The sequence below is a fragment of the Streptomyces sp. NPDC087440 genome (genome assembly GCF_044744005.1).
Taxonomy (GTDB): Bacteria; Actinomycetota; Actinomycetes; order Streptomycetales; family Streptomycetaceae; genus Streptomyces.
This window is the reverse complement of the sequence record NZ_JBIUXN010000026.1, coordinates 1-110227: the sequence shown is the minus strand read 5'-3', so window position 1 is coordinate 110227 and position 110227 is coordinate 1. Positions and strand designations below refer to the sequence as shown.

At 72.1% G+C, this 110227-nt stretch carries 107 protein-coding genes, 3 pseudogenes and 1 riboswitch (1 of these 111 cut by a window edge); of the genes and pseudogenes, 45 read left to right on the top strand and 65 right to left on the bottom strand.

Annotated features, from left to right (window positions below; genetic code table 11):
- Nucleotides 1-99, top strand: partial view of a hypothetical protein gene (locus ACIO3O_RS36685; protein WP_401753410.1) — the final stretch only. It extends 609 nt beyond the left edge of the window; 99 of the gene's 708 nt are visible here — the last part of the coding sequence; the start codon falls outside the window, past its left edge; the stop codon is at nt 97-99.
- 58 nt (nt 100-157) lie between these two features.
- Complete coding sequence (locus ACIO3O_RS36680; RefSeq protein WP_401753408.1) at nt 158-685, top strand: NUDIX domain-containing protein; 528 nt, start codon at nt 158-160, stop codon at nt 683-685.
- A 28-nt stretch (nt 686-713) separates the two neighbouring features.
- Here ACIO3O_RS36680 and ACIO3O_RS36675 read toward each other — a convergent pair whose 3' ends face one another.
- Nucleotides 714-1619: a S41 family peptidase gene (locus ACIO3O_RS36675; protein WP_401753406.1), complete on the bottom strand. Its 906-nt coding sequence runs from the start codon at nt 1617-1619 to the stop codon at nt 714-716.
- 100 nt (nt 1620-1719) lie between these two features.
- Here ACIO3O_RS36675 and ACIO3O_RS36670 point away from each other — a divergent pair, with 100 nt between their 5' ends.
- A complete protein-coding gene (locus ACIO3O_RS36670; RefSeq protein WP_401753404.1) occupies nt 1720-2310 on the top strand; it encodes a helix-turn-helix domain-containing protein in 591 nt (196 codons plus the stop codon).
- Nucleotides 2311-2345: 35 nt separating this feature from the next.
- Here ACIO3O_RS36670 and ACIO3O_RS36665 read toward each other — a convergent pair whose 3' ends face one another.
- Nucleotides 2346-3434, bottom strand: coding sequence for a glutamate--cysteine ligase (locus ACIO3O_RS36665; protein ID WP_401753402.1), 1089 nt, complete (start codon nt 3432-3434; stop codon nt 2346-2348).
- 363 nt (nt 3435-3797) lie between these two features.
- Here ACIO3O_RS36665 and ACIO3O_RS36660 point away from each other — a divergent pair, with 363 nt between their 5' ends.
- Entirely contained in the window at nt 3798-4772 is a 975-nt protein-coding gene (locus tag ACIO3O_RS36660; RefSeq protein ID WP_401753400.1) for an alpha/beta hydrolase, read from the top strand.
- A 38-nt stretch (nt 4773-4810) separates the two neighbouring features.
- Here ACIO3O_RS36660 and ACIO3O_RS36655 read toward each other — a convergent pair whose 3' ends face one another.
- From ACIO3O_RS36655 to asnB, 4 genes are all read right to left on the bottom strand, one after another.
- Nucleotides 4811-6523 carry a DUF6297 family protein gene (locus tag ACIO3O_RS36655; RefSeq protein WP_401753398.1) on the bottom strand — a complete coding sequence of 571 codons (1713 nt, stop codon included), beginning with the start codon at nt 6521-6523 and terminating at the stop codon, nt 4811-4813.
- Entirely contained in the window at nt 6523-7185 is a 663-nt protein-coding gene (locus ACIO3O_RS36650) for an ATP-binding cassette domain-containing protein (protein ID WP_401753396.1), read from the bottom strand. Before ACIO3O_RS36650 ends, ACIO3O_RS36655 begins: the two co-directional genes overlap by 1 nt.
- 148 nt (nt 7186-7333) lie before the next feature.
- Nucleotides 7334-7624: a hypothetical protein gene (locus ACIO3O_RS36645; RefSeq protein ID WP_401753394.1), complete on the bottom strand. Its 291-nt coding sequence runs from the start codon at nt 7622-7624 to the stop codon at nt 7334-7336.
- 72 nt (nt 7625-7696) lie between these two features.
- A complete protein-coding gene (gene asnB / locus ACIO3O_RS36640) occupies nt 7697-9538 on the bottom strand; it encodes an asparagine synthase (glutamine-hydrolyzing) (RefSeq protein ID WP_401753392.1) in 1842 nt (613 codons plus the stop codon).
- Nucleotides 9539-9758: 220 nt separating this feature from the next.
- Here asnB and ACIO3O_RS36635 point away from each other — a divergent pair, with 220 nt between their 5' ends.
- The 5 genes from ACIO3O_RS36635 (at nt 9759) to ACIO3O_RS36615 (ending at nt 13047) form a co-directional block, all read left to right on the top strand.
- Nucleotides 9759-10193, top strand: coding sequence for a PPOX class F420-dependent oxidoreductase (locus tag ACIO3O_RS36635; RefSeq protein ID WP_401753457.1), 435 nt, complete (start codon nt 9759-9761; stop codon nt 10191-10193).
- A 63-nt stretch (nt 10194-10256) separates the two neighbouring features.
- The gene (locus ACIO3O_RS36630) at nt 10257-10691 is read left to right on the top strand and encodes a hypothetical protein (protein ID WP_401753391.1); all 435 of its coding nucleotides are present in this window, start codon (nt 10257-10259) and stop codon (nt 10689-10691) included.
- Between the two features lie 40 nt (nt 10692-10731).
- Nucleotides 10732-11250, top strand: coding sequence for a hypothetical protein (locus ACIO3O_RS36625; RefSeq protein WP_401753389.1), 519 nt, complete (start codon nt 10732-10734; stop codon nt 11248-11250).
- Nucleotides 11251-11286: 36 nt separating this feature from the next.
- Nucleotides 11287-11679: a peptidase inhibitor family I36 protein gene (locus ACIO3O_RS36620; RefSeq protein ID WP_401753387.1), complete on the top strand. Its 393-nt coding sequence runs from the start codon at nt 11287-11289 to the stop codon at nt 11677-11679.
- A gap of 273 nt (nt 11680-11952) precedes the next feature.
- Nucleotides 11953-13047, top strand: coding sequence for a PP2C family protein-serine/threonine phosphatase (locus ACIO3O_RS36615; protein ID WP_401753385.1), 1095 nt, complete (start codon nt 11953-11955; stop codon nt 13045-13047).
- A 24-nt stretch (nt 13048-13071) separates the two neighbouring features.
- On the opposite strand, the gene ACIO3O_RS36610 is transcribed toward ACIO3O_RS36615, so the two are convergent.
- The 4 genes from ACIO3O_RS36610 to ACIO3O_RS36595 form a co-directional block, all read right to left on the bottom strand.
- The gene (locus ACIO3O_RS36610; protein WP_401753383.1) at nt 13072-13821 is read right to left on the bottom strand and encodes a glycosyltransferase; all 750 of its coding nucleotides are present in this window, start codon (nt 13819-13821) and stop codon (nt 13072-13074) included.
- The gene (locus ACIO3O_RS36605) at nt 13818-14405 is read right to left on the bottom strand and encodes a methyltransferase (protein WP_401753455.1); all 588 of its coding nucleotides are present in this window, start codon (nt 14403-14405) and stop codon (nt 13818-13820) included. Before ACIO3O_RS36605 ends, ACIO3O_RS36610 begins: the two co-directional genes overlap by 4 nt.
- Nucleotides 14406-14530: 125 nt before the next feature.
- Nucleotides 14531-15346 carry a PIG-L deacetylase family protein gene (locus ACIO3O_RS36600; RefSeq protein WP_401753381.1) on the bottom strand — a complete coding sequence of 272 codons (816 nt, stop codon included), beginning with the start codon at nt 15344-15346 and terminating at the stop codon, nt 14531-14533.
- Entirely contained in the window at nt 15343-16398 is a 1056-nt protein-coding gene (locus ACIO3O_RS36595; protein ID WP_401753379.1) for an acyl-CoA dehydrogenase, read from the bottom strand. The genes ACIO3O_RS36600 and ACIO3O_RS36595 overlap by 4 nt, the downstream gene beginning before the upstream one ends.
- 246 nt (nt 16399-16644) lie before the next feature.
- Between ACIO3O_RS36595 and ACIO3O_RS36590 the strand changes: the two genes are divergently transcribed.
- From ACIO3O_RS36590 to ACIO3O_RS36575, 4 genes are read left to right on the top strand one after another with little or no spacing between them, the layout of a single operon-like run.
- Nucleotides 16645-17610, top strand: a complete 966-nt coding sequence (locus ACIO3O_RS36590) for an LLM class F420-dependent oxidoreductase (RefSeq protein ID WP_401753377.1) — start codon at nt 16645-16647, stop codon at nt 17608-17610.
- A 40-nt stretch (nt 17611-17650) separates the two neighbouring features.
- Entirely contained in the window at nt 17651-18031 is a 381-nt protein-coding gene (locus ACIO3O_RS36585; protein WP_401753375.1) for a hypothetical protein, read from the top strand.
- A 44-nt stretch (nt 18032-18075) separates the two neighbouring features.
- Complete coding sequence (locus tag ACIO3O_RS36580; protein WP_401753373.1) at nt 18076-18399, top strand: plasmid stabilization protein; 324 nt, start codon at nt 18076-18078, stop codon at nt 18397-18399.
- Between the two features lie 23 nt (nt 18400-18422).
- Nucleotides 18423-19097, top strand: coding sequence for an HAD family hydrolase (locus ACIO3O_RS36575; RefSeq protein WP_401753371.1), 675 nt, complete (start codon nt 18423-18425; stop codon nt 19095-19097).
- A 5-nt stretch (nt 19098-19102) separates the two neighbouring features.
- Here the strand turns inward: ACIO3O_RS36575 and ACIO3O_RS36570 are convergent, their stop codons facing one another.
- Together ACIO3O_RS36570 and ACIO3O_RS36565 are read right to left on the bottom strand one after the other, a co-directional pair.
- Nucleotides 19103-19630: a nuclear transport factor 2 family protein gene (locus ACIO3O_RS36570; RefSeq protein ID WP_401753369.1), complete on the bottom strand. Its 528-nt coding sequence runs from the start codon at nt 19628-19630 to the stop codon at nt 19103-19105.
- Between the two features lie 52 nt (nt 19631-19682).
- Nucleotides 19683-20420 (bottom strand): TetR/AcrR family transcriptional regulator, encoded by a 738-nt coding sequence (locus ACIO3O_RS36565; RefSeq protein WP_401753367.1) that lies wholly within the window; start codon nt 20418-20420, stop codon nt 19683-19685.
- A 132-nt stretch (nt 20421-20552) separates the two neighbouring features.
- Here ACIO3O_RS36565 and ACIO3O_RS36560 point away from each other — a divergent pair, with 132 nt between their 5' ends.
- Complete coding sequence (locus ACIO3O_RS36560; RefSeq protein WP_401753366.1) at nt 20553-22190, top strand: ABC-F family ATP-binding cassette domain-containing protein; 1638 nt, start codon at nt 20553-20555, stop codon at nt 22188-22190.
- Here ACIO3O_RS36560 and ACIO3O_RS36555 read toward each other — a convergent pair.
- From ACIO3O_RS36555 to ACIO3O_RS36515, 9 genes are all read right to left on the bottom strand, one after another.
- A complete protein-coding gene (locus ACIO3O_RS36555) occupies nt 22187-23311 on the bottom strand; it encodes an MsnO8 family LLM class oxidoreductase (protein WP_401753364.1) in 1125 nt (374 codons plus the stop codon). The two genes, ACIO3O_RS36560 and ACIO3O_RS36555, sit on opposite strands and share 4 nt — an antisense overlap.
- Before the next feature lie 23 nt (nt 23312-23334).
- Nucleotides 23335-24462, bottom strand: a complete 1128-nt coding sequence (locus ACIO3O_RS36550) for an LLM class flavin-dependent oxidoreductase (protein ID WP_401753362.1) — start codon at nt 24460-24462, stop codon at nt 23335-23337.
- Nucleotides 24459-25847, bottom strand: coding sequence for an NtaA/DmoA family FMN-dependent monooxygenase (locus ACIO3O_RS36545; RefSeq protein ID WP_401753360.1), 1389 nt, complete (start codon nt 25845-25847; stop codon nt 24459-24461). Before ACIO3O_RS36545 ends, ACIO3O_RS36550 begins: the two co-directional genes overlap by 4 nt.
- Nucleotides 25848-25892: 45 nt before the next feature.
- On the bottom strand, nt 25893-27101 hold the full coding sequence (locus ACIO3O_RS36540) for an LLM class flavin-dependent oxidoreductase (protein ID WP_401753358.1): 1209 nt from the start codon (nt 27099-27101) through the stop codon (nt 25893-25895).
- Between the two features lie 605 nt (nt 27102-27706).
- On the bottom strand, nt 27707-28417 hold the full coding sequence (locus ACIO3O_RS36535; protein WP_401753356.1) for a GNAT family N-acetyltransferase: 711 nt from the start codon (nt 28415-28417) through the stop codon (nt 27707-27709).
- A 46-nt stretch (nt 28418-28463) separates the two neighbouring features.
- Nucleotides 28464-29489, bottom strand: coding sequence for an ABC transporter substrate-binding protein (locus tag ACIO3O_RS36530; protein WP_401753354.1), 1026 nt, complete (start codon nt 29487-29489; stop codon nt 28464-28466).
- Between the two features lie 137 nt (nt 29490-29626).
- Nucleotides 29627-30436, bottom strand: a complete 810-nt coding sequence (locus tag ACIO3O_RS36525; RefSeq protein WP_401753352.1) for an amino acid ABC transporter ATP-binding protein — start codon at nt 30434-30436, stop codon at nt 29627-29629.
- Nucleotides 30433-31479 carry an amino acid ABC transporter permease gene (locus ACIO3O_RS36520; RefSeq protein WP_401753350.1) on the bottom strand — a complete coding sequence of 349 codons (1047 nt, stop codon included), beginning with the start codon at nt 31477-31479 and terminating at the stop codon, nt 30433-30435. Before ACIO3O_RS36520 ends, ACIO3O_RS36525 begins: the two co-directional genes overlap by 4 nt.
- A gap of 336 nt (nt 31480-31815) precedes the next feature.
- Entirely contained in the window at nt 31816-31947 is a 132-nt protein-coding gene (locus ACIO3O_RS36515; protein WP_401753348.1) for a hypothetical protein, read from the bottom strand.
- Nucleotides 31948-32146: 199 nt separating this feature from the next.
- Nucleotides 32147-32259: riboswitch (SAM riboswitch) on the top strand.
- Between the two features lie 179 nt (nt 32260-32438).
- Between ACIO3O_RS36515 and ACIO3O_RS36510 the strand changes: the two genes are divergently transcribed.
- Nucleotides 32439-32852: a hypothetical protein gene (locus ACIO3O_RS36510; RefSeq protein WP_401753346.1), complete on the top strand. Its 414-nt coding sequence runs from the start codon at nt 32439-32441 to the stop codon at nt 32850-32852.
- A gap of 94 nt (nt 32853-32946) precedes the next feature.
- A pseudogene (locus ACIO3O_RS36505) lies at nt 32947-33345 on the top strand (DUF1772 domain-containing protein); the annotation flags it as partial.
- Here ACIO3O_RS36505 and ACIO3O_RS36500 read toward each other — a convergent pair.
- A complete protein-coding gene (locus ACIO3O_RS36500; protein WP_401753344.1) occupies nt 33311-34297 on the bottom strand; it encodes a DMT family transporter in 987 nt (328 codons plus the stop codon). The pseudogene ACIO3O_RS36505 and the gene ACIO3O_RS36500 sit on opposite strands and share 35 nt — an antisense overlap.
- Nucleotides 34298-34336: 39 nt before the next feature.
- Between ACIO3O_RS36500 and ACIO3O_RS36495 the strand changes: the two genes are divergently transcribed.
- Together ACIO3O_RS36495 and ACIO3O_RS36490 are read left to right on the top strand one after the other, a co-directional pair.
- Nucleotides 34337-34894 carry a MarR family winged helix-turn-helix transcriptional regulator gene (locus ACIO3O_RS36495; protein ID WP_401753343.1) on the top strand — a complete coding sequence of 186 codons (558 nt, stop codon included), beginning with the start codon at nt 34337-34339 and terminating at the stop codon, nt 34892-34894.
- A 70-nt stretch (nt 34895-34964) separates the two neighbouring features.
- Nucleotides 34965-35267, top strand: a complete 303-nt coding sequence (locus tag ACIO3O_RS36490; protein WP_401753341.1) for a hypothetical protein — start codon at nt 34965-34967, stop codon at nt 35265-35267.
- Nucleotides 35268-35286: 19 nt separating this feature from the next.
- On the opposite strand, the gene ACIO3O_RS36485 is transcribed toward ACIO3O_RS36490, so the two are convergent.
- The gene (locus tag ACIO3O_RS36485; protein WP_401753339.1) at nt 35287-35454 is read right to left on the bottom strand and encodes a hypothetical protein; all 168 of its coding nucleotides are present in this window, start codon (nt 35452-35454) and stop codon (nt 35287-35289) included.
- A 21-nt stretch (nt 35455-35475) separates the two neighbouring features.
- On the opposite strand from ACIO3O_RS36485, the gene ACIO3O_RS36480 reads away from it, so the two are divergent.
- A complete protein-coding gene (locus ACIO3O_RS36480) occupies nt 35476-36315 on the top strand; it encodes a class I SAM-dependent methyltransferase (RefSeq protein ID WP_401753337.1) in 840 nt (279 codons plus the stop codon).
- A 60-nt stretch (nt 36316-36375) separates the two neighbouring features.
- Here the strand turns inward: ACIO3O_RS36480 and ACIO3O_RS36475 are convergent, their stop codons facing one another.
- Nucleotides 36376-37047 carry a TetR family transcriptional regulator gene (locus ACIO3O_RS36475; protein WP_401753453.1) on the bottom strand — a complete coding sequence of 224 codons (672 nt, stop codon included), beginning with the start codon at nt 37045-37047 and terminating at the stop codon, nt 36376-36378.
- 239 nt (nt 37048-37286) lie between these two features.
- Between ACIO3O_RS36475 and ACIO3O_RS36470 the strand changes: the two genes are divergently transcribed.
- Nucleotides 37287-38072: an electron transfer flavoprotein subunit beta/FixA family protein gene (locus tag ACIO3O_RS36470; RefSeq protein ID WP_401753335.1), complete on the top strand. Its 786-nt coding sequence runs from the start codon at nt 37287-37289 to the stop codon at nt 38070-38072.
- A 54-nt stretch (nt 38073-38126) separates the two neighbouring features.
- Nucleotides 38127-39089, top strand: a complete 963-nt coding sequence (locus tag ACIO3O_RS36465) for an electron transfer flavoprotein subunit alpha/FixB family protein (protein ID WP_401753333.1) — start codon at nt 38127-38129, stop codon at nt 39087-39089.
- Nucleotides 39090-39213: 124 nt separating this feature from the next.
- Here ACIO3O_RS36465 and ACIO3O_RS36460 read toward each other — a convergent pair whose 3' ends face one another.
- The 4 genes from ACIO3O_RS36460 to ACIO3O_RS36445 all read right to left on the bottom strand — a co-directional run bounded on the left by ACIO3O_RS36460 (nt 39214) and on the right by ACIO3O_RS36445 (nt 41278).
- Complete coding sequence (locus ACIO3O_RS36460; protein WP_401753331.1) at nt 39214-39732, bottom strand: GNAT family N-acetyltransferase; 519 nt, start codon at nt 39730-39732, stop codon at nt 39214-39216.
- 156 nt (nt 39733-39888) lie between these two features.
- The gene (locus ACIO3O_RS36455) at nt 39889-40584 is read right to left on the bottom strand and encodes a hypothetical protein (protein WP_401753451.1); all 696 of its coding nucleotides are present in this window, start codon (nt 40582-40584) and stop codon (nt 39889-39891) included.
- A 94-nt stretch (nt 40585-40678) separates the two neighbouring features.
- On the bottom strand, nt 40679-40906 hold the full coding sequence (locus ACIO3O_RS36450; protein ID WP_401753329.1) for a hypothetical protein: 228 nt from the start codon (nt 40904-40906) through the stop codon (nt 40679-40681).
- 21 nt (nt 40907-40927) lie between these two features.
- Nucleotides 40928-41278 (bottom strand): TetR/AcrR family transcriptional regulator, encoded by a 351-nt coding sequence (locus ACIO3O_RS36445; protein ID WP_401753327.1) that lies wholly within the window; start codon nt 41276-41278, stop codon nt 40928-40930.
- Nucleotides 41279-41363: 85 nt separating this feature from the next.
- Here ACIO3O_RS36445 and ACIO3O_RS36440 point away from each other — a divergent pair, with 85 nt between their 5' ends.
- The gene (locus tag ACIO3O_RS36440; protein WP_401753325.1) at nt 41364-41801 is read left to right on the top strand and encodes a hypothetical protein; all 438 of its coding nucleotides are present in this window, start codon (nt 41364-41366) and stop codon (nt 41799-41801) included.
- Here the strand turns inward: ACIO3O_RS36440 and ACIO3O_RS36435 are convergent.
- The gene (locus ACIO3O_RS36435) at nt 41791-42711 is read right to left on the bottom strand and encodes a carbon-nitrogen hydrolase family protein (protein WP_401753323.1); all 921 of its coding nucleotides are present in this window, start codon (nt 42709-42711) and stop codon (nt 41791-41793) included. The genes ACIO3O_RS36440 and ACIO3O_RS36435 overlap by 11 nt on opposite strands.
- Nucleotides 42712-42828: 117 nt before the next feature.
- On the opposite strand from ACIO3O_RS36435, the gene ACIO3O_RS36430 reads away from it, so the two are divergent.
- Nucleotides 42829-43842, top strand: coding sequence for an ATP-binding cassette domain-containing protein (locus tag ACIO3O_RS36430; RefSeq protein ID WP_401753321.1), 1014 nt, complete (start codon nt 42829-42831; stop codon nt 43840-43842).
- Nucleotides 43839-44633, top strand: coding sequence for an ABC transporter permease (locus tag ACIO3O_RS36425; protein ID WP_401753319.1), 795 nt, complete (start codon nt 43839-43841; stop codon nt 44631-44633). Before ACIO3O_RS36430 ends, ACIO3O_RS36425 begins: the two co-directional genes overlap by 4 nt.
- A gap of 49 nt (nt 44634-44682) precedes the next feature.
- On the opposite strand, the gene ACIO3O_RS36420 is transcribed toward ACIO3O_RS36425, so the two are convergent.
- The 3 genes and pseudogenes from ACIO3O_RS36420 to ACIO3O_RS36410 all read right to left on the bottom strand — a co-directional run.
- Nucleotides 44683-47856 carry an ATP-binding protein gene (locus ACIO3O_RS36420; RefSeq protein ID WP_401753317.1) on the bottom strand — a complete coding sequence of 1058 codons (3174 nt, stop codon included), beginning with the start codon at nt 47854-47856 and terminating at the stop codon, nt 44683-44685.
- Between the two features lie 45 nt (nt 47857-47901).
- Nucleotides 47902-49014 carry a haloacid dehalogenase-like hydrolase gene (locus ACIO3O_RS36415; protein ID WP_401753316.1) on the bottom strand — a complete coding sequence of 371 codons (1113 nt, stop codon included), beginning with the start codon at nt 49012-49014 and terminating at the stop codon, nt 47902-47904.
- 115 nt (nt 49015-49129) lie between these two features.
- A pseudogene (locus tag ACIO3O_RS36410) lies at nt 49130-51148 on the bottom strand (prolyl oligopeptidase family protein); the annotation flags it as partial.
- A 154-nt stretch (nt 51149-51302) separates the two neighbouring features.
- Between ACIO3O_RS36410 and ACIO3O_RS36405 the strand changes: the two are divergent.
- On the top strand, nt 51303-51467 hold the full coding sequence (locus tag ACIO3O_RS36405) for a hypothetical protein (protein WP_401753314.1): 165 nt from the start codon (nt 51303-51305) through the stop codon (nt 51465-51467).
- On the opposite strand, the gene ACIO3O_RS36400 is transcribed toward ACIO3O_RS36405, so the two are convergent.
- The 8 genes from ACIO3O_RS36400 to ACIO3O_RS36365 all read right to left on the bottom strand — a co-directional run bounded on the left by ACIO3O_RS36400 (nt 51454) and on the right by ACIO3O_RS36365 (nt 58989).
- Nucleotides 51454-52203: a VOC family protein gene (locus tag ACIO3O_RS36400; protein ID WP_401753312.1), complete on the bottom strand. Its 750-nt coding sequence runs from the start codon at nt 52201-52203 to the stop codon at nt 51454-51456. The genes ACIO3O_RS36405 and ACIO3O_RS36400 overlap by 14 nt on opposite strands.
- 78 nt (nt 52204-52281) lie before the next feature.
- Nucleotides 52282-52821: a hypothetical protein gene (locus ACIO3O_RS36395; RefSeq protein ID WP_401753310.1), complete on the bottom strand. Its 540-nt coding sequence runs from the start codon at nt 52819-52821 to the stop codon at nt 52282-52284.
- Between the two features lie 68 nt (nt 52822-52889).
- Nucleotides 52890-53135, bottom strand: a complete 246-nt coding sequence (locus ACIO3O_RS36390; RefSeq protein WP_401753308.1) for a hypothetical protein — start codon at nt 53133-53135, stop codon at nt 52890-52892.
- 178 nt (nt 53136-53313) lie between these two features.
- Nucleotides 53314-54309, bottom strand: coding sequence for a UDP-glucose 4-epimerase GalE (gene galE / locus ACIO3O_RS36385; protein ID WP_401753306.1), 996 nt, complete (start codon nt 54307-54309; stop codon nt 53314-53316).
- A 277-nt stretch (nt 54310-54586) separates the two neighbouring features.
- Nucleotides 54587-55543 (bottom strand): ornithine carbamoyltransferase, encoded by a 957-nt coding sequence (locus ACIO3O_RS36380; protein WP_401753304.1) that lies wholly within the window; start codon nt 55541-55543, stop codon nt 54587-54589.
- A 47-nt stretch (nt 55544-55590) separates the two neighbouring features.
- On the bottom strand, nt 55591-56649 hold the full coding sequence (locus tag ACIO3O_RS36375; protein WP_401753302.1) for an ornithine cyclodeaminase: 1059 nt from the start codon (nt 56647-56649) through the stop codon (nt 55591-55593).
- Nucleotides 56650-56746: 97 nt separating this feature from the next.
- Nucleotides 56747-57742 (bottom strand): 2,3-diaminopropionate biosynthesis protein SbnA, encoded by a 996-nt coding sequence (sbnA, locus tag ACIO3O_RS36370; protein ID WP_401753449.1) that lies wholly within the window; start codon nt 57740-57742, stop codon nt 56747-56749.
- Nucleotides 57743-57822: 80 nt separating this feature from the next.
- The gene (locus ACIO3O_RS36365; protein WP_401753300.1) at nt 57823-58989 is read right to left on the bottom strand and encodes an ATP-grasp domain-containing protein; all 1167 of its coding nucleotides are present in this window, start codon (nt 58987-58989) and stop codon (nt 57823-57825) included.
- Nucleotides 58990-59424: 435 nt separating this feature from the next.
- Here ACIO3O_RS36365 and ACIO3O_RS36360 point away from each other — a divergent pair, with 435 nt between their 5' ends.
- Nucleotides 59425-60678 carry an MDR family MFS transporter gene (locus tag ACIO3O_RS36360; RefSeq protein WP_401753298.1) on the top strand — a complete coding sequence of 418 codons (1254 nt, stop codon included), beginning with the start codon at nt 59425-59427 and terminating at the stop codon, nt 60676-60678.
- 111 nt (nt 60679-60789) lie between these two features.
- Here ACIO3O_RS36360 and ACIO3O_RS36355 read toward each other — a convergent pair whose 3' ends face one another.
- Complete coding sequence (locus ACIO3O_RS36355) at nt 60790-61983, bottom strand: cytochrome P450 (RefSeq protein ID WP_401753296.1); 1194 nt, start codon at nt 61981-61983, stop codon at nt 60790-60792.
- Nucleotides 61980-65078 carry an amino acid adenylation domain-containing protein gene (locus ACIO3O_RS36350; RefSeq protein ID WP_401753294.1) on the bottom strand — a complete coding sequence of 1033 codons (3099 nt, stop codon included), beginning with the start codon at nt 65076-65078 and terminating at the stop codon, nt 61980-61982. Before ACIO3O_RS36350 ends, ACIO3O_RS36355 begins: the two co-directional genes overlap by 4 nt.
- A 329-nt stretch (nt 65079-65407) precedes the next feature.
- On the opposite strand from ACIO3O_RS36350, the gene ACIO3O_RS36345 reads away from it, so the two are divergent.
- The 6 genes from ACIO3O_RS36345 to ACIO3O_RS36320 all read left to right on the top strand — a co-directional run bounded on the left by ACIO3O_RS36345 (nt 65408) and on the right by ACIO3O_RS36320 (nt 73500).
- Nucleotides 65408-68422 carry a type I polyketide synthase gene (locus ACIO3O_RS36345; RefSeq protein WP_401753292.1) on the top strand — a complete coding sequence of 1005 codons (3015 nt, stop codon included), beginning with the start codon at nt 65408-65410 and terminating at the stop codon, nt 68420-68422.
- A 160-nt stretch (nt 68423-68582) separates the two neighbouring features.
- Entirely contained in the window at nt 68583-70430 is a 1848-nt protein-coding gene (locus ACIO3O_RS36340) for a non-ribosomal peptide synthetase (RefSeq protein ID WP_401753290.1), read from the top strand.
- Nucleotides 70427-71164 carry a thioesterase II family protein gene (locus tag ACIO3O_RS36335; protein ID WP_401753288.1) on the top strand — a complete coding sequence of 246 codons (738 nt, stop codon included), beginning with the start codon at nt 70427-70429 and terminating at the stop codon, nt 71162-71164. Before ACIO3O_RS36340 ends, ACIO3O_RS36335 begins: the two co-directional genes overlap by 4 nt.
- A gap of 155 nt (nt 71165-71319) precedes the next feature.
- Complete coding sequence (locus ACIO3O_RS36330; RefSeq protein ID WP_401753448.1) at nt 71320-72198, top strand: glycosyltransferase family 2 protein; 879 nt, start codon at nt 71320-71322, stop codon at nt 72196-72198.
- 56 nt (nt 72199-72254) lie between these two features.
- A complete protein-coding gene (locus ACIO3O_RS36325) occupies nt 72255-72923 on the top strand; it encodes an HAD-IA family hydrolase (RefSeq protein ID WP_401753286.1) in 669 nt (222 codons plus the stop codon).
- 43 nt (nt 72924-72966) lie between these two features.
- Nucleotides 72967-73500, top strand: coding sequence for a GNAT family N-acetyltransferase (locus ACIO3O_RS36320; protein ID WP_401753284.1), 534 nt, complete (start codon nt 72967-72969; stop codon nt 73498-73500).
- Nucleotides 73501-73515: 15 nt separating this feature from the next.
- Here the strand turns inward: ACIO3O_RS36320 and ACIO3O_RS36315 are convergent, their stop codons facing one another.
- The 3 genes from ACIO3O_RS36315 to ACIO3O_RS36305 form a co-directional block, all read right to left on the bottom strand.
- Nucleotides 73516-73812 (bottom strand): hypothetical protein, encoded by a 297-nt coding sequence (locus ACIO3O_RS36315; protein WP_401753282.1) that lies wholly within the window; start codon nt 73810-73812, stop codon nt 73516-73518.
- 71 nt (nt 73813-73883) lie between these two features.
- On the bottom strand, nt 73884-74618 hold the full coding sequence (locus ACIO3O_RS36310) for a TetR/AcrR family transcriptional regulator (protein ID WP_401753280.1): 735 nt from the start codon (nt 74616-74618) through the stop codon (nt 73884-73886).
- Between the two features lie 88 nt (nt 74619-74706).
- Nucleotides 74707-75972 carry an MFS transporter gene (locus tag ACIO3O_RS36305; RefSeq protein WP_401753278.1) on the bottom strand — a complete coding sequence of 422 codons (1266 nt, stop codon included), beginning with the start codon at nt 75970-75972 and terminating at the stop codon, nt 74707-74709.
- 249 nt (nt 75973-76221) lie between these two features.
- Between ACIO3O_RS36305 and ACIO3O_RS36300 the strand changes: the two genes are divergently transcribed.
- The gene (locus ACIO3O_RS36300) at nt 76222-77514 is read left to right on the top strand and encodes a heparan-alpha-glucosaminide N-acetyltransferase domain-containing protein (protein WP_401753276.1); all 1293 of its coding nucleotides are present in this window, start codon (nt 76222-76224) and stop codon (nt 77512-77514) included.
- Here ACIO3O_RS36300 and ACIO3O_RS36295 read toward each other — a convergent pair.
- The 3 genes from ACIO3O_RS36295 to sigJ form a co-directional block, all read right to left on the bottom strand.
- Nucleotides 77495-77932, bottom strand: a complete 438-nt coding sequence (locus tag ACIO3O_RS36295) for a GNAT family N-acetyltransferase (RefSeq protein ID WP_401753274.1) — start codon at nt 77930-77932, stop codon at nt 77495-77497. The two genes, ACIO3O_RS36300 and ACIO3O_RS36295, sit on opposite strands and share 20 nt — an antisense overlap.
- 44 nt (nt 77933-77976) lie before the next feature.
- The gene (locus tag ACIO3O_RS36290) at nt 77977-78588 is read right to left on the bottom strand and encodes a DUF998 domain-containing protein (protein WP_401753272.1); all 612 of its coding nucleotides are present in this window, start codon (nt 78586-78588) and stop codon (nt 77977-77979) included.
- 104 nt (nt 78589-78692) lie between these two features.
- The gene (gene sigJ / locus ACIO3O_RS36285) at nt 78693-79688 is read right to left on the bottom strand and encodes an RNA polymerase sigma factor SigJ (RefSeq protein WP_401753270.1); all 996 of its coding nucleotides are present in this window, start codon (nt 79686-79688) and stop codon (nt 78693-78695) included.
- A gap of 267 nt (nt 79689-79955) precedes the next feature.
- On the opposite strand from sigJ, the gene ACIO3O_RS36280 reads away from it, so the two are divergent.
- Nucleotides 79956-80426, top strand: coding sequence for a carboxymuconolactone decarboxylase family protein (locus ACIO3O_RS36280; RefSeq protein WP_401753268.1), 471 nt, complete (start codon nt 79956-79958; stop codon nt 80424-80426).
- A gap of 80 nt (nt 80427-80506) precedes the next feature.
- Nucleotides 80507-81073 (top strand): YceI family protein, encoded by a 567-nt coding sequence (locus ACIO3O_RS36275; RefSeq protein WP_401753266.1) that lies wholly within the window; start codon nt 80507-80509, stop codon nt 81071-81073.
- Nucleotides 81074-81103: 30 nt separating this feature from the next.
- Here ACIO3O_RS36275 and ACIO3O_RS36270 read toward each other — a convergent pair whose 3' ends face one another.
- From ACIO3O_RS36270 to ACIO3O_RS36245, 6 genes are all read right to left on the bottom strand, one after another.
- On the bottom strand, nt 81104-81931 hold the full coding sequence (locus ACIO3O_RS36270; RefSeq protein WP_401753264.1) for an HAD family acid phosphatase: 828 nt from the start codon (nt 81929-81931) through the stop codon (nt 81104-81106).
- Nucleotides 81932-82123: 192 nt separating this feature from the next.
- Entirely contained in the window at nt 82124-82960 is an 837-nt protein-coding gene (locus ACIO3O_RS36265) for a PHP domain-containing protein (protein ID WP_401753262.1), read from the bottom strand.
- Between the two features lie 32 nt (nt 82961-82992).
- Nucleotides 82993-84723 (bottom strand): thiol reductant ABC exporter subunit CydC, encoded by a 1731-nt coding sequence (gene cydC / locus ACIO3O_RS36260; RefSeq protein ID WP_401753260.1) that lies wholly within the window; start codon nt 84721-84723, stop codon nt 82993-82995.
- Between the two features lie 335 nt (nt 84724-85058).
- Entirely contained in the window at nt 85059-86759 is a 1701-nt protein-coding gene (cydD, locus tag ACIO3O_RS36255; protein WP_401753258.1) for a thiol reductant ABC exporter subunit CydD, read from the bottom strand.
- A gap of 31 nt (nt 86760-86790) precedes the next feature.
- A complete protein-coding gene (gene cydB, locus ACIO3O_RS36250) occupies nt 86791-87807 on the bottom strand; it encodes a cytochrome d ubiquinol oxidase subunit II (RefSeq protein WP_401753256.1) in 1017 nt (338 codons plus the stop codon).
- A gap of 63 nt (nt 87808-87870) precedes the next feature.
- The gene (locus ACIO3O_RS36245; RefSeq protein WP_401753255.1) at nt 87871-89163 is read right to left on the bottom strand and encodes a cytochrome ubiquinol oxidase subunit I; all 1293 of its coding nucleotides are present in this window, start codon (nt 89161-89163) and stop codon (nt 87871-87873) included.
- Between the two features lie 210 nt (nt 89164-89373).
- On the opposite strand from ACIO3O_RS36245, the gene ACIO3O_RS36240 reads away from it, so the two are divergent.
- Nucleotides 89374-90306, top strand: coding sequence for a LysR family transcriptional regulator (locus ACIO3O_RS36240; RefSeq protein WP_401753253.1), 933 nt, complete (start codon nt 89374-89376; stop codon nt 90304-90306).
- A gap of 1 nt (nt 90307) precedes the next feature.
- Here the strand turns inward: ACIO3O_RS36240 and ACIO3O_RS36235 are convergent, their stop codons facing one another.
- Entirely contained in the window at nt 90308-90940 is a 633-nt protein-coding gene (locus ACIO3O_RS36235; RefSeq protein WP_401753251.1) for a class I SAM-dependent methyltransferase, read from the bottom strand.
- Between the two features lie 115 nt (nt 90941-91055).
- Between ACIO3O_RS36235 and ACIO3O_RS36230 the strand changes: the two genes are divergently transcribed.
- Nucleotides 91056-91373, top strand: a complete 318-nt coding sequence (locus ACIO3O_RS36230) for a DUF6191 domain-containing protein (RefSeq protein WP_401753250.1) — start codon at nt 91056-91058, stop codon at nt 91371-91373.
- 330 nt (nt 91374-91703) lie between these two features.
- Here ACIO3O_RS36230 and ACIO3O_RS36225 read toward each other — a convergent pair whose 3' ends face one another.
- On the bottom strand, nt 91704-92288 hold the full coding sequence (locus tag ACIO3O_RS36225; protein ID WP_401753248.1) for a CGNR zinc finger domain-containing protein: 585 nt from the start codon (nt 92286-92288) through the stop codon (nt 91704-91706).
- A 91-nt stretch (nt 92289-92379) separates the two neighbouring features.
- Here ACIO3O_RS36225 and ACIO3O_RS36220 point away from each other — a divergent pair, with 91 nt between their 5' ends.
- Entirely contained in the window at nt 92380-93666 is a 1287-nt protein-coding gene (locus ACIO3O_RS36220) for an MFS transporter (protein ID WP_401753246.1), read from the top strand.
- Here ACIO3O_RS36220 and lpdA read toward each other — a convergent pair.
- The 3 genes from lpdA to rpmB all read right to left on the bottom strand — a co-directional run bounded on the left by lpdA (nt 93656) and on the right by rpmB (nt 96152).
- Entirely contained in the window at nt 93656-95059 is a 1404-nt protein-coding gene (gene lpdA, locus ACIO3O_RS36215; RefSeq protein WP_401753244.1) for a dihydrolipoyl dehydrogenase, read from the bottom strand. The genes ACIO3O_RS36220 and lpdA overlap by 11 nt on opposite strands.
- A gap of 551 nt (nt 95060-95610) precedes the next feature.
- Nucleotides 95611-95916, bottom strand: coding sequence for a 30S ribosomal protein S14 (gene rpsN / locus ACIO3O_RS36210; protein WP_401753242.1), 306 nt, complete (start codon nt 95914-95916; stop codon nt 95611-95613).
- Nucleotides 95916-96152, bottom strand: a complete 237-nt coding sequence (rpmB, locus tag ACIO3O_RS36205; protein ID WP_401753240.1) for a 50S ribosomal protein L28 — start codon at nt 96150-96152, stop codon at nt 95916-95918. The genes rpsN and rpmB overlap by 1 nt, the downstream gene beginning before the upstream one ends.
- 95 nt (nt 96153-96247) lie before the next feature.
- On the opposite strand from rpmB, the gene rpmG reads away from it, so the two are divergent.
- The 6 genes from rpmG to ACIO3O_RS36175 all read left to right on the top strand — a co-directional run bounded on the left by rpmG (nt 96248) and on the right by ACIO3O_RS36175 (nt 101157).
- Nucleotides 96248-96412, top strand: coding sequence for a 50S ribosomal protein L33 (rpmG, locus tag ACIO3O_RS36200; protein WP_401753238.1), 165 nt, complete (start codon nt 96248-96250; stop codon nt 96410-96412).
- A gap of 45 nt (nt 96413-96457) precedes the next feature.
- Complete coding sequence (locus tag ACIO3O_RS36195; protein WP_401753236.1) at nt 96458-96712, top strand: type B 50S ribosomal protein L31; 255 nt, start codon at nt 96458-96460, stop codon at nt 96710-96712.
- On the top strand, nt 96712-97896 hold the full coding sequence (locus tag ACIO3O_RS36190; RefSeq protein WP_401753234.1) for a CobW family GTP-binding protein: 1185 nt from the start codon (nt 96712-96714) through the stop codon (nt 97894-97896). Before ACIO3O_RS36195 ends, ACIO3O_RS36190 begins: the two co-directional genes overlap by 1 nt.
- A gap of 155 nt (nt 97897-98051) precedes the next feature.
- Nucleotides 98052-98948 carry an alpha/beta fold hydrolase gene (locus ACIO3O_RS36185; RefSeq protein WP_401753232.1) on the top strand — a complete coding sequence of 299 codons (897 nt, stop codon included), beginning with the start codon at nt 98052-98054 and terminating at the stop codon, nt 98946-98948.
- A gap of 519 nt (nt 98949-99467) precedes the next feature.
- Complete coding sequence (locus tag ACIO3O_RS36180) at nt 99468-100673, top strand: cytochrome P450 (RefSeq protein ID WP_401753230.1); 1206 nt, start codon at nt 99468-99470, stop codon at nt 100671-100673.
- A 52-nt stretch (nt 100674-100725) separates the two neighbouring features.
- A complete protein-coding gene (locus tag ACIO3O_RS36175; protein ID WP_401753229.1) occupies nt 100726-101157 on the top strand; it encodes a PPOX class F420-dependent oxidoreductase in 432 nt (143 codons plus the stop codon).
- A gap of 19 nt (nt 101158-101176) precedes the next feature.
- Here the strand turns inward: ACIO3O_RS36175 and ACIO3O_RS36170 are convergent, their stop codons facing one another.
- The 5 genes from ACIO3O_RS36170 to ACIO3O_RS36150 all read right to left on the bottom strand — a co-directional run bounded on the left by ACIO3O_RS36170 (nt 101177) and on the right by ACIO3O_RS36150 (nt 108532).
- Nucleotides 101177-104032 carry a hypothetical protein gene (locus ACIO3O_RS36170; RefSeq protein ID WP_401753227.1) on the bottom strand — a complete coding sequence of 952 codons (2856 nt, stop codon included), beginning with the start codon at nt 104030-104032 and terminating at the stop codon, nt 101177-101179.
- A complete protein-coding gene (locus ACIO3O_RS36165) occupies nt 103981-105102 on the bottom strand; it encodes an AAA family ATPase (RefSeq protein ID WP_401753225.1) in 1122 nt (373 codons plus the stop codon). Before ACIO3O_RS36165 ends, ACIO3O_RS36170 begins: the two co-directional genes overlap by 52 nt.
- Before the next feature lie 93 nt (nt 105103-105195).
- The gene (locus ACIO3O_RS36160) at nt 105196-106677 is read right to left on the bottom strand and encodes a VWA domain-containing protein (protein ID WP_401753223.1); all 1482 of its coding nucleotides are present in this window, start codon (nt 106675-106677) and stop codon (nt 105196-105198) included.
- Nucleotides 106674-108092, bottom strand: coding sequence for a hypothetical protein (locus tag ACIO3O_RS36155; RefSeq protein WP_401753446.1), 1419 nt, complete (start codon nt 108090-108092; stop codon nt 106674-106676). Before ACIO3O_RS36155 ends, ACIO3O_RS36160 begins: the two co-directional genes overlap by 4 nt.
- Nucleotides 108062-108532, bottom strand: coding sequence for a hypothetical protein (locus ACIO3O_RS36150; protein WP_401753444.1), 471 nt, complete (start codon nt 108530-108532; stop codon nt 108062-108064). Before ACIO3O_RS36150 ends, ACIO3O_RS36155 begins: the two co-directional genes overlap by 31 nt.
- Nucleotides 108533-108891: 359 nt before the next feature.
- Between ACIO3O_RS36150 and ACIO3O_RS36145 the strand changes: the two genes are divergently transcribed.
- Entirely contained in the window at nt 108892-109683 is a 792-nt protein-coding gene (locus ACIO3O_RS36145; protein ID WP_401753222.1) for a hypothetical protein, read from the top strand.
- Nucleotides 109684-109801: 118 nt separating this feature from the next.
- Here ACIO3O_RS36145 and ACIO3O_RS36140 read toward each other — a convergent pair.
- Nucleotides 109802-110227 (bottom strand): annotated as a pseudogene (locus tag ACIO3O_RS36140) (glutamate dehydrogenase); the annotation flags it as partial.

The window sequence follows — 110227 nt, the reverse complement described above, 5'->3', positions numbered from 1 at the left end:
GCCGTCAACGACGGCCCCCTCTCCTTCCGCAACCCGGCCAACCCCTTCGCCCTGCCCCCGTCCCACCTGGCCAGGGTCTCGACGGCACTGGCTCCGTGACGGACGAGGCGGGCGGGCTGCTGCGGGTGTGTGCGGCCCGCTCCACGACAATGCGGGCATGACGACACCCGAACCCTTCTCCCGCGTCAAGATCCGCGTCGGTGCGGTGCTCTTCTGCGGCACCGAGGTCGCGCTCATCCGGCGCGAGCGCCGCGGTGCCGTGCACTACAGCCCGCCGGGCGGGAACGTCGAGCCCGGCGAGGACCTTCTCGGCGCGCTGCGGCGCGAGTTGGCGGAGGAGCTGCGGCTGGACGCCGGGCGGGCCACGGTGCCCGAGCTGCTGTGGGTGGTCGACCAGCGGGTCTCGCGGCCCGGGCCGAATCCGCCACCGCGGAAGCTGCACCTGCTGTACCGGCTGCACGTCTCCCCCGAGGTCCGGGCCGCTCTCGCCACCGAGGAGTACGACGAGTTGCCCGACGGGACGCACGACGTCGGCAGCATCGTGTGGATCGACCACCGCGAGGCCGCCGGGCTGCCGGTGTTCCCGCCCGTCGGTGCGGCCCTCGCCGCCCTCGCCCACCCGGAGGCCCCGGCTGCGAGCACCGCGCTGCCCGCAGTCACCGACGACAACTACACGTGGGTGTAGGGGGCCGCCCACCGGGCTGGTTCCCGGTTCACTCCGCCAGCTTGGCCAGGGCCAGTTCATGGGCGCGGGTGAGGGCGTCGGCGGCGGTGCACGGGATGTCCGGGTGGACGCCGGTGCCCTCCCAGTTCGTACCGGAGACGGGGTTGACCGCGCGGCCGAAGGGGACGGTGACCTCCAGGTTCGGGTGGACGGTCCAGCCCTCGCACGGGTGCGCGCCGCCCCGGGTGACTTCGCCGACGACCACGGCACGGCCCAACTGCTGGAGGTCGTACGCCAGTTCCTCGGCGGCCGAGAAGGTGTCGGGGCCGGTCAGTACGTACAGCGGCTTGCTGCCGCCGAAGCGTGCGCCGGGGACGTGCGAGGGGGTCCAGGACTGCTCGGTGCGGGTGCCGCCGCGCCAGTGCATGGTGTTGAGGTGGGTGCGGCCGTCCAGAAGGTGGGCGCAGACGTAGGCGACGGCGTCCGGGTCGCCGCCCTTGTTGCCGCGCAGGTCCAGCACGAGTGCCTGGGCGCGCGAGACCAGGGTGAGGGCGGCGCCCAGCGGTTCGGCGGACCAGTCCAGCGGGTAGAGCATCGGGCCCAGTTCCAGCAGGGCGACGCCGCCGTCGAGCAGTTCCAGCCGGGGCACGCCGCCGAGCGAGTCCTCGAACTGCCCGCGTATGGAGGCCAGGACGGCCTCCCCGCGCCCCGGCGGCACCTCCTCGGCGTGGTACTTCAGGCGCAGGTGGCGGTCGCCGTTGACGGACTGGAGGTCCTCGGTGACCAGGCGGGACAGTTCCTCGGCGGTGTCCACGTCGTAGGCGCCTTCGGCGAGGCGTCGTCGCAGCAGGTCCGCGAGCTGCTCGGCGACCTCGGGGAACACGTAGTTCTCGGTCAGATGGCGGGTCGCCTCGTCGATGACGGGCGCGGGGAGGAGCTGCGTCAGGGTTGTCATGGCAGTGAGTAGACACCCTCCGAGCGAAAGCGTCAAAGAAATTAGACGCTTTCTTGTGAACGGCCTCCCCGCAGGGTCCGGTATGCACGATCATGTGGGGATGAGCGATCAGCCTTCCCCCTCCCAGCCTTCCGAGGACGTCCTGGAGATCGGCGCACCCGAACAGTTCGCGGCGCTCGCCCACCCCTTGCGGCAGCGGCTGCTCTTCGCCCTGGGCCACCGCCCCGCCGCGGCGAACGCCCTCGCAGCGCAGCTCGGCGCGAAGAAGGGCACGGTGGCCCACCACCTCAAGGTGCTCCGCGAGGCCGGGCTCGTCCGGGTCGCCGAGACCCGTCCGGTGCGCGGCGGCACCGAGCTGTACTACCAGCGCACGGCACGCCGGATGCTCGTCACGGAGCCCCGGGCGGAGGGCACGGCGGCGATGTTCGCCGCGGTCGCGCAGGAGCTGGACCTCTCGCCCGTAGAGCACGTCCTGTCGCTGCGTCATCTGCGGCTCAGCCCGGCGAAGGCGCGGGAACTCGGGGAGACCCTCGCCCGGTTGGTCGACGAGGCGGAGGATGAGGACGAGGACGAGGCGGCGGCGGAGGCCGAGGCGTCCGCCCAGGAGGAGGTGGAGGGCCGGCCGGTGCACGGGGTGCTGGTGGCGCTCTACCAGCAGCCGTCAGCGGCCGACCCCTCCGATCCCGCTTAGCCCACGTCCCGATCCCGCTCAGCCCACGTCCCGGCTCACGCGGCGCTGCGGCGCACGCACTCCGCGACGGTACGGCGCAGGCTGCCCGACTCCTTGAGCAGGCCGCGCTGGACCTCGGCACCCGTTCCGCCCTTCAGCAGTTCGGCGGCGGCGCGGCGGGCGTCCCCGGCGTCGCCCGCGTCCTCCAGGGCCGGGGTCACATGGGCGAGCAGGGCCTCGACCACGTCGGCCGCCGGTTCCGGGCGCAGGGTCTCGGGGTGGACCAGCCGGTCGGTCAGGCCGGAACGGGCGGCCCGCCACTGGGCGAGGCGCAGGGGGCCGACGCCGTGCGGGGCGGGCGGCTCTCCGGCGCGGTGCTCGCGGGCGGCGGTCTCGACCAGGCCGCGCGCCAGGGTGGCGAGGAGCACGGTCGTCGACGCCTCCAGGCAGACGTCCGCCACCCGGATCTCCACCGTGGGGAAGTTGTGGGAGAGCCGGGCGTCGAAGTAGACCATGCCCTTGTCCTTCAGGACACCGGTCTCCAGGAGGTCGGCGACCTGCCGGTGGTAGTTCTCGGCGGAGCCGAAGACCTCCACGGGCCCGGCGGACGGCCAACGCCCCCACACGCGGTTGCGGTAGCTGCCGTATCCGGTGTCGGACCCTTGCCAGAACGGCGAGTTGGCGCTCATGGCGGTGAGGACCGGCAGCCAGGGCCGGATGCGGTCGAGGACCTGCACACCCTCCTCGTCGGACTCCACGGAGACGTGGACGTGACAGCCGCAGGTCAACTGCTCCTGCACGGGCATGCCGAACTGCTTCTCGATCCAGCGGTGCCGCTCACCGGAGTTGAGGGAGGGACTGACGGTGAGCGGGGAGGTCGCCAGGGCCACGGCCGCCGCGCCCACCTCCTGGGCCCGCCGCCCCGCCTCCTCGCGCCAGCGCCGGATCTCCTCCCCCAGATCACCCATCGAGAACTGCGGCCGGGTCGCGAACTCCAGCTGTTCGCCGTGGAGCTCCTTCTCGAAGACGTCCTCCGCGTCGGCGTCCTCGGCGGGCACCGCCAGTACGGCCGAGGACACCGCCCGCGACTCCCCCGACTCGGGATCGACGAGGAGGAGTTCCTCCTCCACTCCCACACTGCGCACGATGCGGTCCTCCAGATCTCGCTGCACCGCGCCGACCAGGAGCGGGAGCGTTCGAGCGACGCGGACCGGTCGTCCGCGGTACGGGCACGCAGTCACCGGTTCCCGAACCCCCGCCCCGCATGCCTCTCGACCCTGGCACACCACACGTACGGGTGCGGGGGACGGTGGAGGTGTGATGGGCTTCCGGCCATGGAGCCGTGGAACAGCGAGGACAGAGCGGGGCGGGGGCACGGGGGCGGATCGGGGCGAGTGCCGTGGTCGGGGTCGGAGTCGGAGTCGGAGTCGGGGTCGGGGTCGGGGTCGGGGTCGACAGAGGGACCGACACCCGGGCCGGGGGCGGGGCAGGGCTGCGGGGGTTCGCCGGTGCCTGCGCTCGATCCGGAACTGGCTCTCGTACGGGCGGACTTGGGCCGTATCGAACCGCTCACCCCGCACAACCTCGCCGCGCGGCAGCAGCGGGATGCCACGTCACGGCCCCGGCCGACGGCCCTGGAGCTGGGCGCGGACGGCCGCTTCGAGGTCCGCGAGGTGCGGGTGCCGGGTCCGCCCGGCGCCCCGGAGGTCGTGCTGGTGAGCGCGCGTCCGGCCAGGCTCACCGGCCCGCTCCCGCTCCTCCACTACCTGCACGGCGGTGCGATGGTCATGGGCAACGCGTGGTCGGTCCTCCCGACGGTCCTGCGCGAGTGGGCCGGGCCGCTCGGCCTGGCCGTCCACTCGGTCGAATACCGGCTCGCCCCGGGCACGCGGTACCCGGGGGCGCTGGAGGACTGCTGGGCGGGACTCGCCTGGGCGGTCGCGCACGCCGACGCCCTCGGCATCGACCCGGGGCGCATCGTGCTGGGCGGCAAGAGCGCGGGCGGCGGGCTGGCGGCGGGCCTGGCCCTGCTGAACCGGGACCGGGGCGGTCCGGCCCCGCTGGGCCAGCTCCTCCTCTCGCCCATGCTGGACGACCGCAACGACACCTTCTCCGCACACCAGATGTCGGGCCGGGACGTCTGGGACCGGACGTCCAACTGCACGGCGTGGCAAGCGGTGTTGGGCGACCTGTACGGCGCTGCGGACCCGCCGCCGTACGCCGCCCCCGCCCGCGCCACGGACCTCTCCGGGCTGCCTGCGGCCTACGTCGAGGTGGGGTCGGCGGAGGTCTTCCGGGACGAGGGCATGGCGTACGCGAACGCGATCTGGCGGGCAGGCGGGGACGCCGAACTCCATGTGTGGCCGGGAGCCTGCCACGGCTTCGACGGTCTGGCGCCGGGGGCGGCCCTCACGCGGGACGCCCGCGACACCCGCACCCGCTGGCTGCGCCGCCGCCTCGCCGCCAGCCTTCCGCCGGGGTGACCTCCCCGACGGAGCCCACCTCACAGCCCCCCCATCGGTCAGCCGAGCAGGGTGAGGAGGCGGTGGCGCACCGCGCCGAGGGTCCGGCGGCCTCGGGTGCCGTGCAGGCGGCGGGCCGTACGCCGGGACCACCCCAGCATCACCGCTCCCGCCAGGAGGAGGCAGGCCAAGTGGGCCACGCCGACGGTCCCTTGACGTACCGTCAGAAGCAGGCAGGGCGCGGCGAGCGCCACCGCACCCACCACCCCCCGCCCGTACCACAGCACCGCCTGCAGCGGCCCCGTGTTCCCCATCGGGGTCTCTCCGCCGATCAGCACCTCCACCGGCATCGCACCCCGGTACGCACTGACCAGCGCCCCGCCCACCAGTACCGGCACCGAACCCAGCAGGGCGAAGTGGCCCGGTGTCCCGAGGGCGAGCGCGCCCGCGCCCGTCCCCAGGAGCAGCAGCGCGCCCGGCACCACCGCGTGCCACAGCGCCAACGCCCCGAAGGTGTACGGGAGTCCGGCCGCCCGGCGGTGGTCGTCGCTCTCCAGGCGTGCGGGTTCGACGAGTTGAGCCGCGGCCAGATACCCGGCGCCGAGCACGAGCGCGCTCAGGGCGACCTGCCCGCGCCCCGCGTCCTGCACCAGCCCGCACAGCCACACCGCGACCGCCGCCCACAGCGCGCCCCACACCAGCCGCCCCGGTGCGCGCAGCAGCCCGGTCGCGTCGCGCCACGGTACGAGCAGCCACCGTCGGCGCGGCATCGGCAGCCGCACCCGGGCACGCCCGCGCCGGGGCCCGCGCACCGCGGCACGCGTCTGCCGCAGGTCCAGCGCGAAGAGCGAGGCCGTGACCTGCGAGGCGAGCGTCGCGCGCGAACGCAGTTCCGCGACCGGGATCAGCGGCGCCGACCGCCACGCCACCACCAGCGCGCCCGCCGCGCACACCGCCGACAGCCCCGCCCCGGCCGCCCAGGCCTCCCCCGGCTCCCCGTGCCCGGCCGCCGCGAGCAGGGGCTGCACCGCCCACCCCCACGGCCCCGACCACAGCGGCAGGACGCCGACCCCGACGGCCACCGCCAGGCAGCACACCCAGAAGGAACGGCCGTACCCCCACCGCTCGACCAGCACCCCGGCCCCGACGCCGGTCAGCCCCGTGACCAGTCCGGCCCACGCCCCGGCCACCGCGAGCGGCACCGGGCCGCCCGCCCCGGCGACGTACAGGACGTAACCCAGTACGGCTCCCACGACCGGTCCGACGAGCGCGGAGCGGAGCACGGCCGCCCGCAGCCGGGGCAGCAGCAGCGGTCCCCGCGCGATCGGCAGCGGGAGGAGCCAGTGGAGGGTGGGGAGGTCCACGCGCACGGGCCCGCGCCAGGCCGCGTTGCGTGCGGTGAGCAGCAGGACGAGGGCGAGCAGCGTCGGAGCGGACCACGGCAGGGTCGCGGTCACCTGCCGAGCGGTCTCCCCGTGCCAGTCGCCCCGGCTGCCGGTGCGGGCGGCGGCGGCCAGGAGGGGTGCGGCCCAGAACACCGCGAACAGGGCGACGAGGTAGACCACGTACGCACTGTTCTTGCGGCGCTCCTGCCGGGACGACGCGCGCGCTTCCCGGAGGAAGGCGAGCACCCGGCCGGAGTCCGCCGCACGCGCCTCCCGGAGGTCGGCGGACACCCGGCCGGAGATCTCCGCACGCGCCCCGTCGAGGTCGGCGGACACCCGGCCGGAGTCCGGGGGGCCCGTCGCCGCGCCGCCTGCATCCGCAACCATCAGTGCCCCGCCCCCACCGGTGTCCCGTCCTCCAGGGCGAGCACCCGGTCGGCCACCGCGTCTGCCAGCGCCTCGTGGTGGGTGGCGAGCAGGATCGCCGTGCCGCGCTCCTTGTGCGCGGCGAGGCGTCGGCCCAGTTCCTTGCGGGCGCGGGCGTCCAGGCGCTGTTCGGGTTCGTCGAGGATCAGCAGGTCGTGCGGCCGTACGAAGGCCGAGGCGAGCAGCATCGCCTGCGTCTGCCCGGAGGACAGGGCCGACGGCAGGGCGTGCGCGTGCTCGGCGAGGCGGTGCTCGGCGAGGGCGCGGTCGACGGCGGCCCCGGCCGCCGCCTCCGGGCCGTGCGCCAGCGCGACCAGCATGAGGTGTTCGCGCACCGTCAGGTCCGGGTAGTGCGCGCCGGGGTCCATGACGGTGGCGACGCGGGCCCGGAGGGCGGGGTCGTCCTCACCGACCGGGCCGCCCGCGAAGGAGACCTGCCCCTCCGTCGGCTCCTCACGGCCCGCGGCGAGGCGCAACAGGGTCGATTTTCCCGCACCGTTGCCGCCCACCAGGGCCACGCATTCGGCGGGGGCCAGGTCGAGGGTGACAGCGCGGACGACCCATCTCTCGCCGTAGCGGCGGCCGACGTCGGTCAGTTGGAGGAGCGGGGTCGTGCGTGTCACGTGAGGGTGCCTTCGTTCGTACGGGCTCGGAGCGCTTGCCTCGTACAAGTATCCGAAACACCCTCGGCACGTGATCGACAGGCCCTCGGCGAGCCCGCGGCAGCTCAGCCGAACTGTGCCGCCACCAGCTCCGCGAACTCCTCCGGCGTCAGCACCTCCGCCCCCGTCTCCGCCGCCTTGACCGCCTTCGAGCTGGGCTTTCCGCCTTCTCGGCGAGCGGGCCGTCGACCGCTCCCGCCTCCACCGGTTCCGTCATGTTCACGCCTGCGGCGATCAGCTTGTCGACGACCGGTGCGAGGTCCGCGAGCCGCTGCACGATGACCGGCGCGACCGCCACCTGCTCGTGGGTGAGCATGCACAGGTCGGCGATGTCGGTCACTCCGCCGGAGTCGACGAGGGCGTTGACGTACGTCGCGCCCAGGCCGTCGATGTCGAGCATGTCGCGCCCGGCCGCGTACCCGATGAGCGCGGGCAGTCGGCAGGCCGCGCCCTTGACGCACGGTCCGTCCGCTCACAGGAGCAGTGCGGGGCGGTGCGTGCGCAGCCACTGGTCCAGGTCGAGTACGAATTCCAGGCCCTCGCGCGGGAACCTGTCCGCCCCTTCCGGCTCCAGCAGCAGCGTGCGTACGGCACGCGCGTCGAGCAGGTCCAGGGCCGGGCCGCCGGTGTCCAGGAGGCCGCGGACCTGGGCGGTGAGCGCGGCCCGGTAGGCGGGGTCGCGGACCATGGGGCAGGGGCTCTTGCGCCGGGCCAGGACCTCCGCGGGCAGCAGGTCGGCGACGGCGGCGCGCAGCAGGCTCTTCTCGCGCCCGTCGAAGGTCTTGTACGCCCAGGGCGCGTGGAAGACGTACTCGACGAGGCGGTGGTCCAGGAACGGCACCCGCACCTCCAGCCCCACGCCCATGCTGAGCCGGTCGGCACGGTCCAGGAGGCAGGGCAGGAAGCGGGTCAGGTTGAGGTGGCTGTCGCGGCGCAGGGCCGCCTCGGCGGCGTCGGTGCCGGGCGGGTGCGCGAGTTCGGCGACCGCGCTCGCGTACAGGGCGGCGCGGTGGGCGGGCAGGTCGAGTGCGGCGGCGAGTGCCGGGTCGAGGAGGCGGGTGAGGTCGGCGCGGCCGAGGACGGTGTCCCACGGGAAGGTCGGTGCGGCGGCGGCCTCGGGGGTGAACCAGCGGTAGCCGCCGAAGAGTTCGTCGGCACCGTCGCCGGCGAGGGTCACCGTGAAGTGCTCGCGCACGGCCGTGAACAGCTGGAGCAGCGAGGCGTCGAAGTCCCCCAGGGTCAGGCCGTCGCGCAAGTGACCGGTGCGGGCCCGCAGTTCGGGATCGGCGAGATCGCCCACGGCGGGCCGTACCGTACGGTGCGCGGTGCCGAGGTGACGGACCATCAACTCCGCGTACGGGCGGTCCGGGTCGCGCCCCATGGCGTCCTCGGCGGAGGCGTGGGAGCCGAGGTCGACGGAGAGCGTGTGCAGGGGATCGGCGGCGGGGCGGGCCAGTGCCGCGATGGCGCTGGAGTCCAGGCCGCCGGAGAGCAGGACGCTCACCGGGACGTCGGCGGCGAGCTGGGCGGTGACGGACTCCGCGAGCAGGTGGCGTACGCGGGCGACGGTCTCGGGCAGGGAGTCCGGGTGCTCGACGGGGGTGGCGAGGGACCAGTAGCGGTGGGTGCGGGTGGCGTCGGCGGTGAAGGTGACGACGGTGCCGGGCTCGACCTCGTGCAGCCCGGCGAAGGCGGTGCGCCCGGGGGTCTTGATCATGGGGTGGGAAGAGAGCAGTAGGTGGCGCAGGCCGTCGTGGTCGAGGGCGGTGCGGACGCCCGGGTGGGCGAGGACCGCCTTGGGCTCGGAGCCGAAGACGATGCCCGCAGGCCTCTCGACCCGCGCGTAGTACAGGGGTTTGACGCCCAGTCGGTCGCGGGCGAGCGTCAGCCGTCGACGGCCGGGCTCCCAGGCCGCGTACGCGAACATGCCCGCAAGCCGGGACGGGGCCCCCTCGCCCCAGGCCGCGACGGCACGGAGCACCACCTCGCTGTCGCTGCGGGTGGTGAACGGCTCGGAGCCGTGGGCCGCAGAGGTCAGTTCCGCGCGCAGGTCGGCGTGGTTGTAGACCTCGCCCGCGAAGGCGACGACGAGTTCGGTGCTGTCGCCGCGCACCAGCGTCTTGGGCTGCCGTCCGCCGTCCGGGTCGACGACGCTCAGCCGGGTGTGACCGAGGCCCGCGACCCCGTCGTACCAGCGCCCGAAGGCGTCCGGCCCCCGGCACCCCAGGGCCCGCGTCATCGTCTCCAGCGAGGAGCCCACGGTCCCCTCGGGAGCGCGGCCCTCCCATCCGGCAATGCCCGCCAGACCACACATCGCAGCCGTCCCTCTGTCCGCTCGACACTCTCCGGCCCGGTCACCGGCGATACGGGAGAACGAGTGACACGGGAATCGAGTGACACGGGAATCGAGTGACGCGGGAACCGAGTGACGCGAGCCGCGCGGACCGGGACAGGAAGCGGGTGGACGGGGCGGGGGCGCGCCTAGGCTCGGGCCGACAAGAACCCTTCGGAGAGTGGAGTGCGCGATGCGGGAGATGACCGGGGCCCAGTGGCGGGAGTTCGTGCTCGGCGGTACGCGTACCGGGAAGCTGGCGACCAACCGCAAGGACGGGCGGCCGCACGTGACGCCCGTGTGGTTCCTGCTGGACGAGGAGGAGGGTGAGGAGCAGGTTCGGGTGGTCTTCAACACCGGGCAGGAGTCGTTGAAGTTCAAGGCGCTCAGCCGGGAGCCCCGGTTCTCGCTGTGCGTGGACGACCAGGAGCCGCCGTTCGCCTTCGTGATGCTGGAGTGCACGGCGGAGTTCACGGACGATCCCGAACTGATGCGCCAGTGGGCCACCCGGATCGGCGGCCGGTACATGGGGGCCGAGAACGCCGAGGCGTACGGGAAGCGGAACTCCGTGCCGGGCGAGTATCTGGTACGGGCCCGGGTCGACCGGGTGGTGGCCTTCGCCGGTATCGCGGAGTAGGGACGCAGGGGGCGGGTGTGGCCCCTGCGGTACGACTTCTCACCGGCACGGGTGATCTTGCGCATGGCCGCGCGGTACGGGTGGAAGTCCGCCCGTATGCGCCTTCCTGCCCTTCTGTTGACCGCCGCCGCGCTGCTCGTCGCCGCACCGTCCGCGACCGCGCAGCCCCTCGTCCGTACGACATCCGCCCCCGCCGTCGAAGCCCGGGCCGCCCTGCCGGGGTACGTCTGCTTCTGGTCCGAGCCGGAGGAGCACGGCGCCGGGGGCGGCTGGTGCTACAACGGCACCGGCTACGCCGAGGCCGAGACCCGCGTGAAGCGGCACGCGAAGTCCTTCAGCAACCAGACCCAGGACACCTTCTACGCCCTGCACTTCCAGCGGGACGGCGGCTGCCTGTACCGGACGATCTACGGCGGCGACTACTCCGCGAACTGGGAGTGGTGGGAGAAGTTCGACGGGGTGCAGCGTGGTAAGCCCACCGACTGCCAGCCCGGCTGAGCCGGCGCGTCGGACGGGTGGGATGCGTCGGATGGTTGAGATGAGTCGACGGGGCCTCACCGCCTGCCTGTTGGCGGTGGTGCTGAGTGGGTGTGCGGGGCGTGGGGCTCCGCCCGTCGTGCTCGGTCCCGACGACACCGTCAAGGCCGCCCAGCAGTTGCTCACCGACCGCTGTCTTGCCCGCCAGGGGCTCGTTCCGCCCCGGCCCGGGGCCGCCGCTCCGCCGCCGGAGCAGGCGGGGCGCGTCGTGGGCGCGCTCTTCGGGACCGGGCGGGCCGAACTCTCGCTCACCCTGCCCGGCGGCCAGGTGATCCGCCAGCACTCCGACGGGTGCCTGGCCGCCGCCCAACGCCGGTTGTACGGGGACCAGAAACGCTGGTTCCTGGTCTCGACCCGCGTCAACAACCTCCGCTCCGCCGCCCCCGCCGCCGACCGCGCCGAACACCGGCGGCTGCGCGAGCGGGCCCTGGAGCGTTCCCGAGCGCTGCTCGCCGCATCCGGAGCCGGAGCCGAGGCCAGAGCCGCAGCCCGAACCGAAGCCGCCCAGGCGCATGCCTGAGCCTGTCACCCGATCCCGTACCGGAAAGGCCCGTTCATGACACCGACCCGCCGCAAGCGCCTCGTGGCCCTCCTCACCGCCGCCCTCTTCGCGACGGGCGGTGCCTTCGCCGTGCCCGCGTCCGCCGCCCCCTGCCCGAGCGGTTCCTTCTGCGTCTGGCCGGACGCCGACTTCAAGGGCTCCGTCTTCGCCTCGTCCGGCGACGACGAGTGGTGGGATTCCTGGATCTCCGACAACGACTCCTCGTGGGCCAACCACGGGATCTCGGGCCCCGGTGTGAAGGACCACGTCGTGGTGTACGAGAGCGCCATCCAGTTCCCGTCCGACGGCGGCGAGCGCACCATCTGTCTGGCGCCCGGCCAGGAGGTCGCGTCGAACGCCAACGCCAATGACCGCGGCGACGCGCATGTGTGGGCCATGCAGTGCTGACCGGATAGCGGTCAGCCGGGTAGCGGTCAGCCGGGTAGCGGTCAGCCGGGTTCCCGGCCGACCGTCCGCGCGCCGATCGACACCGTACGGCCCGGGTCCCCCGCCGTTCCTCCCGGCGGAGGACCCGGGCCGTACTGCTGGACCGGACCCGTAGGACGGATTCAGGGGACCAAGTGCCCTGCGGATTGGGGACCAACGGCCCCCGCGCGTGCGGCGGCGGGCGCGCAGGATGGCCAGGTTAGGTCGCGTTACGTCACCCGGGTCAGGTACCGCATGCCCTCGTCCACTCCCCCGTTGCAGAGCGCCGCCGCCCGCGAACGGTGGCGGACCCGGGCGCAGGAATGGCTGCCCTGGGTGGTGTGGGTGGTCGCGGTGATCGCCGAGTTCCTGACAGGCAGTGACATCCGGCTCGGTCCGGTCCTGTCCGCGGTGCCGCCGCTGGTGGCGGTCGCGCACGGCTGGCGGGCGGTGCTGGTGTCGGGGGTGGTCGCGGGGCTGACCCAGCAGGCGTTCCTCCAGCTGGTGCGGTCGGGGGAGTCGGGGGCCTGGACCACCGCCGTGACGGCCGTGACGGGTGTGACGCTGGCGAGTGCGCTGTCCGCCGCCGCGCGGGTGCGCCGGGAGCGGCAGGTGGAGGAGCTGCACGATGTCGTCGGCGGGATGCAGCGCGCCCTGCTGCATCCGCTGCCGCCGGAGCTGGGCGGGTACCGGATCGCCGGGTTCTACCAGGCCGCGCACTCCGACGCCCGGGTCGGCGGCGACTTCTACGAGGCGCTGGAGACTCCGTACGGGGTGCGGATGGTGCTCGGTGACGTCTCCGGCAAGGGGCTTCCGGCGGTCGACGCGACGGTCACGCTGCTCGGGGCGTTCCGCGAGGCCGCGTACGAGGAGGACCTCGGCCGGGTGGCGCTGGTGATGGACCGCGCGCTGCGGCGCAGGCAGCTCATCTCGGACGACCACCGGTTCGCGACGGCGCTGATCGTCGAGGCGGGGGCGGACGGGCGGCTGCGCATGGTCAACTGCGGGCACGTCCGCCCGTACCTGGTGGACGCGGGCGGGGCCCGCGAGGTCGACCTGCCCGCGTACGGGCTGCTGGGTCTGTTCCACCTGGTGCCGGACCGGCGGCCGGAGCCGGTCGCGCACACGCTCGCGCCCGGCGAGTCGCTCCTCGTGGTCACCGACGGCGTGACCGAGGCGCGGGACGCACGGCGGGACTTCTTCGACCTGGACGCGTTCCTCGCCGGGCCGCTCCCGACGGAATGTCCGGTCGCGCTGAAGGAGGCCCTGCTCGCCGCGCTCGCCCGGCACACGCGCGGCCTCCTGTCGGACGACGCGGCGGCGCTGGTGCTGGCGCGGGGGCAGGGGTGAGCGTCCTCGGGTCCCGGTACGGGTTCAGCCTGCCGCTTCGGTGTCCTCGGGCCTCGCCGGTCGGGTGATCCCCTCCAGTGCGGCGAGGTGGTCGCCGAAGCCGCCCCGGGCGCGGGGGCGGGTGCGGGCGGAGGTGGTGACGGGACAGTCGGCGGTACGGAGGAGGCGTGCGCCGGTGCGTTCCAGGGCGTCGACCAGGCCGTGGTCCTCGCTCAGCGGCAGTGGCGGGAAGCCTCCGGCGGCGGTGTACGCGCGGGCGTCGACGCCGAGGTTCGCGCCGTGCACGTGCGGGTGCTGCCAGGGTCGGCCCGCGGGTGGGCGGGACACCTCGTAGAGGCGGTGGTGGCGGGCGGCCAGCCGGGGTTGGTGCGCGGGCCACCGGTCGACGGTCACGGTGCCGACGACGGCGTCCCAGCCCTCGGCGGCGCGGGCCAGCTGGAAGGCGAGCCAGTCGGGCGGGACCGTGCTGTCGGCGTCGGTGGACGCGAGCCAGAGGGGGTCCGCGCCACCGAGGGCGTCGAGCGCCGCGCTCACTCCTGCCGCCCGTGCCCGCCCGACGTTGCGGAGACTCACGGGGACGACGAGGGCGCCCGCCGCCCGGGCGAGCGCGGCGGTGCCGTCGGTGCAGCGGTCGGCGACGACCACGGTGAGCACCCGCACCCCGTCGAGCGCCGGGTGCCCGGCGGCCACCCGTACGGCGTCCAACGCGGCGGGGAGCAGGGCCTGTTCGTCGCAGGCGGGGATCACGACGGCGACGGCCGGCCGAGCGGTCATACCAGACCTTCGCGGGCGGCGGGCGAGGGTGCGGGCGAACCGTCGAGCCAGGTCCTGGCGTACACCTGGAGCACGAAGTCGGGCTCGCGGTGGTCGGCCACGGGTGTCAGCCCCGGTACAGAGGCGAGGGTCCGGGCGAGCGTGCTGCCGGTGCCCCGGTGGTCGGGGACGGGGTGGTTCCAGTGCACGGTGACGAGGGTGCCGCCGGGGTCGAGGGCGGCGGTGGTGCGGGTCAGGAGGTCGTGGAGGGTGGCCGCGTCGAAGTAGTAGAGGAACTCCGACAGGACGATCAGGTCGAAGGAGCCGTCCGGCCACTCCTCGGGGAGGGTGAGGCGGCGTACGTCGACGTGCGGGAGGTGGGCGGTGCGCTTGCGGGCGGTGGCGACGGCGGACTCGACCCGGTCGCAGGCCACCAGCTCGTCGCAGCGCTCGGCGAGGCGGACGGTCAACTCCCCGACGGAACAGGCGGGTTCGAAGGCGCGCCGGTAGCGCGGGAGCGGGAGGCTCGCGGCGGTGAGGTCGTACTTGCGGCGCTCGTAGAAGCGGTCGGCGAGGCGCCAGGGGTCGGGGGAGTCGCGGTACATCTCGTCGAAGTAGGAGGCGGGGGTGGGGCCTTGGGGGCGGGGGTCGGCGTGGTCGCCGTCGCGGGTGTGGTCGCCGTCGCGGGTGTGGTTCATCTCGCTCATGTCATTCATGTCGTGCGTGTCGTTCACTGGAACACCACCTCCATGTGCCGTGTGTGGTGGGCGAGTTCGTCGGGAGGGAGGATCGCCGCGTCGCTCGGGCCGGGGCCCAGCGGGGTGATCTGGCTGACGAAGCGGTCGATCGCGGCGCGTTTGCGGGTCCGGGCCTGCGGCGGCAAGGTGATCCGCGAGGCCCGGTCCCAGGGGACGCGGGGGTCGCCGGGGGTGGCCCAGTGCCACATCCACACGGGGTAGAGCCAGCAGGCGCTGCGGGTCTCGGCCGCCGCGCGCAGGGCCGCGCGGCCCGCCGCCTCGTGGTCGCCGTGCACGTCGCCGGTCCAGGGGGCGACGATCAGATCGGCGCCCTCGGCGATCTCCGCGAGGCGCGCCGCGACGTGGTCCTCGTGGGCGGCGACCTTGGTGTCGGGGACGTGGAGGGGGACGACGGTGGCCTCGGCCGCACCCAGTTCGGCGAGGGCTGCTCGGGTTTCGGCGGCCCGGACGCGTACGAGATCGTCGGGGGTCAGCACCGTGCTCTCGGGGTGCGAGGCCTCTCCGTCGGTGACGGTCACGACGGTGAGCCGGGTACCGGCGGCGGCGAGCAGGGCGATGGCGCCGCCGAAGCCCAGCACCTCGTCGTCGGGGTGCGCCGCGACGACGACCACGTGGGCGAAGGGGCCGACGGGGATCTCGGGCAGTTCCGCCCAGCCCGGCCAGGCCCGCCAGGCGGCCTCGTCGGTGCCGGGGGCCTGGATGGGGTCGGCGAAGGGGCGGGCGGGGACGGCGCCGGTGCCGGAGTCCGTGCCGGTATCGGTGCTGGAGTCCGTGCCGGTGCCGGTCATCGGGCACCCTCCGGGCGGGCGAGGAGTGAGCCCAGTGCGGCGAGGTCGCGTTCGGCGTGGTGTTGGCGGATGTAAACGGCCAGGTCGGCTGCCGCGCGGGCATGGCGGGCGTCGTGGCAGAGAGGGCCTGCACCGGTGGCACGGCCCACGTGGTCGAGGACCGCCGCGCAGGCCGATTCCACGAAGGCGCGTACACGCATGGCCCGCAGCTGCGCTCCGCCGTGCGCGTCGAAGGGGTCCGCGTCGATCTCGGCGGCGGCCCGTTCGAGCAGGGCCTCGGCGGCCTGGAGCTGGATGTCGACCGCCCCGAGGTGGGCGTCCGTGTGCGGTTCGGGGCGGCGGGCGGCGGCTTCCCCGAGCACCCGGGAGACGGCCACCGCTCCCCCGTACCAGCAGGCGGCGACGCCGATGCCGCCGTGCCAGAAGCCGGGCCGTCGGACGTACGCCTCCGGGCCGCCGATCGCGCGGGCCGGTACGTCGGTGAAGCGGACATCGGGGGTGTCGCTGCCCGCCATGCCGACCGCGGGCCAGGTGCCCTCGACCGGGCGGCAGTCGTCGCCGTCGGCCCGTACCGCGAAGAGCCTGCGCTCGTCACCGGCACGGGCGGTGACCAGGGCGTGGGTGCAGGAGTGCGCGCCGGAGCAGTACTGCTTCAGCCCGCTGATCACCCAGCCGGAGCCGTCGTCGGCATCGGCGTCGACGTTCTTGCGGAGCGCGGTCAGCCCCTCGCCGGGCGGCTCGGCCGCCCAGACGCCCCACCGCTCGCCGGGGCCGGGCGGCGGTGCACCCAGTTCGGCGAGGATCGCGGCCGCGTCGACGTGCCCCTCCACCAGGCGGGCCGTGCACAGGTCGACCTCGGCGACGGCCCGCAGCGCGGCGAACCGGTGGCCGGTGCGTCCGGACCCGGGCAGCGGGAACTCCTCCCGCTCCCCCGCCTCGACGGACGCGAGTACGGAGCGGAAGCCCTCGGCTGCCGCCCGCTGTGCCGTCGGCGGTCCGGCGTCGGTGCCCGCAGCCTCGGGGGCGGCGGAGCAGGACAGGTCTTCAGGCATGGAACGAACTCCCTCGGGCGGCACGGAGGGAACCGCCAGGGTTCCCCGGAACGCCTCCGCCGAGGCCCGCAGCTCCTCGTCATCCACCTGCTCCGGCGGAAGCGAACTCTCCAGTGCCCCTCGTAGCCGCGAGAAAACACCGGATTCACCCACGCCACAGGGGGTGGCGGGCCCGAATCGGGGTAAGGCGTTCCGGTCGGCGGAAGCCCATGTTTGACATCGGACAAGACCGGCTACACGCACTCAATGGTGCAAATTGGCTACACGATGATGACCGAACAGGCGGGCCCCCGCACGCTCGTCGACGACGTGGTGGCCGCCGAGCGGGCCGGATTCGACTTCTCCGTCACGTCCGACCACTACTCCCCCTGGCTGGACTCGCAGGGCCACGCCCCCTACGCGTGGAGCGTGCTGGGCGCGGCGGCGCAGGCCACCGAGCGGATTCCGCTGATGACGTACGTGACCTGCCCCACCGTCCGCTACCACCCGGCCGTGATCGCCCAGAAGGCGGCGACGATGCAGCTCCTCTCCGAGGGGCGGTTCCGCCTGGGGCTCGGTTCCGGCGAGAACCTCAACGAGCATGTGGTGGGAACCGGTTGGCCCTCCGCCGGAGTGCGGCTGGAGATGCTGGAAGAGGCGGTGGAGATCATCCGCGCCCTCTTCGGAGGCGACAACGTCAACCACCGGGGCACCCACTTCGACGTCGCGAACGCAAAGCTCTGGGACCTGCCGGACGAGCTGCCGCCGATCGGCGTGGCGGTCTCGGGCGAGCGGTCCTGCGAGCTGGCCGGACGCCTCGCCGACCTGGTGATCGCGACCGAGCCGAAGGCGGAGCTGATCGAGTCCTTCGAGCGGCACGGCGGCACGGGCAAACCCCGCGTGGGCCAGCTGCCCGTCTGCTTCGACCTCGACCGCGACGCGGCGATCGCCCGCGCGCACGACCAGTTCCGCTGGTTCGCGGGCGGCTGGCCGGTGAACGCCGAGCTGCCGGGACCGGCGAGCTTTGCCGGGGCGACGCAGTTCGTCACCGAGAAGGACGTCGCGCAGGCCCTTCCCTGCGGCGCGGACGTGGACGATTTCGTCGAGGCGGTGCGGCCGTACGCCGAGGCCGGATTCACCGAGGTCGCCCTCATCCAGGTGGGCGGCGAGCACCAGCGCCCCTTCATCTCCTGGGCGGAGAAGGAGCTGCTGCCCGCCCTGCGCGAACTCTGACCCGCAGAAGTATTTACGTAAGCGAACAGAAAGGCATCCCGTGAACGACTCCTCCCGCCCCGCCCCCGCCGACCTGGTGCAGGTGGTCCTCAGCGACTGCGCCCCCGACGACGCGATCGCCGTCCTGACCGCGCTGGGCTCCGGGTTCACCTCCGGCCGCTCCTCGGACACCCCCGGCGAAAGCCCGGACACCGGCTCCGACACCTGGACGGAGTCCTTCGTGGCCGCCGACCACTCCCCCGGCTCCCTGTCCGGTACGGCGCTGAAGGGCGCCGTGACGGTGGAGCTTCAGGGCGCCCCGGTGGCCGTGGACCGCCTGCGCAAGGCCCTCGACTCGGCATTCGCCGTGGAGGAGCAGGGTTCGGCCTCCGGCGACCAGGAGGTCGAGCTCCAGCTCCGGCTGACGTCGCGGGATGCCTGACGCGTGACGTGCGTAACTCACCTTCTCAGAAAGGACGTTGAGCCGTGCCACGAGGATCGAACGCCAAGCGCGAGCGGCAGTACGAACACATCAGGGACAGCGTCCGCAAACGCGGCGAGAGCAAGGAGCGCGCCGAGGAGATCGCGGCGCGCACGGTGAACAAGGAGCGGGCCAGGAGCGGGGAGGCCAAGGAGGCGAGCAAGACCTCCACCCAGGACATCTCGTCCTCCCGCCGGGGCGGCCTGAACTCCCACAAGGGCCCGCAGGGTCCGACCAGGGACCAGCTCTACGCGGAGGCCAGGTCCCGCAACATCAAGGGCCGTTCGACGATGACGAAGGCCCAGCTCGCCAAGGCCCTGGGCCGCTGACCTCCTTGGGAAGGGACGATTCCATGACCCGCGCGGCGCTCTTCGACGTCGACGGCACCCTGGCCGACACCAATCACCTGCACGTCGTCACCTGGTGGGAGGCCTTCCGCCAGGCCGGTCACGAGGTGCGCACGCACGACGTCCACCGGGCGATCGGCCTGGGCTCCAAGGACCTGATCGCGCACCTGCTGGGCGAGGATCACGACCGGGGCGAGGACGACGGGCTGAGCGCCGCGCACTCCACGCTGTACGGCACGTACTGCGACCGGCTGTCCGCCCTGCCGAAGGCGGGCGACCTGCTGCGCACCCTGCACTCCCGGGGCTGGCGCATCGTCCTCGCGACCTCGGCCGGCGGGCCCGAACTCACAGCTCTGCGCCGGGCGATCGACGCGGACGACGTGATCGCGGGCGTCGCGAGCGCGGACGACGTGGCGCGGGGCAAGCCCGCCCCGGACCCGGTGCACCGCGCCCTGGAGATCGCCGGGTGCGCACCCGAGGACGCGGTGTTCGTCGGGGACACGGTGTGGGACATGCGGGCGGGCGCGAAGGCGGGGGTGCGCACGGTGGCCGTGCTCGCGGGCGGCATCCCGCGCGCGGATCTGGAGGAGGCGGGGGCGACGGAGGTCTACGCGGACCCGGCGGAGCTGCTGGCCGGGCTGGACGGGAGCGTGCTGGGGAGGATGGAGCGCGGGGAGTAGGCGGGCTACTGCCGTTGCGGGGAGCCCAGGTGGTCGGTCGGTCCGGCGAAGGTCAGGAAGGTGCCGCGCCGGGCGAGGAGCCACCGCCCGTCGACGCGGCGGAAGGCGTCCTCGTAGTACCCGACCTGCGTGGGCGGGCGCGGCGGCACCATGCCGCCGGTGTGGCCGTCGACGCGGTAGATGGTGAAGTAGCTGGTCGCGGTGGCCGTGGTGGCGGAGGTACGGGTGACCCTGATGTTCGTCGTGACGCGCCGGGAGAGCCGGTCGGCGGGGCGGGCCCCGAAGTAGGCCCGCAGCGCCTCGCGGCCCCGGACGGTCCGGTCGCCCTCGGCCCATTCCCAGACGCCGTCGGGCGTGAACAGCTCGGCGACCGAACCGGGGTCGCCGAGGTCGAGCCGGTGGACGAAGTCGAGGACGAGCCGCTCGCAGGCACGCTCGGCCAGGAGGTCGTCGAGTGGGTCGCCCGGCGGGTCGCCCAGTGGGAAGGGGAGTTGACCAGGGGCGGCGGTACCGTCGTCCGATTCTGCGATCATGCCCCATCCTCACACCCTGAACGGGCCTGCCGCACAAGGATCGTTGGTGGGTTCAGCGGGTGAACGCGCCCGCCGACGCCGCGAGTACGGCGGTCCGTGCCGCCCGGTCGGGGAGTTCGGGGTCCGGGGCGGAGCGCAGCAGGACCAGGTGGTGGTAGAGCGGGGCGGTCGCGGCGACGAGGAGGGCGCGGGCGTCGGTTTCCGCCGGGAGTTCGCCCCGTACGACAGCCCTCTCGACGACGGTCTCGCACTGAACGTACCGCTCCTCCCAGAAGTCGCGCAGGGCGTCGGCCGCCTGGGCGGAGCGGAAGGAGACCGCGATCAGGGCGGCGGCGACGGAGGGCTGCTCGGTGAGGGTGGTGTGCACCTCGTGGTTGAGGGCGGCCAGGTCGCCGAGCAGGGTGCCGGTGTCGGCGGGCCGCCAGTCGTCGTCCGCGCCGAGGGTCAGGACGTCGGCGAGGAGACCGCCGACGTCCTGCCAGCGGCGGTAGACGGTGGTGCGGTGGACACCGGCACGGTCGGCGACCGCGTCGACGGTGAGCCCGTCGTACCCGTGCTCGACCAACAGGGCACGAACGGCGTCGAGCACGAGGGCCCGCGTGCGGGCGGTACGTCCACCGGGGCGGCGAAGGCGGGCGGCCGCGGGCTCGGGTGCCGGGGCGTCCGCGTCCGCGTCCGCGTCCGCGGGCACGGGCTCCTGGACGTCCGCCGACGCGGACGTGCGGACGGCCGTCGCGGGTGGGGCGTCCGTCTCGGGTGGGATACCCGTTGCCCTCCTCGGTGACTTCATGCCATGATCTTAACGCAACTGCTGTCGCACTAACGGAGTCGTCGATGCTCATCCGAAGCCTTCCCCAGACCTCGCGGACCGTACGTCACCCCGTACCGGCCGCTCCGTCCCCGAATGCTTCGGAGCCCACGCATGCCCACGCAGATCGCCGCTCTCTCCGTCACTAAGTCCTTCAACGGCCGCACCGTCCTCGACGCGGTCACCTGCTCCCTCTCCCCCGGCGAGCGCACCGGCATCGTCGGTGAGAACGGCTCCGGCAAGACCACCCTCCTGCGCCTGTTCGCGGGTGTCGTACAGCCCGACGAGGGCGAGATCGTCGTCCACGCGGACGCCGGCGTCGGCTACCTCGCCCAGGACGAGGAGCTGCCTCCCCAGGCCACCGTGCAGGACATCATCGACCGTGCGCTCGGTGAACTCCTCACCATGGAAAGGGAGTTGCGCCGCCTGGAAGCGGTGATGGCGGACGGTGACGACGCATCGACGTCCGCGACCTCTGCCATGTCCGCGTACGGAACGCTGCTGACCGCCTTCGAACTGCGCGGCGGCTACGACGCCGACGCCCGCGTCGAGCGCGCCCTGCACGGGCTGGGCCTCGGCCTGCTCGCCCGCGACCGCACCGCCGGCACCCTCTCCGGCGGCGAACAGGTGCGGCTGCGCCTGGCCGCACTGCTCGCGGCCTCCCCCGAGGTGCTCCTCCTCGACGAACCCACCAACCACCTCGACGCGGACGCCCTGCACTGGCTGGAGGAGCACCTCCGCGCCCGGCGCGGCACCACGGTCGCCGTCTCGCACGACCGCGTCTTCCTGGAGCGCGTCTCCACGACCCTCCTGGAGGTCGACGCCGACCGTCGCACGGTGGTCCGCTACGGCAACGGCTACGCGGGCTACCTCACCGAGAAGGCGGCGGCCCGGCAACGCTGGATCCGGAACCACGCCCAGTGGGTGACCGACGTCGAGGACGCCCGTACGTCACTGGCGACGACCGCGCACCAGGTGGTGCCGGGCCGCGCCATGAAGGACCGGAACAAGATGGCGTACGGCATGGCGGGCAACCGGGTGCAGGCGTCGGAGGCCAGCCGGGTGCGGCAGGCGGAGGAACGCCTGCGCCGCCTGCTCGCCCGTCGGGTGCCCACGCCACCCGAGCCGTTGCACTTCTCCCCGGTGCTCAGCGGTGTGCGCCTGGAGGGCGCGGTCGTCGACGCGTCCGGCATCCGGGTGGCGGACCGGCTGGCCCCGACCGACCTCACGCTGCGTTCCGGCGAGCGGCTGCTGGTGACGGGGCCGAACGGGGCGGGCAAGACGACGCTCCTCCGCGTCCTCGCCGGTGAACTCACCCCCACGGGAGGCGAGTTGATCCGTCACGGCCGCATCGGCTACCTCCCGCAGGAGCCCCGGTTCGCCGTCCCCCGGATGCCGCTGCTGGCCGCCTTCGGCAACGGCCGCCCCGGGCAGCCGGAGGAGCACGCGGAACGGCTGCTGAAGCTGGGGCTGTTCGGCGAGGAGATGTTCGAGGTGCCGGTGGGCAGGCTGTCCACCGGCCAGCAGCAGCGACTGGCCCTGGCCCGCCTGGTCACCGCCCCGCTGGACATGCTCCTCCTGGACGAGCCGACGAACCACCTGTCCCCCGTCCTGGTGGAGGAACTGGAGCAGGCACTCGCCTCCTACGAGGGGGCGTTGGTGGTCGTCAGCCACGACCGGAGGCTGCGGGCACGCTGGGAGGGGGCCCGCCTGGACCTGGGGGCGGGGGCGGGGTCCCAGCAGCGGCCCTAGCGGTGGGACCACTCCTTCGCCAGCAGCTCGTACGACCTCACGCGCGCCGCATGGTCGTGCGTGATCGTCGTGATCAGCAGCTCGTCCGCCCCCGTCGCCTCCCGCAGCCGCTCCAGTTCGTCCGCGACCCGCTCCGCCGTCCCGACGAAGCGGGTCTCCACCCGGTCCCGGACCAGCTCCCGGTCCTCGTCGGTCCAGACGTGGGCGGCCGCCTCCTCCGGCGTCGGGTACGGAATCGCCCCCTCCGCCGTACGGATGCTGCGCACCCACAGGTCGTACCCGGCGGCCAGCTCCCGCGCGGTCGCGTCGTCCTCGGCGACCACGACGTCCGCCGACACCGTGACGTACGGCTTGTCGAGGACGTCGGAGGGCTGGAAGGCGGCCCGGTACCCTTCCGCCGCCTCCAGCACCGTGCCCGGGCTGACGTGGTAGTTCGCGGCGAAGCGCAACCCGTTGCGGCCCGCGACCTCGGCGCTCTGGCCGCCGCTGCTGCCGAGTATCCAGAGTTGGAGGTCCGCCCCCTCGCCGGGAACGGCCCGGGCGGCGATGCCGTCGGCGGAACGGTAGGTTCCGGCCAGTAGGGCGAGGATGTCGTCGATCTGCTCGGCGTAGTCCTGGGACTCGGCGTTCGGCTGCTGGAGCAGGGCCCGCTGGAGGGCCACCCGGGGCGAGCCGAGGAGGTGTTCGAAGGAGAACCGGGGCGGGATGCGCAGCCCGCCCGGGGTGCGCCCGTCCACGACGGGGGTCGTCGTGGACACCGGGGCGGTGGACGCGGGCGGTCGCCCGCCGGAGCGCCCGAGGCCCAGGTCGAGCCGCCCCGGGTGCAGCGCGTCGATCAGCCCGAACTCCTCGACCGTGGACAGCGCGGTGCGGTGGCCGAGCTGGACCGCGCCGGAGCCGATCCGGATCGTACGGGTGGCGGAGGCGGTGAGGGCGAGGACGACGGCGGGTGAGGTTCCGGCGACGCCCGGGTTGAGGTGGTGTTCGGCGAACCAGTAGCGGGCGTATCCGAAGCGCTCGGCCTGTTGGGCCAGGTCGACGGACCGGTGCAGTGCCTCGGCGGCGGTGGACCCGGACGCGATCGGCACCAGGTCGAGGACGCCGAGAGGGGTGGCGGGCATGGGTGGTACTCCTCGGTGGTGGGTCAGGGACGGGCGGGCACGGGAGCGTCGGGTACGGGAGTCTCCTGTCGTACGTTCACGGGTTCGGCGGAGTCCGCGAACACGGGCCCCCAGGCGAACGGCGGGTCCGGGATCTCCCGGCGCAGCACGGGCGCGACGTCCGACTGGAAGAGGGTCAGCGAGTCCTTGTGCTGACGGTCCGTCAATCCGGCGGCGTCGGCGTGCAGATGCAGCGCCGAGTGACCGAACTGCTCGTGGTACCGGTGCACCTTCTCCACGATCTGCTGCGGACTGCCCACCAGCGCCGAACTACGCTCCACGAAGTCCTCCAGCGTGGTGAACACCGGGGTCAGCCCCTGCCGCCGCTGCACGGCGAGGTTTCCCTCGAAGACCGGGCGGTACGCGGCCAGCGCCTCCTGCGAGGTGCGCGCCGCGTAGAAGCCCGCACTGCCCGCGCCGACCGCGATGCGGGCCGGGTCGTGCCCGTAGTGCTCCCAGCGCTCGCGGTAGTACCGGATCAACTCGGCGTACGGCTCGATGGTGTTGGTGACGTTGGCGGAGAAGAGCGGGTCGCCGTACCGGGCGGCGAGGTCGACCGACTCCCGGCTGGTCGCGCTGCCGTGCCAGATCCGCACCGGCTGCTGGTACGGCCTCGGCCAGACCTCCGCCTCCTTCAGCGGGGGCCTGAACCGGGTGTCGGCGGTGACCTTGTCCTGGCGCCAGATCCGGCGGAACACCTCGTAGCTCTCGGCGTTGCGCTCCCACTGGTCCTCGGTGGTGACCTGGAAGAGGTCGCGCTGGGCGCTCCCGTTGCCCTTGCCGACGATCAACTCCAGCCGCCCGCCGGAGAGATGGTCGAGCGTCGCGTAGTCCTCGTACGCCCGCACCGGGTCGAGCAGGCTCAGCGTGGTCACGGCCGTGAACAGCCGGATGCGCGACGTGAGCGCGGCGATGTGGCTCAGTACGACGGTCGGGGACGAGGAGATGAACGGCCGCTCGTGCCGCTCGCCCACCCCGAACCCGTCGAAGCCCAGCTCCTCGGCCAGCAGGGCGTTGTCGAGGACTTCCCGGAAGCGTTCCTGCGTCGACTTCTGCACGCCGGTCACCGGGTTCGGCGCGTGCACGATCAGGGTGATGGCCAGGAACTTCACGACGCCACCCGCTGGTCGTCGCCGGTGTCCGCACGGTGGGCGTCCGGGTGGTGGAGGCCGAGGTGGTCGCGCAGGGTGGTCCCCTCGTACTCCGTGCGGAAGACGCCGCGCTCCTGGAGCAGCGGAACGACCTTGTCGGCGAAGGGGGCGAGGCCGCCGGGGGTGATGTGCGGGACGAGGATGAAGCCGTCGGACGCGTCGCCCTGCACGAGGTCGTTGATCTCGGTCGCCACGGTCTCGGGGGTGCCGACGAAGGACTGCCGGTTGCCGGTCTCGATGACGAGGTCGCGGATGGACCAGTTGTTGGCCTCGGCCTTCTCCCGCCACTCGCGGGCGATCGCCAACGGGTCGCGGTACATGCGCACTTGAGCCCGTCCCTTGGCGACGGTGTGCTCGCCGGGGTCCGGGTCGACGTCCGGGAGGGGTCCGTCCGGGTCGTACGAGGACAGGTCGCGGTTCCAGACGAACTCCAGGTGCTTGATGGCGGTGGCCCCGCTCACCTGGAGCCGCCGCACCTCGCGGGCCGCCTCCTGCGCCTCCTGGTCGGTGTCGCCGAGGACGAAGGTCGCGGCGGGCAGGATGAGCAGCTGGTCGTGCGCGCGCCCGTACCGGGCGAGACGTCCCTTGACGTCGGCGTAGAAGGCCTGCCCCTCCGTGAGCGTGGCGTACCGGCTGAAGATGGCGTCGGCGCTCGACGCGGCGAACTCGCGGCCCTCCTCCGAATCCCCGGCCTGGAAGATCACCGGCCGCCCCTGCGGGCTGCGCGGTACGTTGAACTGCCCCTGGATGTCGAAGTGTTGCCCCCGGTGCTCGAAGGCCCCGGCCTTGGCGTCCGCCAGGAACTGCCCGCTCTCCCGGTCGGCGACGACCTCGTCCCCCCGCCACGAGTCGAACAGCTCGTGCGCGGTCGCCAGGAACTCCTTGGCCCGCGAGTACCGCTCCTCCTGCGGGAGGAACCCGCCCCGCCGGAAGTTCTCACCGGTGAAGGCGTCCCAGGAGGTGACCACGTTCCAGGCGGCCCGACCGTCGGAGAGGTGGTCGAGGGAGGCGAACTGGCGGGCCACCTCGTAGGGCTCGTTGAAGGTGGAGTTGATGGTGCCGGTCAGCCCGAGCCGCTCCGTGACGGCGGCGAGCGCGGTGAGGATCGTGAAGGTGTCCGGCCTCCCCACCACGTCCAAGTCGTATATCTTCCCGCCCTGTTCGCGCAGTCGGAGCCCCTCCGCGAGGAACAGGAAGTCGAACTTCGCCCGCTCCGCGATCTGCGCGAACTCCACGAACGAACGGAACTCGATATGACTCCCGGCCGCCGGGTCGCTCCACACGGTGGTGTTGTTGACGCCGGGGAAGTGGGCCGCGAGGTGAATCTGCTTGAGCGGCTTGCTCATGACTACAACCTTCTTGTCCTGTTACGAGGATGATGTGACGGTCGGTCAGGCGCTCGCGGTGGCGTAGCGGCTGGCGGGACGGGGCAGCCCGAGGTGCCCGCGCAGGGTGTCCGCGGTGTACGAGGTCCGGAAGGCCCCCCGGCGCTGGAGTTCGGGCACGAGCCCACGGGTGATCGCCGGAAGGTCCTCGGCCACGCTGCCGGGCCGCAGCCGGAATCCGGTGAGCCCGCCACCCTGCAACTCCTGCACCAGGTCCGCGAGTTCTCCTGTCGTCCCGGCGAAGATCCGCGCATCGCTCGTGTACGCCTCGCCCGCGAGCTCGTCGAGCCGCTCCAGCCGGGCCCGGGCGGCACCGGGCTCGTCGTCGACGAAGACGACCAGGTCCCCAAAAACATGCACGGTGTCGTCGGCCCGCCCGGCGGCGGCCTGCTCCTCCCGGATCTCCGCCACCACGGCACGCGCCTGGTCGACGTCGTGCGGGGTGACGAATCCGACATCCGTGGACCGGGCGATGAGCCCGTACGGAACGGAGGAGTGTCCGAGCGCGGCGACCACGGGCTGCCCCTGCGGGGGCCTCGGCGTGATCGAAGGCCCCTTCACGCTGAAGTGCTCGCCCTCGAAGTCGATGTAGTGCAGCTTCTCCCGGTCGATGAACCGTCCGGTCGCCACGTCACGGATCTCGGCGTCGTCCTCCCAGCTGTCCCAGAGCCGCCGGACGACCTCGACGTAGTCTGCGGCCTCCTCGAACAGCCCGCGGACGGCCTCCTGCCCGGCGGGTGTGTTGTAGTCCCCGTCGGGCAGCCGCTGCACCGTGCGCCGCCCGAAGTGGTCGGCCTCGTTCGGCCGGGCGGTGACCTGCACGCGCAGTCCGGCGCGCCCGCTGCTGACGTAGTCGAGGGTGGCGAGGGCCTTGGAGAGGTGGAAGGGCTCGGTGTGCGTGGTGACCGCGGTCGGGACGATGCCGATGTGGCGGGTGAGGGGAGCGATGCGGGCCGCGATCAGTACGGCATCCAGGCGGCCCCGGACCTGGTCGGTGCGGTCGTCGGGGTCGAGGAGACGGGAGGACTGAAGCCCGAGGCCGTCCTCGACGGTGACGAAGTCGAGGAGCCCGCGCTCGGCTTCGGCGACGAGGTCGTGCCAGTAGGTGGCGGTGAGGAGGTCGCGGGGGCGGGCACCGGTCGTCCGCCAGGAGGCGGGGTGCCAGCCGGTGCCGTCGAGGGCGACGGAGAGGTGGAGGTGCGGGGCGGTACTCATGATGTTCCTTCCAGAACTAAACAAAGCGAAGCTCAACCTGCGGCCCCACCGCGGGGGCCGTACTCGACGTGCGGCTCCGCCGCGCGGGGCGCCCCTTCAGGGGCGCGGGGAACTGCGCGACCAGCCACCCACCCACCCGCACGGGAACCGTGCACAGCCGCGCGGCGAGCGCTTTAGGTGGAGGGGCGGGTCTGGGGCCTCTCTGCCTGAGCAGCCCGGGGCTGCACTCGTCCGGTACGGGCCTGGGCCGGGGCCCTGGCGGTGACGTGCACCCAGCACCGCGCTTGGCCAGGGCCGGTGCCGGGCCGACCCGGCGGCGAGAGGGCCGGTACGGGGGTGGCCCGGAGTCGGGCGGGCCGCCCCCTTGCCCGCCCGTTCCGCCCCCTTGGGGCGGCCCCGTCGCCCAAGGGAGCGGGGCGGCAAGAGGCGAAGCCAAGGGGACGGGGCGGCACAGGGCGGAGCCCAAGGGGGCGGGGGCGGAAGAGGGCGGAGTCCAAGGGAGCGAAGGGGAGAAGCCGGGCCCACGGGGGCGGCGGGAAGAGGCCAGGGCGGAAGCGTCGGGGTGGCCAACCGACCGCGGCGGAACCCTGCGTCGGCCGAACGCATCATGCACCCGGCGTGCGAACCAGCAGAAAGCGCACGTTGCGCCGAAGCCGAAACCCCAAGGACTCGTACAGCCGGATCGCGTTCACGTTGTGCGCCCCCGTGTGCAGGAACGGCACATCCCCCCGCTCCCGAATCCCCGCCGCCACCGCCCGCACCAGCCGCGTCGCCAGCCCCCTCCCCCGGTACTCCGGATGCGTGCACACCGCGCTGATCTCCGTCCACCCGGGCACCCGCAGCCGCTCCCCGGCCAGCGCGACGAGCCTGCCGTCCTCGTCCCGCACCCCGAGGTACGTCCCCAGCTCGACGGTCCTCGGCAGGAACGGCCCCGGCTGCGTCAGCGCGATGAGCTCCAGCACCTCGGGCACGTCCGCCGCCCCGATCCGTACCGCCTCCGGCGCGTGCTCGGCCCGCAGTCCGGCATCGACCAGCTGCACCCCTGCGATGCTCTGCTCGATCCCCCACCCCTCGGGCACCTCCACCACCCCGCTCACCGGGGTCACCACACCGGGTCCCCCGACCAGCCGGGCCAGGTCGTCCCAGGCCCTGGGGTCCGCCGGGTCCTCCAGCGCGGTGAACGGCGAGACCCCCGCCGGATACCGCGCCGCCCTCCCGAACCGCTCCGCGAGGTGCGCGTGCGGCCCGGTCAGCGCGGCCCACGCCGCGTTGTCCAGCACATGCACGTCACCGGAGACTTCCACACTCGTCGACATGGTCATTCCACCGTTCACCCTTCGCTTCGTCGCGTACGCATCCGGCTCACGAGTTGTCCAGCGGCAGCCCGGGCGGGTCGATCTGGGAGGTGGTCAGCGCCTCGTTCGAGAGGTTCCAGGCGCCGAGCGTCTTCGGGTACTGGCCGTTCTTGATCAGGTGGTTGATCGCGTCGGCGAGCGGCTTCGAGAGCCCGCTGCCCTTCTTCGCCGTCGCCGCGATGAGCCCCTGGAGCGTCTCGCCCGCGCCCGAGAAGGTGCCCGCGCTGCGCGTCGGCTTCGGCGTCTTGGCGGTGGAGGCGATGTGGTAGGAGATCGCCGGGTTCGGCCCGAAGTAGGCGTCGATCTTCCCGCTGGACAGCGCCAGGTGGGTGGCGTTCAGGTCCTGGAAGTACTTGACGTTGAGCTGCTTGCCCTCCTTGGCCAGCTTGGCCTTCCACTCCAGGAGGATCTTCTCCTGGTTGGTGCCGTTGCTGACGGAGACGGTGCGGCCCGCGAGCTTGCGGTAGTCGTTGCCGAAGTTCCAGGTGCTGGACTTCTGCACCTCGAAGCCGAGGTTGTCCTTGCGGTACGAGGCGAACTCGTACTTCTTCTTGCGCTCCTCGGTGACGGTGACGTTGGAGATCGCCACGTCGACCTTGCCGCTGTCGACGCCGACGAACATGTTCTCCCAGGTCGAGTTCTTGACCTCGACCTCCAGGCCGAGGACCGCGCCGATCAGCCGGGCGAGGTCGGGCTCGGCGCCGGTGAGGGTCTTCTGGTCCTCGCCGACGAAGGACAGCGGCGGGAATCCGGCGGGCAGCGCGCCCACTCCGACGACCAGCTTGCCGCTGTCGGCGATCTTCTTGGGCAGCTTGGCGCTGATCTCCTTCACCTCGGAGACCTTGACCGTGGTCTCCTTCGCTGCGCCGTTGGAGAGCCGTCCGACGGTGAGGGTCCCGTTCTGGGCGTTGTCCGGCTTCGTCACGGCGCCGCTCTCGCCGCCGCACGAGGTGAGGGAGACCGCGAGGGCGGCGACGGCCGCGGTGGCGGTGGCGCCTCGGAGGAAGGTGCTGCGGAGACTGAGGGTGCGCATGGCTGTCCTTGTCGGAGTCGTGTGACGGACGTACGAGGTCTGGGTCGTACGGGAGGGAAGGCGATACGAAGAAGGCGGCACGGATAGGGCGGCCCGGATAAGGCGGTACGGAGCAGGCGAACCGGGGAGCGCGAAGCTCAGAGCACCTTGCTCAGGAAGTCCCTGGTCCTGTCGTGTTCGGGGTGGTCCAACACCTGGGCGGGCGGCCCCTGTTCGACGATGCGGCCCGCGTCCATGAAGACCACCCGGTCGGCGATCTCACGGGCGAAGCCGATCTCGTGGGTGACGATGACGAGCGTGGTGCCGCTCCGCGCGAGGTCCTTGATGACCTCCAGCACCTCCCCGACCAGTTCCGGGTCGAGCGCGGAGGTCGGTTCGTCGAAGAGGATCACGCCGGGCCGCAGGGCGAGCGCGCGGGCGATGGCGACGCGCTGCTGCTGCCCGCCGGAGAGCTGACGCGGGTACGCGGCGGCCTTGTCGGCGAGTCCCACCCTCCCGAGCAGGTCGCGGGCGAGCGCCTGTGCCTCGGGTTTGCCCAGTTTGCCGGTGGCGACCGGGGCGGCGGCGACGTTGTCGAGGACGGTCAGGTGCGGGAAGAGGTTGAAGTTCTGGAAGACGAAGCCGATGCGGCTGCGCTGGGCGAGGATGACCCGCTCGCTCAGCTCCTTGAGCCGTTCGCCGTGCCGGCGCACCCCGATGGGTTCGCCGTTGAGGCTGACGTGTCCGGCCTCGGGTTTCTCCAGGTGGTTGATCACCCGCAGCAGCGTGGACTTCCCCGAGCCGGAGGGCCCGATGACGACCGTCACCTCTCCGGGGCGTACGGTCAACTCCACTCCGTCCAGGACGTGTTGGGCACCGAACCACTTGTGCACCCCGTGCACTTCGACGGCGGCGGGACGTACCTCCGCACGCACCTCCGCCACTTCGGCGATCTCGGCCGTGGTCATGTCGCGGTCTCCCTCCGGGCCCGGGCCCGCAGTTCGGTCAGGCCGGTGCGCACCTTCTGGAACGGGGTGGGCGGCAGGGTGCGCAGGGCGCCGCGCGAGTAGTGGCGTTCGACGTAGAACTGGATGACGGAGACGACGCTGGTGAGGATCAGGTACCAGGTGGTGGCGACCAGGAGCAGCGGGACGATGTCGCCGGGGTAGGTGCTGCCCATGCTCTGCACCGAGCCGAACAGGTCCAGCAGCGAGACGTAGAAGACCAGTGAGGTGGCCTTGACCAGGCCGATCAGCTGGTTGACGTAGTTCGGCACGATGGAGCGCAGGGCCTGCGGGAAGACGATCCTGGCGAACTGGTAGCGCTTGGGCAGGCCGAGTGCGGAGGCCGCCTCGTGCTGGCCCTGGTCGACGGAGAGCAGCCCGCCGCGCACCACTTCGGCCGCGTACGCCGCTTCGTTGAGGCTGAGTCCGACGACGGCGACGACCATGTCGGTGGCGAGCCGGTTCTCGTCGAAGGTGAAGAAGGCGGGACCGAAGGGGATGCCCAGGCTGAGGGTCTGGTAGAGCGCGCTGAAGTTGTAGAGGAAGAGCAGGACGACGATCAGCGGCACCGACCGGAACAGCCAGGTGTACACCCAGCTGACGGTGCGCAGCACGGGGCTGTCGGAGAGCCGGGCCACGGCGAGCACGATGCCGCCGAGGAGTCCCAACACCGCGCTGTAGACGGTGACTTCGAGGGTGATGAGCAGCCCGTCGAGGATGGTGGGGCGCAGGAACCAGTACTGGAAGCGGTCCCACTGGTAGAAGGGGTTGGTGATCAGGCCGTGCACGAACTGTGCGGCGAGGACGAGCACGATCGCCGTGGCTATCCACTGGCCGGGCCGCCGCAGCGGCAGCACGCGCTGCGCCTTCGGGGGCAGGGCCGGGGCCGCCGCCCCCTTCGGGGGTTCGGGGGGTGGTGGTGCGGACGCGGACGGATCGGGTCGGGGGATCGTCTCGGCGGTCGCTGCCGTGCCGGAGGACACAGCGACACCGGGAGAGTCACTCATGGAGGGCTCCAGCGGATTCGGCCCCCGGGCCGCACACATCGCCGCAGGTCACCGCCGGGCCGGGGGCGGCGCGACGGAGCACGGCGTGCGGGAGTGTGCGGGGGCGGGGACGGGGAGGAGAGGGACGTACGACCGTCGGGGCGGTGACGTCGGAGGGCACGGCCGTCGGGCGGACGGGTGCGGAACAGGAGAGGGCCGGTACGTCACACGGGACGGGAGAGTCCCCGTACGTCACCGGACCTGACGATGCGTCACAGTCCGGCCCGCAGCGGCGTGTCGGGCGAGTCACGCACCCCCGGCGGGGTGTCGGACCAGGCCGTCAGCCGACGAGCGGGCTCAGTGACCGGCGGTGCGGCACACGGCCGTACACAGTGCGCTGCTGACGCGCAGGAGGTCGACGGAGCGGTCCGCGCACAGCGGGACACGGCCGTGGGAGCGCCACACGGCCAACCCCTCAGCTGCGTCCATCTCGCTCACCGTCACCATTCCGCCCCCGAGGGGCTTCGCTTCCGCCGATGCGCCGCAACTTAGCCACGGCCGGATTCGAATGTCAACGGCGCCGCCCAGCACGTGAGATGGCGCGAACGGCCTCCTTGACGGGTCTCGGAGGGGCCCGGACACTGGCCGGGACGGTCACGATTGTCAGCGCCTTCCGGGCGGGTTCGAGCATCCCGTCCGGCGGTCATCGGCCCCGGCCCGCTGGCAGGCAACCCTTCCTCCGCGACGGGGTGCCCCGGGTGACGACCGGGTTCCGCCGGTGCGGCGGGGCAAGCGTGGTTCCGTGTCGCGCGGACCCGGAGGTGGGACCGGTGGACATGCCCTGGAACGGACTGACGAGGCGACTGCACATCGATCTGCAGCGGGTCTCCAGCGCGTATTAGTGCGCTCGGGCGGGTTCGAGAGTTCACATGTCCGACACGCGACGACACAGGGGGACACGTGTGCCCCCGAGGAGAGTCATGCCCGAGACCACTGCCCGCAGCTCCCTTCCCTGTACGCCCGACACCCCCCGTCCCGTGCCGCTGGTGCGCGGCCGGATCGGCGTCGACCGCGCCGGGGGCTTCTACCCCGCGCCGCACCGCTACGAGCTGTTCCTGACCGAGGGGTGCCCCGCGTCGCGGGCCCTGCTGAGCGCCGTCGCCCTGCTCGGCCTGAAGGGTTCGGTGTACGCCACCACCCTCCCGGCGTGCCCCGCCGACGCCCCCGAGGCGTACGCGGCGCTGCTCAGCGCGTACGAGGCGACCGTGCACCCCTTCACGGGCACCCCCAGCGTGCCGGCACTGGTCGACCGGTGGAGCGGCCGCCTGGTCAGCAACCACACCGCCGACATCCTGGACGACCTCACGGGCCCGCTGTCGGAGCGGATCGCCTGACCTCAGCCCTGCTCGGCCGACTGTGGACGCGGGGACATGCGCCTGCGCCTCTCACGCATGTCCCCTGCGTCCCCGGGGCTGTTGACTGACCCCCATGACAACGAAGCACACGGCAAACGGAATTGTCCTCGGCGCGGCGACGGTGTTCGCGGGACTGGTGGCGGGCGTCTGGTACGCGTTCGCCTGCGGGGTGATGCCCGCGCTGGCCCGCTCCGAGGACCGGGTCTACGTGGAGGTGATGCAGAACATCAACGTGGTGATCGAAAACCCGGTGTTCTTCGCCGGGCTGTTCGGCGCACTGGTCCTGATCGGCGTGTCCGCCTGGCAGCAGCGCAAGACCCCGGCGGGCCGGTGGGTGCTCGCCGCGCTGGTGCTGTACGTCCTGGTGATCGCGGTGACCTCGGCGGCGAACGTGCCCCTGAACAACGAGCTGGCCGCCGCCGGGGCCCCGGCCCGGATCAGCGATCCGGCGTCCGTGCGCGAGCGCTTCGAGGACCCGTGGGTGGTGTGGAACATCGTGCGGGGCGTGCTCGGAACCGCGGCCGTGTACTGCCTGTGGCACGCCACCACCCGGCTGCGCGCCCCGCAGCCTTCCGCGACGACGCCTGCGGGCGTCCGAGCATGACACCGGTCAACACCAGTGCCAGGCCAGCCATTTGGCGTACGGTCAGCGACTCGGCGGCGAGCACCGTGCCGAGCAGCACACCGGTGACGGGATTGAGCAGCCCGATCAACCCGACGGTCCCGGCGGGCAGTTGGCGCAGCCCGGCGAACCAGACGGTGAAGGCCAGCGCGGTCGCGACCAGGGTGACGTACGCGAACGCCAGCAGCGCCGGGACGGAGAGCGCGGGCGGCTGACCCTCCACGAGGACGGCGGCCGGGAGCAGGAAGAGGCCTCCGGCGACGAGCTGCCAGGCGGTCGAGGCGAGGACGTCGGTGCCGTCGTTCCAGCGCTTGGCCAGGATGTAGCCGAAGGACGACACCACCATGGCGACGGCGGAGGCGAGGACCCCGGGCAGGCTCACCCGTTCCGCCCCCGTGAGCAGCATCAGACAGACCCCGCCCAGCCCGAGCACGGCCCCGGCCAGGTGGGGCACCGCGGGCCGCTCCGAGACCAGCGGCCAGGCCATGAGCATCATCGCCAGCGGGGCCACGGCCATGACGGTCGCGGCGACGCTGGTCGGCAGGAGCTGGGAGGCGACGTACACGAGGACGAAGAACACGCTGACGTTGAGCACCCCCAGCACGGCCGACCGCCACCACCACGCCCCGCGCGGCCGTTTCCGGCACAGGAGCAGGAGGACGAGTCCGGCGGGGAGGGCGCGCAGGGCGGCCCCGTAGAGGGGGTGGTCGGCGGGGAGGAACTCGTGCGTGACGAAGTAGTTGGTCCCCCAGGCGACCGGTGCGATCGCGGTGAGCACCACACCTCGCAGTTTGGCTTCCATGAACCCAATGTAGCTTCCCGGGAAGTTATTGTGGGATACATGAACGCATCTTCCGTGCCGGACCGGCCCTCCCCGGACCACGTCGCCCGCATCCAGGCTGAGTGGCGCCGCGAACGACCGGACCTCGACGTGTCCCCGCAGGGCGTGATCGGCCGCCTGCACCGCCTCGCGGACCGGCTCACCCAGGAGCTGTACCAGGTCTACGACCAACACGGCCTGCACGAGGGCGAGTTCGACGTGCTGTGCGCCCTGCGCCGCGCGGGTGAGCCCTTCGAGCGGGCGCCGCGCGAACTCGCCGCGCACACCATGGTGACGACCGGCGCGATGACCAAGCGCCTCGACCGGCTGGAGCGCGCGGGGCTCGTCGTCCGCCGTGACGCGACCGTCGACCGGCGCGGCCGGATCGTGGCCCTCACCCCGCAGGGGCGCGAGCTGATCGACCGCGCGTTCACCGACCACATGCGCAACGAACGCCGCCTGCTGGACCTGCTGGGCGCCGAGGCGGAGGGCCTGGAGCAGACGCTCACGACATGGCTGGCCCGCCTCGACGCCCCTCCCGCGACACACACGCCCCCCGCCTCGCCCCGGCCCGCCTGAGTATCTGAGCACCACCCACCTGAGTACCCGCACCGATCCACCGGCCCGCCCACTCCGGTGAAATGCCGTCATGACCTCAACAACCGCCTCCGCCGCGCACCGCACTCACCTGCGCCACGTGACCGTCGCCGGGTCGGCGATCGCGGTCGCGCTCGTCCCGCTGCTGGTCGGGGTCCTCGTCGCGAAGGGGATGGCCGCCGACCCGCACTCCTCGGTCAACGCCCTGATGACCGGCGGCGGCCAGCGCGCGGGCCTCCCCCGCACGGAGTGGAGACGCCGCCGCCACGCCACCCTGCACCGCCTGCGCACCGTCCGCCGCGACGCGGCCCGCCGCTGCGCACACGTCTGCGGCCGACGGGACCGTACGGCCTGACCGCACCGGCGGCCCCCGGTCACCCTCGGGTGCGCCTGCGGGCCACCGGGATCGGGACCGGGTCAGGGCCGGGGACGACCGTGTTGGAGATCGCGCCGAGGACCTCCGCCGTGAGGGTGACCGTGTCACCGGGGCGCAGTGGGGGCGGGGTGCGCGTGATGAACTGGCCGGGCCCGTAAACGTACACAAGACGGCAGGAACCCCCCCCATGCCCGATCACGACACCGATCACCACGACACCGACCACCACGGCACCCCGGACTCCGGCTACCTGCTCGACAACCAGCAGTCCGAGGCGGGCATCCGCTTCGGCGCGCTGTCGGAGCTGTTCGACCCGGTGACGTTCCGGCACGTCGACGCCGTCGGCCTCACCGAGGGCATGCGGGTCTGGGAGGTCGGGGCGGGCGGCCCGTCCGTCCCGCTGGGGCTGGCCGAGCGGGTGGGGGCCACGGGGGAGGTGCTGTGCACGGACATCGACGTGTCGTGGGTACGGGACCTCGGCCCGGGCAACGTCGAAGTGCGGCAGCACGACGTGGCGGCCGATCCCCCGCCCCCGGGCGGCTTCGACCTGGTGCACGCCCGGCTGGTGCTGGTGCACGTGGTGGACCGGGCCGAGGCGTTGCGCCGGATGGTCCGGGCCCTGCGCCCCGGCGGCGTACTGCTGCTGGAGGACGCCGACCCGGGCTTGCAGCCACTGCTCTGCCCGGAGGAGTACGGCCCCGAACAGCGCCTCGCCAACCGCCTGCGCAACGGCTTCCGCGAGCTGATGGCGGCGCGGGGCGCGGATCTCGCGTACGGCAGGACGCTTCCCCGCCTGCTGCGGGAGGCGGGACTCGACGACGTACAGGCGGACGCGTACTTCCCGATCACGTCCCCGGCCTGCACGGTCCTGGAAGCGGCGACGGTACGTCAGATCCGGGACCGGTTGGTGGCGGCGGGCATCGCCACCGACGCGGACATCGACCGGCACCTGGCGAACGTGGCCACCGGCCGCCTCGATCTGGCCACGTCACCGCTGGTCTCTGCCTGGGGACATCGGCGGCACTGAGTACCCGTCAGGTGCGGCACTCAGTGCTGCTGTTGCTCTCGTGGCTGCCGCTGCCGCCGCTCAGTCGCGGTCATCCGTCAGCGCGGACTCGACCTGCTGGACCACCCGCCACAGCGGGGCGCCCTTGCGCGCCACCATCACGATGACCTCGTCCCCTGCGGGCTCCCCCGCCGGGGCACGGCCGCCCGCCCACACCTCGCGCACCGTGGCCAGCGCGTGTTCGACGGCCGCGTCGGCGTCGCCCTCGCCGCCCGTGCGCAGCCAGGTGCGCAGGGCGTTGTTGTGGGCGGCGACCACGGCGGCGGCGACCACTTCGGCGCGCAGGGCGCCGTCCGGGGTGCCGTTCCACCGGGTACGGAGGTAGGCGGCGAGGGTGCGTTCGTAACGGCGTACGACGGAGAGTTCGTAGGTGCGCAGACCGGGGACCTCGCGGGTCAACCGGTAGCGCTGGACGGAGAATTCGGGTTTCGCGGCGTACATCCGCATGACCAGGTGGGCGGCGTCGCACACGGCGCCGACGGGTTCCGCGTCGCCCGCGGCCTCCAGAAAGGCCGTCATGTCGGCGAGACAGCGGTCGTGGTCGGGGAAGACCGCGTCCTCCTTGGACGGAAAGTACCGGAAGAAGGAGCGGCGTCCCACTCCGGCCCTCGCGACGATGTCGTCCACGGTCGTCCGCTCGAAACCGCGCTCCAGGAAGAGCGCGAACGCGGATTCGGCCAGCACTTCGCGCATGGGCGTCTTGGGCACGTCCCCCGTCGAGGCCTCCTGTGAGGCTGCACTTTCGGGGGCCTCTCCCGCCGGCTTGCGCCGCCTACGCACCTCGGTCATGCGGCGAACGTAACACCGGAACCCGCAAATGTGGCACTCAATGCATTTACAGAGGGTACTCAGTGCCATATGTTCGAGACATCCATCGTGCGCGTTCTGCGACCGCTTCGTGTGCGACACCCGTATGTGTAAGGAGACTCGGCGTGAGCTTGAGGATCGTTGTCTGTGTGAAGTACGTGCCCGACGCCACTGGTGACCGGCACTTCGCCGATGACCTGACGGTCGACCGGGACGATGTCGACGGTCTGCTGTCGGAGCTGGACGAGTACGCGGTCGAGCAGGCGTTGCAGATCGCGGAGGCGGCCGACGACGCGGAGATCACCGTGCTGACGGTGGGTCCGGAGGACGCGAAGGACGCGCTGCGCAAGGCGTTGTCGATGGGTGCGGACAAGGCGGTGCACGTCGAGGACGACGATCTGCACGGCTCGGACGTGATGGCGACCTCGCTGGTGCTCGCCAAGGCGATCGAGAAGACCGGCTACGACCTGGTGATCGCGGGTATGGCGTCGACGGACGGCACGATGGGTGTGCTCCCGGCGATCCTGGCCGAGCGCCTGGGGGTGCCGCAGGTGACACTGCTGTCGGAGGTCAAGGTCGAGGACGGGGTGGTCACCGGCCGCCGCGACGGCGATGCTGCCTCCGAGCAGCTCGAAGCCTCTCTGCCGGCCGTGGTGTCGGTGACGGACCAGTCGGGTGAGGCCCGCTACCCGTCGTTCAAGGGGATCATGGCGGCGAAGAAGAAGCCGGTGGAGTCGCTGGACCTGGACGATCTGGACCTGGAGGCCGAGCTGGTGGGCCTGGAGGGCTCCTGGACGAAGGTCGACTCGGCGGACAAGCGTCCGGAGCGTACGGCGGGCACGATCGTCAAGGACGAGGGCGAGGGCGGCAAGCAGCTCGCCGAGTTCCTCGCGGGCCAGAAGTTCATCTAAGAACCCGGCCCCTTCACCCCACCCCCCTTCGTCTGTTGCAGGAGAGCATTTCTCATGGCTGAAGTTCTCGTCTACGTCGATCACGTCGACGGTGCCGTCCGCAAGCCCACCCTCGAACTGCTGACCCTGGCCCGCCGGATCGGCGAGCCCGTCGCGGTCTTCCTCGGCGCTGGTGGCGACGCCGCCGCCTCCCTGCTCGGTGAGCACGGCGCCACCCGCGTGCTGACCGCCGACGCCCCGGAGTTCGCCGACTACCTCGTCGTCCCGAAGGTCGAGGCGCTCCAGGCCGCGTACGAGGCGGTGTCCCCGGTCGCCGTGCTGGTGCCGTCCTCGGCGGAGGGCAAGGAGATCGCCGCGCGTCTCGCGGTGCGGATCACGTCCGGCATCATCACCGACGCCGTCGACCTGGAGGCCGGTGCTGAGGGTCCGGTGGCGACGCAGGCCGTGTTCGCCGCCTCCTACACCACCAAGTCGCGGGTCTCGACCGGCACCCCGGTCATCACCGTCAAGCCGAACTCCGCCCCCGTCGAGGCCGCCCCGGCCGCCGGTGCGGTCGAAGCCCTCACCGTGTCCTTCTCGGACGCGGCGAAGGGCACGAAGGTCGTGGCGCGGACCCCGCGTGAGTCCACCGGGCGTCCTGAGCTGACCGAGGCCGCGATCGTGGTCTCCGGCGGCCGCGGGGTGAACGGTGCGGAGAACTTCTCCATCATCGAGAAGCTCGCCGACTCCCTCGGTGCGGCCGTCGGCGCCTCCCGCGCCGCGGTGGACGCGGGCTGGTACCCGCACTCCAACCAGGTCGGCCAGACCGGCAAGTCCGTCTCCCCGCAGCTGTACATCGCCTCCGGTATCTCCGGTGCGATCCAGCACCGGGCCGGTATGCAGACCTCGAAGACGATCGTGGCGATCAACAAGGACGCCGAGGCCCCGATCTTCGAGCTCGTCGACTACGGCGTCGTCGGCGACCTCTTCGAGGTCGTCCCCCAGCTCACCACCGAGGTCGAAACCCGCAAGGACTGACCCGCATCAGCGCCCGGAGGGCCCGCCGCGAACGTCGCGGCGGGCTCTCCGCGTCCCGGCTCCCCCTGCCAACCCTCAGGACGACACCGCCCACCCGTACGGCAACTCCGCGCCGTTGGACCGCTCAGCCCCGACCCACCGCCTTCTCCAGCAGGGTGAAGGACTTCGGGGTTCCACCCGGCTGCGGCTTGCCCTCCTTGCTGCCCACGATCCGGTACCCGGCGTCGACGTAGAACGCGGTGAGTCGTTCGTTTCCGGCCAGGCAGTCCAGCCGTACCCACTCCCGGCCACTCTCCGCCACCCGGCGTTCCGCCGCGCTCAGCAACTCCCGGCCCGTACCGCGCGGGGCCCTGGCGTGATCGACCATCAGCCGGTGCACGTAACCGGCGTTCGGCGGCTGCGGTCCCCAGGCGCCCTCGTCCTCCCACCACAGCTCCCAGGCGCCGACGATGCCTTCGGTGTCCTCCGCCACCCAGACCTCGCCACTCTTCATGACCCTGCGGAAGTGGTCGCCGTCCAGCTCACCCGGCTTCCACTGCCCCGTGACCCCCTGAGCGAGCATCCAGCGGGCCGCGTCGTCACGCAGCCCGACGAGAGCGGCGAGGTCGGATTCCACGGCGGGCCGAAGCTGAAGATCGTTCATGGCTGGGATCTTCGCACGATCGGCCGGAAGCAGCCTTGACCCGTCGGCGGCATGCGCCTGGCCCGTTGCGGCGGGATCTGGAGCCGGTACGCCGCAGGCGAGCACCTACGATCACCCTCCGGCCGGACTCCCTCCCCACTCACCGACGGCAGAAGCTCAGATCACGTCCTGCGCCGACTGCGGGTAGCCGATGTCGGCGAGGTCCTCGGCCAGGTCTGCGAGGACGACCTCCGCGTTCAGCGATGACACCAGCTTCTGGCTCAGCGGTCGCAAGGCATACACGTCGCGTACCGCTTCCAGGTCCACAGGGACCTCGTAATAATCCTCGGCGAAGCGCCGGAACGCTTCCGGCGAGCGGTCGACCAGGAGCTCGAACAGGCCCGTTGCCCCGTCCGGGTCGGAACACCCGACGGGGAAGTCGATCGCGCCGTGCCGCCACCGATCGTCCGTTGCCTCCCGCCATGGGCAGGCCGTCACGACGGGGACGTCCTCCTCGTCGGTGAACGCCGGCTCTTCGACGAAGGGCTGGAAGACCTCCGGAACCTCGTCGATCACTCCCCGCCAGGGCTCGCCGTCGTTGCCGTACGGGCTCATCGGTGCTTCGTGGTCGAAGCCACGGACGTAGGCTCCGGCCGCCGAGAACACGATGGAGTACTCGTTCCCCGACCCGTTGCACATCGATGCCATCTCCTCGTCGTCGGCCCAGCCGACGTTGAAGGAGTGATACCGGCCTTCCCGGTCCGGGCTCAGAACCGCGTCGAGCATCGCCAGCGTGCGGCACAGGTTCCGCAGGTCAGCGATCGAAGGGAAGTGGCGAGCTACGTCATAGACAGTCACCTGCTCATCCAACAGGTAGTTCCTCGCTTCCTGGAATGCCTTGGAAAGTCGCCTGATGCCCTGGAGGACGGGGTTCGCCTCGGTGCGTTCGAGGGCCGAGCAGGCCGGTCTACTCCGGGATGATCAGCCCGCGTTCGCGCAGTTGCGGCAGGCACTGCTTCAGGCAGGACTCCACCGACACGGCATCCGTCCGGACCAGAAGATCCGCATGGAACGGGTTGCCGCTCGCGACGAAGGTCCACGGCTTCCTGCCCTCACGCATCCGCTCGGCATCGGCCTTGAACAGCACCGTGACCCCCTGTTCGGCCAGGGCTTCCATGACCCGCACGACATCCACCGATATGCCCCCTTGCGCTGCTCATCGAACAGTCAGCCAAGCTACCGGCAGGTTCGGGCCGTTCAGACACCGGTGGCTACGGGGTGGGGGCCTCGGCCCGTACGCCCGCTTCAGCGCATCCAGCACGCTGGCCGGGTCCGCCCCTGCGGCGTCGGCCGCGCCGTCGGCGAGACCTTCCCGCATACGGCTGGCGCAGTGTTCGATCACCGCGACGAACAGAGCCTGCTTGTCGGGGAAGAGCCGGTACACGTACGCCTGCGAGATACCGGCGGCCTTGGCGGCCTCGGTCGTGGTGGTGCCGTAGTAGCCGCGCGCCGCGAACGCACGGATCGCGGTGCGCAGGACCGTGTCCCGGGTCGGGACCCTGCACAAGGGAAGCTGAGATCCCTCCGTACTCGGGTCGGAAGTGAGTACGCGTACCGATGCCGTCCGCGCCGCGAGCGGGAAGGCTTGGAGCATGCACCCGTACCCCGCACGCCCTCGCCCCCGCGCACCGCTGTCCGAGCTGTTCGTGGGGCTCGCCCTCGCCCTGACCGCCGCCGCGCTCTGGGCCGCCTGGCTCGGCTGGGATCACGTACGCGACGTACATCCGGACGGGTCGACGACAGGACCGTACGAGCCGTGGCAGGTGCTCGGCCTGGTGCTGACGCTGTTGCCGCCGGTGTGCTGGGCGGTCTTCCGGCGCTTCCGGGTCGGCCCCGTCGTGGGTGTCGCGGCCGGTCTCACGGTCGCCTCCTTCTACGACTGGTCCGCGCACGACGCCAGCGGCCTCTACGGGGTCGGCGTGATCATGGTCGCCATCGGCAGTGTCATGGCCACGGGCGGCGTGGTGGCGGTCGTGGGCGGGCTGGCGGAGGGCAGGGCGCGGCGGCGCACCCGCGCCGTCAGTCGCTGAACCGCGCCGGAGCCAGCCGCGTCCTGTCCACCCGTACGTCGAAGACGTCGCCGCGCGCGTAGTGGCCGACCGGATCGAAGTTGTGCCGCTCGGCCCGCACCACGGCAGGGTCGATGTCCGCCGTGACCAGCATCTCCTTCCCCGACACCGGGGCGACGATCCACTGCCCGTCCGGGCCCGCGACCGCCGAGCCGCCGTCGCACCCCGAGACGTGGTCCGCGAGGCGGTCCCGGAAGGGGAAGTCTGCGGGGATGTCCGCGTACGAGAAGAGCGCCCCGGCGGCGAGGGAGTAGACCCGCCCCTCCTGCGCGATGAAACGCGTGATGTCCGTGGTGTTACGAGTGGACCCCGGCCAGACGGAGACGTGCAGGTCCTCGCCCTGGGCGTACAGGGCGTGCCGGGCCAACGGCATCCAATTTTCCCAGCAGTTGAGGCCGCCGACCCGGATGTCCTCGACCTGGTGGACGCGCAGCCCGTGGCCGTCGCCGGTGCCCCAGACGAGGCGTTCCTCGTAGGTGGGCATCAGCTTGCGGTGGGCGCTGACGATTCCGGCGTTCGGGGAGATCGCCAGGAGCGTGCAGTAGACGGTTCCGTGGACGCGTTCCGTGATGCCGAGGTACGTGAAGACGCCCAGGTCGCGGACGGCTTCGGTGATGCGGGCGAGCTGCGGTCCGGTCAGCTCGACGGCGGCGTCGAGGTAGGCGGCGTAGGCCCGTTTCTGCTCGGGGTCGTCGAAGCGCGAGGCGTCGGTCTCGTTCAGCCAGAACGGGTAGCCCGACAGGAAGGTCTCGGGGAACGCGACCAGCCCGACGTCGTCGGCCGCCGCCTTCTCCAGGTACTCCACCACCTTGGCCGTACCTGCGGTGGGATCGAGCCAGGGGCAACGGAGTTGAGCTGCGGCAACACGCATGGCGGGATCTTCGCACCGGGTGCGGCAGGGGACAAGGGCCGCCCGCCTCAAGCGACTTCAGAGGGCTGAAACCCGGTTGAAGCCGCGCTGAATGCGCCCTGCCGCACGCTCTGCGGCATGACGGCACCCACACCCACACCCACATCCACATCCACACCCACCGAACGCCCCGGCCCCGCCATCCTGGCCAGGGGCCTGCGCAAGTCGTACGGGGACGCGACCGTCCTCGACGGCATCGACCTGACCGTGCCCGCCGGGAGCGTCTTCGCCCTGCTCGGGCCCAACGGGGCGGGCAAGACGACCGCCGTGAAGATCCTCTCGACCCTCATCGGCGCCGACGGCGGCCGGGCGAGCGTCGGCGGCCACGACCTTGCCGCCGAACCGCAGGCCGTACGTGCCGCGATCGGCGTCACGGGGCAGTTCTCCGCAGTGGACGGGCTGATCACCGGGGAGGAGAACATGCTCCTGATGGCGGACCTGCACCACCTCCCGCGCCCCGAGGGCCGCCGCATCTCCGCCGAACTCCTGGAGCGCTTCGACCTGGTGGACGCGGCGAAGCGGCCCGCCGTCGGGTACTCCGGCGGCATGCGGCGGCGGCTCGACCTCGCCATGACGCTGGTCGGCGCACCGCGCATCCTCTTCCTGGACGAGCCGACCACCGGTCTCGACCCGCGCTCCCGGCGCCGGACCTGGGAGATCGTCCGGGAACTGGTCGCGGGCGGCGTGACGGTGTTCCTCACCACCCAGTACCTGGAGGAGGCCGATCAACTGGCCGACCGGATCGCCGTGTTGAGCGGGGGAAGGATCGCCGCCGAGGGCAGCGCGGACGAGCTGAAGCGGCTGGTGCCGGGCGGTCACGTGCGGCTGCGGTTCACCGGGCCGGACGCCTACCGGTCGGGCGTCCTCGCCCTGCCGGAAGCCGTGCGCGACGACGAGGGGGCGGCGCTCCACGTCCCGTACGACGGAAGCCAGCGCGCGCTGCGGCTCCTGCTCGACCGGTTGGACGCGGCCGGGATCGAGGCGGACGGACTGACCGTGCACACACCCGACCTCGACGACGTCTTCTTCGCCCTGACCACGGGCCCCGCCCGCGTCCCCGCCAGCACCCGTACCGAGGAGACCGTCCGATGAGCAGTGCCCTCGCCCTCGCCGCACGCGACTCGTCCACCATGCTGCGCCGCAACCTCCTGCACGCGCGCCGCTACCCCTCCCTCACCCTGAACGTCCTGCTCACGCCGATCGTCCTGCTGCTGCTGTTCGTGTACGTCTTCGGTGACGTGATGAGCGCGGGCATCGGCGGGGCGGGCGCGGACCGGGCCGACTACGTCGCCTACCTCGTGCCCGGCATCCTGCTGATGACCATCGGTGCCACCCCGGCGGGCACGGCGGTGTCCGTGTCCATGGACATGACCGAGGGGATCATCGCCCGGTTCCGGACCATGGCGATCCATCGCGGGTCCGTGCTGGTCGGGCATGTCGTCGGCAGCGTGATCCAGTCGGTGGCGAGTGTGCTGCTGGTCGGGGCGGTCGCCGTGGCCATCGGGTTCCGGGCAACGGACGCGTCGCCACTGGAGTGGCTGGCCGCCTTCGGGCTGCTGGTGCTGGTCGCGACGGCGTTCACGTGGATCGCGGTCGGGATGGGCATGGCGAGCCCGAGCCCGGAGGCGGCCAGCAACAACGCGCTGCCGCTGATGATCCTGCCGCTGGTCTCCAGTGCGTTCGTGCCGGTCGAGCAGATGCCGGGCTGGTTCCGGCCGCTCGCCGAGTACCAGCCGTTCACGCCTGCCATCGAAACCTTGCGGGGTCTGCTGCTGGGCAGCGACATCGGCTCCAGCGGGTGGCTCGCGGTGGGGTGGTGTGTGGGACTGACCGTGGTCGGCTACCTCTGGTCGACGTCGCTCTTCCACCGCGACCCGAAGTAGTCGGTTCCACCGCGACCCGAAGTAGGCAGAGAGCTGCGGAGCGGGCAGCTCAGCCGCGTGCCCTCTCATCAGCCGTCAGCTCCCGTGCCTCCGCCCACAGTTCGTCCCGGTCCAGGGCGGCGTAGCGCGACTCCGCCTCCGTGTACGCCGTTCCGGCCGCGCGTCGGGCCCGGGCGGCCGACATCGTCGGCTGGAACTCGCGCAGCACCCGCAGCCGGTCCGCGAGCGCGATCAGCCGTACGGCGGAGGCGTCGCCGCTCGCCAGGCCCGCCACGCCCAGCGCGTGCAGCATCGTCCCGCACATGCGCAGCTCCAGGGGCGAGCGGGACGGGTCGTCGAGGAGTGTGCGCAGGCGTCGCCGCAGGCGGTCGAGCGGTTCGGTGATCCGGTCGGTGCGGCCCTCGTAGGCGTGCGCGGTCACCGCCGCCGACTGGATCTGGAGTGCCCAGGGGTCGAGCCAGTGGTCGCCTCCGTCGTACAGCGAGCCGTGTGCCGTCGGCCGGGACGCGGAGATCTCCGCCAGCCGGTCCACCGCCTCGCGCCACAGCCGCAGCCCCTCCTCCGTGTGTCCGCGTACGAGCGCGATCTCGGCGCGCGCGCCGACCGCCGGGTTGTAGAAGGCGTCCTGCTGCGCGGCGTGCCCGACCTCCGCGAGACCGAGCCAGTGCTCGGCCTCGTCGGGTTCGCCCCGCTGGAGGCAGGCCAGGGCCAGGCCCTGCCGGATGCCGATGTAGTCGTAGGCGTTGCCGAGCCCCGGGAGCACCTCCAGCGCCGCCCGCAGGTGTGCGTACGCCGACTCGCCCTCACCCACCTGGAGGCACAGTTCGCTGCGCCGGGAGTGGCACATGAGCAGGAGCGAGGTGGTGCCCAGCGGTGCCAGGGCGGTGATCGCCCGCCGGGCCGAGGCGAGCGCCCGCCCGGTGTCGTACGCGTACTCCCACACGTACGTCGCCACGCACTCGGCGACGCCCGCGACCAGGGGCCGCTCGTCGGCGCACAGTACGCGCAGCGCCTCGTGGCCGGGCGGCCGCGACGCCGGGACCGCGCCGAGCACGACCGCGACGGCCCGCAGCAGGGTGTCCGGCGGGGCCTGCGGCAGTCGGCGCAGGGTCACCAGATGGCGTACGAGATGGGGGCCGAAGCCCATGAACAGGCCCACCGTGCACAGGACGGCCGCGGCCCGCGCCACCTCCACGTACTCCGGCTGCGGCCGGTAGTGCGACAGCGGCGGGCCGGTCTCGGCGCCGAGCGCGGCGAGCCGGGGGTAGTGGGCGTCGGAGGCCCACAGGGCGGCGAGGACGGCGGTCAGCGCGGCCAGGGCGGGGCCGTCCTCGCGGGCGAGCGCGAGCCGCAGCGCGGGGACGAGGTTGTCCTGCTCGGCCCGCACCCGGTCCCAGGTGGCCAGCACGTCGGGGCCGAACAGCACGTCGTGGTGGGCCACCCCGAAGTCCCGCGCCCAGCGCAGGAACCGGCCGACGGCTGCCTCCCGCTCCTCCTCGCCCCCGGTCGCACCGAACTCCCGTACCGTCTCCAGCATCCGGAACCGCACCCCGGCCGGGGTGTCGGCGACGGTGAGCAGCGACTGGCCGGACAGCTGCTCCAGGACGGGGAGCGGGTCCTCGCCGAGGACGTGTTCGGCGGCCTGTGCCGTGAAGCCGCCGGGGAAGGCGGACAGCGTCCGCATCGCCGCCCGTGCATCGTCGTTGAGCAGGTTCCAGCTCCACTCCACGACGGCGTGCAGCGTGCGATGCCTCTCGGGTGCGTCCCGCGCGCCGCCCCGCAGCAGCGCGAACCGGTCCTTCAGGCGGTCCGCGATCTCCCGTACGGACAGTGCCCGCACCCGGGCGGCGGCCAGTTCCACGGCGAGCGGCAGCCCGTCGAGGTGGCGGCAGAGCCCGGCCACCTCGTCCGGCGGCAGGTCGGCGCCGGGCCGTGCGGCCCGCGCCCGCTGGCCGAACAGCTCGACGGCGCTGTCGAGCCCGAGCTCGGGCAGTGCGTACACCGCCTCGGAGGTGAGCCCGAGCGGTGCGCGGCTGGTGGCGAGCACCCGTACCTCGGGAGCTGCCGCGACGAGGTCCCCGACCAGGCCGGCGACGCCCGCGACGACCTGCTCGCAGTTGTCCAGCACGAGCAGGGCGGGCCCGGGTCCGAGGACCGCGAGGATGCCGGGGAGATCGGGTCCCCCGGCTCCGGGGCCGGAGGGTTCCGGGGCGGGCCCGCCCGCCTGGCCCTGGCGGGCACGTCCTTCACCCGCACCCAGTGCGGAGGCCACCTGCGCGGCGACGTCCGCGTCCGCCGCGACGGCGGCGAGCGGCACGAAGTGCACCACGGGCTGCACAGCGTCGCGGCTCACCGCATGGGCCAGCCGGGTCTTGCCGAGCCCGCCGGGGCCGACGACGGTGACGCACCGGAAGTCCCGCAGCAGGTCGTGCACCGCCGCCAGGTCGGCGTCCCGGCCCAGCAGCGGGTTCGGCTCGTGCGGCACGCCGTGGCGGACCACGGGCGGCTCGTCGCGCAGCAACTCCCTTTGTACGTCGCGCAGTCCGGCCCCCGGTTCGGAGCCCAGGGTCTCGCGCAGGGTGCGGCGGTACGTCTCGTACCGGGCCAGCGCGGCGGAGGGGCCCGCCGTGGCGGCCTCCCCGCGCAGGATCGCGGCGAGCAGCTCCTCGTCGCGGGGCTGCCGGGCGGCAGCCTCCGCCAGGGGTCCGGCGGCGGCCGCGTGCCGCCCGAGGCGGGCCAGGGCCAGCGCCCGGTCCCGTACGAGGGCCTGCCGGACGGGGGCGCGGGCGGCGCGCAGGGCGGACACCGGGTCGCCGGAACCGGCGTCCGCAGTGCCCTCCCACAGGGCGAGCCCGGCCTCGGCGGCGGCCAGTGCGGCCGGGTGGTCACCGGCCCCGGCGTGCCGGGCGCACTCCTCGGCGTACCGGAGCAGCGCGGAGCTGTCGACCTGCTCCTCGGCGAGGGCGAGCCGGTAGCCGGTGGGGGTGCTGACCAGGAGGTCGGCTCCCCACTGGGCCCTGGCCCGGGACACCAGCACCTGCACCGCCTTGGCCGGGCGCTCGGGCAACTCCCCGTCCCACCAGAGCCCTTGGACGAGCCGGTCGGTGCTGCACCCGGTGCGCAGGTCGCCCGCGAGCAGGGCGAGCAGGCCCCGCAGCCGGGGCGCGGTGACCTCCGCGCCCCGGCAGGCGACACGCGGCAGGAGGGTCAGCTCGACGGTCATCCGTGCAGCGTAATCAAGCCCGCTCGCGCGCCGTACCGAAGGGGCTCAGCCGATCTGCTGCGGGGTGACCGTCAGCCAGTTCCGGTCGGCGGTCGGCTGCTGGCCGAGTTCCTTCTGCCGCTTCACGCCCGCGGCCTTCATGCCGTTGAGCTCCTTCATGTACGTGTCCTTGCGGTTGACCCACACCCGCAGACCGCCCTTGGCGACGTCCGTGGAGCGCAGCAGCATGGGGCCGTCGCTCTTGGGGGTGTCCCCGGCGGCGAGGATCGGCTTCCGCCACGGGTCGATGTAGGTGCTGATCGCGGCGGGCTTGCCCTCGTACCAGGTGGCGGGGGCCCAGAGGGTCGGGGTCAGCTCGTACGTGTTGAGCCTGTTCTGGTCGAAGCGTCCGGCCGCGATCTCCTTGCGGGTGCTGGTGACGTCGCCGGTGCGGCGGTCCTTGAGGAGGGTCGAGACGCCGAGGACGTTCTCGGGCTTGACCGCGTAGCCGTGCTTCGGGTCGGCGAGGACCATGCGGACGAGGTCCTCGTGCGCGGCGCTGACGACGTACACCGTGATGCCGTGCTTGGTCAGGCTGCGGTACAGCTCCTGCATGCCCTTCGAGAACTTCGGGGCCTTCACACCGCCGGGCAACGGCTTGTCGTACGCGAGGAGTTCGTCGACGTACCCCTTGAGCTGCTTCAGGGTGAAGCCGGAGAAGATCTGGGCGGCCCAGGGGTAGGAGACCTGGTCGTCGATCTCGCAGAGCCGGGCGTAGTACTCGGCGAGGGTCTCCTTGTGGGTGGCCGTGTCCTGGAAGGGGACGATCTTCAGGGAGGGGTCCATGGTGTCGCGGGTGAGGACGCCCTTCATCTCCAGGAAGGGGAGGAGGGATTCTTCGAGGTCGTTCTGGTACGTGGTGTTGTCGGCGTCGAAGACCGCGTAGGCGCCCTTGTTCTCCTGGGCGGCGATGAGCTGGGCCAGCTTCTTCGCGACGGGTGCGGGCCAGTGCTTCAGTTCGGCGGCCACGGCGTGCTGCTGTGCTCCGTCCCCGGCGGAGGCGGCCGCCGGGGCGTGGGGCCAGAGGGCGCCGGTGGCGCACACGGCGGCGGTGAGGGCCGCGGCGGTGCCGAGGAGGAGGGGCTTCTTGCGCTGGGGGCTCGCGGGGGGTGTCGTCACGGCGGATCACCCTAGGCTGACCTGCACTTCTTTCCCATGATCGACGTCATACCGGCCTCCTGGAGTGGGCGTGCGGGCCGGGGGTAGGAGCATCCCCCGGCCCGCACCCCGGTCTCTACTCGCCGCCGGTCAACGTCCGCCACAGGAAGGTGTATTTCAGCGCGTACACGTCGGCAACCTGCCCGTTGTCGTTCGCGCCCGCGTGGCCGCCGCCCGAGGTCTCGTGGAAGTACACCTCGTGCCCCTGCTCGCGCAGCCGCGCCGCCGCCTTGCGGGCGTGGCCCGGGTGGACGCGGTCGTCGCTGGTGGAGGTGAGCAGCAGCACCGGCGGGTACGTCCGGTCCGCGCGGAAGCCGTGGTACGGGGAGATCTCCTCCAGGTGCGGCCGGTCCGCCGGGTCGTCGGGATCGCCGTACTCGGCCGTCCAGGACGCGCCCGCGAGGAGCTTGTGGAAGCGCAGCATGTCCAGGAGCGGCCAGCCGATGACACACGCGCCGAACAGGTCCGGGTAGCGGGCGAGCATCGCCCCGGTGAGGAGGCCGCCGTTGCTGCGGCCGTCGACGGCCAGCCGGTCGGGGGTGGTGAGGCCGCGGGCGACGAGGTCGCGGGCCACGGCGGCGAAGTCCTCGAAGGCGCGCGGCCGGTCGGCCTTCAGGGCCGCCTTGTGCCAGGCGGGGCCGTACTCGCCGCCGCCGCGGATGCCCGCGAGGACGTACCGGCCGCCGCGGGCGAGCCAGCCCCGGCCGTGCAGGGCGCTGTAGCCGGGGAGGAGGGTGTGCTCGAAGCCGCCGTAGCCGTGCAGGAGGGTGGGGGCCGGGTCGTCGTGATCGGGGCCGGTGACGAAGTAGGGGACGCGGGTGCCGTCGTCGGACACCGCGAAGTACTGCCGTACGGACAGCCCTTGGGTGTCGAAGAGCGCCGGGGCCTGCTTGAGGACCTCGGTGCCGCCGGTGGCGTCGCCCCGGTGCAGGGTCGGGGGCTGGAGGAAACCGTCGGTCTCCAGGAAGTACTCGTCGGAGTCCGGGTCGGTGCCGACGACGCCCGCGGAGGCCAGCGGCGGGACTTCGGCGAGGGGGCGCCGCTTCCAGTTCTCGCTTCCGGGGAGAGGTGTCAGCACGTCGACGCTCGTCGCCACGTCCGTGATCGTCTCCAGGATCAGGTGGTCGCGCGTCCACGCGTACCCGACGAGCGCGGCCCGCTCGGTCGGGGCGAACAGCACCACCGGCTCGCGCCCGCCCGCCAGGAAGTCGTCGAAGCCGAAGGCGAGAAGGGAGCCCGCGGGCTGCCCCAGCCACTCCGACTTCGGCTCCACCACCAGCCACGCGCGGTGCGTGTGCGCGGAGGCGTCGCCCGGCACGTCGATCCGTACCCACTCGCCGTCCGCGCCCAGCACGTGCGTCTCGGAGTTCCAGAAGTCGCGCTGGACGTGGAGGAAGTCGCGGGCGTACCCCTCGGTCGGGTCGTGCCAGGCGGACACGGACAGGTCGTCGGCCCCCACCTCGTGCACCGACTCGGCTTCCTCCAGGGGCGTTCCGCGCCGCCAGCGGCGTACGGTGCGCGGGTATCCGGAGGCGGTGAGGTCGTCGGGACCGAGGTCGGCACCGAGGTAGACGGTGTCGTCGTCGATCCATCCGATACGGGTCTTGCCCTCCGGCACCCGGAACCCGTCCGCCACGAACTCCTTGGCCGCCAGGTCGAACTCGCGCACGACCACGGCGTCCGAGCCGGACGGGGAGAGCCGCACCAGGGCGCGCCGGAAGTCGGGGCGGCGGACGGGCGCGCCCGCCCAGACCCAGTCGGTGCCCTCCGCCTCGGCGAGGGCGTCGACGTCGAGGAGGGTCTCCCAGACGGGTTCGTCGGTGCGGTACGAGTCGAGGGTGGTGCGCCGCCAGATGCCGCGCACGTGGTCGGCGTCGCGGCGGAAGTTGTAGAGGTGGGGGCCGCGGCGGGTGACGTAGGGGATGCGCCGGGCGTCGTCCAGGACCTCGCGCAGCTCCGCCGCGAGGGCGGTGCGGGCGGGCGAGCCGAGTGCCTGCTCGGCCTCGGCGGTGCGCTCGCGCACCCAGGCGAGCGCTGCGGGGCCTTCGAGGTCTTCGAGCCAGAGGTGGGGGTCGTCAGTGATCACAGGGTGAGTATGCCGAGGGGCGGGGGTGGGGGTGGGATCCGGCGGTTCTCCCGGCTGGTGGTTCCCCCCTCCCACTTCGGTCCCCCGCTTCGACCCGTCACGCGGTATTTCGTGCGGACAACACCCCACATCCACCCCGTTGTTGTCCGCGGACAACAACTCCATGGGGCCCACACGTACCCTCGTCGCCTCCGGAGCTCACCCCTCCGCCTTCCCCAAATACCCCGCCCACCTGGGCAATTCCCCCTCCCGCCGCCTCCCGGGCCTCCCCCAGTGGTGGTGGGCGGCCCCCGTCCGCCCGGTGCAGGATCACCTCATCGAGGACTGAGCAGACAGAACTCATTGCCCTCGGGATCGGCCAGAACCCGCCAGGAGATCGCCGACCCGTCGAACCCGGAGTCGGCGCCGGGGCCGATGGCACCCAGACTCCGCAGCCGGGCTTCCTCCGCTGCCGGCTCACCGCCCGGATAGGGAGCGACATCCAGATGGACCCGGTTCCACACGCTCTTGGTGTCGGGGCTACGGACGAACTCGAGGTAGGGACCGACCCCCTTGGCGGAGCGCAGGGTCGCGGTGTCGTCCGTGACCTCGTGCACCGTCCAGTCCATCGCCCGGCCCCAGAACCGGGCCATCTCCCGCGGATCGGCGCAGTCGACCACCACGGCGGCGATCAGCCCGGTGTCCTGGTACATGGGCCGGGGCTCCAGGACACAGAACTCGTTGCCCTCCGGGTCTGCCATGACCGTCCAGGGGACGTCGCCCTGCCCCACGTCGGCGAGCGTCGCGCCGAGCTCCTTCAAACGCTCGACCACGTCGGCCTGATGGGCGGTCGACCTGGTGGCCAGATCCAGATGCACCCGGTTCTTGACGGTCTTGACCTCCGGGCGCGCAACGAGGTCGATGCAGACGACGGAAGGGTCGGGGTAGTCGAACCCCACGGGTTCGAGGTTGGTCACACCCGGCCCTTCACTGTCGACCCCCCAACCGAGCGCCTCCGCCCAGAACTGCCCGAGCGCGGAGTCGTCCTGGGCCTTCATATTGATCTGTACGAGCCTTGTTGACATGCGCAAATCCTAAAACGCGCGGCTCCGCGCACCCCTACGGCATCCTCTTCAACGGGTGGGACGGACACGCCGCCCTCGTCATCGCCCCGCCAGCCACTCCGTGATCGCCTCGAAGTCCCGGTCCGTGAGACCCACTTCGGGGGCGACATGGTGCAGCAGCGCCCCGCCGGGATGGTGTCGATGGTGTCCTGCGACCCATGTGCGATCCGCGTCCGTGATGCCGTCGTCGACCCACACGAAGTCCCGCCCCGCCGCCCAGTGCACCAGCGTCCGCGTCTTCCAGTGGACCGCGTCCCGTACGAACTCCTCCGCCTGCTCCTCGTTCAGCTCCGGCCACTCCACCACGGGCAGCTTCGGCAGCCCGAGCCACGGCCCGATGCAGTCGTTGGCATCGGACGACCACGTCGTGGCCCACACCAGGGTGCAGGGCAGGCCCAGGAGCCGTGGCCCGAAGGCGGGGTTGATCCGCCGGATCAGTGGATTTCCCCCGGTCCCGGGCGCACCGCCCCGGTTCGCGTACGTCGGGTACCCGCCCGGAAGCTGCTGCGCCGTGGCCCCGAAGGGAACGAGCGGGCCGTCGACGTCCAGGAACAGCAGCGGCAGGTCGGAAGTGGTCACGGCTGAACGGTAGCGGCGGGAGGGGGAAACGGTCCGCAATTCCCCTTCCCTCTCGCACAGGCCACCGCTCAGGACCCCTGAGGGGTGGGCGGTGTCTTGCTGACGCCGTCCTTGCAGCCCTGGACCCAGGCGGGGCGGGCCCCTTCCGGTACTCCTGCCGCGAGCGCTCGGTCGACGCAGCCGCCCCCGACGATTTCCTTGACGGCGGCGCCCTTGCCCGAGGTGTCGTACACCTTCTCGCCCACCTCGTAACCCGCCCGGTAGGCGGATTGGTGCGGGGGTTCGCCCGTGGTGGAACCCGTTGAAGGGGACACGGGGTCCGGGCTTCCGGTTCCGCAGGCGGAAAGGGCGAGTGCCGCTGCCGCCGCCAGGAACGCCCCTCGGGCCGAACGCACCATTCCCACTCCCCTCCGGGACACCGCGATGTGTCTTGGTGAAGAGGGTGGAGTCGCCTCTCCGGTTGGGCGCGTTCCGGTCGGCCACCGGCCGTGTTCAGGCCTCCCCGAGCACCTCGTCGCGCTTCTCGGCCCAGCGCAGCGAGTCCCGGATGCCGTCCTCGACGGAGAGCGTGGGCCGCCAGCCCAGCAGGTCGTGGGCGAGGGTGCTGCTCGTGTACGCGCCCGCCGCGTCGCCGGGACGCTGTCCTGCCTCCGCCACCTTGAGCGGCTCGCCCGTCACCTGCTCGAAGGCGGTGACCAGTTCACGGACCGTGGTGCCGTTTCCGGTGCCGAGGTTGATGACCCGGTACGGGTCGGTCCCGGTGACCGTGTCGAACTGGCGCAGGGCCGCCACATGCGCCAGGGCCAGGTCCCAGACGTGGACGTAGTCGCGGATGCCGGAGCCGTCACGGGTCGGCCAGTCGGTGCCGGTGATCCGGAAGGTGCCCCCGCCGCGGTGGGTGTCGATCATCGCCCCGAGCGCGTGGCTCGGCTTGCGGAGCTGAAGTCCGGTGCGGAGCTGCGGGTCGGCGCCGATGGGGTTGAAGTAGCGCAGCGAGACCACCTTGGTGGGTCCCGCCACGGCCACGTCGGCAAGGATCGACTCGAAGACGGCCTTGGTGTTGGCGTACGGACTGAGCGTCTCGACCGGCGAGTTCTCGTCGACCTTGCCGTCCTCGGCCGCCCGGTAGATCGACGCCGAGGAGGAGAAGAGCAGCCGGGTGCACTTGTTGCGGGCCAGGTGCTGGAGGAACTCGATGCCCTTGGACACGTTCTCGCGGTAGTAGCCGAGCGGGTTCGCCACGGAGTCCGGTACGACGATGAGCGCGGCGGCGTGCACGGCGGCGTCGATGTCCGGGTGTTCGGCGAAGATGCGGTCGATGAGCTCGCCGTCGCGGATGTCCCCCTCGTAGGCAATGCGGCCCTTCGTGAACTCGGCGCGGCCCGTGACGTAGTTGTCCAGGATCACGGTGTCGATGCCGTGGTCGGCGCACGCGGAGACGATGGTGGAGCCGATGAATCCGGCGCCGCCGGCGATGAGAACCTTCATGGTCGTGACCCTTACCTGGTGGTGCTGAACCTGATCGTGCTGTGCCTGGTGGCCGCGCCCGGCGGGGCCGGGCCGTGAGCCGTCCGGGCAGGCGGGCACTGTAACGCCGTCACTCCGCCGGCCCCGGTCCCGGGGTCACAGGGGCAGCCTTGCTACGAGCCCCCTGCGGGCCTGCATGCCGACTGCAACGCCAAGCCCGCAGCACCCGAGTCCACCCCCGTCGGATGAACTGCTGACTCAGCAGGGCGCGCAGCAAGTGGACTGGCAGCTGCACGGTCTAATTCAGGCACCAATCGAGTACGGCCATCGCACTGGCCAGCTTCATCTGCGCCTGGTCCCAGGCCAGCGACCGGGGTCCGTCGAGTACGCCGCTCGTGACCTCCTCGCCCCGGCGGGCCGGCAGGTCGTGCATGAAGAAGGCATCCGGCCACCGAGCCATCAGGCGCTCGTCGACGGCGAACGGCGCGAATGCCGTCCGCCAGTCCGGATCGCTCTTGCTGGTCCCGGTGGTCTGCCATTGAGTCGTGTAGACGACGTCCACGTCGCCGTCGATGTCATCGACCCGGTGCACCTCGACGACCTTGCTGCCGCATTCCTTCGCCGTCTGCTGGGCTCGGACGAGGATCGCGGGGTCGAGCCCGTACCCGTGGGGAGTCGCCAGGGTGAGGGTGGCTCCGGGGACCAGCGCGAGGCCCTGTGCCAGGGCCGCGGCCGTGTTGTTCCCCTCGCCGAGATAGGCGAGATGGAGCCCCCGCAGCGAACCGAAGCGCTGGGAGAGCAGGGCGATGTCCGTGAGCCCCTGGGTCGGGTGTTCTTCGCGGACCATCGCGTTGATGACGGGTATCGAGGCCGTGTCGGCGAGCTCGCGCAGATCGTGCTCACCGACAGAGCTCCTCACGACGAGGGCGTCGAGCATTCCCCCCAGGATGCGGCCGGTGTCCGACAGCGGCTCACCCGTGGCGAGTTGCAGGTCGTTCGGCCCGAAGGCGATCACGCTGGCGCCGAGCCGTACCGCACCGCTGGTGAAGGACGTCCGGGTACGCGTCGAGGTCTGGCTGAACAGCGTGCCCACCACGAGATCCCGCAGGGGGCGCTCCCGGGGGCGCCTGTTCTCGTACCAGGCACAGGAGCGACCGACGAGCGTCTGCAACTCCTCTGGTGTCAGGTCGTGCAGGGAGATGAAACTGCGCGGAGGGCGCAGCCCGTCAGCCCGAGCGGCCGTCTGGTCTGTCATCGTTTCGCCTCTGGTTTCTTCGATGTCCGGCTCCGGCTGGCACAGGTTCACGCGTCTGCCCGTTCTCGGTCACCCATGAGATCGACGACTGTCCCCAGACCGGCTGCCTCCGCCCGCGTGGCCACCTCCTGGCAGACGGCCACGTCGAGGATCGCCATGCCGAAGGGGTTGCTCACGACCAGGCCGTCCCGCGGGCGCACCGCTTCTTCGCGGCCGAGCAGTACCTCTCCGTACCGCCGTGCCCGGGCGTGTCCCTGCCCGGAGGAGGATTCGGTGTCGGCCACCACGTCGCCGGCCCGCATCACCGATCCGAGGACGCGACGAGGGTTGTCCCGCACGAGGTCGATGTCGTCGACGTAGATCGCCTCGGCCTCCAGGAACACGGCCGGCATCACGTCGTCGAGCGACACGTGCGCGATGAAGGTCCCCGGAGTGAACCAGCCGGGCGGAATGTACGGTTCGGACGATACGGTCAGGGTGACCACCACGCGGCTCGCCCTCACGCACGATTCGGCGTCCGGGTGCTCGGTGACCTTCAGATCCGGGCAGTGCGTCGCGAGGTCCCGGACGAGCGCGGCCGTCCGGGCGGGGGCGATGTCGTACAGGTGGAGCTCTCGGACCGCCGGGAAATACTGGACGAGCAGCTTCGCGTGCATGGCCGCGAGGGTGCCGCATCCCACGATGCTCACCGCGTCGAAGTCCGTGGGGCCGAGCGTGCGCAGGCTGGACATCGTGTAGGCGGCGGTGCGCACAGCGCTGACGTGTCCGGCCTCGACCAGAGTGGCCGGCCGGGCGGTCTCCGGATCGAAGAGCACCGTGAAGCCGCCGGCGCGCTCGATGCCCAAGGCAGGGTTGGTCACCGAGGCGTTGATCAGCTTCATGCCGTACGCCATGCTCTGGCCCTGCTGGACGCTTCCGAGCATCGCGACCGAGCGGGTGTACGCACCGGCGGAGTTCTCCCAGGCCATGTAGCCCTCCGCGGGCAGGTCAGAGCGGCCCAGGGCGTGCTCGCGCACCGTGGACTCGACCACACTGACGGGGTCGATCTCGGCCAGGCAGCGCATCACCGTGGCGCGGTCGAGAATCCTGATTCGGTCTGGCTTCACTTGAGCCCTTCCCGCTGGTGGTACGTCAAGGCGCAGTGCGCCGCGGTGTCTTGCTGTTCGAGAACCCGTTGAGGAAGGTCAGCCGGCGTCGGGCCGGTCATGAACCCGGCCTTGCGCATGAACCCGGCCTCGCGCCGGAGAGGGAATCGCCGCCTTCGGCCGGCACCCCGGCGAGCAGGCCCTCGGAGGCCGGCGCGCCGTAGACCAGGCCGATGTACCGGTCTCCTCGGTCGGGGAAGAGGGTGACGACGGAGGACGCGGGGCGCAGGGAAGGGAGGATCTTCCGGATGGCCGCGACGACCGATCCGGAGGACCCGCCGGCGAAAATCGCCTCTGTGGACAACAAGTCGTGGCAGGCCTCGATGGATTCGTCGTCCGTCACCTCCACGACACGGTCGACGAGGCTCTCGTCGAGCAACTCCGGCACCCGGCCGGAGCCGATGCCGGGAAGCCGGCGCGGTCCGGGAGGATTGCCGAACACCACCGATCCGACGGCGTCCACGGCGATCACCTGGAGCCCTGGGGAGTATCTCTTCAGTCGGCGCGCCAGGCCGTTCAACGTGCCGGTCGTACTCACCGCGACCACCAGGTAGTCAGGGGGGTTCGGCAAGTCCTTGGCTATTTCCTCCGCGGTGTTCCGGTAATGCGCCTCAGGTCCCAGGGAGTTGGCGTACTGGTTGATCCAGACTGCCGCGGGATCGGCGGCCAGTATGTCCTTCACGCGCGCGATACGTGCGGGCAGGTAGCTGCCTCCGGTCGCCGCGACGTCGATCATCTCGACCTGCGCGCCGTAGCTCTTCAGAATTGCGTGATTGCTGGACGTGATGTGCGGATCGACCACGAGGGTGAGGCGCAGGTCATGGACCCGGGACATCATGGCCAGGGCGACACCGAAATTCCCCGAAGTGCTCTCGACGATGTGCGCCCCGGGACGAATGAAGCCCTCACGCATACCGGTCTCGATGATGTGCCGCGCAGTACGGTCCTTGACGCTTCCTGCGGGATTGAGCATTTCAAGTTTGGCGAATACCTGCGGTCCCGTCGGGAAAAGGCGTCTCAAGTGGACCATCGGGGTGCTTCCGATACAGTCCACAATAGAGTCGTGCAGCAAGAATTCCCCTCAGATCATTACTTGCCCGTCCGATTCTTCGACGATTCCCCCTTCGTTCCGGGTCAGGCGTACTCGACCTCCACCCGGGAAAGGTATTCCTCTGCGACGGCCAGCGAGGTATCGAATTCATCGGCCCAGGAGATGACATGGCCGAGGCGGTCGCCGTTGTCGACCACCCCGTCGATCTGCCTGGTTCCCGCGGGGAAGGTGCTGCGGACGATTCCGGCAGGCAGGTCGGGCGGAGGCGTCACGGACGTGATCAGTCCGGTGCGCCGGGGCGTCAGATAGAGGCTCGTCGCGTAGCCGCCGCGGGCTTCGCCGACCGATTCGCCGGAGGGAAGGCCGAGATGCAGCCGCGTGTACAAGTCCACGGCGTCCTGCCCGGTGGTGAGCCGCATCAGCTCACGGATCTGGTCGCCGCCCAGCCGCGGGTTGATCTCGATCAGTGCCGGCACACCATCGACGATCTTGAACTCGACGTGGGCGGCTCCCCGGCGGTGTCCCACCGCGGTGAGCCAGTCGACGACCACGCGCGCTATGTGGGCGTCCTCATCGGCCGTCCCGAAGTGATACGGAAACATGGCCCCGAGTTCGACCCGGAAGGGGAGCTCGGCCATCAGCTTCTTGGTGAATCCGAGGATCCGCCAGCCGTCCGCGCTGTCGTCCCACATCAACTCGGCCGTGAACTCCGGCCCATCGATGAACTCCTCCACCAGGGCGTATCCCGCCCGGCGGTAGCCTCGGAGGTTGACCGGGTGGGCGGCGATGGTCCGCAGAGCCGTGCGGTACTCGTCGTCGGACGTACAGACCCGTACCCCGGAACTGCCGCTGTCGTCCACGGGTTTCACCACGCACGGGTACCCGAGCGGAGACGTGTCGCCCGGCTCGTCCAGCGATACGCGTACGGCCGCCACGGAGCGTCCGATGCCCTTCGTCAAGCTGCGGGAACGGTCCTTGAAGTGGCAGTTGAGCAAGCCGTCCACCGGGGCGTGCGGCAGGCCGAGCCGCTCCGCGATCACGGCCGCCTGCACCAGCCGGTAGTCGTCGAACGCGATCACGGCGTCCGGCGCGTGGTCGGTGAAGAAGTGCATGAGCTTCACCAGGTCATGGGTGTCGACCACGCTGTGGGCATCGGCGATGCCGACCGGGTTCGGAGAGAACTTCTCGTACTCCGACGGATCGCGGGCGACGAAATGAGTTAGATAACCCTTTTCCTTGGTGAGTCGCATGCCTTCGGGACCGTAGTCCAACATGTTGCTCTCGATAAAGAATGCCGTCTTCAATCAGGGTCACCAATTTCGGGGTATTTTGCGTTCGAAAATCAGTGGGCAGTACCTTTTATTCCTGTAATGCGACTGGCGGGGCTCAATCTAACACCGCGATCACACCCGCGAAATACGCCTCCATGTGACGGTCGTCACGTTGGATGTTGCGGTGGATATGTTGATGCATATCCGCCTTCCCTGCGTATTTCCGCCACAGGTTTGCGGGCATTTGCCGTCCGCGGCACGCTGCGGGTGGCGCGGCCGGGATCTGGCCGGCAACACCTGCGGAGACCGTGCGGTTGACAGCATCTGTTAGCTTGTGGCCTCCGCGGACCGGATGCCCGTAAGCCCGCATCGCCGCCTGAGTCGCTCACGCATCCGCCTGATCCTGGGGGACCCATGCCGCTCGCCGCTCGGAGACGCGCCGTCCGGGAATCCGTCTCCGGTCTGCCTCGGGAGTTCTGGTGGCTGTGGACCAGCACCCTCGTGAACCGGCTCGGCTCCTTCGTCGTCACGTTCATGGCCCTCTACCTCACGGTCGGCCGCGGCTATTCGGCCTTGTACGCCGGTCTCGTCATCTCCCTGCACGGGCTCGGCGGGGTCGTGTCCGCGCTGGGAAGCGGAGTCATGGCCGACCGTCTCGGCAGGCGGCCGACCCTTCTCATCGCCCAGTCCGCCACCGCCGGATCCATCGTGCTGCTCGGCTTCATGCAGGGCCCCGTGGCCATCGCCGCCGTCGCCTTCTTCGTCGGCATGGCCTCCAACGCCTCCCGGCCCGCCATGCAGGCGATGGTGGCCGACATCGTCGGGCCCCAGGACCGGGCGCGGGCCTTCGCGCTGCTCTACTGGGCCGTCAACCTCGGCTTCGCCGTCTCCTCCACGGCCGCCGGGTACATCGCCGAGTCCAGCTACCGTGCCGGCTTCGTCATCGAGGCGGGGATGACGCTGGCGTGCGCAGTCATCGTCTTCCTCAAGGTGCCCGAGTCCCGGCCGCTGCCCAAGGCCGAACAGACAGAGGCCGGAGTCAGTCTCGGGACCGTGCTGCGGGACGGGCGGTACATGGCCGTCGTCGGGCTGTCCTGCCTCATCGCCGTCCTCTTCCAGCAGGGCAACGTCGGCCTGCCGGTCGCGATGGGCCGCGCCGGGTTCTCGCCCGCCGACTACGGTCTGACCATCGCCGTCAACGGCATCCTGATCGTCGCCCTGCAACTCCCGCTCATGCGCTTCATCGAGCACCGCGATCCGCGCACGTTGATGATCTTCTGCTCGCTCCTCGCGGGATACGGCTTCGGACTCACCGCGTTCGCCGGGTCGGTCGGCGCCTTCGCGCTCACCGTGGGCGTGTGGACGCTCGCCGAGATCGGCTACACGGCGACGCAGGCGGGGCTCGTCGCCCGGCTTGCGCCCGCGCACGGGCGCGGACGGTACCAAGGCATGGACACGCTGGCGTGGTCGGCCGCCATCCTGATCGCTCCGCTCATGTCCGGCGCCGTCATCGACCGCTTCGGCCCGGAGTGGTTGTGGGGGTTGTGCGCGGTCGTGGGGACCTTTGCCGGGATCGGGTTCGGCCTCCTCATGCGGCGGCTGCCGGAGGAGTCCACGCCGGCCGCGGCGGTTCCGGACGAGGCCGGGCCGGAGGTCCAAAGGGCCTGAGGTCCAAAGGGCCTGAGGTCCAAAAGGCCTCAGGCCCAAAGGCCCTGAGGTTCCAAGGGGCTGAGGTTCCACAAGGCCTCAGTGCGGGGCCCGGCGCGCGCGCCCGGCTCCTCAGCGCCCCCGCGCGACGAGGCGCACGGTCGCGTACGCCGGTCCGTTCACCGCGATCGACCGCAGCGGCTCCGTCTCTCCGGCCGGCTCGATGACGGCGACCGACTCCACGAGTGTCTCCAGGAGCATCCGCATCTGGTGGCGGGCCACGGAGCCCCCGATGCAGACGTGCTCGCCCATGCCCAGGGCCAGATGGCGATTGGGCTGCCGGCCGAGGTCGAACCAGTCGGGTTCCGTGAACACCGACGCGTCGCGGTTGGCCGAGGGGATCCAGAGCACGACGCGGTCCCCGGCCGCGATGCGCCGGCCTCGGACGACCGTGTCCACGGTGGCCGTCCGCATGCTGTGCGTGGCGCTGCTCGTCCACCGCAACACCTCCTCCACCGCGGTTCTGACAAGCCCGCTGTCACGCTCCCGTACCAGCCGCTGCCACTGCTGTGGATGAGAGCCGAGGGCGAGGACTCCCGCGGCGATCGACAGACCGGCGTTCTCCGACGCTCCGACGAGGTTCTCGACGCCCAGCAGGATCTCGGTCTCGGTCAGCAGATCGCCGTGCACCTCGTTGTTGACGAACATGCCCATCGCGTCGTCCGCAGGGACCTCCATCCGCGCGTACATCATGTCGATGAAATACCGCATGAGCGCTACGTGGCTGGTGAGGGGCTTGCCGGACTCGAACGCCTCCATGCTCCACCGGAACAGCTGCTCGCGGTCGTCCGGCTCCACGCCGAGCAGCCTGGCGATGTTGTGGCTGGAGAGCCGGGCGCCGATGTCGCGCACCACGTCGCAGGTGCCCTTCTCGATGGCGCGGGTCACCACCGAGCGGATCTCGGCGCGCACCTCGTCCGCCAGAGAACGGGCACACCGTTCGGTGAACCGGTCGGCCACCTGCCCGCGCAGGGCACGGTGCCTGGGCGGATCGGTCAGGGCCATGGTCAGCCCGCTGCCGGGGTCCTCCCCCAGAGCGGTCGGCCGCAACAGGACGCCCCTCGCCGAGCTGAAGACGGCCGGATTCTGGTACGCGTGCCGGATGTCGTCGTACCGGGTGAGGGACCAGAAGCCCGGTAGGTCGCCCGGCTCGTGCCAGTGCACCGGGGCGTGCTGTCGCATCCAGCGCCACACCTGGTGCACCTCCCCGGAGGCATGCAGTTCCGGGTCGCTGAGGTCGACGGGGGTGTACGCGGATACGGTCACGAGGTGGCTCCCGCGGCGATCAGGGCAAGACGGTCGTGGAAACCCTTGAGCAGCGTCAGCGCGGTGGCCTCGGTGACGGCCTCGCGCCGGAACGAGACCACCGCGTCGAGCGCACCGCTCTCGTCCGGCCACACCTCAAGGTGCAGCTCCAGCGGGAGGGCGGCGTAGGGCTGGCGCAGATGCGTGGCGGCGACACCAGGCAGGTCGAGCCGGGGTGGAGCGTTGTCCTGCAGGGCGAAGAGGGACTGAAAGGCCGGTGGCCGCCCGGGAGTTGCCGACCTGAGGCCCTGTGCGAGGTGGGCGAAGGGGACCTCGCTGCGGCCGAAGGCCTGGTGGACCAGCCGACCGACCTCGCGGATGCCGTCGCTGCCTCCGGCCACCGCATCGCCGCGCAGGCGCACCGGCACCATGTTGATGAGGCAGCCGATGGCCTGCTCCAGTTCCGGGACGGTGCGCTCGGCGACGGGCACGCCCACCGCGAAGTCCCGCTGCCCGCAGACCTCGGCCAGGGTGGCCGCCCAGGCCGAGAGGAGCACCACGAATGGGCTCCCGCCGAGCGCAGCGCCCCGCGCATCGAGCCCGGCCGTCACCGCCGCGGGAACGGTCACGGAGAGATGTCCGGTTCCGGTCTCTCCCGGGACGGGCCGTTCCGGCCAGTGGATGTCGGGGACGTCCTGGAACTCCGCCCGTATCCGCTCCGTGCGCCCCGCCGAGTCCGTCACGGCCGCGGCTTCCGTCATCAGTCGGGCCCGCTCGGCCAGGGCGGGCGGGGCGGGGTGCGGCGCACGTCCGGCACCGGCGTCGGAGAGGGCACGCGCCAGGACTGATTCCGACCGGCCGTCGAAGGCGATGTGGTGGACCAACACCCCGAACAGCCAGCCACCCGTTTCGGTCACCGGCACCAGCGCGGTGCGCCACAGATCGGCGTCCTGTGGTTCGAGGGGCTCGTCGAAGAGCTGCCGCAGCGCGCCTGCCGCGTCGTCCACGGTCGGCTGGGCGGCCACGAGTTCCAGGGGCGGGGCGGGGATGTCGGTGACCTCGGCATGAGGAGTGGGGTCCACCCGGAAAGCCGTACGCAGCACCTCGTGCCGATCGTGGACGGCGGCGATGGCTGCCTCCAGGGCGTCCTGATCCAGTCCGCCTTCCAGGTGCCACGTCATCAGGCAGTATCCGGAGCGGTCCTGCGGCGCCGTCAGATGACGGGTGAGGAAGACCAGTTCCATGGCGGTCAGCGGGATGCCGCCGGTGGACGTCGGCACGGCATCCGTGCTCGGCGAGCCGGTGGACGTCGGCACGGCATCCGTGCTCGGCGCCGACCGGAGCCAGGCCCCCAGTTCCTCGGCCGACGACCGCTCGTACAGGACCGACAGGGGTACGGGCCGCCCCACCCGCTGGACGATGCGTGTACAGGCACGGGCGGCTTGCAGCGAGGACCCGCCCAACGCGAAGAACGGCGTGTGCGGGGAAACGGTTCGGCTGCCCAGTACGACGGCGAACTCCTCGGCGACCAGCCGGACCAGCGGGTCGTCGACGGGGGCGTGGCCGTTCTCGGCAGGCGCTTCGGGCACGCGCGCCAGCAGGGCGCGGTCGTCCAGCTTGCCGGTGCCGGTCAGCGGGAAGGAGTCCACGAAGACCACGGAGACGGGGCGTTGGTACGCGGGCAGGTGCTGGGCGAGGATCGCCGGTACGTCCGGGGGCGCACCGCCGGACCGGCCCGGCACGCAGAAGGCCACCAGTTCGAGGACGCCGTCGGGTTCCGTGCGGCGTGGGAGCAGGCGGCAGTCGGCCACGTACGGAACCAGGCGCTCGATCTGCCGCTCCACCTCGGCCGGTTCGACGCGGTGGCCGCGGATCTTCACCTGCCGGTCGATCCGCCCGCGGTATTCCAGGAGCCCGTCCTCGTCCTGGACGCCCAGGTCGCCGGTGCGGTACAGCCGAATCTGCTCGCCGTCGATGTCGATGGGGGCGAACTTCTCGGCGGTGAGGGCCGGTTCGCCGAGGTAGCCGAGGGCAAGGCCGTCGCCCGCGACGCAGATCTCCCCCGGTTCGCCGGGGGTGCAGGGGCGGTTGCCCCGGAGGACGAAGACGGAGGTGCCGGGTACCGGTCGGCCCAGCGGGATGCCGCCGTCCCGGGTGCAGTCCGTGGGGGTGACGCGGTGCGTGGTGGTGAACACCGTGCTCTCGACCGGACCGTAGCCATTGATCAGGGCGGTGTCCGGGAACCGGTCGAGGAAGCGGCCCACGTGCCGCTCGGACAGGCGCTCACCGCCGATCATGACCTGGGACAGGCCGCTCAGCGCCGGCAGGTCCTCGTCGACGATCAGGTTGAACAGACTGCTGGTCAGCCACGCCGTGTTCACCCCGTGCCCGGCCACCACCGCGCGCAGGGCCTCGGCCGTCAGGAACGGCTCGTCGATCAGGACGCAGGTACCGCCGTTGTACAGGGCGGCCCAGAGTTCGAGGGAGAACGCGTCCCACGGGAGCGCCGCCGCAAGGGGGATGACCGTGTCCCGGTCGAATCGCGCGAAGGTGTCCTCCCGGAACAGCCGTGCCGTCGCCCGGTGCGGAGTGACCACCCCTTTGGGCTGCCCCGTGGTGCCCGAGGTGAAGAACACGGAGCAGGCGTCGGAGCCCCGCACCGTCACCGCCGGGCGGGCCGGGCCTTCCCCCGTACCGCCCTCGCCCGGTGTCCACAGCGGCGCCGGCAGCCCGGCGGCAGGGCCCGGCCGGGCGACGACGAGAGGCGGCCGGAGCTGGTCGATCACCGCCTTGAGCCGGGTGGGCGGCCAGTCCGCGTCGAGCAGCGCGTAGGCGGCGCCCAGCCTGAGAACGGCCAGCAGTGTGACGACCAGGTCGACGGAGCGCGGCAGCAGAATCGGGACGAGATGCCCCTGCCGGACGCCGGCGGCGGCGAGCCGGCGGGCCGATTCCCCGACGAGGGCGTCCAGTTCGCCGTACGAGAGCCGTGCGTCCGGGGACAGAAGGGCTGTGTGCCGCGGCCGGGCGTGGGCTTGGGCGGCGAAGGCGTCGTGGACTCCTTCTCCCGGTGTGCCCTCGGTAACCTCTGCGGCCTTCGGGGCAGTCGACTGCGGCACCACGAATCCCTTCGGAATTCGATAAATGAGGAGGGACGGAGTGCGACATCAAGAGCATGTGATGGTGCCACGCACGATCGCGTTGTGCCAGCCTCCTCTTTCGCAAAAGGGATGTAGGGGGTCCTTTTATGCGCCGCAACTGCCCGTGGCCCGCACGCGAACCTCGAAATCCGTGCCCCCCGAAAGGGACGGCGGATAATCCCTCCGCCGGGACAGCGCCCTGTGCCATCATCGCGGGGCGGTCCGAGGAAACACCTGCGGCCGCTCACGTGTCACCCGCACGACATCGGGTGACATATCCGTTTCCAGTGGAATGATGAGGAGACGTTGTGACGAGCCGGGATCGCTCCTTGGATATCGCGGTTACTGGCGTGGCAGCGCTTTTCCCCGGCCCCCGTGATCTCGACGCCTGGTGGGATTCCCAGCTCCACGGGAATGTGCACAGCAAGCGGTTCAGCCAGGAGGAACTGCGCGCTGCCGGAGTTCCCGCCGCATTGGCCGCCGACCCGGACTATGTACCCGTACGCGGCCATCTCGACGCCTGGGACCGCTTCGACCACGACCTCTTCCAGATCCGCAAGCGCGAGGCCGAGTTGATGGACCCGCAGCACCGCTGGATGCTGGAGGTGGCCTGGAACGCGCTCGCGGACGCGGGGGTCGCGCCTCACGACGACGACACGACGACGACCAGTGTCTACGCGTCGATGACGGGCAGCGCCTACCTGCGCGCGATGGTCCGCGGCACGAACGTTGATCCGGGCCTGCTGGACGATCTGATCCATGGCAGCGAGCCGGACTTCATGGCGAGCCGTGTCGCGTACAAACTCGGGCTGAAGGGGCCTGCCTTCGCCGTTCAGACAGCGTGCTCCTCCTCGCTGGTGGCCGTCCATCTGGCAGTGCAGGCCCTGCTCAGCGGCGACTGCGACCAGGCCCTGGTGGTGGGGGCCGGGTTCGACTACCCCCAGGCGGGTTATCTGCACACGCCGGGCGGGGTCCTGTCCGCCGCGGGTGTGTGCCGGACGTTCGACCGGGAGGCGGACGGGGTGATCCCCGGGTCCGGTGCGGGTGCCGTGGTGCTGCGCAGGCTGTCGGACATCACCGAGGACGACCCTGAGCCGTACGGCGTCATCCTGGGCTCCGCGATCAACAACGACGGGAATGCGAAAGCGGGTTACTACGCGCCTTCCGCTGCAGGGCAGGAGCGCGTCATCGGCGCTGCCCTGAGCGCGGCCGAGGTCGACGGCGAGTCCATCGGCTATCTGGAGGCCCACGGCACCGGCACCCGCATCGGCGATCCGATCGAGTGGGCGGCGGCCGCCACCGCACTGCGCAGGGCCGGAGCCCGGCCGGGCAGCGTGGCGGTGGGCGCTCTCAAGGCCAACATCGGCCATCTCGACGCCGCCGCGGGGGTCGCCGCACTGATCAGGGCACTCCTCGTGGTGCGCAGCGGCATGATCCCGCCCGTAGCGGGGTTCACCGAGCACAATCCGCTGCTGGAGACGGACAACTGCCCGCTGTACATACCCACCGAGGCCGTCCCGTGGACGGGTGGGCTGCCGCGGCGCGCCGGCGTGAGCGCCTTCGGCATCGGCGGCACCAACGCCCACGTCCTGATCGAGCAGGCGCCGCCGAGGGAACCGGCTGCCGTAGCGGCGCGGGCCCCGCGCGAGCGCCTGGTCCTGCTGTCCGCAGCCGATCCCGAGGCGCTCGACCGCATGGCCGACGAACTGGCGGCCCGTCTCCAGTCGCACGACCCGGACCTCGGCGAGGTCTGCGCCACCCTGGCCCACGGCCGCCCGGCCCTGAGCGAACGCCTCACGATCACCGGCCGGACGAGTGCCGAGGTCGCCGAGCGTCTCGCCGCCCGGTCCGGGGTGTCCCGGGGCACCGCGCGGGACACGGGCCCCGCCCCTGTGCTCTTCCTCTTCCCCGGCGGGGGTACACAGCGCCCCGGCATGGCCGAGCCGTTCACCACTCTCCCCGGGTTCCGCCGAGCGCTCGACCGGTGCCTCGCGGCCTTCGCCGCCCCGCAGGCGGAACGACTGCGGCAGGCGCTGTACGACCGGGACTTCCCCGCCACCGAGCTCAATCGGCCCGCGCTGGCCCAGCCGGCCCTCTTCGCAGTCGGCTACGCGGCAGCAACAGCCCTCCAGGACCTGGGAGTTCGGCCGGCCGCGGTCTGCGGGCACAGCTCCGGCGAGATCACCGCGGCCGCTGTGGCCGGCATCTTCGGCCTGGAGGACGCGGCCGCGTTCATCACAGCGCGCGGCCGGTCCATGCAGGACTGCCCGGAGGGCGTGATGCTGGCCATCGGTACGGACGTGACGTCGGCTGTGGCACTCGCCGAGGAGTGGGGTCTCAAGCTCGACGTGGCCGCGGTCAACGGCCCGGACTCCTGCGTGCTGGGCGGCCCGGCCGACGAGGTCGACGAGTATCGCGTACGCCTCGGCGACACCTTCTTCGCACGACGCCTGCGCTACAGCCACGCGGGCCACTCCCGGCTGATCGAGCCCGCGCTGCCCGCGCTCGCCGAGGCGATGGCCCGGATCGAGCTCCGGGCGGCGACCCTGCCGATCGCGCTCAACGTCTCCGGCCGGGTCGTCGCGGCCGGTACCGAACTGCCCCGCGACATGTTCGTGACGCAGGTGCGGCAGCCCGTACTGTTCGGCGCCGCGCTCGACGCGTTGGCCGCGCACCTGCCGGGTGCCCTGGCCGTGGAGATCGGTCCCGGGCGACCCCTCTCGCCGATGGCGGAGGCGGCCGGAATCCCCACGGTCGCCCTGGACCAGGTCAAGGGCGCGTCGCAGTCCACAGCGCTCAGGGGCGTCGGCGCCCTGTGGACCCTGGGGCAGCCGGTCGCCCTGGCCGACCTGACCGGCAGCGGCCGCAGGACCAGGCTGCCCGGCTACCCCTTCGCGGGACCTTCCTCGGTGGCCCCGGAGGCACTGACAGCCCCGGAGGCACTGCCGGCCCCGGCCGCTCCAGCGCTCGCCCCGCGCACGCCGGACCCGAAGAGCCCTCCGGCCCGCACGCCGCTGCCCGAGCAGCCGGAACCCGAGAACCGGGCCCCGGTCGATCCGGCGGAGGGAGTGACCCGGATCTGGGCGGAACTGCTCGGCCGTGACGATGTCCCGGTGGACGCCGACTTCTTCGCCCAGGGCGGCGACTCCCTGCTGATCACCCGGCTCATCCGCAGAGTGAACAGCGAATTCGGGATCCGCGTCCCGGTACGCGAGATGTTGGCCCAGCGGACGCTGAGCGGGCATGTCGCGGTGGTCCGCCGGGTTTGCGGCGAAGCAATAGGCGGACTCGCCACGGAGTCCATCATCCCTGGGACCCCCTGACACCTTTGAGGAGTTTCTCTTCATGTCGGCCTCACAACACGTGAATTCCACTCCGACCAGGCCATCCAGGCCAACGGAGAGCGCCGGAGCGACCCCGGAGGCGACCGCACCGGCCATCGGCGAAGCACTGCCGGAAGCCCCCTGCGTTCCCGTTCACGAAGTGGTGGCCCTGCTGGCCGCCGACCGCCCCGCGGCGACCGCCGTGCGATGCGGCAACGTCACCGTCACCTACGGCGAGTTGGTCTCCGGGGCGAGGCGGTTGTCCCACCGCCTCGCCGCGGCCGGGGTCGGCGCCGGAGACCGGATCGCCATCCTGGCCGAGCCCTCCGCCGCGATGATCGTGTCCATGCTCGGCATCCTGGGCACGGGCGCCGCCTACGTGCCCGTCGATCCCGCCCAGCCGCCCGCCCGGCGCGCGACGATCCTTCAGGACGCGCAGGTGAAGGCCGTGGTGGCCACGGCGGAAGTGACCGACCTTCCGGTGCCCGTCGTGACGGTCACGAACACCTCGGACGCCGACCCGTCCGACCCCTCCGCCTCCTCCGACTCCTTCGCCGCCGCGGCCGGCGCGGTCGGCGCGGACGATCCGGCGTACCTCATCTACACGTCGGGCAGCACGGGCGAGCCCAAGGGCGTCATCGTCGGGCACGGCAACCTCGCCGCCTCGACACAGGCCCGCCTCATGGTCTACCCGGGCATCCCGACGTTCCTGCTGCTGTCCCCGCCGGCCTTCGACTCGTCGGTCGCCGGTATATGGGGGACGCTCCTCGCGGGCGGCTGCCTGGTCGTGGCAACCGCGGACGAACTGCGCGACTCCGAACAGCTGGTCTCCCTCGTCAGCCGGCACCGGGTGGACCGCGTCCTGTGTGTTCCCACGCTGTACGAGTTGCTGCTCGATGCCGCCGAACGCGTCGGGACAGCGCCACTGGCCTCGCTGCGGGAGGTGATCGTGGCGGGCGAAGCCCTCCCGCAGGCCCTGGCCGACCGGCACTTCGCGGTTCAGTCCTCCGGGGTGGATCTGGTCAACGAGTACGGCCCGACCGAGACGACCGTGTGGGCCACGTTCCACCGCCTCACCGGCATCGGACCGGTCAGCATCGGGGGCCCGGTCCCAGGCGCTCGGCTCTACGTGCTCGACGGCGATCTCAAGGTCGTACCGCCGGGCGCGGAAGGCGAGTTGTTCATCGGCGGGGCCGGGGTGACACGCGGTTACTTCGGCCGTCCCGAGGCCACGGCGGCGGCCTTCCTCTACGACCCCTTCGCCCCCGAACCCGGCGTACGCATGTACCGGACCGGTGACATCGTGCGCTGGAACGCGGAGCACCGGCTGGACTTCATCGGCCGGAAGGACGACCAGCTCAAGATCCGCGGCCACCGTGTCGAACTCGGTGCGGTTGAGGAGACGCTGCGCCTGCTGGCCGACGTCCAGGAAGCGGTCGTCCTGCCCGACGCACAGGGGACGGGCCTGATCGGCTTCGTCGCCTCGGCGCAGGACGCGGACCCGGTCGCGCTGCGCAGCGCCCTCGCGGAGAAGCTGCCCCCGGTGATGGTGCCGGGCGAGCTGCGGGTGCTCCCGGAGCTGCCGCGCAACCTCAACGGAAAGCTCGACCGCGCGCTGCTGCGGACGCTCGCCGCGGAGCCGCCCACGGCCCGGCCCGCGGCCGAGGCCCCGCCCGTCACCGACGATCCGCTCACCGCCCAGGTGGCGGCCGCCTGGGCGGAGGTCCTCGGTGTGGATGCAGTGCCGTCGAACGTCAACTTCTTTGACCTCGGGGGCCATTCGCTGACCATGTTCACCTTGCAGGACGCGCTGGAGCGACACTGCGGGCTGCGGCCGACGATCGTCTCCCTGTACCAGGAACCCACCGTGTCGGCACAGGCCGCGTTCATCCGCGCCAGTCGTGAGCAAGGGGAGGACGCGGAAGCCTCCGGCTCTGCCGAAGCCGTCCGCAGAGCCCGTACGGCCAGACTGCGCCAGCAGCGCGCACGCAAGGGAGCCGCACAGTGACCACAGAAACCTCGCGCTGGCTCGTGTGCGACACCGCCCGGCCCGACGCGCATGTCCGTCTGGTGTGCTTCCCGCACGCCGGTGGGTCGGCCTCCTTCTTCCGCGCCTGGGGTCAGTCGCTGACCGAGGTGGAGGTGCACGCCGTCCAGTACCCGGGGCGCGCCGACCGCTGGGACGAGGATCCCCCGAACGACCTCGTCCGGCTCGCCACCGACATCGCCGACGCGCTGGAACCACTGGCGGATCTCCCGCTGGCCTTCTTCGGGCACAGCCTGGGCGCTCCCGTGGCCCTGGAGACGGCGCGGGCGCTGCAACACCGGGGCATCCACATCGAGCACCTCTTCGCCTCCGGCTCCCGTGACGCCCCGCTGCCCCATCTCCCCGGCCCCGAGGAAGACCCCGCCCAACTGCTCGCGGACCTGGTGAGGATGGGCGGCACCGACGCGGAGATGGCGGCCGACCCGATCTTCCAGGAGGTGGTCATGCCGTATCTGATCGCCGACGGCCGCATGTTCCACAGCTACGCCATGCAGCCCGAGCCGCTGCTCAGCTGTCCGGTCACCACCCTCGTCGGCGACCAGGACGACGACACGGACCTCCGCCCGTGGAGCACGCTGAGCACGGCCCCCGTCCAGGAGGTCGGCGTCGCCGGGAATCACTTCTACCTCATCGACACTCCCCCGTACGCCCTGCTGAAGAAGACCCTCTCCGCCCCGCGAACCGAACCCCGTTGAAGATCCGCCATCGTGATGCGTGCTGGTCGCTGGGGCTGATGTGATCGTTGAGGGTGCTGCTCGGGCTGGTCGTGCCGCAGCACGGCCAGCCCCTCCCCTGCCCGGCACCCCGTACCATCTCCAGCTCCACCGACCTCTGGAGCCTGCCCATGCCTCTGCCCCGCCCCCGCATCGGAGTCGTCGTCGTCACGATGGGCAACCGGCCCCGGGAGCTGGACGCCCTGATGGCCTCCGTGGCGCGGCAGTCGGTACCGGCCGCGCGGATCGTGCTGGTCGGGAGTGCCACACCGCTGACGGACGTTGCGTACGACGACGTGATCAAGCTGCCCCTCGCCGACAACCCCGGCTGTCCGGGCGCGCGCAACGTCGGGCTGCGGACGCTGCTCGACTCCGGCGCGGTGGACGTTGTCGTCGAGCTGGACGACGACGGGCTGCTGATCGCCGACGACGTGTTCGCCACGGTCCAGCAGCTCCACGCGTCCGATCCGGCGCTCGGCATCGTCTCGTTCCGGATCGCGGACGAGCACGGCGAGACCCAGCGCCGGCACGTGCCGCGCCTGCGCGCCTCCGATCCCCTGCGGCGCGGCCTGGTCACCGGCTTCCTGGGCGGCGGCCACTCCCTCTCCGTACCGATGCTGCGGCAGACCGGCCTCTGGGCGGGCGCATTCCGCTTCGGGCACGAGGAGTCCGACCTGGCCTGGCGGGCGCTCGACGCGGGCTGGAAGATCCTGTACGAACCCGGGCTGGTCCTGCAACACCCGAAGACCTCCCCCGCCCGGCACGCCGTCCACTACCGTTTCACCGCCCGCAACCGCGTCTGGATCGCCCGCCGCAGGCTCCCGCTCCCCCTGATCCCGGTCTATCTGGCCGTCTGGATCACCCTCACCCTGGCCCGCATCCGCTCGCTCTCCGGCCTGCGGGCCTGGTGCGCGGGCTTCTGGGAGGGGGTACGCACCCCGTGCGGCGACCGGGCCCCGATGCGGTGGAGCACGGCGGCCCGCATGACGCGGCTCGGCCGCCCCCCGATCGTCTGACACCGCCCGGAGGCCCCTCCCGGGGCCGCTCGGAGGGCTCCTGCGATCCTCGGGGCATGGTCATCGCTGCTGTGCTTTTCGACGTGGACGGCGTCCTGCTGGACTCCACCGCCGCTCACCGCCGGGTCTGGAACACCTGGGCCCTGATGCGCGGCCTCGACACCGAGACCGTCTGGCGGCTGACGTTCGGGCGGCGGCCCGAGGACACGGTGCGGGATGCCGCACCCCATCTGGACCCGGGCGCCGAACGCCGTGTCCTGGACGGCCTGTTGGCGTCCGGGACCGATCGCTTCCCTCCCGTCGACGGCGCGGCCGCGCTCCTGCGCGGGCTGCGGGCCGGGGCGTGGGCGATCGTCACCTCGGGCGACCGCGCGTCCGTCCACGCACGCTTCCGTACGGCCGGGCTGCCGCTGCCCGACGTGCAGGTGTACGCGGCGGACGTCGGGGCGGCGAAGCCCGCCCCCGACTGCTACCTGCTGGCGGCCGCCCGGCTGGGAGTCGAAGCCGCCGAGTGCCTGGTGGTGGAGGACGCCCCGGCGGGGGTCCGGGCGGGCCGCGCGGCGGGCTGTACGGTGGCGGGCCTGACGACCACCCACACCGAAGACGCCTTGCCCGAGGCGCACTTCCGGGTGGCGGCGCTCGGGGACGTCGCGGAAATCCTCACGCTGCATGGGCTGTTGGCCGGGGACGGGACCGAGGCCGGATACGGGGACGGCCCCGCGTAGGTTTGCCGAGCATGTGCCGAACCCGCAGCGCCCGAGGAGCCCGATGTCCCTGACCCCGACCGTCGAACCGGCCCCGTCCGCACCCGCGTTGATGCTCCGCCCGTGGCGGCCCGAGGACGCGCCGGGCCTGGTCGTCGCCCATGGGGACCCCCTGCTGCGGCGCTGGCTCGCCCACCACCTGCACGACGAGGAGCAGGCCCTGCACTGGATCGGCCGGCAGAGCCACGGACGGGCTTCCGGCACCCGGTTCAGCTTCGCCGTCGTGGAGGAGGGACGGCCGATCGGCCACATCGCCGTCAAGCGGGACGGGTCCCACGACTCCGCCGAAGTGGGCTACTGGACGATGGGCGCCGCCCGGGGCAGGGGCGTCGCATCCCGCGCGCTGGAGGCACTGTCCCGGTGGGCGCTCGGACCGGAAAGTCCGCTTCCGGTCACGCGTCTGGAACTCCTGCACACCGTCGCCAACGAGGGGTCCTGCCGGGTGGCGCAGAAGTGCGGGTACACGCTGGATTCCGTACTGCCGCCGTTGCCGCCCGCGTATCCGGGCGAGGGGCATCTGCACGTCAGAGCGGCATGAGCCCTGCGCGTCGGCTCAGGTGCGGGGGTTGTGGGGCGGCCGGTTGTGCCCGCACTCGACGGGGTTGCCGTCCTCGTCGGTCACTTCGGCCTCGAAGCCGCCGCCCTCGACCCACACGGTGAGGTTCTCGATCCCCCCGGACCGTTCCTCGCCGTTCACCCAGCCCGTGACGGAGAAGGCCAGCTCGTCGCCGGTGTAGTCGGTCCGGATGCGGAAGGTCTCGCCGGGCTTCATCCAGCGGTCCTCGCCGAGCGGCTCCAGCCACAGGACGAGCCACCCGTTCGCGTCGTTGCGCACGTCCATGACAGCCATGGCCGCACCTTACGTGTCGCTCGTGTCCCCGTGGGAGGGGGTGCGGGTTGTGGGGACGGGAGGGTCGCCGGTCAGGCCTGGGGCAGCAGTTGGCGGAGCATCTGCTCGTACGTGTCCACCGTCGGCGGCTCGTCCGCGAGCAGCCCCTGGAGCAGCAGCCCGTCGTAGGCGTGCGCGAAGAGGTCGACGCGCAGGGGGTCGTCGGTGAGGCGGCGGGCGAAGGCGCGCAGGGACTCGGTCCAGCGGCGGTTGGGGCCGCGCAGTTCGGGGCGGCGGGCGGCGCGCAGGCAGAGTTCGAACTCGGCGTGCAGGCGGCCCCGGTCCCTGACGCATTCGGCCATGAGGGCGGCGAGCGCCCGGTGCGGGTTCTCGTCGGGTGCTTCGGCGAGGGCGTCGATCCGGTCGGCGTCCTGATTGGTGCTGGTGGCCAGGGCCTCGTTGAGGAGGGCGTCGATGGACTCGAAGTAGTACGTGCTGGCCGTCGACGGCAGTCCGGCCTCGCGGGCGACGGTGCGGTGGGTGACCCCGGAGGCGCCGTCGCGTTCGACGACGCGCAGGGTCGCCTCGATCAGGGCGCGGCGGCGGCGTTCGCCCTTGAGGCGGCGGCCGTCGGTGATCGGCACGCCCTCACCGGAGTCAGACCCGGCGGGCGACCCGCTCTCGCCCAAGGCGCCCGGTGCGGGCGGTGCCGTCGGCGCACCCTGGCCGAGGCCGCTCGCCGCGGTCGGCGTGCTCTCGCCAGAAGCGGTCGCCGCGGGCGGTGCCGTCGGGTCCTGCGACGCGCTCACTGTCTTCGGCTCGCTCACGTGCGGTCGGCTCCTGTCCGGGACGGGTCACCGCGACCCTACCGGGCCCGGGGGCGGCCCCGGAGTGGAGGCCGCCCTGGTCAGGGGCTCAGTGGCAGTCGGCCGGCTGCCGCCGCACCGCGCCCGCCACCGCGGCCTCGGGTGCGGCGGACCGCGCCGCCGCCCCGCGCAGGTCCGCCGTCACGCGCCGGACGCCGCCCAGTGCCAGCAGCAGTGCCAGCGCGCCGAAGCCGACCGCCACCGCGAAGCCCGCGTCGATCCCGTACGCGTCCACCACCTGCCCGGACAGCGCCGCACCCAGCGCGATCCCGATGTTGAGGCCCGCGATCATCCAGGTCATGCCCTCGGTGAGCCGGGCCGCCGGGGTCACCTTCTCGACGATGCCCATCATCACGACGGTGGTCGGCGCGAAGAACACGCCCGCGAAGAACACCGTCGCCGCCAGTGCCGCCACGCTGTTCACGAACAGGAACGGCACCGTGGTCAGCGCCATCCCCGCGACGCCGACGAGCATCATGCGCGGCAGCGGGGGCCGCCACTGCCGCACCCCGAAGGTCAGCCCGGACAGGGCCGACCCGACGGCGTACATGGTGAAGACGATGCCCGCGGAGCCCTTCTCACCGTTGGCCTGGGCGAAGGCCAGGGCCATCGTGTCGACGGTCCCCACGATCGCGCCCCCGGACAGCAGCGTGAGCGCCAGGATCAGCACGGTCGGCGACCGCAGCACGGATCGCTGCCGCCCGCCGTCGGCGGACGGCGGCTGGATCGCCGGTTCCGTCGCCTTCTGCGGTACGAACAACAGCACCCCGACCAGCAGCAGGACCAGCGCCACCACCGGCCCCGCCTCGGGGAAGAGGCTCGTGCCGAGCAGGACGGCGAAGGCGGGTCCGACGATGTAGGTCAGTTCGTCGACGACCGCTTCCAGGGAGTACGCGACGTTCAGCCGCGGCGTCCCCCGGTAGATCTCGGTCCAGCGGGCCCGCACCATCGCCCCCATGCTCGGCATGAACCCGGCGAAGAAGGCGAGCACGAACAGGGTCCAGACCGGGGCGCCGTTGCTCGCGCAGAGCACCAGTCCGCCCAGCGCGGCCACGCTGATGCCGGTGGCGGGGAGCAGGACGCGCCCCTGGCCCAGCCGGTCGACCAGGCGGGAGGTCTGAGGGGCGATCAGGGCCATGGAGAGGGTGAACGTTCCGGCGACGGCGCCCGCGAGCGCGTACTCGCCGCGCAGCTCCGAGAGCATCGTGAGGATGCCCATGTGGGTGATGGGGAGGGGCAGTCGGGCGAGCAGTCCCGCGCCGGAGAACGCCGTGGAGCCGCGCGCGGAGAAGAGTTCACCGTACGGATTGGGCATGAGCTCCCCTTGATCGGTTCCGGGCGTGCGGCAACCGGGGCATGCGGGACCCCTGCTCAGCACTCCCGCTCGACAAAACAACCTGAACGGTTGACCCATTTTCTATCACGCCACGCCACTCCACCGAACGTGTGAGCTGCATCACCCACTTCGCCGCACAGGCAACGAGGGAACCCCTACCCCCATCAGAGACTGCAAGCGGCACTGCCGCCTTCCGCCCGACGACCCACGAGAATCCATGAGCTTCAGATGACCCAGGCCGTACCCGCAACAGCCTCCGCTCCTCCTGTCGCCACGCCCGCATCGCCCCCGGCCCCCGCGCGCTCCGCCGCCGCCCGCCTCCCCGGCGTGGACGTGGCACGCGCCGTGGCCGTGCTCGCCATGTTCGCGGCACACGTCGGACCCGACCCCGAGTTCAAGGGGACGGGCTGGCTGATGGTCGCGGCGGACGGCCGGGCCCCGGCCGTCTTCACCCTCATAGCGGGGTTCTCGCTCGCCCTGGCGCACGGCGGCCGCGAGCCGCGCCCGGCCCCCGGCGGCTTCCGGGCCGTCGCGCTGCGCTGCGCGGTACTGGCCCTGCTCGGCCTCGGCCTCGCCGCGCCGAGGTACGGAATCTTCGTCATCCTCACCTTCTACGCGGCCTACTTCCTGGCCGCCGACCCCTTCACCCGGCTGCGCACCCGCACCCTCACCGCGCTCGCGGCGCTCGGCATCGTCCTGGGTCCGGTCCTGTCGTACGTCGCCGGGCCGCTGACCGGCCACCGCGTCGGGGGCCGCGGCAAGACGCCGGAGTTCACCGACTTCACCAGCGTCTTTGGCGTGCTGGACTTCCTCGACAAGCTGGTGATCAGCGGCGCGTATCCGTTCCTGACCTACTTCCCGTACGTCGTCGTGGGCCTGGCACTCGGCCGGCTCGTGGACGTGCACCGGCGGCGGCACGTGCTGCTCCTCACACTCGGGGGGACGGTGGCCGCGGTCGTCGGGTACGGCACCTCCTGGCTCGCCGTGGAACACGGCGGCGGCCGCCGGGCGATCCTCGGGGCCATCGCCCGCCACCACGCCTGGGCCCTGGACAGGCCCGATCCGATACGGTCCGTCCTCGGCCGCCAGTTCGGCGCGATCCCCTCGACCGACTGGCACTGGCTGCTGCTCTCCGGGCCGTACAGCCAGACCCCCTTCGAGACGCTGGGCAACGTGGGCGTCGGTGCCGTCCTGATAGGGCTGTGCCTGCTGGCCTGCCGCAGCCGCGCGCTGACCGTGCTGCTGGGTCCGCTGGCCGTGATGGGCACCATGGCCCTGTCCGTCTACACGGTCCACTCGCTCGCGCTCTCCAGCTTCGCCCAGGGTGCGTCCGGCTGGGGCGCGCTGATGTGGTTCAGCGTGGTGGCGGTGGCGGGCTGCTGGATCTGGCGCCGCGCCTTCGCCCGTACCGCGCTGCGCTTCGGTCCGCTGGAGTCGGCGCTGCGGGCGCTGACGACCCGCGTTACGGGTCGTGAGCCGACCCGTAACGCCCCCGAAGCCGCTACCCGTTCCGCACCATGAACACGTCCACCGGGTCCTCGCTCTCCCAGGTGAACCCGAAGCGTTCGTAGAGCCGTCGGGCGGGACTGCCCTGGAGCACGTTCAGGCGGACCGGCCGCCCGTCCCGGTCCGCCCGCTCCAGCAGCTCCCGCAGCACGGCCGAGCCGATGCCGCTGCCCTGGAGGTGCGGCGGCAGGTAGAAGTGCTCCAGCCAGTACGCGTCCGGGGCCGGGCGCAGCGCCACGCAGCCCGCGAGCGTCCCGGCCACCTCGATCACCCAGGTGTGCCCCGGCTCGTACGCGTCCCGCATCCGTTGACGGACCCGATGGGCGTCGTACCGCCCGAGCCGCTCCAGATCCGGCCGCATCGCCACGGCCCGTACCTCGACCAGCGGTTCGAGGTCCGCCGCCGTCGCCCGTCGTATCTCCCAGTCCGCCATGATCGCCAGGCTAGGGCAGGCCGGGACCGGCGGGACGGCCCCCCTCACGAAGCGAGCGCGCGCAGGGCGAGCACGGTCAGCCAGAGGCAGCCGATGCCGAGCGAGACCCGCTGGAGCAGCCCGCCGACGCCGCGCAGACGCCCGGACGTGACGAACGCGGCGTTCGACCACGCCATGACCCCGGCGAAGGACAGACCGGAGGCGATGGAGTACACGGCCCATCCCGGCCCGCCGGAGAACGCGTACACGAAGCAGGCGGCGGTGAGCCCGAGGAACGCGAGCAGGGAGAGCAGGTCGTGCAACGCCCCTGTCCCGCTGGGGTGTTCGACCCGCTCCGGCGTGCCGGACGGGTACCCGCGGACCGGGTCCGTCCGGAAGACCCCGGCGCCCAGCAGGCCGATCCCCCAGACGCCGACCAGCGCCGCGCCCCAACGCGAGGAGCCTTCCTGCCAGAGCCCCGCGGCGAAGGCGAGGGACAGCACGGCCGCACAGAGGAAGTTGGCGACCTGGACCCGTCTCCCCGCGCCGAGTCCCAGTGAACTGACCGGATGGCGCAGGGAGTTGTAGTCGGTGCGGCGCGCCCCCTCCAGCAGGTGCACGGCGGTGAAGAGGGGGCCGGCGGCCGCCCCGCAGAGAAGCAGCAGGGTGTCGCTCATGGCGTCAACCTAAGTTGACCCGCGAGGGATCGTCAACCCGCATTGACGAATGTCCGTCGTCCCGGCAGCGGTGGCTCCCTTGCCGCTGCTCGCCGTCGCGGGGGTCAGACCGACGTCCACGGGCGGAGCTTCTCCGGATTGCGCATGGCCCAGAAGCGGGTGATCCGGTCGTCCTCGACGTCGAAGGCGATGACCGTCGAGGTGACACCCTCCTGCTGGACCACCAGACCGGGCCGACCGTTGACCGTGCGCTCCAGGAACTCCAGGTCCGGCACCAGGTCGAGCATCGAGACCAGGTAGCGCGCGATCCGCTCGCTGCCACCGGTGGGCGGTGCGGCGTTGACGACGCCGCCGCCGTCGGCGAGGCCCATCGCGTTCGGGTCGAGCAGGTTGATCAGGGTGGCGATGTCCTTCTCCTCCCAGGCCTGCTTGAACTGCCGTACCAGCGCTGCCTGTTGGGCGGCCGGGGTGACCTTCGCGCGCGAGGCGTCGACCCGTCGGCGGGCGGAGGAGGCGAGCTGGCGGCAGGCGGCCGGGGAGCGGCCGACGATCTCCGCCACCTCGTTGAACGAGTAGCGGAACACGTCGTGCAGGACGAACGCGACGCGCTCCGCCGGGGTCATCGCGTCGAGCACGACGAGCAGCGCCATGTTCACCGACTCGTCGAGCGTGACCCGGTCGGCCGGGTCGACCGGCCTGCGGCTGGTGCCGCCGTCGGCCCACTCCGCATGGTCCGGCAGCGGCTCCGGGAGCCATTCACCGACGTAACTCTCGCGCCGTACCCGTGCCGAGCCGAGCAGATCGAGGCAGATGCGGCTGGCGACCGTGGTGAGCCAGCCGCCCGGCGAGGCGATGGCCTCCCGCTGGGCGGGTGTCATCGCGTACCAGCGGGTGTACGCCTCCTGCACCACGTCCTCGGCGTCGGCGAGCGAGCCCAGGAGCCGGTACGCGAGGTTGATCAGCTGGCGGCGCTCGCTGATGATCGCGCCGAGCGCCACGTCGGGGGGCGCCGACTCGGCGGACTCCGGTTCCGCGGTCTCCGGTTCGGCGGTCTCCGGTTCGGGGGACTCCGGTTCGGGGGACTCCGGTGATGTGTGCATGTAGTGCTGTGCTCCCTCGGTACGTACGACAGACGCTGAGCCCACGTCCGCGCCCGGACAGCGGTCTCCACCTGTACGACGAATCGGTGCGCCGGAATGTGAGGCCCGCGCGGCCCCCGGATTTCCTCCGACTCCCCGCCTCACATTCCCCGGGGCTGCCTCGTCGTATGAGCAGGACGGAACGCAAGGCGTCCCGGACCGCGGCGCCCGCGCACCGCGACGGCGCGCCGGTCCCGGCAACCACCCCGGCACTCACAGGAGATCACCATGGAACCCCGCATCGACTTCAAGACCAACCCCGTCGGCGCCAAGGCCCTCAAGCACATCGTCTCCGCGGGCATGGCGGTCATGGACAGGATCCCGGCCGCCACCCGCGAACTGGTGGCGCTGCGGATCAGCCAGATCAACGGCTGTGCCTACTGCGTGGACATGCACACCAAGGACGCCGCGCACGCGGGTGAGACGTCCGTACGCATCAACCTGGTCGCGGTCTGGCGCGAGGCCCCGGTGTTCACCGAGGCGGAACGCGCCGCACTGGAACTGGCCGAGGAGGGCACCCGGGTCGCGGACGCGGCCGGGGGCGTGCCGGAGGACGTGTGGGCGAACGCCGCCAAGCACTACACCGAGGACGAGCTCTGCGCCCTGGTGACCGCGATCGCCGTGCTCAACGCGCTGAACCGGCTGAACATCATCACGCAGACCCCGGCGGGCGACTACCAGCCGGGCCAGTTCGCCTGAGATGCCTCCCGGGGTGGGCACCCGCCCACCCCGGCACCCCCTTTGTCCCGCAGGATGTTTCTCGCAGGAGTTGCCCCACCATGTCTGCCATTGCCCAGCTCGGCGCCCTCACCGGCGGTTACGTCGTCGACGCCGCCCGCACCCGGATCGGTTTCGTCGCCCGGCACACCATGTCCACGCGGGTGCGCGGCCGGTTCGAGGAGTACGAGGGCGGCGCGACCCTGAACGGCGAGGAGCCGGAGCGGTCGAGCGCCCGCATGACGATCCACGCCACGAGTCTCACCACCGGAAACCCCCAGCGCGACGAACTGCTGCGCACCTCGTTCCTGGACGCCGGACACCACCCGACCCTCGACTTCACCTCGACCGGGGTACGCCGCGTCGACGACACCCACTACAAGGTCTCCGGCGACCTGACCATCCGGGGCGTGACCCGGCGGATCACCCTGGACGCCGAACTCGCGGACGCCGGAGTGGACATGACCGAGGACCCGGCCGACGCGCACGGCGACTTCCGGGTCTCGGTCACGGGCGGTGTGACGGTCAACCGCAACGACTGGGAGGTGAACTGGAATTCGGTGACCTCGGTCCTGGTGGCCCCGAAGGTCCGCCTGGAATTCGACGTCACGCTGATCCGACTGTCCTGAACACCCCCCTGAACACCCCCTACCGACGGGTCAGCTGACCTTGTACATCGGGTTCGGCAGCTTGAAGGTGCGGTCCGCGTGACCGCCCGTGAAGTCCGACTCCTGGTCGCCGATGTTGGCGACCAGGTCGTACCCCTGGGACTCGATGTACTTGCGGGTGGCGGCCTTGTACTGGGCGCCGTCGCACGTCCAGGCGTCGCCCGCGCCGCAGGCCTGCTTCAGGTACGCCGGCGGGTTCACCTTGTCCTTGAGGAAGAGGTGCGTGCGGTCCAGCGGGGTCCGCACGCCGACCTTGGCGAGGTTCTTCGCGAACGGGGCGCGCACGTCCTCGGCGGAGCCGGTCAGGAAGAACACCTCGACGCCCTGGGCCTTGGCGTAGTTGACCAGCTCGGGCATGCCGTAGACGGGGCCCCGGTCGGCCTTGCTGACGTAGTCCGTGAAGGACTTGGTGCCGTAGGTGAAGTTCGTCGCCTTCTCGTAGTCGTACGTCAGGAGCATGGTGTCGTCGACGTCGAGGACCACGGCGGGCTTCTTGCCGTGCCGCGTGCCGCGCTTGCCCGCCTCGGCGAGATGCCGCTTGGCGGCCTTCTCCACGCGGTGCACGTCGTGCGCGTACGGGCTGCTCTCGGAGGCGGACCAGGTGCCGTCGGCGTTCTTCGTGCCGCCGTAGTAACGGTCGATCTGGGTGACCAGGTCGGCGATGTTCTGCGGCTCGTGGGCGCGGCTCTGCGAGGTGGCGGCGGAGGCGGGCTGGATCGGCGCGTCCTCGGCACTCGCCGCACTCGTACCGTAGGCGGCTCCTCCCGCGACGGCGACAGCGGCGGCGAAACCGGCGATACGGGTGTTCCAACGCGTCATGACTCGGGCTCCGATGAGGGTGTGGTGGGCGGGGCGTCGTGGCAGGTCGCGCCCTGTCTACGCGCATCACATGAGGGACCTCAAGGTTCTTTGCCCAGCCATTGCCCTACCTTTTCCAGGTCTACGCATCCGGGCTCGCACGGCATACGCACGCGGGGGCGCGCCTCCTGGTTCGCGGTGCGCACCGAGCCGTCACCCCCGGCACCAGAAGCCCCACGGGTCGCGCCCGGGCCGGAATCCCGCCGCCCGGGCCGTCCGCGCGGCCGCGCGGAATCCGCGTCCCGGCCCGCCCGGATCATGGGCGTCGCTGCCGAAGGCGAGGGCCCTGCCGCCCTCCTCGTACCACCACTCCAGCACCTGCCGCCCCAGCGGAACCCTCGTGTTGAGCTCCAGCACCTTGCCCGAGGCGGCCAGGCCGCGCAGGACGTGCCGGTACTCCTCCTGGAAGTCGAGCGGGTCGTACGGTGCGCCGGTCTTGGGCCAGTACCGGACCGGGTAGTCGAGGTGGGCCAGGACCTCGAAGGCGTCGAACTCCGCCACCAGCCGCGCCGTCTCTGCCAGATAGCCCCGCAGCACCTCGCCCGGTTCCTGGTCGCCGAACCTGGCGGAGACCTCGGTGAAACCGGAACCGTCGGCGGTGGGCGCGGAGTGCACGGATGCCAGCACCCGCTCGAAGCGGCCCGCGCCGAGCAGGGCCGTGGCGCGGGCGGTGTGCCAGTGGGGTTCGCTGAGTTCGACGCCGGAGAGGATGCGCAGTTCCGAGTGGCGCGCACGGCATGCCTCCAGACAGGCCAGGTACCCGTCGAGGTCGAGCGCGGGCGGGACGAGCACGCCGCCGCTCACCAACTCCCGCCACTGCGCTGGCACTTGATCAGTGTTTCCCAACGTCCACGCGGTGAAGTCCGCATGCTCCGTGAAGGCCACCGAGGGCAGCCCGAGCGCGACCGCACGCCGACAGGTGCTCTCCATCGACCCTTCGAAGGCGTCCCAGGACCACTCACTGTGCACATGCCCGTCCGACGGCAGCATGCCCCACCCCTTCCCTCGTCCTGAAGCGACTCTCAGGGCTCCCCCTGGGGCAAGGTCAACAGCGTCGGCCCGCCCCGCCGGACGTCCGGGCGGCCTGCCACCACCCGCCCCCGCTCCAGGGTCACCACCTCGTCGGCGGCTGCAAGCCACCGGCTCTCGTGGGTGACCAGCAGCGTCGTACGGCCGCGCGTGGCGTCGCGGACGTCCGCCAGCACGGCGGCGGCCGTCTCCGGGTCGAGCCCCTCGGTGGGCTCGTCCAGGACGAGTACGGGCGGGTCGGCGAGCAACGCCCTTGCCAGTAGCAGGCGTTGGCGCTGCCCACCGGACATCCCAGCCCCGTCCCCGCCGACGCGGGTGTCCCACCCGTCGGGCAGCGACTCCACCCAGTCCAGCAGCCGCGCCCGCCCCACCGCCTCCCTCAGCTGCACCTCCGTGGCATCGGGGCGGGCCAGCAGGAGGTTGGCCCGGATCGTGCCGCGGAACACGTGGGCGTCCTGCGTCATCCCGGTGACCGCCCGCCGCACGTCCGCCCCTGCGCAGTCGCGCAGCTCGCGGCCACCGACCCGGATGCTGCCGCTCTCGTACGGCAGGAAGCGCATCAACGCGGCGATGAGGGTGGACTTCCCCGATCCGCTCTCCCCCACCAGCACGACCCGCCGCCCGGCCGGCAACCGCAGGCTCACCCCGTCGAGGGCGGCTGTTCCGCCGAGCCGGTGACGTACCCGCAGATCGGTGATCTCGACGTCGAGCGGCCCGGCGGCGGGGAGCGCGACCGGTGCGGACGGGTCGACGACGGGTGGTGGCACGTCCATGACTTCCGCCAACCTCCGTGCGGAGGCCTGCACTTCGGCGAACCACCGCGCGGCCGCCGGCAACGGCCCGAGCGCCTCGAAGGACACCAGCGCGAGGACCACGAGCACCGTCAGATGCACGGCGGGCAACTCCCCGACCGTGTGTGCCCGCAGCGCGAGCCAGGCGACGCCGACCGTCGCACCTGCCTGGAGGAGCGGGGTGACGGCCGTGGCGAGCGTGCCGGTGAGGGCCTTGCGGCGTTCGAGCCGCGCGATCCGTTCGGAGGCCCGCCGCACCCGCTCCTCGGCACGCCCCAGCGCGCCGTACGCGGCGAGATCGGCGGCCCCTCGGGTCACATCGAGCCCCGCCACCGCGAGTTCGGTCCTCGCCTCCTTCTCCGCGTGTGCCGCCCGCCGTGACAGTACGAGCACGAGCACGGGTACGAGAAGGCCTGCCAGGAGGAGCATCACCCCGAGCAGGAGCCCCGCTCCCGGGAGCAGCGCGGCGGCGGTACCGGTTGCGGCCACCGCGACGGCACCGGCCGCGACGACGGGCAGGAGGACGCGGAGCAGCAGGTTCTGGGCGGCGTCGACGTCATCGACGAGCCGGGTCAGCAGGTCCCCGCTGCGGAAGGCGGGGAGGCCGGAGGGGGCGAGTGGCACCAGCGCTTCGTACACCTGGGCCCGGAACCCGGCGACGGCCCGCAGGGCGCCGTCGTGCCCGAGCAGCCGATCGGCGTACCGCAGCAGCCCCCGCCCGAGCGCGAGCACCCGCACGACGACGATCGCGAGCGCGACGGAGGTGAGCGGGGGCTGCTGGGCCGCCCGGGTGATGAGCCAGGCGGCGGTCCCCATGAGCGCGGCAGCAGCAATCTCGCTGCCGGCAGCGGCGAGGGCGGCGGGGAGGAGGCGCTGCCAGTGGGGCACGAGGTACCGGAGGAGCCGAAGGGTGGGGTGGGGCTCGGGCGACATGGCGGGGCCTTTCGGGGCGGGGGGGGTGCTTGCGTACGGAGGTGAACGGGGTCGCGGGGGGGCGGGGCCGAAGGGCATTCGTGGGCGGGGGAGACAACCACCCCCTCCCCTCCCCGGGCACCCCCTCCGGCGCTTGCCGGGGAAGGCACCCCGCCCCGCAAGGCAGGTTCACGCCCCGCGGCCGAGCGGTTCAGGTGAAGGGGCAGGGCTGGGGCCCTCTTGGCCAAGGGGCTTCCGGTCGCCGGACGAGTGCGGTCCCGGCACCCCGCCTCCTGGTGCACCCCGCCACCCGGAAGCCCCCGCAGGCCCCGCCCGCACCCCCGGCACGGACCCCCTCACGCCCACTCGGGCACCCCCATCCCACCCGGCACAGCCGCAACCGCCCCCACCCCCACCGGCGGAGCCGCCCCCACCCCCACCACCCGGTCCATCTGCGGCAGCGCCCCCGCCCGATGCGCCACGACCACCACCGTCCGCCCCCGCAGCAACTCCCCCATCGCCCGCACCACCTCCCGCTCACTCCCCACGTCCAAGTGCGCCGTCGGCTCGTCCAGGAGGAGCACGGGGGCGTCCTTCAGGAAGGCCCGGGCCAGCGCGATGCGTTGGCGCTGGCCCGCCGAGAGGCCCGCTCCGCCCTCCCCGAGCACCGTGTCGTACCCCCGTGGAAGTTCCGCCACGAAGCCCTCCGCGTGCGCCGCCCGCGCCGCCGCCCGCACCTCTTCCGGGCTCGCCCCGGGCCGCCCCAGCCGGATGTTCTCCGCGACGGTCCCCGCGAAGAGGTGCGGCCGCTGCGGCACCCACGCCACCCGCTCCCGCCACGCCTCCGCATCCAGGTCCGCCAGGTCCACGCCGCCCACCGCGACCCGCCCCTCCGCCGGCTCCACGAACCCCAGCAGCAGCGCCAGCAGCGTCGACTTCCCCGCCCCGCTGGGCCCGACCAGGGCCACGCGCTCCCCGGCCCGCACCGTCAGCGACACCCCCTCCAGCGCCGGAACCTCCCGCCCCGGATACCGCACCGACACACCCTCCAGGCTCAACGCCACCCGACCCCCGCCCGGCACCGGAAGCGTCCCCTCCGCACCCCCTGCCCCCTCCGCGTCCAGCACGGCGAACACCTTGGCCGCCACGCCCAGCCCCTCCGCGCTGTCGTGGAACGCGGCCCCCGCCGCCCGCAGCGGCAGATACGCCTCCGGGGCCAGGAACAGCACCGTCAGCGCCACGTACAGCTCGACCTCCCCACCCAGCAGTCGCAGTCCCACCGGCACAGCCACCAGCGCCACCGACAGCGTCGCGACCGTCTCCAGGACCAGGGAGGACAGGAACGCCACCCGCAGCGTGCGCATGGTCGCCCGGCGGTGCGCCTCCGCCATCTCCCGCACCACGCCCACCTGGTGCCGCTCCCGCCCGAACGCCCGCAGCGTCGGCAGCCCGGCCACCACGTCCAGGAAGTGCCCGCCCAGCCGGGACAGCAACTGCCACTGCTTCGCGGTGCGTTGAGCGGTGTGCATGCCGACCAGCGCCCCGAACACGGGGAGCAGCGGCAGCGTCACCAGCACGACGAGTGCCGAGGCCCAGTCGGTCCACGCCAGCCAGGCCAGCACCACCACCGGCACCACCGTGACGGCCGCCTTCGTCGGGAGGTGGCCGACGACGTACGGGTCGAGGGCGTCGAGGCCCCGGGTGAGCAGCGTGGCGGTCTCCCCGTGCCGCCCGCCCGCGAGCCTGAGCGGATGCGTACGCCGCAGACTGCCCGTGACGCGGTCCCGCAACGCCCGCTTGGCCTCGGCAGCCGCACGCTGGGCGAGCACCCCTCGTACCCATGCCACCAGCGCCCGCGCGCCCATGACCGCCGCCGGCACGGCCACCGCCGCCACGTCGACCCCGTACCCGGCGAATCCGTCCGCGAGGATATTCGCCAGCATCGCCGCCTGGGCGACGACGAGCCCGCCCCCGACCAGCGCGAGCACGGACGACACCAGCATATGCCGCCGCAGCAACGGCAGTTCACTCATCAGCCGCCTCTCGACCGCCTTCATCGCATTCCCTCTCGCCCGGAATCCCTCAGCATCAGAAGTAGCTCGGATGACGCACCCCGGTGCGCCCTCGGAAGGTCCGCCAGCTCCACACCTGGTACGCGAGGATCACGGGGACAAGCACCACCCCGAAGGCGGTCAGGAGCTTCAAGGTGACGTCGTCCGTGACCGCGTGACGGATCGTCAGGCCGCTTCCGGCGGAGGTGATGAGGAGGTACGGATAGTGGCCCGCGCCGATGAGCAGTACGGGCAGCAGGGCGGCGGCGCCCGTCGCGGCGAAGGCCCCGACCCGGTGCCCGCGCGTCAGGGCCCGCCAGGCGCCCCCGAGGGCGACCGCGTACAGGGCGGTGATCAGGGCGGAGGGCACGGGGTTCGTCATCCGGGCCCCCGCCCCGAAGAGGGTGAGCAGCAGCGCGAGCACCATGAAGGCACCCGCACCCCGCATCAACGCCGTACCCAACTGCCGTGCCCGTAGAACCACTTCGGGCCCCGAGCGCAGCCCCACGAAGGCCGCTCCATGCGCCGCGAAGAGGAGCGCGGTGGTCACCCCGCAGGCCAGCACGAACGGCGAGAACACGTCCCCGAACCCGATGTGGAAGCTCCCGTCGCCCCGGCGCGGCACCCCGCGCAGCAGCAGGCCCACGACGAACCCCCAGCAGACGGCGGGCAGCACCCCGCCGACGAAGATCAGGGCGTCCCAGCGCGCACGCCCCCGGGCGGTGCGCGAGCGACCCCGGAGCTGGACGGCGGCGTTGCCGGTGACCAGGCCGAGCAGGATGGCCACGATGAGGGGATGGAGGCCGGACAGGAGGGTGCCCTCCAGGTGCGGGAAGGCCCCGAAGAGGACGCCGGTGAAGGCGACGAGCCAGACCTCGTTGCCGAGGAAGAAGGGGGCCATCGCGTCGAGTGCGGCGTTCCGGGCGGGCTTCGCCTCGCCGGGGGGCCGCAGGAACGGGTGCAGCATCTGTACGCCGAGGTCGGACCCGCCGAGTACGAAGTACCCGGAGAGGAGCAGGCCGAGCAGGGCCAGCCAGAGGGTCTCCAGACTCATCAGGCTCAACTTCCTTCTCCTTCAGGGCGGTTCATCAACGAGTCATCAGCGGGACGGGGTGGTTCAGTAGGTCGCGACGGGCTGCTTCTCCTCGACGCCGGGCCCGCCGCCGCCCTCGGGCAGCGGCTCGGTGACCCCGAGCTGCGTGGCGTCCGGCCCCTTGCGGGCGAAGCGTGTGATGAGGGTCCAGTTCGTCACGGCGAGCGCGACGAAGAGCGCGATGAAGGCGACACAGGACACCAGTAGCGAGCCCCTGCTGACGTTCGAGAGGGCGTCCTCGACAGTCAACTCCCCGTAGATGAGCCAGGGTTGACGTCCCACCTCACGTACGACCCACCCTCCGACGGAGGCGAGGAAGGGGAACGGGATCATGGCCACCAGCACCCGGGCCACGGGCCGCCACCGCACCACCCGGTCCTTCCACACCAGCACGAGCGCGATCAGCGTGATCGTGGAGACGGTGTTGCCGATCAGCGACATGGCGTCCATGGAGAAGCGAATGGTCTCCTCCCAGGGCACGTAGTTCCCGGGCCCGTGCTCCTCGACCAGCTGCTCCTGGAGTTCGGCGACGCCACGGCCGCGGATCACCGCCTCCTTCATGGGCTGGGTGGCCGCGATGACGGGCCGCTGCATCTCACCGACGACCACCACGAAGAACGAGGCGATCGTCGACACCCACAGCCCCAGCCGCAGTGACTCCCGGAACAGTCGCGTCTGCGTCGTACGCCGCAGGAAGTGCCAGGCGCTGACTCCGGCGACGAAGACCCCGCCGGTCGTGAACGCGCCGAGGGCGACGTGCAGGAGCGCGACCAGGGCGCTGTCGTTGGTGAGCAGCGCACCGAAGTCGGTCAAGTAGGCCGCTCCGTCGCGTACTTGGTGGCCGACGGGGTGTTGCAGGAAGCCGTTGGCGACCATGATCCAGTACGCGGAGGCGTAGGCGGTGAGGGCGACGAGCCAGATCAGCGTGACGTGGACGCCCGTGCGCAGCCGCCCCCAGCCGAAGATCCACATCCCCAGGAAGGTGGACTCGGCGAAGAAGGCGATGAGGGTCTCCAGCGCCAACGGGGCACCGAAGACGTTGCCCGCGAACGTACTCAGTCCGCTCCAGCTCAGGCCGAATTGGAACTCCATGACGAGGCCGGTGGCGATGCCGACCGCGTAGTTGACGACGTACAGCTGCCCCCAGAAGCGGGTCATGCGCTCCCGCGTGGTGCGGAGGGCGGGGTCACGGGTGGCGGCGGCACGGGTGTGCATGATCGCGACGAGGGGGACGAGCCCCATGGTGAGGATCACGAACAGCCAGTGGATGCCGGTCGTGGCCGCGAACTGGAGTCGGGCCAGATCCGCAGCGCTCATGGGGCGGCCTTCCTGGAGGGGGACGGGGTGAGGTGCGGCTTCCCGCCCCCGCCAACACGCGGTGCGGGCCCGCCCCTTGACCGTAGGGAGAATCCCTCATGCCTTCCAAGACCACTTTCGCCATGTGAAGATGACCGCAGAGGCATCAATCAGCATCGACCTCCCCACCGCCCCACCTCCCGACCCGCCGACGCTCCGGAAGGGCGAACCGTGGACCTGCTGCAACTGCGCTACTTCCGGACCGTCGCCCGGTACGAGCACATGAGCCGCGCCGCCGAGGAACTGCACGTCGCGCAGCCCTCCCTCAGCCGCACCATCGCGCGCCTGGAGGCCGACCTCGGCACCCCTCTCTTCGACCGCGAGGGCCGCCGCATCCGGCTCAACCAGTACGGTGCGGTGTTCCTGCGCCACGTCAACCGCGCCCTGAGCGAGCTGGACGACGGCCGCAGGGCGGTGCGGGAGGCCCGGGACACGGGGCTCGGCCGGGTCGGTGTGGCCTCGGAGACCCTCCTCACGATCACCCCCGTCCTCGGCAGGTTCCGCACCGCGCACCCGCGTGCGGACGTACGGCTGTTCCAGTCCGACGCGCAGGAGATGGACCGTCAACTCCGGGCCAGGGAGGTCGACTTCTGCCTCGCCTCACAGCCCCTCACCGGTGCGCACCTGGACGCGGTGGAGCTGGCGCGCGAGGAGGTGCTGCTGGCGGTTCCGTACGGCCACCGGCTGGCCGGGCGGGAGAGCGTGACGATCCCCGAGCTGGCCGACGAGCCGTTCGTCACGACACGTCAGGGCCACTGGCAACGGGCCCTGCTCGACCGGCTGTTCGCGGCGGAGGGCCTCACCCCCCTCGTCTCTTGCGAGGGCGACGAGCCGGGAGCCAGCCAGGACATGATCAGCGCGGGCCTGGGCATCGGCATCATCCCGGCGGTGTCCCGCCAGGTGGGCGCGCACGAGCGGGTGCCGGTGGTATGGGTGCGCCTGGACGCCCCCGGCTGCGAGCGCACCCTCACGCTTGTCTGGAACCGGGACGCGCACCTCTCCGAAGCTGCCCTGAAATTCCGGGAGTTCGTGACCTCGACCCCCTTCATGGACCACCACGTGCCGCTCCCCCAGCGGGACGGCGGCGGAGCGTCCCGCGCCTGACTCACCCCTCCCGGCGCAGCAGAAGCCGCCCCTGCCGGAACCGCTCGCCCTCCCCCGAGTCGCGCAGCATCCGCGCCACTTCCACGAACCCGGCGTCGGCGGCGAGCCGTGCCATACCGTCGACCGGCCAGCGGTAGGCCGTCGTGACCTTGTGGTCGAACGGCGTCACGGAATCTCCCCCGGCCTCGAAGAACCCGATCAGCAGATGCCCACCCGGTTCGACGACCCTCCCCAACTCCTCCATGTACTGCGGGAGTTCCTCGGGCGGCGTATGAATCAGCGAGTACCACGCCAGCACTCCACTCAGCGCACCGTCGCCCGCCTCCAAGGCGCCCATGGACCCGACTTCGAACCGCAGGTCCGGGTACGCCTCACGGGCGAGGGCGATCATCGCGGGCGAGAGGTCCACCCCGAAGACGTCGAGCCCCAGGTCCCGGAGGTGCGCGGTCACCGCACCGGGCCCGCACCCCACTTCGGCGACGACCCCGCCCCGTGCCAACTCGGCGAAGGCGGCGATCATCGCCCGGTCCAGCGGGGAACCGTGCAGTGCGTCGCGGAAGAGTTCGGCGTAGAGGGAGGCGACGGAGTCGTAGGCGTCGGCGGTCACGGCGAGGTACGAGGAGTCGGCTGTCACGGGACCCGACCCTACCCCGCCCTCCGCGGCCTTGCCCTGGCCTTCCTGAGTGCCCGGGTGCCCGGCGCAGATGAGCTTCGGAGAACGGGGTGCCGCCTCTGTGCGTTGGACCGGCATGTTGATTTCGGGTCTGCTCGTGATGGCTGTCCTGGTGATGCTGCCCTTCGCGTTGGCCGTCGCCAGGCATCTTGTGCTGCGTACCGGCCGCCCTGCCTGGCTCCGCCGCACGCTGGCCCGCCGGGCCCGTCCGGGGCAGGGGGCCGGTGTCTCGGTGGCGGACGAGCTGATGGCGGCCCTGAATCCGAACAAGCGGGTCGAGCAGGAGCAGCGGCGGACCGAGCGGATCGTGAAGCATGACGCGGAGGACGGGGCTCCGCCGCGGATGGGGGTCGATCTGGAGGCCGGGAAGGTGATAGTCGGGCGACGGGCCTGACCGGCGGCTCGGCTCGGCAGGCCGGGCCGGGCCGGGCCGAGGGGCGGGATGCCTTGGCCGGTGGCGGCTTGGGTCAGCCGCCCCTTCGGGCTTTCGCGTCCGGTACCGGATGGACCGGGGCCTTGGCGGAGCGCGCACCCGGTGCGGGGGCTGGCCCAGGGCCGGTGCCGGGGCGGCCCGGCGGCGAGAGGGCCGGAACCGGGGTGGCCCGGAGTCGGGCGGGCCGCCCCCTTGCCCGCCCGTTCCGCCCCCTTGGGGCGGCCCCGTCGCCCAAGGGGGCTCGGGGGAAGGGGGGAGGTGGCTTGCACCCCCACCCCGCAGGACACCCCCCTACCCCACCCCCCTCCTCGCCCGGAAGGTCGCCGCCTTCACCCGGTTCTGGCACCCCACCGAACAGAACCTCCGCGCCCCGTTGCGTGAAACGTCCACGTACACCCGGTCGCACCGCTCCGCCGTGCACACCCCGAGCCGCTCCACCAGCGCCCCGCCCCCCACCACCATCGCCAGCGCCGTCGCACAGCTCGCCCCGACGCCCGACGCGAACGAGTCGTTCGCCCCGTGGAAGTGCAGCCGCCAGGCGCCCGCGTCCCCTCGGTCCAGCCTCGGCCGCGCGCTCGTCTCCCGCAGCAGCAGATTGACCCCGTCGGCCGCCGCGTCCAACTCCCCCGCCGCGACCGCCTCGAAGACCACCCGCATCCGCCGCGCCGTGTCCGCGAGCCGGTCCGCCGCCCCGGCCGTCTCGACCCGCGCCAACGCCGATCCCCCGTCCTGCGGAACCGCCGCCTCGACGGCGGCCCACCGCTCGGCCCCCGTGGGCACCACGTATGGACGCCCCCGCGCCTCACCCTCCGTGAGCGCGTTCACCAATGCGACGGCATGTTCCAGCCGCGTCACCACGTGACTGTCGAACACCACTTGACCAGTCACCCCTTCCGGCATAGTTTCCGTAACCGACGTTACCCGATTCGCCAGTTACGCAGAAGCCGCCCCGCCCGAAGGGAACGCCATGCTCCGCAACGCCTCGCGACGCAACTCCCCACCCCGCACCCCCCTCCCCCGCACAGTCCACCTCCTCGTCACCGCCCGCGCGATCAACCGTCTCGGCGCCTTCTCCCTCCCCTTCCTCACCGTCCTGATCAGCACCGAGTACGGCGCGAGCACCGCGACCGCCGGTGCCCTCTCCGCCGCCTTCGGGCTCGCCACCATCCCCTCCCGGCTGGCCGGCGGCCGCCTCGCCACCCGGATCGGCCGCCGCCGCACGATCGTGCTCGGCCTGACCGGCTGCGGACTCGCCCAGCTCGGCATCGCCGCCGCCGGATCACTGCTCGCCGTCGCCGTGTTCGCGATCCTCCTCGGCCTCGCCTTCGAGCTGTACGAACCGCCCAGCCAGGCCCTGATCGCCGACGTGGTCGCCCCCGCCGAGCGCGTCCGCGCGTACAGCCTCCTGAACGCCGCCCTCGCGATCGGCGGCACCGGCGCGGGCCTGATCGCCGCGGGCCTCGGCCGCTGGGACCTGCGCTGGCTCTTCGTCGCCGACGCGCTCACCTGCCTGGCCTGCGCCCTGATCCTGCGCCTCGCCCTGCCCCCGGACCGCCCCCACCCCAAGTGCCGTGCACAGCAAGAGACTTCAGTCCGCCCCTGGCGCGACCCCGCCCTCTGGGCCATGTTCGTGCCCGGCACGGCCTTCGCCCTGGTCGCCATGCAGGTCGTCATGGCCCTCCCGCTCACCCTGGAGCGGCGCGGCTTCGAACCCGCCGACGCGGGGCTCCTGTTCACCACCTCGGCGCTGACCATCGTCGCCGCGCAGCCCGCCCTGCGCCTGCGCCGCCTCGCCGCCCTCGACAACTCCCGTGCGCTGGCGCTGGGTTACGTCGTCATGGCGTGCGGCCTCGCCTGGTACGCCGTCGCCCGCGACCTGCCCTCCTTCGTGCTGGCCACCGTGCTGTGGGGCCTGGGGGACGCACTGGTGATGGGGCGGGTGTTCGGCGTGGTGGCGGGCATCGCACCGGCGCACGGCACCGACCGCTATCTCGCCGCGTACGGAATCAGCTGGGGCATCGCCACGGTCGCGGCCCCGCTCGTCGCGACGCAGCTGCTGGTCCACGCGGGCGTCACGCTCGCCTGGGCGGCCCCGGCGATCCTGTGCGCGGCACTGGCGACCGTACAACTCCTGGTCGTACGACCCCTGATCGCACGGACGGAGAAGGAGCCGGAAACGGACGAGCGGTCCCGGGAGGAAGCCTCCCGGGACCGCTCGTCGCACCGGCAGAAGCCGCGCGGGATCAGAAATTGATCATGTGCCCGGCGAGCCCGTGCACCGCTTCCTTGACGGCCTCGCCCAGCGTCGGGTGCGCGTGCACATTGCGCGCGACCTCGTGGACGGTGAGGTCCCACTGCTGAGCCAGCGTCAACTCCGGGAGCAGCTCGGTGACATCGGGACCGATCAGGTGCGCGCCGATGATCTCGCCGTGCGTGTTGTCGCTGATGAGCTTGACGAAGCCGGTCACGTCGCCGAGCCCGTGCGCCTTGCCGTTGGCGGTGAAGGGGAACTTGGCGACCTTGACGTCGAAGCCCTTCTCCTTGGCCTGCGCCTCGGTCCAGCCGAAGCTGGCGATCTGCGGCTGCGAGTAGGTGGCGCGCGGGATCATCGGGTAGTCGAGTTCCATCGTCTCGGCGTCCGCGAGGGTCTCGGCGGCGATGACACCCATGGCCTCGGCGGTGTGCGCGAGCATCAGCTTCGCCGTCACGTCGCCGATGGCGTAGATGTGCGGCACCGAGGTGCGGCAGCGGCCGTCGACGTCGATCGCACCGCGCTCGGTGACGGCGACGCCGGTCGCTTCGAGCCCGTAACCCGTGACGTTCGGCGCGAAGCCGATCGCCTGGAGGACCTTGTCGGCCTCCAGGACCTTCTGTGCGCCGTCCTTGCCGGTGACCGTCACCTTGACCTGGGCACCGGACTCGTCGATCGACTCGACGCGGGTCGAGGTGAGCACCTCGATGCCCAACTTCCGGTACTGCTTGGCCAGTTCGGCGGAGACGTCCGCGTCCTCCAGCGGGGCGATCCGGTCCAGGAACTCGACGATGGTGACCTTCACGCCGTAGTTGTGCAGGACGTACGCGAACTCGATGCCGATCGCCCCCGCGCCCGCGATGACGACGGACTGCGGCACGTCCTCGGCGAGGATCTGCTCCTCGAACGTCACGACGCGCTCGCTGCGCGCGGTGCCGGGGAGCAGCTTGGGGGTGGCACCGGTGGCGATGATGCAGTTCTCGAAGGAGATCTGCCGCGTGGTGCCGTCGCTGCCGGCGACCTGGAGGGTGTTCGCGTCCAGGAAGGTGCCCCGGCCGTCGATCTCCGTGATGCCGTTCTTCTTCATGAGGAAGTGGACGCCCTTGACCCGGCCGTCCGCGACCCGGCGGCTGCGTCGGAACGCCTCGCCGTAGTCGAAGGAGACCTCGCCGTCGACCTTGATGCCGAAGGTCTTGGCCTCGCGGGTGAAGATGTGCGCCAGCTCGGCGTTGCGCAGGAGCGCCTTGGTCGGGATGCAGCCGACGTTCAGACAGACGCCGCCCCAGTACTTCTCCTCCACCACCGCGACCTTCTTGCCCAGCTGGGCCGCGCGGACGGCGGCGACGTAGCCACCGGGTCCCGCCCCGAGGACGACGACGTCGAAGCGCTCTTGCATGGAAGTTCCCCTCTGATCAGACCACTGTGCCGCGCCCGGCCCGGGTGACGAGCCACGGTGCGTGGTGCGTGACGGGTCACGTCACGTGCTGCGCCACTCACCGCGTTACGTCCAACCGCCGCGCCCCGGAGATCATTCCGGGGCACCACGGGCACGTCACACGGTAGCGGCAACCGGAGTTGCACTTGCTGCCGCGGTGGCGAACCGCACCGTGCGCCGGGCCTGGTGGCGCAGGGGCCCCGCGCACTAGCCTGGAAGTTCCACGGCGGCGGGGGGCGAGGACGATGTCCTGGGCGACGGCCAGATGCCAGTGCGGCGACGCACGCTTCCGGCACGGCGAACCACGGTACGCGGGGCCCTGCGGAGCCTGCGGCTGCGAGGCCTTCGCGAACCCGAAGCCGCTGCCGCTCCCACCGGAGCCGCCGCCGTCGCCGCCCCTCGAAGCGCACCCGTCGTGCCCGACCCAGGAGCCCGGCTGCAACGGCATGCACCCCACGATCGGCTGGTGAACGGGGTGGGCGGTACGCACACCGCCCACCCCCTCCGGCTCCTCACCAGGACGACTTGGTGACCCCCGGCAGGAACCCCGCATGCGCCTGCTCGCGCATCCGCACCCGGGAGAGGCCGAACTTCCGCAGGTGGCCGCGCGGCCTGCCGTCCACGCTGTCCCGGTTGCGGACCCGGGTCGCGCTCGCGTCGCGCGGCTGGCGGCGCAGCTCCGCGACGGCCGCCGCGCGCTCCGCCTGAGTGGCGTCGGTCCGGCGCAGGACCCCCTTGAGTACGGCCCGGCGGGCCGCGTACCGGGCGACGGTCGCCCGCCGCTGCTCGTTCTTCGCGATCTTGCTCTTCTTCGCCATCAGACCTTCCCTCCCCGGGCCCTGATCCGGGCCACGGCCGCCTCGATGCCGATCACGTCGACTGTCTTGACCCCGCGTGCGCTGAGGGTGAGCCGGACGTTCCTGCCCTCGCCGGGCAGCCAGTAGCGCTTGTGCTGGATGTTCGGGTCGAAGCGGCGCGAGGTGCGCCGGTGGGAGTGGGAGATGCGATTGCCGAAGCCCGGTTTGGCTCCGGTCAGCTGACAGTGCGCGGACACGGTCGGTACCTGCCTCTCTCGTCTGCACGGCCGGAAATCACCGGCGGGAAGAAACCACTATTGGAAATGGTTCCCGTTTTCAGTATGATAGCGGCATGGCTCGCAACGAAGTACGCCCGATCATCAAGCTCCGCTCCACGGCGGGCACCGGCTTCACCTACGTGACCCGCAAGAACCGCCGCAACAACCCCGACCGACTGGTCCTGCGCAAGTACGACCCGAAGGTCTCCCGGCACGTCGACTTCCGCGAGGCACGCTGACCGCCCGCCCACTCTCGTCACACTCTCTCTTCGGAGGAACTCCCCATGCAGCACGGCATCCACCCCGCCTACGGCCCCGTCGTCTTCCGCGACACCGCCGCGGGCTCCGTCTTCCTCACCCGCTCCACGGCCACCAGTACCAAGACCGTGGAATGGGAGGACGGCAACACCTACCCGGTGGTCGACGTCGAGATCTCCTCGGTGAGCCACCCCTTCTACACCGGCACCGCCCGCGTCCTGGACACCGCAGGTCGCGTGGAGCGGTTCGAGCGGCGGTACGGCCGCCCCGAGGCGAAGTGATGGAGGCGTCGCCGGAGGCCCTCGGGCCTCCTCCGCTCGCGGTCGCCCTGGTCGGCGGGCTCCACGCGGACGCCCGCCGCCAGGTGGTGGACCGGCTCCTGGCGGCCGTCCCCGGCAGTGTCGCGCTGCACCACGACCTCGCGGAGGCGGCCCGCGCGCCCGGGTCGGGGGCGGTGCTGCGCACGGTCCGCGACGCCACGGGCGAACTGACCCGGGGCGAGACCCCGCTGGTCAACGACTGCGCGTGCTGTGCCCTGCGCGCCGACCTGCTGCCCGAGCTGCGGCGGATCGCCGCGCTCGGACTCACCCGGCTCGCGGTCGTGGAGCTGTGGGACTCGGTGGAGCCGCGTGCGATGGCCGAGGTCGTCGCGGCCCACGGTGGCGGGAGCCTGCGGCTGACCTCGGTGATCACCGCCGTCGACCCCGCGCTCGTACTCCCGTACCTCGGCAACGGGGACGACCTCGCGGCGGCGGGTCTCGCCGTCGCCGCGTCGGACCGGCGGGCGGTGGGCGACACGTGGGCGCGACAGCTGGAGTACGCCTCCGTGCTCGCGCTCGTCGACGACGGCCACGGGGACGCGGAGGACCACGCGCTGCTGACCCAGCTCCACCCGACGGCCCGCCACGTCCCCTCCCGTTCCGTCGATCTGGTACGGGAAGCCTTGGCCGGATTCGACGTGGAGGCCGCGGCTGCGGCTCAGCATCCCGCCTGCGCCCGGCTCCCCCAGGAGGCGGACGAGGCCGGGGTGGGCACGCTGGTGTGGCACCGGCACCGCCCCTTCCATCCCGGCAGGCTCTTCGACGCGCTGGAGGAGCTGTGCTGCGGGGCGGTGCGCAGCCGGGGCCGTTTCTGGCTCGCGGACCGCCCGGACACGCTGCTGGCCTGGGACTGCGCGGGCGGCGCACTGTGCGTGGAGGCGTCGGGGCCGTGGCTGGCGGGCCTGCCGGACGCGGCGTGGGAATTGGAGTCGCCGATCCGGCGGACGGCCGCCGCGCTGGACTGGCACCCCGAACACGGGGACTGCTGCCAGCACTTGGTGTTCACGTCGCCGGGCCTGGACCGGGAGGGGCTGAAGCGGCTGCTGGACTCCTGCCTGCTGACGGACGCGGAGTACGCGGCGGGGCGGCGCGGCTGGGAACAACTCCCGGCGCCCTTCGACGTATTCCTCGAACCGGCCCGCTGAGGAGCCCTGCGGCGACCGTGTCCCGTACCGCGCGCCCGGTGGCCGGTCGGGATTCGAAGAAATGTGCCGCGCGGGCGATGAGTTCTGGATCTCTCCGGGGTCTACCTTTCAGAAACCACGACAGCTTCCCCACCGGACATCCCCAGGAGCCCACCATGACCACCACCCCCTCCTCCCCCTCTCCCTCCTCCCCCTCCCCCGAAAGCCACACGCTGTCCGTGCCCGGGGCCACGCTCACCTACGACGTCCGCCCCGGCTCCGGCGGGGGCGCGCCCCTGCTCCTGGTCGGCTCGCCGATGAGCGCCGCCGGATTCGTCTCGCTGGCCTCGCACTTCACGGACCGTACGGTGATCACGTACGACCCCCGGGGCGTCGACCGGAGCAGCCGCACCGACGGGGCGACCGAGTTGACCCCCGAGGAGCACGCGGAGGACCTGCGCGCGGTCGTCGAGGCGGTCGGCGCGGAGGAGATCGACGTCTTCGCGAGCAGCGGCGGCGCGGTCAACGCGCTGGCCCTGGTCGCGCGGCACCCCGCCCTGATCCGTACGCTCGTCGCGCACGAGCCCCCGCTCGCGGAGGCGCTGCCGGACCGGGACATCGCCCTGCGGATCTTCGCGGACATGCGCGAGACGTATCTGCGCGACGGGTTCGGGGCCGGGATGGCGAAGTTCCTCGCGGTGGTGGCGCACAAGGGGCCGTTCCCGGAGAACTGGACGGACGGGCCCGCGCCGGACCCGGCGGCGTTCGGCCTGCCGACGGAGGACGACGGCTCGCGCGACGACGCGCTGCTGGGCCAGAACATGCGCGGCTGCACGGGCTACCGGCCGGACTTCGACGCCCTGCGGGCCGCGTCGACGCGGGTCGTGATCGCGGCCGGGCGGGAGTCGGAGAACGAGATGACGGCGCGGGCGGCGGCGGGGGTGGCGGAGCGGCTGGGGCTGGACCTGGCCTGGTTCCCGAGCCATCACGGCGGCTTCCTCGGCGGGGAATTCGGCCAGCAGGGCAAGCCCGCAGAATTCGCCAAGGCCCTGCGGGCGGCGCTGGAGTCCTGAGGCCGGGGTCCGAGCCCCTTCAGGGGCGCGGGGAACTGCGCGCCCAGCCACCCACTCACCTGCACGGACCCGTGCAATGGCCGCGCGGCGAGCGCTTTAGGTGGGGGGGCGGGTCTGGGGCCTCTCTGCCTGAGCAGCCCGGGGCTTTCGCGTCCGGCACGGGGGTGGGCCGGGGCCCCCTGGGACGCGCGTCCGGAGCAGGCGCTCGGCCAGGGGCCGGTGCCGGGCTGACCCGGCGGCGAGAGGGCCGGGAGCGGGGTGACCCGGAGTCGGGCGGGCCGCCCCCTTGCCCGCCCGTTCCGCCCCCTTGGGGCGGCCCCGTCGCCCAAGGGAGCGGGGCGGCAAGAGGCGAAGCCAAGGGGACGGGGCGGCCGAGGGCGGAGCCCAGGAAACGGGGGAACAGGGGGACGGGGCCCGCGGCCCGAAGGGGCCCGTGGGCCGAGGGGAGCCGGGTCCTCCGGTGGGGGTGGCAGGCAGGGTGGGCTGGTCAGGGACCCACAGGCCAGCTAGCGTCCGCACATGGACGAGTTCGACCCCTGGTCAGCAGATTTCCTCAACGACCCCTACCCCGCCTACACCACCCTCCGCTCCCACACCCGCGCCCACCTCTTCGAGCCCACCGGCCAGTGGCTGATCCCGCACCACGCCGACGTCTCCGCCCTCCTCCGCGACCGCCGCCTGGGACGCACGTACCAACACCGCTTCACCCACGAGGAGTTCGGCCGGACCGCCCCGCCCCCGGAGCACGAGCCCTTCCACACCCTCAACGACCACGGCCTGCTCGACCTGGAGGCCCCGGACCACACCCGCATCCGCCGCCTGGTCTCCAAGGCGTTCACCCCGCGCACGGTCACCCGGCTCACCCCGTACATCGACGAGGTGGCCGCCGGCCTCGTGGCGGGTCTCGTCGCGAACGGCGGCGGGGACCTCCTCGCCGCCGTCGCCGAGCCGCTGCCCGTGGCCGTGATCGCGCAGATGCTGGGCATCCCGGAAGCGGACCGGGCACCGCTGCGCCCCTGGTCGGCCGACATCTGCGGGATGTACGAGCTGAACCCCTCCGCGGAGACGGCCGCGCGGGCCGTCCGCGCCTCCGTCGAGTTCACGGCGTACCTCCAAGACCTGATCGCCTTCCGCCGCCGCTCCTCCGGCGACGACCTGCTGTCCGGTCTCATCGCGGCGCACGAGGACGGTGAGCACCTCACCGAGCAGGAGGTGATCTCCACCTGTGTCCTGCTTCTCAACGCCGGTCACGAGGCGACCGTGAACGCCACCACCAACGGCTGGCACGCCCTCTTCCGCCATCCCGACCAGCTCGCCGCCCTCCGGGCGAACCCGGAGGAGCTGATCCCCACCGCCGTGGAGGAGCTGATGCGGTACGACACGCCCCTCCAGCTCTTCGAACGCTGGGTGCTCGACGACATCGAGATCGACGGCGTGACGATCGCACGCGGCTCCGAGGTCGCCCTCCTCTTCGGCTCCGCCAACCACGACCCCGCCGTCTTCGCCGACCCCGAGCGCCTCGACCTGACCCGGAAGGACAACCCGCACATCTCCTTCAGCGCGGGCATCCACTACTGCATCGGCGCGCCGCTGGCCCGTATCGAACTCGCTGCGTCGATGCGCGCGTTGCTCGCCCAGGCCCCCGCCCTGCGCCCGGCCGCCGAACCCGAGCGGCGGCCGAACTTCGTGATGCGTGGGCTGCGGGAGCTGCCGGTCGAGGTCTGAGACGCGGCCGGCCCCGGAATAACCAACATGGGGAAGGGACTTGGAGCTGGACATGACCTCTTCCTCGTTCGATCCGCGTGCCCTCCTCGCCGCCAGCCGCCTCGGCGTGCTCGCCACGATCAAGGCGGACGGGCGGCCCCAGCTGTCCCCCGTCCAGCCGTTCTACGACGCGGAGACCGGCATCCTGCACGTGTCCATGACCGAGGGGCGCGCGAAGACGGCGAACCTGCGCCGCGATCCGCGCGCCACCCTGGAGGTCACGAGCCCCGACGGGGCCTCGTGGGCCACCGCCGAGGGCGTCGCGAAGCTCACCGGGCCGGGCACCGACCCGCACGGCCCGGAGGTGGAGGCCCTGGTGGACTACTACCGGCGGGCCGCCGGGGAGCACCCGGACTGGGACGAGTACCGGGCGGTGATGGTCGCCGACCGCCGCGTGCTGATGTCGGTCCCGGTGGACCACGTGTACGGGGCGACTATCCACTGAGCCGGGACGCGGGCCACCGTCAGGCCGTCGCCAGCAGCGCCTCCCAGGCTCGGGCCGTCTCCGGGAACCCGTCCAGCAGCACCGCGCCGCCGGGCGCGGCGTCGGCCGCCTGCCACGGGTCCGTGCAGCCCAGCAGGGCCGCCAGCGCGTCGCAGGTCGCCGGGTGTGCGGCGAGCAGGGCGGCACGCCCGGCCTCGGGGGCGGTCGGCTGCCCGGTGGCTGCCGGCCGCTCCTGCCACGGCGGCGTCCACGCGTCCAGGGCCGCGAGCCGTCCGGGGAAGACGCGCCCGGCCTCGCGGGTGAGGCGGGCGGCCAGGTCCGCGCCGTCCGCGCGCAGGGTGGTGATCAGGGTGGGCAGCCACGGCAGGAGCACCCGGTCGGGGAGGCGGGCGAAGGCGTTCGACACCGCTTCCACGACGAAGTCGACCAGTTGCGGGACCGGCTCCAGGGCGTGCAGCAGCCCGCTGAGGTAGCGCGGGTAGGCGGGCAGGACGAGGGGGTTGGCCAGCAGCGCGTCGCAGCGGGAGCGCAGTGCGTCGCGGGTGAGCAGGCCGAGCTGGACCTGCGCGGCCCACAGCAGGGCCGTGCGGGACTGCTCCTGCGGGTGGGACTGGGCGACGGCCAGCTCCAGTTGCGTACGGTCGCAGCCGAGCGAGAGCGCCAGGCCCTCCATGCTGAAGAGGAAGCCCAGCATCGCCGCGACCTGCCGGGCCGTGGCGTCCTCGTCGGCGAAGGCGGTCGGCAGCAGCGTGCAGTAGTGCGCGTAACCGGCCTTGACGAAGGACTCGATCCACTGCGGGAGCGAGGGCTCCGAGGTGCGGTAGTACGCGAGCAGGCGGCGGACCCTGCGCAGCACGTCGGGTGCGCCGTCGACGGTGCGTTCGGCGGCCAGGACCTCCAGGGCGCGGGTGCCGAGTTCGTCGGCGAGGCGGCGGCTGCGCAGGTACAGGGTCGCCTCCTCGACCGCCTGGAGGACGGTCGCGGTGGTGGCCTGCGGATCGTAGGCGGCGCGCCGCAGCCGCTGTTCCATGACCTGTTCGAGGCTGACGCCCTCGTAGCCGAGCTCGATGAGGGCGCGCTGGTGGGTGCCGAGGGCGAGGTCCCAGGACTCCTGGAGGGACTGTTCGCCGAGGGTGCGTTCGCCCATGATGGGGCGGGCGGCGCCGTGCGGCAGCAGGCGGCGCAGCATCCAGAGCACGTCGGAGCACTGCCGCAGCTCGGGCTGTCCGGCGAGGTCGAGCAACGCCCGCTTCACACCGCGCTGTTCGAGTTTGAGGCCGAGCGGGGCGAGCCGGTCGTGCACGTCGCGTGCCAGGGGCGGCAGCGCCTCGTACCCGACCCGGCCGATCCTGTCCCCGCCCATCATGATCTCGACGAGCCTGCGGACGTCGCGCCTGCCGGGCACGCTGTCCTTCTCGATGCAGGTGACGGCCGCGTCCTGGAAGTCGTACGGGGTGGGCCTGGCGCGCTCGCGCATCCGGGCGAGCAGGATGGACGTCTCGTACACGGCGATGGCGTCGGCGGTCGAGGCGAGGTATCCGGCCTTGCGGGCGGCGCGGACGATCTCCACGGACCAGCCGAGGAGTTCGGCCTCGTCCACGGCGTCCACGACGGGTGCGCGGTGCAGGAAGCCGGAGAGCCGGTCGGCCGGCTCCGGGGCGGGGACGGCGGCCACCGCCCGCGCCTTCGCGGGCTTCTTCGTCCCGGCCTGTCCTGCGAGCCGGTACGGCTGCACCTTCGTACGCTTCAGGTTCTTCGCCCACTGGGTGGCGGCGATCGACACCGACCCGGCGGCCAGGCCGAACTGCGCCTCGATCGCGGCGTGGCTGGACGGGATGAGCCCGTACTGCCAGGTGCTGCCGCTGGGCGGTGTGATCACGAAGCCGTCGCTGCCGTGCAGCCCGAACTCGGCGACCCGGCTGGCGGCGTGGAACGCGCCGCAGACGTACAGGGCGTCGTCCGGGTCGGTGCCGGTCTGGGCGAGGTGGGCGCGCATCCGCGTCCACATGTACCGCTCGCGGTCCTCGTCCACGTCGACGCGTCCCGGGTCTCCCGGGGCGAGCCTGCGGAACAGGCTGCCGATGAGGAACATGACCTGGCGGTACGTGTCGTGGTCGACGTCCGCCGCGCCGAGCGGCTCCTCTACGAAGAGGCTCCACCATTCCCCCCAATGACGCACCCTGCCGTGCCGCAGGAGGTGTTCCTCCAGTTCGGCGAAGCGCGGGCGCAGGTCGCCGATCTCGACGCCGACCGCGTCGCCGTGCAGCGCGGCCTCCTCCTCGGCCGGCGGGGCGTCGGGGTCGGCCGGGGTTTCGGCGGTGTCCTCGCGGGTGCGCCACTGGAAGACGTGGTCGGAGGAGCGGTCCACCAGGACGAGTTCGACACCGGGGGTGTCGAGTGCGTACGCGATGGCCTGGTACTCGGCGGAGGCCTCGGTGATCGGGGCGACGACCGACAGCGGTGCCCAGTCGGCGGGGAAGCCCTCGACCTCGGCGGCGAACGCCTGGACGGCCACCGGGAGGCGGCAGTTGCGCAGCTCGGTGAGGAGCGGCGCCATGTCCTCGCAGAGTTCGAGGTAGACGACCTTGGGCTGCTTCTCGCGCAGGCGGCGGGCCATCGCGGTGGCGGAGGCGGGCGAGTGGTGGCAGACCGGGAAGATCTCCAGGGGCTCGCGCGCGGCACGGTCGACGTCGTCCACGAGGCCGAGGAGGATGCCCTCCAGGGCGCCGGGCCCGTCGGCGAACTCGCTGGCCGCCTGCTGGAGTTGGGTGCGCAGGGCGTCGAAGTCGGCCCCGGCGGCGGAGGCCCGCTGGACGGCGGCGGTCACGACAGGGTCGCGATCGCGTCGCGGCCGCCTTCGAGGAACTCGGGCCATTCGCCGCCCTCGTCCTTGCTGCGCGGCTCGACGACGCCGTGCAGGTACTTGTTGAGGATCGCCAGGTCCTCGGGCTCGCGGCGGGCGAGAGAACCGACCAGCGAGGAGGCGAGGGTGCGGGCGGTGAGGGCGCGTTCGCCGAAGAAGTTGCTGTGCAGGATGGAGTCCTCCAGGACGCCGATCTGTTCGGCGGTGGACAGGGCCGACTCCAGCTTCTCGTCGTCGCTGCCTGCTGCTGCGGCGGAGGCGCGCAGGTCGGCGAAGCTCTGGAGGAGCACGTCGAGGAGGGTGGGCGGCACGTCGAGTTCGATCTGGTGGCGGCGCAGCAGTTCCTCGGTGCGGAAGCGGACGATGTCGGCCTCGCTCTTCTTGTTCGTGACGACCGGGATGCGGACGAAGTTGAAGCGGCGCTTGAGCGCGGAGGAGAGGTCGTTGACGCCCCGGTCGCGGCTGTTGGCGGTGGCGATGACGGAGAAGCCGGGCTTGGCGAAGACGATGCTGTCGTCGCTGTCGCTGTCCAGTTCGGGTACGGAGATGTACTTCTCGGAGAGGATCGAGATCAGCGCGTCCTGGACGTCGCTGGTGGAGCGGGTCAGCTCCTCGAAGCGGCCGATGCGGCCGGACTCCATGGCGGTCATGATCGGCGAGGGGATCATCGACTCCCGCGACTGGCCCTTGGCGATGACCATCGAGACGTTCCACGCATATTTGATGTGATCTTCGGTGGTCCCGGCTGTGCCCTGGACGACGAGGGTGGAGTTGCGGCTGATCGCGGCGGCCAGCAGTTCGGCGAGCCAGCTCTTGCCGGTGCCGGGGTCCCCGATGAGGAGGAGCCCCCGGTCGGAGGCGAGGGTGACGATGGCGCGTTCCACGATGGACCGCTCGCCGAACCACTTCTGGGAGATGTCGCGGTCCAGGCCGTCGGCCCGCTCGGAGCCGAGCACGAACAGGCGGACCATCTTGGGCGAGAGCCGCCAGGAGAACGGCTTGGGGCCGTCGTCCACGGACTCCAGCCAGTCCAGCTCCTCGGCGTACTTGATCTCGGCGGGGGCGCGCAGCAGGTCGGACATGTCGGTGCCTTTCGGTAGGAAGCGCACGGTGATGGGGCGTGCGGGAGTCAGGTGGGAGCGAACGGGGTGTGCGACGTGCGCGGGACGGCGGGCTCAGCCCAGGAACGTCTTGAGTTCGTGCACCAGCTTGCGTATGTGGCCGGAGAGGACCGGCGTACCCAGATCCTTGAAGCGCTCGCGGAACCACGGGTTGACCTCGCCGCGCCCGGCGCTGGTGACGGAGCCGACCGGGATGAACTTGGCGCCCGAGGCGTGGATCGCGGCCATGCTCGTGAAGAGCTCGGCGCACTGCCACTCGTAGAAGTCGGAGATCCACACCACGACCGTGTTGCGCGGTTCGGCGATCTTCGGCTGTACGAGGTTCATGGCGCAGGTGCCGTCGGTGCCGCCGCCGAGCTTGGTGCGCAGCAGCGTCTCGAACGGGTCATGGGCCCAGGGCGTCAGGTCGAGCGCCTGGGTGTCGTACGCGACGAGGTGGACATCGACCTTGGGGAGCCCGGCGAAGATGGATGCCAGGATGGTGCAGTTGACCATCGAGCTGACCATCGAGCCGCTCTGGTCGACGACCACGATCAGGCGCTGCGGGGTGGTCTTGCGGGCGGTCTGCTTGTAGAAGAGGCGGTCGACGTAGAGGCGCTCCTGCTCGGGGTCCCAGTTGGTGAGGTTCTTCCAGATGGTGCGGTCGAGGTCGAGGTTGCGGTAGACCCGCTTGGGCGGGACGGACCGGTCGATGGCGCCGACGCTGGCCTTCTCCACCTGGGTGCGGAGCACTTGGGCGACCTCGTCGACGAACTGCCGGATCAGCTTCTTGGCGTTGGCCAGGGCGATGCCGGAGAGATTGTTCTTGTCGCGCAGCAGTTGCTCCACGAGGGACATGCTCGGGGTGAGCTTGGCGGCGAGCGCGGGATCGGCGAGGACTTCGCGCAGGTGCATGCGCTTGACCAGGTCGGCCTCGATGGAGCCGAGTTCGGGGCCGATCTCCGGGATGAGCCGCCCGAGGTCGGGCAGCGGGCCGCCGCCTCCGCTGCCGGTCGGACCGGCCGCTCGGCCCGTGCCGCCGCCGGGCCGTCCGCCGCGCAGTTCGCCGGGGCGGCAGCCGAGGGCGCGTTCCAGCCAGCCCGCGTCGGACTGCCAGGTGGCCAGTTGGCCTGCGGAGACGTTGCCGGTCGTGGGGGCGAAGACGTTGAGCAGCACCTTGGAGACGAGCGCCGCCCGCCGTACCTCGGCGGCCCGGTCCCGGCCCTCGCCGTCCTCCTCCTCGCCCTGCGGGGTCATCAATCCGTCGAATTCGGCGGCCAGTTCGGGGTTGCGCTGTACGAGGGTGTCGACGGACTCCCGTGCGTCGAGCACGCTTGTGGGCAGCCCGAGGTCCTCGACGACGGCGAGACTCGCCGACTCCAGGTTCGGCTGCTCCTCGGGGTCGAAGAGTCGGGACAGCAGCCTCCAGTACTGGACCTGCCTGCGGCTCTCGTACGAGACGGCCTCCGCCCCGGTGCCGGCCTCGGCGCCCGCGTCGGCACCCACCGCCGTGTCCGTCCCGGCATGCGCGCCGGTGTCCGTCCTTCCGGTCGTCATTTCCGCAGCAGCCTTCCCGCTCGTTCGCGCAGTACGGCCGCCGCGTCGGTGGCCGCCTTCTCGGCCCGGGCCCCGGCCTTGTCGGTGGTCCCGCCCGCCCACGCCCCGGCGTGCACGCCGACCGGCTTCTTGCGTACGAGCGTCTCCACCGCGAGCGGTTGGAGCCGGAACTCCCCGGCGTCCCAGCGCAGCAGCCCGATGCAGGCCCGCGAGGCGGCGACCGACTTCGGGGTGAGCGGTCCGGCGGCCGGAATCCGGTCCACGTCCACACCCAGGCGCTGTCCCGCGACGTCGAACGTCACCGTGTCGCCGTCCGCCTCCGTCCCGTACCCCTCCAGGAACACGGGGACGACGAGGCGGGCCGGATGCCGGTCCAGCGGTGCGGTCCGGGGGCCGGTGGCGGCGGGCAGGGCCACCCGCGCGGTGGTGAGTGCGTCGGCGGGCTCGCCGGTCCTGGCGTGCGCGTCGTCCCAGAGGAGGTCGCCCTCGGCGGTCAGCGGCATGCCGGTGAGCTGCATCGCACGCCCCTCGCCCGCGGCGGCCAGCAGTGACATGTGCGGCCGCAGCAGTTGCCAGAGCCCCGCCCCGACGACGGTGTCCGGCTTGGGGGCCGACACGCTCGCCCGTACCAGCCGGGACGGCGACCCGTCGGCGGGCTCGAACACGGCGTGGACCTGGGCCTGCACGGCGGTGGCGTGCTCCTGGAGGTCGACGCCGAGCGGCAGCAGCCGCCCGGTGACCGGCTCGGCCCCGGCCACCGCGCCCGTCCCCGGCACGGTCAGCAGCAGCGCCCTGGCCCACAGGTCGGCCCACCTCCGTACCGGAAACTCCTCGACGGTCGCACCGGGGCAGGACGCGGCGAGTTCGGCGGCGAACCCGTCGAGCAGCGCGGCGAGTCTGCGCAGCGCGGGGTCGGCGAGGAGCGCGGAGACGACCGGTGCCGACGCGGAGACCGCTTCGTGGTCGAGCCCCCGCCAGCCCGTGCGTGCCAGGTCGGCGAGCCAGGACCGGGCGGCGGCCAGCACGTTCGCCGAGCTCCCCGCGTCCGGGGCAGGGAGGTCCTCGACGAAGGGCTCCCGCCCGGTGGCCGCCTCGACGCGTGCCGTCAGCGCGTCGTGCACGGCCCCGAGGAGGGCGGCACGGGCTGCGGCGAGCGCGAGGAAGTCGTCCTCGCCGCCGCCTCCCGCAGCGGTCTTCTCGGCGGCCTGGGCGACCCGCGCGGCCAGCGGGCTGCCGACGACGGCACGGGCCAGCTCGGCCAGCCCCTCGGCCTGTGCGGCGCCCGGCCGCAGCAGCCCGTCCACCAGTACCCGGTCGAAGGCGTCGACGGCGGCCAGCGCTTCGCCGAGCCCGGCCACGTCCTCGGTCAGCAGATCGGTACGCATCACGCCACCGCCCGGGTCGGCGGGAACCAGTGCATCTCGGGCAACGGCTCGGTGGCCGGCGCCAGTTCGAGGTAGGCGAGGTGCCGCAGGAAGCGGCTGAAGACCGATGCGGCGGCGGAACTCTCCCCGAGGGAGGGCCGGGTGGCGGTCATGGCGGTGACGAGGTCTGCGGCGACGGCCTCCGGCCCGGCGATCTCGACGCGCAGGTAGCGGGCGACGCGCTCGGCCCCGTACTGCACGACCGCCTCGGTGAGCAGCGCGCGGATGTGGTTGCAGTAGCTGGACCTGAGGCCGCCGCACGGGCGGTTGTTGTTGGTGCTGCACGTGTACGCGAAGTCCTTGGCGGCGACCGAGGACACGTACACCCGCTGGATGTCGGAACCGCTGGAGACGACCCCCTGGAGCCGTCCGTCGGCCAGTTCCACGAAGGGCACCTTGGCCAGCTTCCGGGGCCGGGCGGGAGCGAGCACGCGCACGGTGCTCGACCTCTCCCGGTCGGGCTGGGACCGGTCGGGCTGGGACGATTCGGACGGAGCCCGGTCGGGCCCGGCCCGCTCGGGCCGAACGCTTTCTGACGTCACGCCAACTCCTTTGCTCCGAGGTACGCCGAACACCGGGGCACGCCTCACCAAGGCGCCCCCGTCCGTTCGGCGGGACATGAAACGAACATAGACGCGACCACTGACAACGCCCCTCGGTGGCCGAAAACCACTCTTGCGCCGTGTGGGGAAGGCGTGAAGATTCACTCGTACTCGTTGGGGATCAACAGGCTGACAAGGGGCGGGCGTTGAACAGGAAGCACACGTGGCGTGGGGCACTTCGCGGGGCGATGACACTGGCCCTGGCCCTCACCGGAACGCTCGCCCTGACCTCATCGGCCGAGGCGGCACCCCCGACGACCACCACCGCGACCTGCGCTTCCGACCCCCAGGCACAAGGTCAGCGGGGCGCGGCCATCAGCGACCTCGTCTCCGTGCCGCGCACAGACGGCCGGGTCGAGCAGTTCCAGACCTTCAACGACCCGACCTCGATGAGCGGACTGCCGTTCGTCTGGCAGCGTTCGCAGCCCGCGCCCGGCGCCGCCTACGGGAACTGGGTCCGCGTGAGCGCGTCGACCGTCGGCCCCAAGCTGTACGGCGTCACCGGCATCGAGAACGCCGCGGGCGGCATCGAGCTCCTCTGGTCCACGTACGGCACCTTCTGCCACTCCGCCCTGTCCGCCTCCGGCACGGGCTGGTCCGCCCCCACCGGTTTCGGCCTCCAGCCCGCGGCGTACCACGGCGGGGTGACCCTGCACCGCCGCAGCAACGGCACGATCCTCGCCGTCGCCTCCTCCACCACGGCGGGCCGCGCGGCCGAGTCCCGGGCCCTGTACGCCTCCGACGCGGCGGCCGGCACCTGGCAGCCGGTCGCCCCGGCGGGCTCGATCGCCGAGCCGGGCGTCGGCCTCAGCCAGCCCGAAGTGACCGGCGAGTCCCCGGACCACCGCATCACCGTCAAGGCCCGCGAGTGGAACCGCGACCGCTACTGGACCCTGACCGAGTCGGCCCCCGACGCGGGCACCCCGTCGGGCGGCTGGAACGCCCAGTGGACCCTGTGCGCGACCCCTGCCTGCACCTGAGCAACTTGCCCCTGAGCAAGAGGCACCTGAGCAAGAGGCATCTGAGCAAGAGGCGCTCCAACGGCGTGCGCCCCTCTCCCGACGGTCCGGGAGAGGGGCGCACGCCGTGGCGGTCGGATCAGATCAGCCCCTGTGCCTGCATCGCGTCCGCGACCAGCTCGAAGCCCGCGATGTTCGCGCCGACCACGTAGTTGCCCGGCACCCCGTAGCGCTCCGCCGTGGTGAAGCAGGCCTCGTGGATGTGCCGCATGATCTCCTCCAGCCGCTCCTCGGTGTGGGCGAAGGTCCACGAGTCGCGCGAGGCGTTCTGCTGCATCTCCAGCGCGCTGGTCGCCACCCCGCCCGCGTTCGCCGCCTTCCCGGGTGCGAACGCGACGCCCGCCTCCTGGAAGATGCGTACGGCCTCCGGAGTGGTGGGCATGTTGGCGCCCTCGGCGACCGCGCGGACACCGTTCGCGACCAGGGTCCGCGCGTCGCTCTCGTCCAGCTCGTTCTGCGTGGCGCAGGGCAGCGCCACGTCGCACGGCACATTCCAGACGCCCCG

Bases quoted from the DNA above. Each gene is read 5' to 3' on its own strand.
- ACIO3O_RS36655 (WP_401753398.1), bottom strand. From the start codon at position 6,523: ATGGTTGCGGATGCAGGCGGCGCGGCGACGGGCCCCCCGGACTCCGGC.
- ACIO3O_RS36430 (WP_401753321.1), top strand. From the start codon at position 42,829: ATGACGGCACCCACACCCACACCCACATCCACATCCACACCCACCGAA.
- ACIO3O_RS36460 (WP_401753331.1), bottom strand. From the start codon at position 39,732: ATGAACGATCTTCAGCTTCGGCCCGCCGTGGAATCCGACCTCGCCGCT.
- ACIO3O_RS36540 (WP_401753358.1), bottom strand. From the start codon at position 27,101: ATGAGTACCGCCCCGCACCTCCACCTCTCCGTCGCCCTCGACGGCACC.
- ACIO3O_RS36190 (WP_401753234.1), top strand. From the start codon at position 96,712: ATGGAGGCGTCGCCGGAGGCCCTCGGGCCTCCTCCGCTCGCGGTCGCC.
- ACIO3O_RS36160 (WP_401753223.1), bottom strand. From the start codon at position 106,677: ATGACGACCGGAAGGACGGACACCGGCGCGCATGCCGGGACGGACACG.
- ACIO3O_RS36590 (WP_401753377.1), top strand. From the start codon at position 16,645: ATGGTGCAAATTGGCTACACGATGATGACCGAACAGGCGGGCCCCCGC.
- cydC (WP_401753260.1), bottom strand. From the start codon at position 84,723: ATGTCGCCCGAGCCCCACCCCACCCTTCGGCTCCTCCGGTACCTCGTG.
- ACIO3O_RS36565 (WP_401753367.1), bottom strand. From the start codon at position 20,420: ATGAAGTCACCGAGGAGGGCAACGGGTATCCCACCCGAGACGGACGCC.
- ACIO3O_RS36600 (WP_401753381.1), bottom strand. From the start codon at position 15,346: ATGACCGGCACCGGCACGGACTCCAGCACCGATACCGGCACGGACTCC.
- ACIO3O_RS36465 (WP_401753333.1), top strand. From the start codon at position 38,127: ATGGCTGAAGTTCTCGTCTACGTCGATCACGTCGACGGTGCCGTCCGC.
- ACIO3O_RS36480 (WP_401753337.1), top strand. From the start codon at position 35,476: ATGCCCGATCACGACACCGATCACCACGACACCGACCACCACGGCACC.
- ACIO3O_RS36605 (WP_401753455.1), bottom strand. From the start codon at position 14,405: ATGTACCGCGACTCCCCCGACCCCTGGCGCCTCGCCGACCGCTTCTAC.
- ACIO3O_RS36595 (WP_401753379.1), bottom strand. From the start codon at position 16,398: ATGCCTGAAGACCTGTCCTGCTCCGCCGCCCCCGAGGCTGCGGGCACC.
- ACIO3O_RS36175 (WP_401753229.1), top strand. From the start codon at position 100,726: ATGACCTCTTCCTCGTTCGATCCGCGTGCCCTCCTCGCCGCCAGCCGC.
- ACIO3O_RS36475 (WP_401753453.1), bottom strand. From the start codon at position 37,047: ATGCGCGAAGTGCTGGCCGAATCCGCGTTCGCGCTCTTCCTGGAGCGC.
- ACIO3O_RS36290 (WP_401753272.1), bottom strand. From the start codon at position 78,588: ATGAGCGACACCCTGCTGCTTCTCTGCGGGGCGGCCGCCGGCCCCCTC.
- ACIO3O_RS36365 (WP_401753300.1), bottom strand. From the start codon at position 58,989: ATGCGACTCACCAAGGAAAAGGGTTATCTAACTCATTTCGTCGCCCGC.
- ACIO3O_RS36325 (WP_401753286.1), top strand. From the start codon at position 72,255: ATGGTCATCGCTGCTGTGCTTTTCGACGTGGACGGCGTCCTGCTGGAC.
- ACIO3O_RS36405 (WP_401753314.1), top strand. From the start codon at position 51,303: ATGGGGCCCACACGTACCCTCGTCGCCTCCGGAGCTCACCCCTCCGCC.
- ACIO3O_RS36675 (WP_401753406.1), bottom strand. From the start codon at position 1,619: ATGACAACCCTGACGCAGCTCCTCCCCGCGCCCGTCATCGACGAGGCG.
- ACIO3O_RS36440 (WP_401753325.1), top strand. From the start codon at position 41,364: ATGCACCCGTACCCCGCACGCCCTCGCCCCCGCGCACCGCTGTCCGAG.
- ACIO3O_RS36305 (WP_401753278.1), bottom strand. From the start codon at position 75,972: ATGCCCAATCCGTACGGTGAACTCTTCTCCGCGCGCGGCTCCACGGCG.
- ACIO3O_RS36620 (WP_401753387.1), top strand. From the start codon at position 11,287: ATGACACCGACCCGCCGCAAGCGCCTCGTGGCCCTCCTCACCGCCGCC.
- ACIO3O_RS36625 (WP_401753389.1), top strand. From the start codon at position 10,732: ATGAGTCGACGGGGCCTCACCGCCTGCCTGTTGGCGGTGGTGCTGAGT.
- ACIO3O_RS36555 (WP_401753364.1), bottom strand. From the start codon at position 23,311: ATGCCCGCCACCCCTCTCGGCGTCCTCGACCTGGTGCCGATCGCGTCC.
- ACIO3O_RS36525 (WP_401753352.1), bottom strand. From the start codon at position 30,436: ATGACCACGGCCGAGATCGCCGAAGTGGCGGAGGTGCGTGCGGAGGTA.
- ACIO3O_RS36295 (WP_401753274.1), bottom strand. From the start codon at position 77,932: ATGGCGGACTGGGAGATACGACGGGCGACGGCGGCGGACCTCGAACCG.
- ACIO3O_RS36230 (WP_401753250.1), top strand. From the start codon at position 91,056: ATGTTGATTTCGGGTCTGCTCGTGATGGCTGTCCTGGTGATGCTGCCC.
- ACIO3O_RS36145 (WP_401753222.1), top strand. From the start codon at position 108,892: ATGACACTGGCCCTGGCCCTCACCGGAACGCTCGCCCTGACCTCATCG.
- ACIO3O_RS36515 (WP_401753348.1), bottom strand. From the start codon at position 31,947: ATGGACGCAGCTGAGGGGTTGGCCGTGTGGCGCTCCCACGGCCGTGTC.
- lpdA (WP_401753244.1), bottom strand. From the start codon at position 95,059: ATGCAAGAGCGCTTCGACGTCGTCGTCCTCGGGGCGGGACCCGGTGGC.
- ACIO3O_RS36170 (WP_401753227.1), bottom strand. From the start codon at position 104,032: ATGGCCCGAGTTCCTCGAAGGCGGCCGCGACGCGATCGCGACCCTGTC.
- ACIO3O_RS36220 (WP_401753246.1), top strand. From the start codon at position 92,380: ATGCTCCGCAACGCCTCGCGACGCAACTCCCCACCCCGCACCCCCCTC.
- ACIO3O_RS36495 (WP_401753343.1), top strand. From the start codon at position 34,337: ATGAACGCATCTTCCGTGCCGGACCGGCCCTCCCCGGACCACGTCGCC.
- ACIO3O_RS36380 (WP_401753304.1), bottom strand. From the start codon at position 55,543: ATGACAGACCAGACGGCCGCTCGGGCTGACGGGCTGCGCCCTCCGCGC.
- ACIO3O_RS36275 (WP_401753266.1), top strand. From the start codon at position 80,507: ATGTCTGCCATTGCCCAGCTCGGCGCCCTCACCGGCGGTTACGTCGTC.
- ACIO3O_RS36300 (WP_401753276.1), top strand. From the start codon at position 76,222: ATGACCCAGGCCGTACCCGCAACAGCCTCCGCTCCTCCTGTCGCCACG.
- cydB (WP_401753256.1), bottom strand. From the start codon at position 87,807: ATGAGTCTGGAGACCCTCTGGCTGGCCCTGCTCGGCCTGCTCCTCTCC.
- ACIO3O_RS36195 (WP_401753236.1), top strand. From the start codon at position 96,458: ATGCAGCACGGCATCCACCCCGCCTACGGCCCCGTCGTCTTCCGCGAC.
- ACIO3O_RS36360 (WP_401753298.1), top strand. From the start codon at position 59,425: ATGCCGCTCGCCGCTCGGAGACGCGCCGTCCGGGAATCCGTCTCCGGT.
- ACIO3O_RS36165 (WP_401753225.1), bottom strand. From the start codon at position 105,102: ATGTCCGACCTGCTGCGCGCCCCCGCCGAGATCAAGTACGCCGAGGAG.
- ACIO3O_RS36575 (WP_401753371.1), top strand. From the start codon at position 18,423: ATGACCCGCGCGGCGCTCTTCGACGTCGACGGCACCCTGGCCGACACC.
- ACIO3O_RS36400 (WP_401753312.1), bottom strand. From the start codon at position 52,203: ATGTCAACAAGGCTCGTACAGATCAATATGAAGGCCCAGGACGACTCC.
- asnB (WP_401753392.1), bottom strand. From the start codon at position 9,538: ATGTGTGGTCTGGCGGGCATTGCCGGATGGGAGGGCCGCGCTCCCGAG.
- ACIO3O_RS36560 (WP_401753366.1), top strand. From the start codon at position 20,553: ATGCCCACGCAGATCGCCGCTCTCTCCGTCACTAAGTCCTTCAACGGC.
- ACIO3O_RS36510 (WP_401753346.1), top strand. From the start codon at position 32,439: ATGCCCGAGACCACTGCCCGCAGCTCCCTTCCCTGTACGCCCGACACC.
- ACIO3O_RS36265 (WP_401753262.1), bottom strand. From the start codon at position 82,960: ATGCTGCCGTCGGACGGGCATGTGCACAGTGAGTGGTCCTGGGACGCC.
- ACIO3O_RS36270 (WP_401753264.1), bottom strand. From the start codon at position 81,931: ATGACGCGTTGGAACACCCGTATCGCCGGTTTCGCCGCCGCTGTCGCC.
- ACIO3O_RS36570 (WP_401753369.1), bottom strand. From the start codon at position 19,630: ATGATCGCAGAATCGGACGACGGTACCGCCGCCCCTGGTCAACTCCCC.
- ACIO3O_RS36610 (WP_401753383.1), bottom strand. From the start codon at position 13,821: ATGACCGCTCGGCCGGCCGTCGCCGTCGTGATCCCCGCCTGCGACGAA.
- ACIO3O_RS36670 (WP_401753404.1), top strand. From the start codon at position 1,720: ATGAGCGATCAGCCTTCCCCCTCCCAGCCTTCCGAGGACGTCCTGGAG.
- ACIO3O_RS36490 (WP_401753341.1), top strand. From the start codon at position 34,965: ATGACCTCAACAACCGCCTCCGCCGCGCACCGCACTCACCTGCGCCAC.
- ACIO3O_RS36635 (WP_401753457.1), top strand. From the start codon at position 9,759: ATGACCGGGGCCCAGTGGCGGGAGTTCGTGCTCGGCGGTACGCGTACC.
- ACIO3O_RS36520 (WP_401753350.1), bottom strand. From the start codon at position 31,479: ATGAGTGACTCTCCCGGTGTCGCTGTGTCCTCCGGCACGGCAGCGACC.
- galE (WP_401753306.1), bottom strand. From the start codon at position 54,309: ATGAAGGTTCTCATCGCCGGCGGCGCCGGATTCATCGGCTCCACCATC.
- ACIO3O_RS36435 (WP_401753323.1), bottom strand. From the start codon at position 42,711: ATGCGTGTTGCCGCAGCTCAACTCCGTTGCCCCTGGCTCGATCCCACC.
- ACIO3O_RS36280 (WP_401753268.1), top strand. From the start codon at position 79,956: ATGGAACCCCGCATCGACTTCAAGACCAACCCCGTCGGCGCCAAGGCC.
- ACIO3O_RS36630 (WP_401753391.1), top strand. From the start codon at position 10,257: ATGGCCGCGCGGTACGGGTGGAAGTCCGCCCGTATGCGCCTTCCTGCC.
- ACIO3O_RS36615 (WP_401753385.1), top strand. From the start codon at position 11,953: ATGCCCTCGTCCACTCCCCCGTTGCAGAGCGCCGCCGCCCGCGAACGG.
- ACIO3O_RS36645 (WP_401753394.1), bottom strand. From the start codon at position 7,624: ATGCTCGACATCGACGGCCTGGGCGCGACGTACGTCAACGCCCTCGTC.
- ACIO3O_RS36320 (WP_401753284.1), top strand. From the start codon at position 72,967: ATGTCCCTGACCCCGACCGTCGAACCGGCCCCGTCCGCACCCGCGTTG.
- rpmG (WP_401753238.1), top strand. From the start codon at position 96,248: ATGGCTCGCAACGAAGTACGCCCGATCATCAAGCTCCGCTCCACGGCG.
- ACIO3O_RS36530 (WP_401753354.1), bottom strand. From the start codon at position 29,489: ATGCGCACCCTCAGTCTCCGCAGCACCTTCCTCCGAGGCGCCACCGCC.
- ACIO3O_RS36425 (WP_401753319.1), top strand. From the start codon at position 43,839: ATGAGCAGTGCCCTCGCCCTCGCCGCACGCGACTCGTCCACCATGCTG.
- ACIO3O_RS36535 (WP_401753356.1), bottom strand. From the start codon at position 28,417: ATGTCGACGAGTGTGGAAGTCTCCGGTGACGTGCATGTGCTGGACAAC.
- ACIO3O_RS36180 (WP_401753230.1), top strand. From the start codon at position 99,468: ATGGACGAGTTCGACCCCTGGTCAGCAGATTTCCTCAACGACCCCTAC.
- ACIO3O_RS36420 (WP_401753317.1), bottom strand. From the start codon at position 47,856: ATGACCGTCGAGCTGACCCTCCTGCCGCGTGTCGCCTGCCGGGGCGCG.
- cydD (WP_401753258.1), bottom strand. From the start codon at position 86,759: ATGAAGGCGGTCGAGAGGCGGCTGATGAGTGAACTGCCGTTGCTGCGG.
- ACIO3O_RS36315 (WP_401753282.1), bottom strand. From the start codon at position 73,812: ATGGCTGTCATGGACGTGCGCAACGACGCGAACGGGTGGCTCGTCCTG.
- ACIO3O_RS36680 (WP_401753408.1), top strand. From the start codon at position 158: ATGACGACACCCGAACCCTTCTCCCGCGTCAAGATCCGCGTCGGTGCG.
- ACIO3O_RS36500 (WP_401753344.1), bottom strand. From the start codon at position 34,297: ATGGAAGCCAAACTGCGAGGTGTGGTGCTCACCGCGATCGCACCGGTC.
- ACIO3O_RS36545 (WP_401753360.1), bottom strand. From the start codon at position 25,847: ATGAGCAAGCCGCTCAAGCAGATTCACCTCGCGGCCCACTTCCCCGGC.
- sigJ (WP_401753270.1), bottom strand. From the start codon at position 79,688: ATGCACACATCACCGGAGTCCCCCGAACCGGAGTCCCCCGAACCGGAG.
- rpsN (WP_401753242.1), bottom strand. From the start codon at position 95,916: ATGGCGAAGAAGAGCAAGATCGCGAAGAACGAGCAGCGGCGGGCGACC.
- ACIO3O_RS36185 (WP_401753232.1), top strand. From the start codon at position 98,052: ATGACCACCACCCCCTCCTCCCCCTCTCCCTCCTCCCCCTCCCCCGAA.
- ACIO3O_RS36245 (WP_401753255.1), bottom strand. From the start codon at position 89,163: ATGAGCGCTGCGGATCTGGCCCGACTCCAGTTCGCGGCCACGACCGGC.